The sequence below is a fragment of the Nocardiopsis ganjiahuensis DSM 45031 genome (assembly GCF_000341085.1).
Taxonomy (GTDB): domain Bacteria; phylum Actinomycetota; class Actinomycetes; order Streptosporangiales; family Streptosporangiaceae; genus Nocardiopsis; species Nocardiopsis ganjiahuensis.
Genome location: NZ_ANBA01000009.1, coordinates 631,354 through 746,696, shown reverse-complemented (window position 1 = coordinate 746,696; position 115,343 = coordinate 631,354). Strand labels below are relative to the sequence as shown.

Genomic DNA, 115,343 nt, shown 5'->3' with positions numbered 1-115,343 from the left:
GCCACCTCAAGCTGCGCGCGGGCCGGGCCCGCCCCGTGGTCGACCGTGCCGAGTGGCAGGAGCGCGTCCTCGTCCTCGAAGGGGTCTTCCCGTCCGGGGTCGACCTCGGTGTCGTGGCCAAGGCACGTGGCCGCGACGAGGAGCACAGGCTCACCGTGGAGCGCTCCGGAAACCGCTTCACGGCCCGGTTCGACCCCTCGCGTATCGACACCCTGTCCGGGGAGCTCTCCCTGCCCACCGGTTCCTACCAGCTGTGGGGCCGGGTCAGCGAGGAGACCGGGGAGGAACCGGCCAGGGGCACGGCCGAGAAGGCCGGGGGCGCGGCCGAGACGGCCGGTGTGGACGTGGGCGTGGAGTTCGACGACTCCCTCATCCACCGGATGCCGCTGGAGACCGAGAGTCCCGAGCGTGCCTACACGCTCTCCTACCAGGGCCGCGGTATCCCGGTGATCCAGGTCGGCACCGACCTGCGTCCCGCCGAGCGAGGCGCCTTCGCCCAGCGCGAGCTCCGGGAGACCTTCTACCCGCTCCAGCGGGAGAAGCCGATCACCGAGGGCATCCTCTTCGACACCTACACCGGGCGCCAGTACTCGGACAGCCCGCAGAGCGTCTACGCGGAGCTGCGGGGGCGCGGGGAGTGGGCCGACTACCCCATGTCGTGGCTGGTGGCCGACGGGCAGGTCCGCCTGCCCGAAGACCTCACCCCGGTCCGGCACAAGGGTGAGGAGTACTACCGGGAGCTGGCCCGCAGCCGGTACCTGGTCACCAACTCCCGCCAGCCCGCGTGGTTCCACCGCCACCCGGACCAGGTGGTCGTGCAGACCTGGCACGGGTCGATGCTCAAGCGGATCGGCTTCGACGTGGAGAACATCCGCGGCAAGTCGCGCGACTACTTCGACAAGCTCGCGTGGGAGACCCGGCAGTGGGACTACCTGGTCTCGCCGAGCCCCTGGGCGACCCCGATCCTGCGCAGTGCCTTCCGCTTCGAGGGCGAGATCCTGGAGACCGGCTACCCGCGCAACGACATCTTCTTCTCCGCGGACCGGGAAGCGGTCGCCGAACGCACCCGGCGCCGGCTCGGCCTGCCCGAGGGCAAGAAGGTGGTGCTGTACGCGCCCACCTGGCGTGACGACAAGTACTACACGCGCGGCAAGCACAAGCTGGACCTGCACCTGGACCTGCGCCGGATGTACGAGAAGCTCGGCGACGACCACGTGCTGCTGGTGCGCCGCCACCCGCGCGTGGTGGACAGCGTGCCGATCGTGGGGAAGGACTTCGTCCACGACGTGTCCCTGTACCCGGAGATCCAGGAGCTCTTCCTGATCACCGACGTGCTGATCACGGACTACTCGTCGATGATGTTCGACTTCGCCAACACGGGCCGTCCGATGCTCTTCTTCACCTACGACCTGGAGAGCTACCGGGACAACCTGCGCGGGTTCTACTTCGACTTCGAGGAGACCGCGCCCGGTCCGCTGCTCACCCGCTCGGACGACGTCATCGGTGCCCTGCTGGACATCGACGAGGTCGCGGCGAGGAGCAGCGCGTCGTACCGGTCCTTCGTGGACCAGTTCTGCCCCCTGGACGACGGCCACGCCTCCGAGAGGGTCGTGGACCGCGTCTTCGGCAAGGGCTAGGGTCGTTCGCGCCGTGGGCGCCCGTTCGTGCTCTGGGGCAGGACCCCTTCGGGTTCGAACGGGCGTATCCACACGCCGGCTCGGGCTGGCCGGGCGGGGCGTACACCCCGCTGCGCGGAGGCGGCCGTGGCCGACGCTCCGGTCGACAGCTCGGACCGGCACCGGCGCCCCGGTGCTTCGTCGTCCGAGGACGGGGTAGACGAGGTCCAATGGACACATCTTCCCGAGGCGGTCCCAGCGGGGACCGCCCGTCGATACCGACCGTCACCGGGCTGGCCGAGCTCGCGGACCTCGTGACCGGCGGCGACCGCCTCTACCTTCGTTATTCGGAGGGGCCCGAGAAGGACAGCGAATCGGTGAGCAAGGACTACGAGAGCGGGCTCGAGCTCCCCGGGCTCTCGGTCAGCGTCCTCACTCCGGAAGCGTGGTGGACCCGTCCGCTGGAGGACTGGCTCGCCCGCCAGGTCCGTAAGTACGCGCCCCTCGCGGAGGAGGACACGAGCCGTTTCGGCTGGGTGCTGCGAGGCCGCACCGTCGCACACGGGCCCGACCACGAACCGCTCCTGGTCGGGGTGCGTCCGGTCGCCTACCTCGCCGACTCGGTGATGGAAGAGGCACAGGTCAGGTATCAGAGCCGTTTCGCGAAGGGCCGTGGGCCGACCGACGAGTGAGTCCGCGTCCCCGGACGTCGGACGTCCCGTTGTCTGCGCCACAATGGGCGGGTGATCGTCATCACCCGATACTCCGTGCCCGAGGCCGACACCGAGGCCTTCCGAACCGACGCCGACGCCGCAGTGGCGGTCCTGGCCCAACGCCCGGGCTTCCGCAGCCACCGCATCGGACGCGCCGCCGACGACCCCACCCTGTGGACCGTGGTCACCGAATGGGAGGGCGCGGGGTTCTACCGGAGGGCCCTGTCGAACTTCGACGTCAAGGTCCAGGCCGTCCCGCTGCTCTCCCGGGCCATCGACGAGCCCACCGCGTTCGAGATCCTCACCAGCGGTGACGCGCCCTCCTGAGCCCCGCCCCGACCCCCGCGTACCGGCGGGACCCCCGCCGCGCAAAGAGTGCGCGCCCGCTTGTCGTTTGCTCTAGCCTGGTGGGAAGCGGTCGCCCGGTGCGCCACACCCGTGGCTCCGCGTGTGGACCGCTTCCCCACAGAACCGACGATGTATCGCGAACAGCGATCCACCGACCGCCAGCCGGATGGAGAGTCACCCCATGGCCGCCAAGTCAGAGGCAATGGACGCACTGGTCAACCTCGCCAAGCGCCGAGGTCTGGTCTACCCCTCCAGTGAGATCTACGGAGGTCTGCGCGCCGCCTGGGACTACGGCCCCCTTGGCGTGGAGTTGAAGAACAACGTCAAGCGCCAGTGGTGGCGTTCGATGGTGCAGGAGCGCGACGACATCGTCGGCCTGGACTCCAGCGTGATCCTGGCCCGTGAGGTCTGGGAGGCCTCCGGCCACGTGACGGCCTTCGTCGACCCGCTCACCGAGTGCCAGTCCTGCCACAAGCGCTTCCGCGCGGACCACCTGATCGAGGCCTACGAGGAGAAGCACGGCCGCGAGCCCGAGGAGGGCCTGGCCGCCATCGCCTGCCCCAACTGCGGCGCCAAGGCCTCCTTCACCGAGCCGCGCATGTTCAACGGCCTCCTGCGCACCTACCTGGGCCCGGTCCAGGACGAGAAGGGCCTCGCCTACCTGCGCCCGGAGACCGCGCAGGGCATCTTCATCAACTACAAGAACGTCGAGCAGAGCGCCCGCCGCAAGGTCCCCTTCGGCATCGGCCAGATCGGCAAGTCGTTCCGCAACGAGATCACCCCCGGCAACTTCATCTTCCGGACCCGCGAGTTCGAGCAGATGGAGATGGAGTTCTTCGTCAAGCCGGGCAGTGACGAGGAATGGCACCAGTACTGGATCGACCAGCGCCACCAGTGGTACCTGGACCTGGGCATCGCCAAGGACAACCTGCGCCTGTACGAGCACCCGCAGGAGAAGCTGTCCCACTACTCCAAGCGGACCGTGGACCTGGAGTACCGCTTCGGCTTCCAGGGCAGCGAGTGGGGTGAGCTCGAGGGCATCGCCAACCGCACCGACTACGACCTCAAGACGCACGCCGAGGCCTCCGGTGTCGACCTGTCCTACTTCGACCAGGAGAACAACGAGCGCTACATCCCCTACGTCATCGAGCCCGCGGCCGGTGTCGACCGGGCGGTGCTCACGTTCATGCTCGACGCGTACAACGTCGACGAGGCACCCAACGCCAAGGGCAAGCTGGAGAAGCGCGCCGTGATGCGCCTGGACCCGCGCCTGTCCCCGGTCAAGGCCGCCGTCCTGCCGCTGTCGCGCAACGCCGACCTCTCGCCCAAGGCCCGTGACCTCGCCGCCCTGCTGCGCAAGCGCTGGAACGTGGAGTTCGACGACGCCGGCGCGATCGGCCGCCGCTACCGCCGCCAGGACGAGATCGGCACCCCGTTCTGCGTGACGGTGGACTTCGACACCCTCGACGACAACGCGGTGACCGTGCGCGAGCGCGACACCATGTCGCAGGAGCGCGTGTCCCTGGACCGCGTCGAGATGTACCTGCTGGAGCGTCTCCCCGGCTGCTAGCCGAAAAGCCCTTCCGAGGGCAGCGAGAGCGCAAGGAGCGGCCGTCCGTCCCCGTAGGGGGAGGGGCGGCCGTTTTCCGTTTCCCGGCCTCACCCCGGACCGGGGCCCGGCGCCGGAGGCCGGAGACAGCAGAGACGGCCGGACCCGGGGGGATGTGGTTTCCGACCGCCTCTTCGGTTCCCCGCCGCACACAGCGAAGAACCGGTTCTCAACCTAGCGTCTGGCTTGAGGAGAGATATGGAGGTTTCGTCCCCCTTGTCCTGCCGTGTAAGCGAATTGTGACGCCTCAATCCCGGAATCCGGAGCTGTCGGGCTCCTCCATGCCTAGAGCTGCTAGGGTTGCACCCCTAGAACAGCTAGGTATGAGGAAGCGCATGCACATAGAAAAGGACCTGGTCGCCGCGTCGGCGACCCCGCTGGTCCTGGGGATCCTGGCCGAGGGCGAGTCCTACGGCTACGCCATCGTCAAACGCGTCAACGAGCTCTCCGACGGGCGGATGCGGTGGACGGACGGCATGCTCTACCCGCTGCTGCACCGGTTGGAGCGCAACGGACTGGTCCAGGCGTCCTGGGGCAGGTCGGACGCGGGCCGCCGCCGCAAGCACTACGCCATCACGGAGGCGGGGCTGGAGGCACTGGCCGAACGGCGCGAGCAGTGGCAGGTCGTCGCCGAGGCGCTCCGCCAGGTGTGGGAGGCCGCCGCGCCTCCCGGACTGCCGGGCGGCGCCGAACCGGCAGGGGGGTTCGCCTGATGAGCGGCTCCGCGCAGGGGGACACCCTGGAGGAGCAGATCGACCAGTGGCGCGGTTTCGTGAGCCGGCGCCGGGCCATCTCGGCCTCGGACGTGGAGGAGATGGAGGACCACCTGCGCGAACAGATCGCCGACCTGGAGTCGGGCGGTCTCGACGGTGAGGAGGCCTTCCTGGTCGCGGTCAAGCGCATGGGCGCTCTGGACGCGGTCTCGCGCGAGTTCGCGCGCGAGCACTCCCACCGTTTGTGGAAGCAGCTGGTGCTGGTCCCCGAATCCGACGGTGAACCCGGCTCCTCGCGCTGGCGCGAACTCGGGGTGATGCTGGCGTTCGCGCTCGCCGCGGGCGTCGCGGTCAAGATCCTCGTCGCCGCGGTCGACGACGAGATGGCGCTGTTCCGCAACATCCCCTTCGTGGTCCTCGTGTTCCTGGCCGGATGGTTCGCCTGGAAGCACCGCGCCCCCTGGCGGGTGTGCGCGGTGACGGCCGCTCTCGCGGCGATCCCGGCGCTGGCGGTGAACCTCTACCCGTTCGTCCAGACCCCCGGCCCGTACCCGGTGCCCGGGATGACCGCCGTGCTCGCGTTCACTCACGCGCCGGTCCTGCTGTGGCTGCTCGCCGGCGTGCCGCACGCGGGCGGGCGGTGGCGCTCCCACGAGCGGCGGATGGACTACGTGCGGTTCGCCGGTGAGCTGGCGATGTACCTCGCGCTGATCATCCTGGGCTCGATGGTCCTGCTGGGCCTCACCGCGTCGGTGCTCTCCCTGGCCGGGGTCGACCTGGAGCCGGTCATGGAGGCCTGGCTCCTGCCGTTCGGCGGGCCCGGCGCGCTGCTGGTGGCCGCGTGGCTGGTGGAGGCCAAGAAGAGCGTGGTGGAGAACATAGCGCCCGTGCTGACGAAGGTCTTCACCCCGCTGGCGCTGCTGATGCTGATCGCCGACCTGGTGGCGATGCTGGTGAACGGCCCGCTCACGACGGTCGACCGCGAGCTGCTCATCATCATGGACGCGGTCCTGGTGCTGGTCCTGTTCCTGCTGCTGTACTGGATCTCCGCCCGCGACCCGCTGGTCCCGCCCGGTGTCTTCGACTGGCTCCAGCTCGCGCTGGTGGGCACCGCCCTCGCGGTCAACGCCGTGGCGCTGACGGCGATGCTGACCCGGATCGCGGAGTTCGGTTTCACCGCCAACAAGACGGCGGCGCTCGGCCTGAACCTTGTGCTGCTGGTGCACCTGGTGTGGTCGGCGCGGCTGCTGTGGGGCTTCGTGCGGGGCAGTAGGCCGTTCGCTGAGGTCGAGCGGTGGCAGACCGCCTACCTGCCGGTCTACGCGGTGTGGGCAGCGGTGGTCGTGCTGGTGTTCCCGCCGCTGTTCGCCTTCGCCTGACGCGGGCGGTCGCGCCCGGAACGCGCGGTGGCCGGACCCGGACTCGGGCCCGGCCACCGCGCGTTCGGTTCAGGAGGCCGTGTAGACCACGAACGAGACCGCGATGTAGTGGCAGACGAACGCCGCGATGGTCAGGGAGTGGAAGATCTCGTGGAAGCCGAACCAGCGCGGCGCGGGGTCGGGCCTCTTGAGCCCGTAGACCACGGCGCCGACGCTGTAGAGCACGCCGCCCACGAGGATGAGGATCCAGGTGGCCGGGTGGGTGTTGTTGACCAGGTCCGGGATGAACAGGACCGCGACCCAGCCGATGGCCAGGTACAGGGCGGTGGACAGCCAGCGCGGCGCGCCCAGCCACAGGAGTTTGAACGCCACCCCGGCGATCGCCCCGCCCCAGACCAGGGCGAGCATGGCCGTGCGCAGGGTCCCGTCCAGGACGAGCATGATGCACGGCGTGTAGGTACCCGCGATGATCAGGTAGATGTTCGAGTGGTCCATACGGCGCAGGACCTTCTGCGCACGCGGTGACCAGCGGCCCACGTGGTAGACGGCCGAGGTGCTGAACAGCATCACCGAGCTGAGGGCGTACACCGCGCTGGCGATCATGGCGGGCACGGTGGGGGAGAGCGCCACCAGGACGATGCCCGCGGCCAGGGCGAGCGGGGCGGTCCCCAGGTGGAGCCAGCCGCGGAGCCGGGGTTTGACCGCCTCCAGCAGGTCTCCGGCGGCCGCGGCGGCCCCCGTTCCCCCTGCGTCCCGCTCCTTCTCCCACTCCTTCGACACCGTTCGCACCCCTTTTGGTCCAGCGACCCCGCTCGATGGCGGGCCACACTCCGAAGCCTAACTTACGGAGCCGTAGGTTACCTGCTGGTAATGCTGTGTCTCGCCGCACAATCCCACCCGAAGGGGGCGTGCGGCGGGGGATTGGTCGTGTTCCCGGTTCCGGGCCGCGGTGGCCTGTGTCTGCCCTTGTCGGGCTCTGGTCAAGCTCCTTTGACCAGCAGTGTTGTTCGTCGCAGCGGCACTCTGCCGTTGTCCCGGCTGGTGGGGTGCGTGCGCTCTGACTGAACCATTGGTATAGACCTCATTAAGCCCTCTGAACAGGCACTATGCCGAAAAGCGGTAGTTCATGGAGGGTCGCTTTTGCGGACTGTGGATAGAGTCGCGCCAGACAGGGGCCGACCCGATGCCGCGTCGCCGAGAGAGAACGAGGGAGCACCCCCGTGACCAAGTACGTCTACAAGTTCACCGAGGGCAACAAGGACCTGAAGGATCTGCTCGGTGGCAAGGGGGCCAACCTCGCCGAGATGACCAACATCGGTCTCCCGGTGCCCCCCGGTTTCACCATCACCACCGAGGCGTGCCGTCACTACCTGGAGAGCGGCGCCGTGCCCGCGGGCCTGGACGCCGAGATCGAGGCCAACCTCGGGGAACTCGAGAAGTCCATGGGGCGCAGACTCGGCCAGCCCGAGGACCCGCTCCTGGTGAGCGTGCGCTCGGGCGCCAGGTTCTCCATGCCCGGCATGATGGAGACCGTCCTCAACATCGGTCTCAACGACGAGTCCGTCGTCGGCCTGGCCGCCCAGGGCGGCGACGAGCGCTTCGCCTGGGACTCCTACCGCCGCCTCATCCAGATGTTCGGCAAGACCGTCCAGGACATCGACGGCGAACTCTTCGAGTCGGCCATCGACGAGGCCAAGGCCGCCAAGGGCGTCACCAACGACCTCGACCTCGACGCCGCCGACTTCCGCCAGCTCGTGGCCCGGTTCAAGGAGATCGTCGCCGAGCAGACCGGCAGGCCTTTCCCGACCGACCCGCGCGAGCAGATGACCCTCGCCGTCAAGGCGGTCTTCGACTCCTGGAACGCGCCCCGCGCGATCCTGTACCGCCGCCAGGAGCGCATCCCCGCCGACCTCGGCACCGCCGTCAACATCTGCTCCATGGTCTTCGGCAACCTCGGCATGGACTCGGGCACCGGCGTCGCCTTCACCCGCGACCCCGCCTCCGGCCAGCCCGGCGTCTACGGCGACTACCTCCAGAACGCCCAGGGCGAGGACGTGGTGGCGGGCATCCGCAACACCGTCCCCCTCGCCGACCTGGAGAAGATCGACGCCCGCAGCTACGAGCAGCTCATGGGCATCATGGACACCCTCGAGAACCACTACCGCGACCTGTGCGACATCGAGTTCACGATCGAACGCGGCAAACTGTGGATGCTCCAGACCCGCGTGGGCAAGCGCACCGCCGCGGCCGCCTTCCGCATCGCCGACCAGCTCGTCGACCAGGGCATGATCAGCCTCGACGAGGCGGTCCAGCGCGTCACCGGCGACCAGCTCGCCCAGCTCATGTTCCCGCGCTTCGACGACGTCGCCGCCGCCGGTGACGGCGTCCACCGCCTGGGCCGCGGCATGAACGCCTCACCCGGCGCCGCCGTAGGCAAGGCCGTCTTCGACTCCTACACCGCCGTCAAGTGGTCCCGCAGCGGCGAGAAGGTCATCCTCTGCCGCCGCGAGACCAACCCAGACGACCTCGAGGGCATGATCGCCGCCGAGGGCATCCTCACCAGCCGCGGCGGAAAGACCTCGCACGCCGCCGTCGTCGCCCGCGGTATGGGCAAGACCTGCGTCTGCGGTGCCGAGGAGCTCGACGTCGACACCAAGAACCGGCGCCTGACGGCGCCGGGCGGCGAGGTGGTCGAGGAGGGCGACATCATCTCCATCGACGGCACCAGCGGCCAGGTCTACCTGGGTGAGGTGCCGGTCGTGGACTCCCCGGTGGTCCGCTACTTCGAGGGCGAGATCGACCCCGCCTCCGACCAGGCCGACGACCTCGTGCGCTCCGTCGACCGGATGATGCACTACGTCGACGCGGCCCGCCGCATGTACGTGCGCGCCAACGCCGACACCCCCGAGGACGCCGCCCGCGCCCGCCGCATGGGCGCCCAGGGCATCGGCCTGTGCCGTACCGAGCACATGTTCCTCGGCGACCGCCGCCAGCTCGTCGAACGCCTCATTCTGGCCGACACCCCCGGCGAGCAGCAGGAGTCCCTGGACGCCCTGCTGCCCCTGCAGCGCGCCGACTTCAACGGCATCCTCGGCGCCATGGACGGACTGCCCGTCACCGTCCGCCTGCTCGACCCGCCGCTGCACGAGTTCCTGCCCGACATCACCGAGCTGTCGGTGCGGGTGGCGGTGGCCGAGGCCCGCGGCGAGAGCCACGAGAACGACCTGCGCGTCCTGCAGGCCGTGCACAAGCTCCACGAGCAGAACCCGATGCTGGGGCTGCGCGGCGTGCGCCTGGGCCTGGTCGTCCCCGGCCTGTTCACCATGCAGGTGCGCGCCATCGCCCAGGCCGCGGTGGACCGGATCAAGGAGGGCGGCCGACCCCGCCCGGAGATCATGATCCCCCTGGTCGGCACCGTCCAGGAGCTGGAGATCATCCGCGACGACGCACTGCGTGTGCTGCGCGAGGTGGGTGAGGAGAACGGTCTGGAGCTGAACTTCCCGGTCGGCACCATGATCGAGCTGCCGCGCGCGGCGCTCACCGCCGGGCAGATCGCGGAGAACGCCGAGTTCTTCTCCTTCGGTACCAACGACCTCACCCAGACCGTGTGGGGCTTCTCCCGCGACGACGTCGAGGCCTCCTTCTTCTCCGCCTACCTGGAGAAGGGTGTGTTCGGGGTGTCGCCGTTCGAGTCCCTGGACGTGGACGGCGTCGGCCGCCTGATCCGTATCGCCGTCGAGGAGGGCCGCGCCGCCCGCCCCGGTATCAAGCTCGGCGTGTGCGGCGAGCACGGCGGCGACCCGGCCTCGGTGCACTTCTTCCACAAGGTGGGCCTGGACTACGTGTCCTGCTCGCCCTTCCGAGTACCCGTCGCCCGCCTGGAGGCCGGCCGCGCCGCCGGGCGCGCGGTGTAGGTCCGGGCCGACCGAACCGGTACGGCGGTGCTCCTGGGAAAGGGGTGCCGCCACCGGCGTTCCAGGGGGCCGGGGAGACTAGAATCGGACACCACGGAGGAGGTCGACCGGAAAGTCGACTGTGACCTTTTCGTGATATATTCTGGATCGCCGGTACGGGCTCACACCCGCATACCCCGATTCCGCCACCCCACAGGCTGAGCCCCGGTACGACCAGCCGCTCGTCCCACGTCCACGGACCCCTCCCTTTTCGATGGTCCCTTCCCGGCCGGGGAAATCCCCGGGACAGGGAGAGCGAGAACCAGCGGTGGTCCGGGGGCGTCCCACTGGGGATACCGCGTCCCGAACCCAACAAAGCGGAGGTGAGCCGGTGCGAACGGCCAGCGACGGTCGCGGCGACGAGCCGTGGGAGGACCCCATCACTACTCCGGCCTCTGCTGACAACGAGGCCACCCAGGTCTTCTCCCGTGAGGGGTTCGCCGACGCGGGCCCGACCGCCGAGGCCACCCGGGAGTTCACCAGGGGGTCCCGGGCCCCGTCCGACGACGGTCTCACCCAGGCCTTCCCCGGCGACGACGGCGCCGCCGACACGCGTGAGTTCACCCGCTCCGCACCCGACGGCCAGGACTCGGCCTTCACCCGCAGGTTCGTCCGGGACCGGCCGCTGCCGCGCACCCGGGGCGAGCGTCCCCTCCACCGGGACGAGGTGGAGGAGCCGGGGTTCGACGAGCCGGGGTTCGACGAGCGGGCCGAGGAGCCGCGCGCCGGGGAACGGCGCCGGCGCGGCCGCCGAACGCCGCCTCCCCGTGAGCCCGGAGCCACCAGGAGCAGGCGCAAGCGCCGCCGCTTCCGCCTGCGCTGGATCATCGCGCTGGTCCTGCTCACCGCCCTGGCCATCCCCCCGGGCACCTGGGGGATGGTCTGGTACACCGCACGCCAGGACGACCGCACCGCCTCCGACGCCATCATCGTCCTCGGCGCCAGCCAGTACAACGGCGTCCCCTCGCCCGTCTTCGAGGCCCGCCTGCGCCAGGCCCAGGTGCTCTACCTGGACGGCGTGGCACCCTACATCGTCACCGTCGGAGGAAAACAGCCCGACGACGCCTTCACCGAGGCCGCCGCCGGGCGGAACTGGCTCGTCGAGGTGGGCGTCCCCGCGGACCAGGTCATCGCGGTGGAGGAGGGCAGCGACACCCTCCAGAGCTTCCAGGCCGTCGAGGGGGTGTTCGAGACGAACGAGTGGGAGACCGCCATCCTCGTCTCCGACCCCTGGCACAGCCTTCGCTCCAAGGTCATGGCCGCCGACCACGGCATCGAGGCGGGCACCTCGCCCTCGCGCTCCGGCCCCGCCGTCATCGAACGCAAGACCCAGCTGTGGTACATCACGAGGGAAACCGCCTCGCTCTGGTACTACTGGATTTTCAACGACAGCAGCGACATCCGTGTCAACGCGGCCTGATCAGGGCCGATGACGCGTTCTGTCACTGCCGGGAAGTAGGCTCGGGGCCATGACCACCACCCCTAGCGAGCACGCCGCGCACGGCGAGGACGGCGGGTACGGCTACACCGCGCACGACACCGAGCGCCTCTCCCGGGAATCGCGCAAGAGCAGGCGCCGCGGCCCCTTCGAACGGGACCGCGCCCGTGTCCTGCACAGCTCCGCCCTGCGCAGGCTCGCCGCCAAGACCCAGGTCGTCCAGCCCGGGGTGAGCGACTTCCCGCGCACCCGGCTCACCCACTCCCTGGAGTGCGCCCAGATCGGCCGCGAACTCGGCCAGGCGCTGGGCTGCGACCCCGACCTCGTCGAGGCCGCCTGCCTGTCCCACGACCTCGGCCACCCGCCCTTCGGCCACAACGGCGAACGCGCGCTGGACGAGGCCGCCGCGGCCTGCGGGGGGTTCGAGGGCAACGCCCAGAGCCTGCGCCTGCTCATCCGCCTGGAGGGCAAGGTCATCGACTCCGACGGCCGCAGTGCGGGCCTCAACCTCACCCGGGCCACCCTGGACGCCACCGTCAAGTACCCGTGGCGCCGGGGCGAGGGCGGTCCCACCCACAAGTTCAACTGCTACCCCGACGACACCGAGGCCTTCGCCTGGCTGCGCGAGGGCGCACCCGCCGGACGGACCTGTTTCGAGGCGCAGGTCATGGACTGGGCCGACGACGTCGCCTACTCCGTGCACGACGTCGAGGACGCCCTGCACGCCGGACTGGTCAGCATGGCCGCCCTGCGCGACCCCGGCCAGCGCGCCGAGGTCTGCCGTATCGCCGCCGCCTCCTACTGCGACGCCGACCCGGCCGAACTCGACGAGGTCTTCACCGAGCTGCTCGCCGAACCCGTCTGGCCCAGCGAGTTCACCGGCGACCTCGCCTCCCTCGCCGCGCTCAAGAACCTCACCAGCGAACTCATCGGCCGGTTCTGCCGGGCCGCCGAGCGCGCCACCCGCCGCGCCCACGGCCCCGGCCGCCTCACCCGCTACCGCGCCGACCTCGTCCTGCCGCGTCGCGCCCTCCTGGAGTGCGCCCTGCTCAAGGCGGTGGCCGCGCACTTCGTGATGTCCCGCGAGGAGGCCCGGATCTACCAGGCCCAGGAACGCCGCACCATCACCGAACTGGTCGGCGCCCTGCGGCTCGGTGCGCCCGGGGCCCTGGACCCCCAGTTCCGCGCCGCCTTCGAGAACGCCCCCGACGACGCAGCGGCCCTGCGCGCCGTCGTCGACCAGGTCGCCTCCCTCACCGACACCTCCGCCACCGCGCTGCACGCCCAGCTCCTCCGCTGAGCGGGCGCCGCCGCCGACGCCCCTGATCCGGGGAGGTCCGGGCGGCGGACCCCTTGACGTCCGTCGTGTTGACACCAACACTGTTGCGCACGTCACATGGTCGTCCCGCCCCGGAGGTTCCCTTGCCCGCGAACGGTGGCCGCATCCCGGTGATGGCGGACGTCGCCCGGATCGCGGAGGTCTCGCACCAGACCGTCTCGCGTGTCCTCAACGCCCACCCCGGGGTGCGCCCCGAGACCGAGGCCCGCGTGCGCGCCGCCGTCGCCGAGCTCGGCTACCGGCGCAACTTCTCGGCTCGCGCCCTGGTCACCCGCCGCTCCGGGCTGGTCGGCGTCCTCACCACCGCCCCCGACCACCCGGACACCGTCCGCGCCCTGGTCGGGGTCGAACGCGCCCTGCGCGCCGCCGGCCGCACGCTCCTTTTCGCCGGGGCCGCACCCGGGGACCTGTACACCGTCGCCGAACGCCTGCTCGGTCACGCTCCGGAGGGCTGCGTGGCCATGGTCCCCGGCCAGGAGGCGGAGCTGGCCGCCCTCAACGGACCGGCGACCGTCGTGGTCGACGGCGACCCCGCCCGCACCGCCTCGCTCGGCCCCGCCGTCATGACGGTGGGGATCGACCACCGCGGCGCCGCCGACACGCTGACCCGGCACCTCCTCGACCTGGGCCACCGCACCGTGCACCACGTGGCAGGGGGCACCCCGAGCCACGCGGCCCGTAGCGAGGGGTGGCGCCGGGCCCTCCGGGCGGCCGGGGCGCCCGTGCCCGAACCGGAGGCCGTCACCGAGCCCGGACCCGGGGGAGGCCGTGCCGCGGGCCTGGCGCTGGCGCACCGCCGAGCCGCGGGGGAGGAGGTCACGGCGGTGCTGGCCGCGGACGACCACATCGCCCTCGGCCTGCTGCAGGCGCTCGCGGAGTCCGGGCTGTGCGTTCCCGGCCAGGTCAGCGTCGCCGGGTTCGGCGAGCGACCCGATTCCGCTCACCTCTGCCCGGCCCTGACCACGGTCGGCGCCGACCCCGCCGAACTCGGCGGGGCAGCGGTCCGCCTGCTCCTGGCCGGGGCGCGGGAGCAGGCGGAGAACGGCTCCGCGACGACGGAGGACCGGGGGCTCCGGGCCGGCGCCGCCCCGCTCCTGCCGACCCGCCTCCTCGTCCGGCAGAGCACCGGCCCGCCGCCCGTGCGCCGCCTTCGTCAGGCGGAACGACCGCCGACGTCCCGGGTGTGACCCAGGAGGCCTCACCCCCGTGAACTTGCCACCAGGGGCGCGTTCGGCGCCGGAACCGCCCCTGGTGGCAGGATCATCTCTGAGAGGGGCGCGCTGGGGGCCGGCTCACTGGTAGCCGCGGATCTCCCGGAAGATCCGCTCCAGTTCCATCTGCCGGGCGTCGAAGACCCGCCCGCCCGACACCAGGGCCAGGGTCTCCATCTCCTCGCCGTTGCCCTCCCCGAACAGCACCGGGTACACCGGCACCGACGCCACCTCCGACGGCAGGTCGGCCATCTCGCCCACCAGCTCGTCCAGGCCGGCGCCCTGGTTGACCTCGCCGTCGGTCATCAGCACCACCGACATCAGGTGGTCGTCGCCCCCGCCCTTCGCCAACAGCGAGAACGCCTCGGCCACGGCGTCGTAGGCGGCGGTCTCCCCTCCGGCCTCCAGCGCCGCCACCTCGGCGGCCAGGTCGGCCCGGGCCCCATCGGAGGAACCCGGCTCCAGGACGAACGTGCTCGGCTCCCAGGGCTCGGTGGAGAACGGCAGCAGGGTCACCTCCTCACGGTCCTGGAAGAGCTGTGCCCGCTCGGACAGGGACCCCTCGTCGGCACCGGTCAGCGCCACCAGCGCCGTCCGCAGGTCCCCGATCCTCTGCCCCTCCATGGACCCCGACACGTCCAGCACGTACACCGTGCGCGAGGGGCGGCGCAGTTCGGCGAAGTAGGCGGCGACCAGGTCGTCCACCACCTCGCGCCGTGCCGGGAACGGCAGTTCCACCAGGTCCGGGAAGTCCTCGGCGGCCACCTCGGCGGAGACCGGGCGCCGGAAGGTGCGCTCGACGATGTCGCTCTGCGCCTCGGCGCCCAGCAGGTCCGCCACCACCTCCTCGTAGTCCGCCGCGGCCTCGTCCGAGGCGCCCGCCAACAGCGTCAACGGGTAGTCGGCGGTCACCACACCGTCCTCGGGGTACACCAGGGCCAGCGGTCGGCCCTCACCCGAGGCGGCGTGCGACATCAGTACCGACTCGTAGTTGACCACGCCGTCCACGGCGGCGCCCCCGCGCTCCTGGCGGCGGGCGAACTCCTCCATCAGCCAGCCGGACGAACCCGCCGTCATCTCCTGCCCGGAGAAGAACTCCGCCAGCTCCGGGCCGACCCGCTCCACGTCACCGGCCTCCAGAGCCGCGCCCGTGTCGGCCATCGCCGAGGCCGCCCCGATCAGCGCGGAGAACCCCGAGTTGGACGCCGCCGGGTTGGACATCCCGTAGGTCAGACCCTCCTCGGACACCGCCTCGGCCACGTCCCCCCAGGTCACGCCGCGCACCAGGTCGTCGTCGGTCCAGCCGAGCTCCTCGGCGCGCGACTCGACCACACCGAACACCACCGGGGACACCATCACGGAGGTCTCGGCGTCCACGAGGGAACGCTCCTGGTCCACCAGGTGCAGGTAGCGGTTGGAGGGGAACCAGACCGCGTCGAAGGGCTCCCCGCCCTCGGACGCCACACCTGCGTCCCCCGCGGCGGCGATCCGCTCGGTCCCGTCCAGGGTGCCGGTGTACTCCAGTTCCAGCCGCACCCCGGTCCGCTCCGCGGAGGCGGCCAGCACCTCCTCCATGTCGGCGAGTTCGCTCCCGGCCAGTACCCGCAGCGTGCGGTCCCCGCCGAAGACGCCGCCCCCGCCCTCGGCGGTGCACGCAGAGGCCAGCACCAGGACCGCCAGGGCGGCACCCCACGCACGGACCCTCATTCCCGGCCCCCGCCCCGACGCCCGGTCCGGCCGTCCTCCTCGACGGGCGGAGCCATGCCCGTGCTCTCGTAGGAACCCTCGATGTCGTTCAGGAGAGCCTCCAGGGCCTCGTAGGTGGGGGAGTGCACCACGTCGTCGACCTGGACGCGCACGGGCAGGCCGTGTTCGTCGACCAGGTCGCGGAAGTGGGCGGTGTCGTCGGTGCGGTAACCGTGCTCGGCGATCAGGTCACGGAGCTCGGGGTCCTCGGTGAGCAGGCGACCCACCTCGTCCCCGGTATCGGTGAACGGCACCACCGTGTGCGTGGAGTACACGGTCGGCTCCGGATACATCAGCACGGCGTCCTCGGGCGGCGGCGGACCCGCCACCGCCGCGTACACGTACTGCGACTCGTAGGCCCACAGCAGCGGGGTGTGCCCGGCGCCCAGGTCCCGGTACTGCTCGAAGGGCTGCTGGGAGGACTCGGGCGGCTGCCCCTGGGCCAGGAACAGCCGGGACAGGGTCGCGGACAGCTCTCCGTCCACGTCGCCGGGCGGCACGACCTCCTCGTCGTTGAGCAGGTAGGACAGGACCACCACGTACATCGCGGCCGAGTTCGAGGTACGCGGGTCGGTGGTGCGGACCAGTACCTCGTTGCGGTTGCCGGAGCTCACCGAATTACCGGGCAGGTCCCGCCAGCGGGTCCGTTCCCCGGCCAGGTCCAGGTAGGCGGCCAGGTCGAAGGACCACGTGCCGTCCTCCTTCCGGGAGGCGACCTCGGCCCCTTCCAGCGCCTCCGCCACGGGCCCGTGGCTGAGCAGCACCATGGGCGTGCTGAACGGCTGGTACTCAGTGGTGACCCCGTGGAGCTCGCGCACGTGCTCGGAGGCGGACGCCGAACCGGGGGAGACGAAGTCCGCCTCGTCGGCGCCCTCGGCCAGCAGCCGTGAACCGCGCGGCCGCACCCGCACGTCGAACCCCAGTTCGGCGAACCGCGCCCGGACCCGTTCGTCCTCGAAGAGCGCCACCTTCTCCGAGCCCACGATCCCCTCGACCGCCACCGGCTCCCCGGCCCCGCCGAACCGGTTCACCACGACGACGCCGAGCACCGCGAGCAGGGCGATGATCACGGTCACGCCGAGCAGCAGGACCCATCTTCGGCCGGATTCGTGAGACAGGGGGCGATCTCGCACCGGAAAGGACCTCCTGGGCAGGAAATGATCCTCCACGGTGGCACCCGGCCCCAGCTCGCAGCCGACGCTCAGGTGTCCGGCAGGTGTCTCCGAGGGGAAGCCCGGCCTGTGGACGGTGGCCGGAAGGCCCTCGGGGCGAACTACGCTGGAAACCGTGGCAGGCCGGATCAAAGACGAAGACATCGCCCTCGTGCGCGAGCGCACCCCCATCGCTGACGTGATCGGCGAGTACCTCCAGCTGCGCAACGCAGGCGGAGGCTCGCTCAAGGGGCTGTGCCCCTTCCACGACGAGAAGTCCCCCTCCTTCAACGTCACCCCCGCCAAGAACTTGTACTACTGCTTCGGCTGCGGGGAGGGCGGGGACGTCATCTCCTTCGTGCAGCAGATCGACAGCCTCAGCTTCACCGAGGCGGTCGAGTCGCTGGCGCGGCAGACCGGGATCGTGCTCCGGTACGAGGAGGGCGGGCGCAGCACCTCCCGCAGGGACGAGGGCAAGCGGCAGCGCCTGCTGGACGCGCACAGGGCCGCGGCCGAGTTCTACTCCGAACAGCTCCTGTCCCCCGAGGCGGTCACCGGGCGCCGGTTCCTGAGCGAGCGGGGCTTCAGCCGGGTCCACGCCGAGCAGTTCGGGATGGGTTTCGCGCCCGCGGGCTGGCAGAACCTCACCGACCACCTGCGCCGCAAGGGTTTCACCGACGCCGAGATCATCGAGGGCGGACTGGCCAGCCAGGGGCGGCGCGGCGCCTACGACCGGTTCCGGAACCGGCTGCTCTGGCCGGTGCGCGAGGTCACCGGCGAGGTCGTCGGGTTCGGCGCGCGCAAGCTCGATCCGGCGGAGGACGGACCCAAGTACCTCAACTCCCCCGAAAGTCCCATCTTCCACAAGGGGCGCCTGCTCTACGGACTGGACCTGGCCAAACGGGAGATCTCCCGGCAGGGCAAGGCGGTCATCGTCGAGGGGTACACCGACGTCATGGCCTGCCACGAGGCCGGGGTGACCACGGCCGTCGCCACCTGCGGAACGTCGTTCGGTGAGGACCACCTCAAGATCCTGCGCCGGATGCTGCTGGGCCGCTCCAACCAGGGCAGCAAGGTCGTGTTCACCTTCGACGGCGACAAGGCCGGGCAGAAGGCCGCAGTGCGCGCCTTCGCCGAGGAGCACGGATTCACCTCCGAGACCCTGGTCGCCGTCCAACCGGACGGGCTCGACCCCTGCGACCTGCGGCTCCAGCAGGGCCCGCAGGCCGTGGTCGACCTGGTCGAGGGCGCCACACCGCTGTACAAGTTCATGATCCGCAACATCATCGAGGGCTACGACCTGTCCAGCGCCGAGGGGCGCATCGCCGCCCTGGACGCAGCCGCGCCCGTGGTGGCCAGCATCCGTGACGAGGGCGTCCGCCTGGACTACGGCAAGAACCTCGACCGCTGGCTCGGGCTCATGGACGAGTCGTTCGTGCTGCGCCGCGTCCGCCAGCACATGCGCCGCGGCGGGTCGCAGGGCACGACGAGGGCGGCGGACCGGCCCCAGGACCGGCCGGCGCCCACACCGGACGCCCAGTCCGCCCCCTACGACCTGCGCGACCCCTCGGTCCAGCGGGAGCGCCAGGCGCTCAAGGTCGCGGTCAAGCACCCGAACCTGGCCCGGGGCTTCGACACCCTCACCGACGAGGACTTCACCGTTCCGCAGCACCGCGCCGTGCTCCAGCTCATCCGCGCGCAGGGCGGGATCGCGAACGTGACCGACCCGGAGAGCTGGGCGCTCACCCTGCGTGACGCGGCGCCGAATGACGCTCAACGCGATTTCGTCACGCGCCTGGGTGTAGAGGAGATCGAGTTCTATGGAGAACTTGACGAGCATTTCGCCCAACAAATGCTGAGCACAATCAGGACTCATTCCATCAATCGGCGCGAGTCAAACCTCAAATCCGAGCTGCACCGGATCGACCAGATCGCTCAGCCGGAGGAATACAATCGGATCTTCGTCGAGCTCATGCAGCTCGGCCAGCAGAAACGCGCCCTCCAGGAGTCCGACTCCGGCGGTATGTAGCACGAGGGTGACAATAGTAGTTCTCCCTATCGAGGTAGGGGTGCGGGCACAATGTAGTGGTGGCTCCCACCGTTGTGACCAACGAAATACCACCTATTCGTCAGGTGGTCCGACTACTACCCGGCTCGGGCCGGGGAACGGTTAGTCGTGGGGAGGTCGCGTCGGCGTTGGACCGCCTGGACGCGCCCCCCGGCTCCCTGGACCGGACCATCACCGATCTCGCCCGCGCCGGGGTCGACGTGGCCGAGACCGAGGAAGCGGCCCCCGCCGCCGACCCCGGCCGCCGCTCCGGCTCCGACCTGGTCCGCATGTACCTGCGCGAGATCGGCCGGGTCCGGCTGCTCACCGCGCAGGAGGAGGTGGACCTGGCCAAGGCCGTCGAGGTGGGCCTGTACGCGCAGTGCCGCGAACCCGAACCGGGGTTCTGCACGGCCGACGACCTGGCCGACCTCGTGGAGGAGGGCAGGCGCGCCAAACGGCGCCTCATCGAGTCCAACCTGCGCCTGGTCGTGTCGATCGCCAAGCGCTACATGGGGCGGGGCCTGCTGTTCCTGGACCTGATCCAGGAGGGCAACCTCGGCCTGATCCGCGCGGTCGAGAAGTTCGACTACACCAAGGGCTTCAAGTTCTCCACGTACGCCACGTGGTGGATCCGCCAGGCGATCACCCGGGCCATCGCCGACCAGGCCCGCACCATCCGCATCCCGGTGCACATGGTCGAGACGATCAACAAGCTCGTCCGGGTCCAGCACCAGCTCCACCAGCAGCTCGGCCGCGAACCCAGCGTCGCCGAGATCTCCTCCGCGGCCGGGTTCGGCGGGGAACGGGTCCTGGAGATCCAGCGCATCGCCCGCGAACCGGTCTCCCTGCAGGCGCCCATCGGTGAGGAGGAGTCCGACTTCGGTGACTTCATAGAGGACTCCGACGCGGTGGTGCCGGTCGAGGCGGCCGCCTTCAGCCTGCTGCAGGAACAGCTGCGGGTGATCCTGGGCGACCTCTCCGAGCGCGAACGGCGCATCATCCGACTGCGCTTCGGCCTGGTCGACGGCCACCCGCGCACCCTGGAGGAAGTGGGGAGGGAGTTCGGGGTGACGCGTGAACGGATCCGCCAGATCGAGGCGAAGACCCTCGCCAAGCTCCGCCATCCCTCACGGGCGGGCACCCTGAAGGACTTCCTGCGCAGCGGCTGAACCCGCGCGGCGCGGACCCCGCGCAGCGGCTGGTGCCCCGCACGTCGGCCGAGCACGGTGGCCGGTCCTTCCACCGCCCCCATGATGCGTGTGGGACGTCGTCCTACAACGACCGGGGCGGCGCGCGGGTTCCCGGGCCTGCGGAAACGGCCTCTTCTGGCCGACATGGGACGAACACCCCGTCCCGACCCCGCCGTGCCCCTACCTTCGAGGTGTGAACGCCAACCCGACCCCACCCAGACACAGGGCACCCCTCGGGCGGCGTCCGCTGCTGGTACTGGGCGCGGCCGCCGTCGCAGTCGCACTACTCGTGGGGGCCTTCGTGCTCATGAACCAACGAGAGCCCGAGCGCATCGGGTACTTCGCCGACTGGAACGTGGCCAACCGGGGCTACACCGTCAACGAACTGCGCAACAGCGGGGCCCCCGAGCACCTCACCAGGGTCATGTGGGCCTTCGGCGACATCGACCGGGACGGGCTGTGCCACATCCCGGAGGGCAGCCACGACCAGCCCTGGGAGCTGTACCAGCGCCGCTACGCCGCCGACGAGAGCGTCAGCGGCGAGGCCGACGAGTACGAGCAGGAACTGGCGGGCAGCCTGAACCAGCTGCGCCAGCTCCGCGGGGTGTACCCGGACCTGGGCGCCAGCCTGTCCCTCGGCGGTTGGAACTGGTCGGTGAACTTCTCCACCGCGGCCCGCGACGAGGAGTCCCGGGAGGCCTTCGTCGCCTCCTGCCTGGACCTGTGGCTGCGCGGCGACCTGCCGGTCCGCGCCGAGGAGCCCCAGGGCGGGGAGGGCGCGGCCGCAGGGGTCTTCGACGGCATCGACCTGGACTGGGAGTGGCCGGGCGGCGAGGGCAACTCCGACAACGTCGAACACCCCGACGACCCGCGCAACTTCACCCTGCTGGTCGCCGAGTTCCGCCGCCAGATGGACGAGCTCTCCCGGGAGACCGGGGACGACTACGTCCTGTCCGTCTCGCTGCCCGCCGGGGCGAAGCACTCCGAGGCCTTCGAGGCGGAGGTCTTCGAGTACGTCGACTTCGCCACGGTCCAGGGGTACGACTTCTCGGGCCCCTGGAGTGAACGCACCACCCACCACTCCAACCTCCACGTCCCCGGCTACAACGAGGACGCCAACAGTGTGGACCAGGCGATCCATCGCTATCTGGACCTGGGAGCCGACCCCCACCAGATCGTGATGGGCGTCCCGGCCTTCGGGCGCGGCTGGCAGGGCGTCCCGGCCGGGAACGAGGGACGCTACCAGGAGGCCTCGGGGCCCGCCGACGACGACTACGACGGCCCCACCCGGCCCTTCGACCAGCTGGAGGAGATGGCCGGGCGCCGCTTCCTGGACGAGGAGGCCGGCGCCTACTGGATCTACGACGGCGACGAGTGGTGGACCTACGACAACCCCGAGGTGATCGAGCTCAAGGGCCGGTACGTCAAGGACAACGGTCTGGCCGGGATGATGGTCTGGAACCTGGACATGGACCCCGACGGAGAACTGGTCCGGGCCATGCGCGAGTCCCTGGACTGAGCCACGCCCCGGGCCGCCACCGCCCGCGGCGCGTCCCGCGGCACACCCCAGCCGTCCCGCGGACCGAACCGCGGCCCGCCCCGGGAACCGGTCCGCGGCCGGCCGGTGGAAACCGGCCCCCGGGGCCGCGTGCCGTGGTTGCCAGGCCGCCACCGCCCGCGCCACGCTGTGGGCATGGCCGACCCGCACAGCACCACCGCAAGCCCGGACCTCGCCGCACTCCGCCGCGACCTGGAGGACGGCGTTCAGGGCACCGTAGCTCTGGACGCGGGCACGCTCGCCCTCTACACCTCCGACGCCTCCAACTACCGCCGCGTCCCGCTCGCGGTGGTCATCCCCGAGACCGTCGACGACTGCGTGGCCGCCGTCCGCGCCTGTGCCGCGCACCGGGTGCCGATCATCCCGCGCGGCGGCGGCACCTCCATCGCCGGGAACTCCATCGGCACCGGCGTGGTCATCGACACCTCACGCCACCTGCGCACCATCGTCGACATCGACCCGGCGGCCCGCACCGCCACGGTCCAGCCCGGGGTCATCCTCGACGACCTGCGCGCCGCCACCGCCGAACACGGGCTGACCTTCGCCCCGGACCCCTCCACCCACAGCCGCTGCACGATCGGCGGCATGATCGGCAACAACGCCTGCGGCTCCCACTCGGTCGCCTGGGGCACCACCGCCGACAACGTGGTCTCCCTGGACCTGCTCCTGTCCGACGGCACCCGGGTCACCGTCGGATCCGGGCACACCGCCGAGGAGTTCGAGGAGCTGGCCGGCCGCCCCGGCCGTGAAGGGCGGATCCACGCCGCCCTGGGCCGCCTCGTGGAGACCCACCGCTCCGAGATGCGCACCGCCATGCCCGATTTCCGGCGCCGTGTCTCCGGCTACGCCATCGACCGGCTGCTCCCGGAGAAGGGACGCGACGTCGCCGCCTCCCTGGTGGGCACCGAGGGCACCTGCGCCATGGTCCTGGGCGCCACCGTCCGCCTGGTCGAGTCGCCGCCCGCCCGCGCCCTGGCGGTCCTGGGCTACGAGGACGCCCCGGCCGCCGCCGACGCGGTCCCCGGGATCCTGGAGCACTCCCCGCTCACCGTCGAGGGCCTCAACGACCGCATCGTCGCCGCCCTGGACCGGCACGGCTCCAAGTCCAGGGTCCCCCTGCCGCTCGGCCACGCCTGGCTGCTGGTGGAGATCGCCGGCCCGACGGCGGACGAGGCGGCCGCCGCGGCGCAGACCATGATCGACTCGCTGGCCGGGGAGAGCCGCCCGCGCGACGCCGCCGTGGTCACCGACCCCGCCCACCAGAAGGCGCTCTGGCGGATCCGGGAGGAGGGGGCCGGGCTCACCTCCCGCAGCCCCACGGGCGCCGAGGCCTGGTCCGGCTGGGAGGACGCCGCCGTGCCGCCGGAGAACCTCGGCGCCTACCTGCGCGACTTCGAGGACCTCATGGCCCGCCACGACCGCTACGGGGTCGTCTACGGGCACTTCGGCGACGGCTGCATCCACGTGCGCATCGACTTCGAGCTCACCCGGGAGAGCGGACGCCGCGCGTACCGGGCCTTCATGGAGGAGGCCGCCGACATCGTGGTGCGGCACGGGGGTTCGCTCTCCGGAGAGCACGGGGACGGACAGGCCCGCTCCGAGCTCCTCGCGCGCATGTACCCCGAGAGCCTCATCCGCGCCTTCGGTGAGTTCAAGCGGGTCTGGGACCCCGACAACCTGATGAACCCGGGCATCATCGTCGACCCGCTCCCGCTGGACTCCGACATCCGCGTCGCCACCGACGTACGCCCCGAGCTCCCGCTGCTCTCCCAGGCGTCCCTGGCCTACGGCGAGGACGACGGGGACTTCGCCAAGGCGCTGCGCCGCTGCTCGGGCGTGGGCAAGTGCCGCCGGCAGAGCGGGCCGGGCGTGATGTGCCCCAGCTACCAGGTGACCCAGGAGGAGAAGCACTCCACCCGCGGCCGCGCCCACCTGCTGTTCGAGATGGCCAACGGCGAGGTCATCACCGACGGCTGGCGGTCGGAGGAGGTCCGGGAGTCACTGGACCTGTGCCTGTCCTGCAAGGGCTGCCTGAGCGACTGCCCGGTCAACGTTGACATGGCCTCCTACAAGGCCGAGTTCCTGCACCAGCACTACAAGGGGAGGGTGCGCCCGGCGGCGCACTACTCGATGGGCTGGCTGCCGGTCCTGGCCCGCCTGGCGGCGGTGGCGCCGGTGGAGGCCAACCGGGTGGTCCGCCTGCCGGGGGTGTCCTCGCTGGCCAAGCGGATGGCCGGGGTGGCCGCCCAGCGCGACCTGCCGGCCTTCGCCCGCACCACGTTCACGCGGGCCTTCCGGCGCCGCCAGAACCGGGGCGAGGGGCGTCTGGGCGGGGCCAAGGTGGTGCTGTGGCCGGACACGTTCGGCAACCTGCTCAACCCGAACGTCCTCGTCTCCGCCGTCCGCGTGCTGGAGGACGCCGGCTTCTCCGTGGTGCTGCCCAAGGGACAGGTCTGCTGCGGGCTCACGTGGGTCTCCACGGGCCAGCTGGACGTGGCCCGCGCGGTGATGCGCCGCGCGGTGGCCGCCCTGGCGCCGCTGGTGGCCCAGGGGCTGCCGGTGGTGGGCCTGGAGCCGAGCTGCACGGCCGCGCTCAAGCACGACCTCGTGGAGCTCCTGCCGGGGGAGGAGAGCAAGCGGGTGGCCGCCGCGGTGCACACCTTCGCCGGGTTCCTCAACGAACACGCCCCGGACTGGCAGCCGCCGCGCGTGGACGCCTCGGCCCTGGCCCAGGTGCACTGCCACCAGCACGCGGTGACGGGTTTCGACGCCGACCGGGACCTGATCGCCCGGGCCGGGATCGACGGCGAGGTGCTGGACTCGGGCTGCTGCGGTCTGGCGGGCGACTTCGGGTTCACCGAGGGGCACTACGAGGTGTCCTCGGCCATCGGCGAACGCGAACTGCTGCCCCGGGTGCGCGCCGCGGACCCCGACACCCTGGTCCTCGCCGACGGGTACAGCTGCCGCACCCAGATCGAGCAGGGCGCGGGCCGCAAGGCGATGCATCTGGCCGAAGTCCTCGCCCTGGGCCTGGACAAGCGGTCCTGAGGGTCATCCGCGGAGGGGCGGCCCGGGAGCGGTGTGGCGGACCGTTCCCGGGCCGACCCGGGAACGGGGGCGTCCGCTCCGTCACCGGCCCCGTGCCGCTCGGAACCCGCTCACACACCCATCTGTTCGTGGAGCAGTGCCAGAGCCCGGGAGACGGAGTCGGACAGGCGGGGGTCCTGCGGGTCCAGGCCCTCGCCCAGGTGCACCCGCCAGTCGATCTCGCTGCCCAGCGGCGCGCGCCGGGCCACGAGCCGGAAACCGGTGGCGGAGCCGGTGGCGGGGAAGGGCACGAAGCGGTTCACCAGGATGGTGGAGGTGACCCGCTCCGCGACGGTCTCGGCCATGCGGCGGTAGTCCACCGGGTCGCCGGTCAGCTCGGTGCGCAGCCGGACGGTGTGTTCGCCGAAGCCCTCCTCGACGAAGGTGAGCGCGTCGGGGCTCCACCGGGCCTGGTCGATGTCCTGCCAGAGCACGCTGCGCCCGTCGGGCAGGTACAGGGCGCGGGTGGTCGCGACCAGGACGGCGCCGCCCCCGGCCGAGGGGGAGCCGGTCCCGGGGGCGCCCCCGGCCGGGGCGGCGACGGGTGCGTGGGTGAGCACCCGTTCGCCGCGCTCCAGCCGGGAGCGCACCTGGTCGGGGATGTTCTGACCGAACAGTGCCATCGTCAGAGGTCCCGGCCCTCGGGCCGCCCTTCCTGCGGGTCCTGCTCGGGGCGGGACCCGTTGACGAGACCGGTCTCCCACTCGACGAGCTCGGCCTCGTCCTCGGTGGGGCGCGCGAGGAAGTCGCGCACGGAGGTGATGGGCATCTTCTCGACGGTCTTGTCGTAGACGGCCCGGCCGGCCTTGCCGGTCTGGGCACCCACGACCCCGGCCACCTCCTGGACCAGGGGACTGTCGGCCACCTTGCGGGCGGTGCGGGCGAGCTGTTCGTAGCGGGCCCTGCCCGCCTTGGCTCCCAGCACGTATCCGATGGCGAGTCCGGCGACGAACGTGATCCGGTAGCGCATAGCTCCCTCTTTACGGCCTTGATGACGGTCGGCGTGGTCCGTGCCCCGACGTTACCGTTGCTTTGAGTCTCATCAACTATCAACATCCCGGGCGTTTCCCCCTGGGAGGTCCGTCACAGTCTCACCACAGCCCAAGCTGTTCGGTGTCTTGAGGACGGTGTCCCGCTTCTGTCCGCTCACACGGTTTTGCGCCACCTGCCCGCCCCGTACCCGCCGCACGGCGGGGACGGGTGGTGCGGGTCCTACGGTCGGCTCCACGGGCCTTCGGAGCTCGTGCTCCCCGGTCTCCAGCCACTCCGGTACCGGTCATGCTGGCCGCCAAGGCGGCGAGATTACGTGCGGCGTTGACGTCCCGGTCCAGGACCAGATCGCATTCGTCGCAGTCGAACACCCGGACGTGCAGTGGCAGCTTGGCTTTCACTGCCTTGCACTGCGAGCAGGTTTTCGAAGAGGCGAACCACTGGTCCGCGACTATCATACGACCGCCCCACCAGGCGGTCTTGTAGGCCAGTTGACGGCGGATCTGGCCGAATCCCGCGTCGGCGATATGGCGGGCCAGGCGTCGGTTCTTCAGCATCCCGGACACGTTCAGGTCCTCGACCACCACTGTTCCGTACTCGCAAGCCAGGCCGGTGGTGAGTTTGTGCAGGGCGTCGGTGCGCAGGTTCGCCACCCGGTGATGGACCTTGTTGCGCTTTTCGTTGGCCCTGACCCACCGGTTCGAGGGCCTCTGACCGGTACGCCGGTCCGGGCCCCGGCGCCTGGACACCCGCAGGGAGGCCCGGCGTAGCCGCTTCAGCTCCCGGCCCAGGTGGCGAGGATTCTCCACCTGCCGCACTTGACCATCGGAGTCAGAGACCACCGCCAAGGACTTGATGCCCAGGTCCACCCCGACCGCCCCCTCGGGGCGGGCCGGGGCACGGATGGCGCGTTCGATCTCGACCTGGAACGACACCTGCCACCGGCCCCGCTGGTGGGAGAAGGTCGCGGACAGGATCCGCGCCGACCCGTTGGCCAACCTCCGGTGGAGTTTGCGGGTGGACTCGTGGGTGCGAATCCGGCCCACCACCGGCAAGTTGATGTGGCGGCGGTCCTCCTCACACCGGATCGCCCCGGTTGTGAATCGGCAGGACAGACGGGAGCGGTGCTTGGACTTGCGGCGCGGCACCCCCGCTTTGGGGCCCTGACGCTCACCCCGTTTGGACGTGGCGTAGTTGTCGAAAGCGGCCGAAGCGTTGGCGAACCCGGTGTTATAGGCCTCCTTGGAGTTCTCCGACCACCAGTCAGCGAAGCGGGGGTCCTCCCGTTTGGTGGCGTTGAACGCCCGACGCAGTGCCGGAAGCGACCACGAACGCCATGGGGTTTGTTCCTCTTCCGGAATGTCGTAGGAGGCCTCGGCCGCACGTTGATCCCAGACCGCGAGCACGTGGGAGAGCGCCCAGTTGTAGGCCGTTCGGGCAGCTCCGCAGTGTGAGCGCAGATTCTGCTCCGTCCCAGCGCCCGGGTCCAGGGTGTACACGAATGCTTGGACCACATGGCCGGGCCGGGGCTCGAACCCACGCTTCTTGAGCTTGTTCTTCTCGCGCTTTGGATACTGCTCGGCGTTTTGTCGGGCCGCCTCGACCACAGGGTTCACCCCCTTCCGGCGGGACTCGCTCACCTGTTCGAGGGTGAACGCTAGCGGGCCGGGTAGGCCCATGTCCGGCGAATCCACCAGCTCCTCGATTTATCTCCAGGGAGGGTGCGGGCAGACTCGTGGACGCTATCTGTCCTCGTTGGTCTCACTCCGCAATGATCTTTGTTGATAGAAATCGATGTCTGCTGATGGACCATGGAACAGTTCACAACCCCCTCGTGGTGCGGAGCACACGAGCCGACACCGGTCACGAGCACTCGCGGAGCGCGCTAGTCTATTCATGTCGCCGAGGCCGCGAGGTCTCGGAGTCGCGCGATCCCGCGTAGCTCAATCGGCAGAGCAGCCGGCTGTTAACCGGCAGGTTACTGGTTCGAGTCCAGTCGCGGGAGCAGCAGGGGGAGGCCCGTCGGAGAGATCCGGCGGGCCTTCGTCGTGTGTACGGGACCGGGCGCCGATCAGGACGTGAGTCGTGAACCACCCGGCGCGGTACCGGCGCAGGAGTGTGTGAGCTGGGCTGTACGGGACAAAAAGACGTCGCGAGCACCCTCGCGGACGCGCTAGGCTTGGTGTTGTCGCCGAGGCCGCAGGGCCCCGGAGTCGCGCGATCCCGCGTAGCTCAATCGGCAGAGCAGCCGGCTGTTAACCGGCAGGTTACTGGTTCGAGTCCAGTCGCGGGAGCAGCAGGGGGAGGCCCGTCGGAGAGATCCGGCGGGCCTTCGTCGTGTGCACGGACAGGGGCGACCCCCGCCCGCTGCCGGGCCGGGAGGCTCCAACGCGGGTACGAGGGTGGTGCGGGCTCAGATACGCCCCATGCCGCCGATGATGAGCTGCCGGTTGCGGTGCGGCATCTGATAGCTCCCGGGCACGGGGGGAGCGACTGGCAGGGTCCGCCACTTCTGGGCCTGCAGCAGGCCTGGGGGCACCGACTCCCAGCCTTCGAAGAGGGTGGCGATCTCCCTCTCGGTCCGCCAGTACCCGTGGCCCAGGCGGTCGGTGAACAGCCGTTGGAGCTGTTCGGCCCGGAGTGCGTCCTTGGGGTAGCGCGCGGGGTCGGGGCGGCAGTAGTGGCTGAGGACCATGTGGCTGCCGGGGGCCAGGGCGTCACGCAGCGCGGCGATGCCGTGGGCGGCGGCCCGGAGGTCGCTGAGGTGTGCGACCGTGCCGGTGAGCAGCAGTCCCACCGGTTGGGTCAGGTCGAGGAGGAGGCTGCTCTCCGGGTCGTGCAGCAGGCGGACCGTGTCGTTCAGTCCGGCCTGCACGGCGGTGGTGGTGCGTCCGTCGCGGATCAGGGCGAGGTGGTGGGTGACCACCACGGGGTCGTCGCTGGCGTAGACGACCCGGGCGTCGGGAATGCTCTCGTGGGCGATCTCGTGCGGGTCCCCCGGCGCGGGCAGGCCGGCACCCACCTGGAGAAACTGTCGGATGCCCAGGTCCGCGGCGAGGTGGCGCACCGCGCGCTGGAGAAAGGCCCGTTCCCCCAGGATGATGTCGACGAAGCCGGGAGCGGCGCGCTCGGCCCGGGTGGCCAGGTCCCGGTCCACTGCGAAGTGGTCCTTCCCCTTGAGGTGGAAGGAGTGGAGCCGCGTGATGCTGGCCCCGGTCAGGTCGACTGGCGGCGGGGGTTTGGCCCTGACGTGTTTGTCCCCCGCCTGCCTCAGGAAATCGGGGGAGGTGAAACGAGACATCGCCGTCCTCTTGTCTGAGGTGGGGAAGTGCGGTCGACTCCCAGGTTTCTAGGACGGGCCCCGAGCGGGGCCGCGTCAAAGGATTCTATTCCGCGTCGGCGCGGTTGTTAACCGAGTCCGGGAGACAGGTAGTAAAAATCATCGCCCGAGGTTGCCCTTGAAGGTGAGTGCGCTACGTGTTAAGGCGGCCTTGGGCGGACACACACTTATACACCTAATGTCCATTATGCGAGGAACGGGCCTGGAGTCGTCGGCTGTTCGCCCGTGCGGCGCCGGACAGGAGCCGACCGTCCCGCCCCGACGGGCTTCACCGGGGAGCTCTCCGGAGTCGCAGGTGGAGCCCGGGCTCCGCCCGAAGCCCTTCCGGGCCCCGCCCAATCCCCGGCAGGGTCCGACCGGCCCCCCTCCGAAGGGCCCGGGCCACGGGTCCCGAACGGTCGGGGCGCCCAATCATCCGTGACGGCTATTGCGAAATCACCGCGCATTTTCGCTATCGAACCCGCTGCCAGCGCCAATCCCTCACAGGCGCGGTTAATCCATTCGTCCCCCCTCTGCGGGGAAGCGCCGGAAAGGGATGCCCGCCGACCGGGGAACGCGCGCGGGCGCACGACCTCTGAGCCGGTCCGGGCGACCACCGTTAACCTGGTGCCATGGACCGTCCCTACACCATCCTGAGCTGCGCGATGTCGATCGACGGGCGCATCGACGACACCAGTCCCGAACGCCTCCGCCTGTCCAACGAGGCGGACTTCGCCGAGATCGACGAACTCCGCGCCGGATGCGACGCCATCCTGGTCGGGGCCGGCACCCTGAGGGCCGACAACCCCCGGCTCCTCGTGCGCTCCCAGGTCCTGCGCGAGCGCCGCCGTGAGCAGGGACGCCCCGAGAACCTGCTCAAGGCCGTGATCACCCGGAGCGGCGACGTCGACCCCGGAGCACGCTTCTTCTCCACCGGGGACGCCGGCGCGCTCGTCTACACCGGCGGCAGCGGCGTGGCCACCGCCGCCCGGCGCCTGGCCGGCCGCCCCGACACCGACCCGCCCGCCGAGGTCGTGGACGCGGGCGACCCGCCCACGGCCGAGGCGATCCTGAACGACCTGGCCGACCGCGGTGTGGCCCGCCTGCTGGTCGAGGGCGGCGGGCACATCCACACCCTCTTCCTCGAATCGGGACTGGCCGACGAGCTCCGGTTGGCGGTCGCCCCGTTCCTGGTGGGGGAGGAGGACGCCCCGCGCTTCGTCATGCCGGGCTCCTACCCCTACTCCGCGCAGGCGCCCATGCGCCTGGTGGAGGCCCGCGCCCTGGACGGGATCGCCGTCCTGCGGTACTGCCTGGCCACGGAGGGGCTCCGATGAGGCCGGGCGAGGCGACGGACCCCACCGGCCGGACCGGCGGCCCCGGACCGGCGGAGGGCGCGGCCGACCGGTTCTGGCTGACGGCGGCGGTCCGGCTGTCGCGCTCCTGCCCGCCCTCGGACACCGCCTTCTCCGTGGGCGCCGTCGTGGTCTCCGCGGAGGGCCGGGTCCTGGGCGAGGGCTACTCGCGCCGCGACGACCCGCACGACCACGCCGAGGAGGTGGCGCTCCGGGGGATCGACCCCGAGGACCCGCGACTGGCCGGGGCGACGATCTACACGTCCCTGGAGCCGTGCAGCGTCCGCGCCTCCCGCCCGCGTTCGTGCACCGACCTGATCCTGTCCACACCGATACCGCGGGTGGTGCTGGCCTGGCGCGAACCCGCCCTGTTCGTCGACTGCGACGGGGCCGAACGCCTGACCGCCGCCGGGCGCACCGTGGTCGAACGCCCCGACCTCGCCGAGGGGGTCCGCGAGGTCAACGCGCACCTGCTCCGCTGAGAGAAGGCCCGGAGACGGCCCGGCGGCCGCCTCCGCGGTGCCGTCGGCCGGAGACGGCGGACCGCGGCCCGGGACCCCGGGCCCGCGTCGCGTCCGCCCGGGTGGAGTGACACCCGGGCGGACGTTCGCGCCTCGTTCCTAGAGCCGGTTCACGTCGGTGACGTGCACCACGGCGCGCCCCTCGGCGTTCGACGCGGCCAGGTCCACCTCGGCGCTGATGCCCCAGTCGTGGTCGCCGGCCGGGTCGGCGAGGATCTGGCGGACGCGCCACATGTCGTCCTCCTCCTCGATGAGGAGCATCTTCGGCCCGCGCGCGTCCGGTCCGGTACCGATGTCGTCGTGTTCGGCGTAGTACGCCTCCACGGCCTCGGCCCACTCCTCGCCGGTCCACTCGTCGTCCTCGGACAGCTTGCCCAGGTCGCCGTAGCGGCGCCGGGAAGCCAGCTCCACACGTCGGAACATCTCGTTGCGGACCAGCACCCGGAAGGCGCGGGCGTTCGCGGTGACCGGACGGACCTTCTCCTCGGCCTCCGGGCTCTCGCCCTCGACCTCCTCCTCGGGGTTGGTGAGCTGCTCCCACTCGTCCAGGAGACTGGAGTCGACCTGGCGCACCAGTTCGCCCAGCCACTCGATGAGGTCTCGCAGCTCCTCCGTCTTGGAGTCGTCCGGCACCGTCTGGTTGAGCGCCTTGTAGGCGCTGGCCAGGTAGCGCAGCACCAGCCCCTCGGAGCGGGCCAGCTCGTAGTAGCCCACGTACTCGACGAAGTTCATCGCGCGCTCGTACATGTCGCGGGCGATGGTCTTGGGCCGCAGCGGGTGGTCGCCCACCCACGGGTGGCCGGTCCGGTAGACCTCGTAGGCGTGGTCGAGGAGCTCCTCCAGGGGCTTGGGGTAGTCGACCTCCTCCAGCAGCTCCATGCGCTCCTCGTACTCGACGCCGTCCATCTTCATCTGCTGGACGGCCTCGCCGCGGGCCTTGTTGAGCTGGGCGCCGAGGATCTGACGTGGGTCGTCCAGCGTGGACTCCACCACGGTGAGCGCGTCCAGCGGGTAGGTCGGCGACTCCACGTCCAGCAGTTCCAGGGCGGCCAGCGCGAACGTGGACAGCGGCTGGTTGAGCGCGAAGTCGGCCTGCAGGTCCACGGTGAGCTGCGCGGTGCGGCCCTGCGCGTCCGGTTCGGGCAGGGTCTCCACGATCCCGCCGTCCAGCAGCGACCGGTAGATGGAGACCGCGTCGTGGATGTGGCGGCGCTGCGACTTGCGGTCGTCGTGGTTCTCGGTGAGCAGGTGCTTCATGGCGGTGAAGCAGTTGCCCGGCCGGCCGATCACGCTCAGCAGCATCGCGTTGCTCACCCGGAAGCGCGAGGTCAGCGGCTCGGGATCGGATTCGATGAGCTTGCGGAAGGTCGCCTCGTCCCAGGAGACGAACCCCTCGGGCGCCTTCTTGCGCACCACCTTGCGCCGCTTCTTGCTGTCGTCGCCCGCCTTGGCCAGCGCCTTCTCGTTCTCGACCACGTGCTCCGGGGCCTGGGCGACCACGTTGCCCACGGTGTCGAAGCCCGCCCGGCCGGCCCGCCCGGCGATCTGGTGGAACTCGCGGGCGCGGAGCCTGCGCACCCGCACGCCGTCGTACTTGCTCAGCGCGGTGAACAGCACGGTGCGGATGGGCACGTTCACGCCCACCCCCAGGGTGTCGGTACCGCAGATGACCTTGAGCAGCCCGGACTGGGCCAGCCGCTCGACCAGGCGGCGGTACTTGGGCAGCATGCCGGCGTGGTGCACGCCGATGCCGTGCCGCACGTACCGGGACAGGTTGCGCCCGAACTTGGTGGTGAAGCGGAAGTTGCCGATCTCGTCGGCGATCTTCGCCTTCTCCTCCTTGGAGCACATGTTGATGCTGGTCAACGACTGCGCGCGCTCCACGGCCTGTGCCTGGGTGAAGTGCACGATGTACACGGGCGCGTGACCGTCGCCGAGGAGTTCCTCGAGGGTCTCGTGCAGCGGGGTCGTGCGGTAGTCGTAGTAGAGGGGGACCGGGCGCTCCGCGGAGGCGACCACGGAGGTCGGCCTTCCGGTGCGCTTCTCCAGGTCCTCCTCGAACCGGCTCACGTCGCCCAGGGTGGCCGACATCAGCAGGAACTGCGCCTGGGGCATCTCCAGCAGGGGGACCTGCCACGCCCACCCGCGGTCGGGTTCGGCGTAGAAGTGGAACTCGTCCATGACGACGGTGTTGATGTCGGCGTCCTTGCCCTCGGCCAGGGCGATCTGGGCGAGGACCTCCGCCGTGCAGCACACGATGGGCGCGTCGGCGTTGACACTGGCGTCGCCGGTCATCATGCCGACGTTCTCGGTGCCGAAGATCTTGCACAGGTCGAAGAACTTCTCCGACACCAGCGCCTTGATGGGCGCGGTGTAGAACGCGCACTCGTTCCGGGCCAGCGCGGCGAACAGGGCACCGGTGGCGACCATGCTCTTGCCGGAGCCGGTGGGGGTGCTGAGGATGACGTTCGACCCGGAGACGACCTCGATGAGGGCCTCCTCCTGGTGCGGGTAGAGGGTGAGGCCCCGCTCCTCGGCCCACAAAGCGAACGCCTCGAAGAGGGAGTCGGGTTCTGGTTCGGCCGGAAGCACATCAATGAGACTCACAGTCTCTATACTGCCCGCTTTCCGCACCTCTTCGGGACACGGCGGGGTGTTCGTCCCCTCACGGGCCCGGCGACAGCGGCGGAAAGCGGCTGCCGAACGCCGGGCCGTCCGTCGGGGGTGGTGGAGAACGACGGGCGGGCGCGCCCCGAGGGGACGCGCCCGTGACAGCCGTGCGCCGCGGCGCGGGTCCGCTAGACCAGGCCGAGCTGCTTGACGGTGTCGCGCTCCTCGACGAGCTCCTGCACCGAGGCGTCGATACGGCCGCGGGAGAACTCGTCGATCTCCAGGCCCTGCACGATCTCCCACTTGCCGTCCTTGGAGGTGACGGGGAAGGAGGAGATGAGGCCCTCGGGCACGCCGTACGAACCGTCGGACGGGATGGCCGCGGAGGTCCAGTCGCCCTCGGGGGTGCCGTTCACCCAGTCGTGGACGTGGTCGATGGCGGCGTTGGCGGCCGAGGCGGCCGAGGACGCGCCACGGGCCTCGATGATCGCGGCGCCGCGCTTGGCGACGGTCGGGATGAAGTCGTTCTCCAGCCAGGCCTGGTCGCCGACGGCCTTGGCGGCGTTGGCACCGTTGACCTCGGCGTTGAACAGGTCCGGGTACTGGGTGGCGGAGTGGTTGCCCCAGATCGTGAGCTTCTTGATGTCGTTGATCGACACGTTCAGCTTCTTGGCGAGCTGGGTCAGCGCGCGGTTGTGGTCCAGGCGCGTCATCGCGGTGAAGCGCTCGGCCGGGACGTCCGGGGCGTGGCTCTGCGCGATGAGGGCGTTGGTGTTGGCCGGGTTGCCGACCACCAGGACGCGGATGTCGTCGGCGGCGCCGGCGTTGATCGCCTCGCCCTGGGGCTTGAAGATGCCGCCGTTGGCCTGGAGCAGGTCACCGCGCTCCATGCCCTTGCCGCGCGGACGGGCGCCGACCAGCAGACCGACGTTGGCACCCTCGAACGCCTTGTTGGCGTCGTCGAAGATGTCGATGCCCTGGAGCAGCGGGAAGGCGCAGTCGTCGAGCTCCATCGCCGTACCCTCGGCGGCCTTGACGGCCTGCGGGATCTCCAGCAGGCGGAGCTTCACCGGGGTGTCGGCGCCGAGCAGCTGGCCGGAGGCGATCCGGAACAGGAGGGCGTAGCCGATCTGGCCGGCGGCGCCGGTGACGGTGACGTTGACGGGTGCGTTGGACATGCGTGAACTCTCCTGACGACGATGTGCGACCCGCGATGTTACCAACGGGTTCGAGGCGGCTCCGGAGCCGGGCCCAGGGGGTACGGCCAGGCGCGCGCCGCACCATCACACCCTAGACCGCTCCCCGGCGCCTCTCACGACCCAGGTGCGGTCAAGCGCTTCGCGCGTCGTCACGGACGTGGCCAACCCCTGTGGAGTAACGGATTTACGGCGCGGAAACGCCGGACACACCCTGTTAGGATGACGTTTGCTGACGACGGAGGGCCGGTAGCTCAGTTGGTTAGAGCAGGGGACTCATAATCCCTGGGTCGCGGGTTCGAGTCCTGCCCGGCCTACCCCTCTCACCTGTGTGGAACCCCCTTCCACACGGCGCCGACGGCTCTTCGACGCCGTCGGCGCACCCACCCTTCCTATTCCGGAACCCGGGTGGCGTGCGCCGACTATCTCGCTTTTCGCGACGTTTGTCCGAATGGCTTGTTCTGTGCTTATCGGGCGTTTTCACCGATCAAGCGCTGCACGAAGGCACGGTAGTCCCGCAGCGAGACACGCAGGGTCTCGGTGTCCCCGGTCCCCTTCCCGTCCTCGCTCCACGCGGAGCGGAGCGCGGAACGGCGGGACTCGATCTCCGCGACCACGGCCTCCGCGACGTCCGAGGCCAGCGCGTCCGCTTCGCGTACCGCCTGCCGGGGGTCGTCGATGAACCCGCCCTGGGCCTCGTTCCAGCGGCTTCGCACCTCGTCCGGATCCAGACCGCGCGGACGCGGGCTCCAGTTTCCGTCCGCGGCGTCCGCGCCGGCGGTGGGGCGCCCCGGGGTCCCCTGGGCCGCGGCCCCGCGCGGGGAGGACTCCGTCGTCGGGATCCCCCTGCCGGGATCCGCGGGTCCGTCGGATGTGAGGGCGCCGTCGAGGGCGGGCCCGGTCCCGGTCACCTCGGCGTCGATCGGCGCCCTCTCACCGGGGCCGGTTCCCGCTTCGGGCCCGACCACGTCGGCTGCCCCCGGTGCGGGTTCCACCGGTCGCGTCGCTCTGCTGTTCCTCGATGCGCGCTCTGCCATTTCCGTCTCCTGGTCTCGGCGCCGGACCTGCGGCGCCGCGTCGTGTTCGGTCGGCTTTCGTGCGCTCTGCGGTGTCGTCGGGACGCCTACTCCGGCCTGTGGGACGTGCCCGCCGTGCGGGCGTCGTTGCTCGTCGGCAGGCCGCCCAGCAGCGCGTCCACGAGGCCGCGATAGGCCACCAGGGCCTCGCGCAGGCCCTCGGTGGTGGTCCGGTTCGCCTCGGCGAGGTGTCCGGCGGCCTGGGCGTCGCGGTAGCGGGCGACCGCGGTGGGGTGTTCCACCGACAGGTCCCTGACGCGCTGGTCGAAGCTCTCGTCGTCGGCTCCGCCGCCGACGGCCGAGGGGCGCTCGGGGTAGCCGAGGTCCCGCATGATCGTGTCGGTCAGGCCCCGGGCGTCCCGCAGGGCGCTGACGGGGTCGTCCACGAATTCCTGCTGGACGGCGGCCCACGCGTTCACGTGGGCTCCGCGCTCCTCCGGGCTGAGCTTGCGGAGCTTCGTCTTCTCGATGGCGCCGAGGCGCTCGGAGAGCTCCCTCTCGGCTGACGCCTTGTCACCGTGCTCCTTCAGGGCGCGGTCGTACTCCGGGCCGAAGCGCTTCCTGAGCCGGTTGGTGCGCGCGGCCGGGAGGACCGAGAAGCGCGCGGCGATCGCGGCTCCTCCGGCGACGATCACCAGGACTACGGCAATGATGACAATCGTTGTGATGTCCATGGGAATTACCTCCTGTTCGGCCCCTGCCCCACGTGTCTGTCGTAAAACTGACCATTGTGCTTATCACGTGCTTTTGGCAGATGAGAGCACGTAAGACAGTTTTCACTCAGTCGGTTCGACGTGCGCCTTCGGGGCGCGTGCCGATGGTGGAGCCCGCACGACCCGAGTGCGGTCGAGGTCGGTGAGGGGCGAAAACATGGCGGCTGTCCACAGCGGTCGGCGCACCCACCCGTCCGATTTCGGACCGGGGTGGCGTGCGCCGACGTTTTCGTTATTCGCGATATGTGCCCGAATGGCTTTTCGCTGTGGTTCTCCGGCGGAAACGGACAGCACCCGAACCGGTCCGCGCGGTTCCCCGCGGCCGTCCGGGTGCCCCGTGCCAGGCCCTAGCCGTCGCCGGCCAACTGCTTCACGAAGGACCGGTACTCGCGCAGGGCGAGCCGTAGCGCCTCGGTGTCCGCGTCGGCGTCCTTCCATGCGGAGCGCAGCGAGGCACGGCGCGCCTCGATCTCGGCGATCACCGCGTCGGCGACCTCCGAAGCCAGGGCGTCCGCCTCGCGCACGGAGTGCGGGGGGTCGTCGACGAACTCTCCCTGCGCCTGGTCCCAGCGGTCGCGCACCTCACGTGTGACGAGGCCCCGGGGGCGCAGGCGCCAGGTCTCGGAAGGGTCGGGGGTTCTGCGGGGGCCGGACTGCCGGGGCACCTTCGCCTCGACGGGCCCGGCCGGTTCGGTGGCCTCGACGGGTTCGGGGTCGATCCGTTTCGCACCCGGCCTGTGCCGGGGCCGCACTGGGCGATCGGCCATGTCAACCTCCCTCGTGGTGACTACTCCGCCTGTTGGGCGCGGGCTGTGCCGTTGTCCCTGCCGTGGTCCTGGGGGAGGCCGCCGAGCAGAGCCTCCACCAGTCCCCGGTAGGCGAGCAGGGCCTCGCGCAGGTTCTCGGTGGCCGTCCGGTCCGCCTCGGCGAGGTGCCCGGCCGCCCAGGTGTCGCGGTAACGGGCGACCGCCGCGGGATGGTCCACGGACAGGTCCTCGGCCCGGCGCTCGAAGCTCGCGTCGTCGTGGACGCCGTCCTCGGCCACCGGGCCGTCGGGGTAGCCCAGGGTCCGCATGATCGTGTCGGTGAGGCTCCGTGCTCTGCGCACCGAGCCGACGGGGTCGTCCACGAAGTCCCGCTGTATCGAGGCCCACGCGTCGGCGTGCGCCGCGCGCTCCTGCGGGGTGAGGTCGCGCAGTTCGGTGCCGCCGCGGCGACGGAGCCGCTCGGCGAGGTCGTGTTCGGCGTCCGCCTTGCCGCTGTGCGCCTCCAGTGCCCGGTCGTACTCCGGGCCGAAGCGGTTCCTGAGCCGGTTGGTACGAAGGGCGGGGAGGATCACCAGCTGTGCGGCGACCGCGGCTCCTGCGGCGATGAGGATCACGGCTATGACGATGATGACGATCGTTCCGGTCTCCACGGGGGGTACCTCCTGACCGGCCTTTGCCCCCAAGCGCCCGGTACGAAACGCCACGTTCCGTGGGCCTCGGGGGTTTGGGCAGGTGGGAGCGGGTGCGAAGGAGGCGCCGGGTTTCCCGGTGCCGGTTCCGGAAGGTCGGCCGGGACCGACGGGTGGGGCCGGAACCGGCGCGCATCCGGTGCGGAACAGGCCGTGCGTCCGCCGGACAGGTCCTAGACTGGCCGCCGGTCGGAGACCGCCGTGTCCCACGTCTCAGCAACCACCGCACGACGGGGACCGTCGGAGATGTCGGTGGAGCAGGTGTATCCGGGGGAGGAAGGCGTGTAGTGGTGGGAGGCCGAACAGACGCGGACGGCAGGGACCGGCGGAGCACGGTCTGGGACCACGTCCTGCGGGGCGCCTCCGTCATCGTCGTGGCCCTGCTCCTGCTGGCCGCCTTCAACACCAGGACCACCCCCGACGTCACCGCTCGGCCCTCCGACGACTCCGAGGCTCCCGTGGCCCAGCCGCTGTCCGCCCTTCTGGACCGGGTCGGTATCTCCCAGGACGGGTCCGCGGGCACCGGTGACCTCGACGGCGCGGGCAACAGCCTGTCCGAGCGCGGTCTGGCCGCGGCCGGCTGGCACCCCGGTGGGAAGCTGGTCCTCCTGGACACCCCCCTCGAGCTCCCCGCCTACGGTCCGGGTCGGCCCGACCACGTGATCGCCGACGGCCAGTCCGTCGCGCTCACCGCCGAACCCGCGCGGATGCGCTCCCTGACCTTCCTGGTCACCGGAACCCGGACCGACGGCAGCGGCGACGAGGTCCGGGGCAACGGACGGGTGGTCTACGCCGACGGCGGTACGAAGGACTTCCCCCTCACCGTCCCCGACTGGGCGGCGGGACCGGCCGGCGACGCGGTCCTGTCCCTGCCCTACGCCAACTCGGCCACGGGATTCGGGCAGGGCGCCATCGGCTCCGTGCGCCTGTACGCCCGGTCGGTGCCGCTGGACGCCGACCGCGAGGTCGACCACGTCGTCCTGCCCACGGTCCTGGACGACGACGCGAACCTGCACGTGTTCTCCGTGGGAGGACGCCCGGCCTCGCAGACCTGGACCGGGACCTGGGGGCGGGCCACCTCCGGCTACATGGAGGTCGGCCCCTGGGAGGACCAGACGCTGCGCCTCTCGGTGCGCACCACCACCGGCGGCCCCAAGGCCCGGATCCGTCTCGACAACACCTTCGCCTCCCGCCCGGTCGCCATCGGGGCGGCCTCCGTGGCCCTGCGGTCGGAGGGCGCGGCGACCCGCGGCGCGGCGGTCCCACTCACCTTCGACGGCGCTCCCGGGGCGGTCATCCCGGCCGGGGGCAGCCTGGTCAGCGACCCGGTCGACATCCTCCTCCCGCCCCAGACCGAGCTCCTGGTCAGCTTCCACCTGCCCGAACGGGTCTCCAAGGCGCCCGTCCACTACGCCTCGGTGGACACCAACTACACGAGCGCGCCCGGCAGCGGCGACCAGACCCTGGACAGCACCGGGGAGCCGTTCACCGGACTGGTGGACCAGTGGCCCTTCCTCACCGGGATCGAGGTGATGGACGGGCCGGGCGCGGTGGTGGCCTACGGAGACTCCATCACCGACGGCCTGCGCGCCGGCCGGGACGCCCACACGCGCTGGCCGGACGTGCTCAGCGCACGGCTGCACGCCAGCGCGGACCTGCCGAACCCGGGGGTGCTCAACCTCGGGATCGCGGGCAACCGGGTCACGGCGGACGGTTACCCGGGCGAGGGTGTGTCCACCTACGCCAGCGGCGTGAGCATGCTGCACCGGGTCCAGCGCGACGTGTTCGCGCGGAACGGGGTGGAGACGCTGGTGGTCTTCGCCGGGATCAACGACCTGCGCTGGGGTGCGTCCCCGGAGGTGGTGATCGCGGGGCTGGGGCGGCTGGCCGCCACCGCGGACGAGCACGGCGTGCGGGTGTTCGTGGCGACGCTGGCGCCGTGCGCGGGCGAGGCCCGGTGCACCCCCGAGGCGGAGCAGGGGCGCCAGCGGGTCAACACCTACCTTCGGGAGCAGGCGCGGGAACCGGGTTCGGTCTTCGACGGCGTGTGGGACTTCGACGCGGCGCTGCGCGACCCGGAGGTACCGGAACGGCTGCGCCCGGAGTACGACTCCGGAGACCACCTGCACCCCAACGAGGCCGGGCTGCGGGCGATCGCGGAGTCGGTGGACCTGTACGAGCTGGTCGGCGACTGAGCCGGGGCGTTGCGCGCGTGCCCGGTCAGCGCGGGCACCGGAGGTGGTGGTGGATCACCAGGTCGACGTAGACGCCGCCGAGGTCGTTGAGGCTGAGCCCGGCCCCGGGGGCGTACCAGTGCAGGAGCGAGTCGAAGGTCTCCAGAACGGTGTCGGCGGCCTTGCCGCTGTCGCGGATCCGGAACTGGTCGACGGTCACCCCGGCCACGATGATCTCGCGGACGTGCTCCCGGTAGAGACGGTGCAGGGAGCTGATCTCGCGGTGCCGGGCGGGGTGGATGGCCCGCAGCGTCGGCAGCAGCTCCTGGCTCAGGGCGATGGCGGCCCGGTGCCTCCAGCCGGAGCGCACGTGTCTGCGGACGAGGTCGGACATGCGTTCGGTGGGTGGCCTCGCGGGGGAGTCGGCGGCCAGCTGGCCGTTGACGCGTTCGCGCGTGGCGCGTAACACGACGGCGTAGGACAGATCGAACCGGGTGGGGAAGGCCCGCCTGAGGCACGCCGCGTCGGTGCCGGTCTCGGTGGCGATCCGGTGGGTCAGGTCGGACATGGCCATGCCGCGGGCACCGTGCTCGGCGAACAGTCGGGCCGCGCAGTCCAGGACGGGGGCCGTCGTGCGAAGCGCGTGAGGGGAGACATCGGCCGTCATTCGTTGATTTCTCATCGGTCGGAGTGCACCGCGAAGGGGAGGGAATCCAAGGATATCCACGGGCGGGCGACAAATCGTGTAGAACGGCGGAACTCATTCGAGAACGCAGAACTTATGGTGCGCATGGTGTCCATGTGCGCATTGAAGTTCTTTATGAGGTGATCGTGCCGGTTCTCCGGTCGGGTCGGCGGCCGTGAGGAGCCTTTCCAGGTGCCCTCTCAGGCCGGGCCGGGGGTCGGCGAGGTTCCCTGTACCGTTCTTCGCGCGGCCCCCTGTTCGGTTTCTCGCGGTGCCCCCTGGGCGCGGCCGGTGGTCAGTGAAACCAGGTCGTCGAGGCGTTCGGTGGCAAGGGCGTCCACTCCCATTCCGATCAGTCGGGCCATCTCCGGGAATTCGTTCACGGTCCAGGCGACGACCCCATAACCGTGCCGGTGCATTTCCCCGACGGTTTCCCGGTTCAACAGGGTGTAGTGCGTGCCCAGGAACACCGGGCGCAACGACCGCGCGGTCTCCTCCGGCGGTGCGCCGGGCTGGTCCCATGCCAGCATCAACCGCACACCGGGGCTGCGGGCGCGCAGGGCTCGGAGTGTCTCCACCGGTCCGGTGAACAGCGCCTGGTCGCCGAACCCGTGCTCGCGCAGGGCGGTGTCGGCGGCCAGCGCGGCCTCGGGCGCGGTGGCGTCGATCAGCAGCGGTGAGGCGTCCCGGCCGCAGAACTCGGCCAGGACCTCCATCAGTGTGGGGACGCGCCGCTCCACGTCGTCGCGGGCGGCGGCCAGTTCGGCCAGGGTCAGATCACCGACCTGGCGGGGCGGGGAACCCGGGACGGTCACGACACGTTCGTCCACCAGGACCGGATACCCGTCCGAGGTGAGGTGGACGTCGATCTTGACCAGGTCGACCCCGGCGCGCAAGGCTGAGCGCAGGGCCGGGAGCGTGTTACCCGGGAATCGTGCGGTGTCTCCGCGTAGTGCGATGGACAACGTCATGCAGTCAAGAGTGGCAAAAATTATCGCGTTACGTGGCGCAAACAGGAAAAACGCCCACCAGGACGCTCCGGATCGGCCCGTGCGGCGGGGCCGGAGGGCCCGGTCGCGCCGCGATTGCGAGCGGTCTCACGTCGTGTGGGAACCGTCCTGGGTACAGCTAGCTGGGAAACTTTGTTATCGGGTGTCGTGACCGCACGGCATCCGCAAGGTCGGCCCCCGAGTGTGAGGCGAACGATGATCCCGGACCAACGGCGAGAGCACATCCTGAAGCTCCTCCAGGAGCGACACGTGCTGAGTATCAACGAGCTCACGTCGATGCTGTCCGTGTCCCACATGACGGTACGTCGTGACATCCAGGCCCTGGAGAACGACGGCAAGGTCCTCTCGGTCACCGGTGGCGTACGACTGGCCGCCCGGCTCAAGAGCGAGCCCTCCTACCTGGCCAAGGCCCAGCTGGAGGTGCCCGCCAAGCGCGCCATAGCGCGCGCCGCGGCCGATCTGGTGCGGGAGAACTTCACCATCTACCTGGACGCGGGAACGACCACCCTGCAGATGGTGCCGCTGCTCACCGACAAGGTCGGGCTCACTGTCATCACCAGCGACTTCAACGTCGTGGGCCACCTGATGGAGTACCCGGGGATCGAGCTGATCCACACCGGGGGCGTGGTGTCGCACTCCGACCACTCCTCGGTCGGCCAGTTCACCGCGGACTTCCTCCGCCAGGTCAACGTGGACCTCGCGTTCATCGCGAGCAGTTCCTGGGACGCCGAACGCGGCTCGACCACCCCCTCCGAGGCCAAGGTGATCGCCAAGCAGGAGCTGCTGCGCATCGCCTCCAAGAGCGTCCTGGTCGTGGACAGCACCAAGTACGGCAAGTTCGGCACCTTCCGGGTGGCCCGCCTGGAGGAGTTCGACCTCATCATCACCGACGACCGCCTGCCGCGCTCCGCGGTGGACGAGCTCGGCGAGCGCGACATCCGGCTCAGGACCGTTCCGAGCGAGTGAGCGGCCCGGAGCCGACCCCCGGCCCGACCCGGCTCCGCGGCCCCCGCGGTGCCGGGTGCCCGCGTGGCCTGGTCTCCGCCGGAGGCTAGTCCTCGCCGGTGTCGGGGTCGGCGGGGACGAACAGGGCGAGTTCGGTGCCGTCGGGGTCGTGGAAGACCAGGGTCGACCCCTCCTCGGTGTGGACGACCGGGATGTGGTCCACGTCCATCCGGGCGAACCGGTCCTCCCAGGCCTCCAGTACGCCCAGGTTGGGCGCGGCCAGGGTGAGCCGGCCCAGGCCGCAGCGGCGGCTGTCGAAGCGGCCCTTGAAGTTGTCCCGGTGCTGGACCAGGTCGATGAGCAGCCCGCTGGGGTGGCGGAACACGGTCTGGCGCAGGCCGTCCCGATCGTCCGGGCGCTCCGCTCGGAACCCCAGGACGGAGCGGTAGAAGTGCGCGCTCACGTCTCGGTCGCGCACGGAGAGGGTCACGCGGGCGATCCCGGCGAGAGGCGGGGGCGGCAGGGCCGACTCACGGCGGAGGCTGGCGCGGGGGGCGAGCGCCTTGAACAGATCAAGCATGGTCCCCAAGCCTAGGTTCGTCCGCCCGTCACTGACCAGCGCCTTAACGCGGGCTTAACATCTGCCCGGTATGGCTGCGGGGTCGGCCCGGATCAGGCTCCGCGGGAGAGGCCGGTGGCCCTGGCCGCGGGCGCTTCCGGGGGCGGGCCGACGGTGTCCGGGGCGGAGGTGGCGGCCCGGTCGTACCAGTGCCCGCGCAGTACCAGCGTGGTCACCGCGAACGAGATCAGTCCGCCCGCCGTGGCCAGCGCGAACGCACCCTGGTGGCCGTAGGCGTCGGCCAGGGCGCCGGAGACCATGGAGCCCAGGGACTGCCCCAGGATCAGGCTGCTCAGGATGACGGCCATCGACTGCGACAGCCGGCTGGGCGGGGCGGCCCGTTCGATCAGTCCGAACAGGCTCACCAGGTGCGGGCCGATCGCGATGCCCAGGACGAAGATGGTGACCGCCAGGGTCGCGGGCCCGTGGTCCAGGTACAGGGGGAGGGTGAGCAGGGCCAGACCGCCCGCCGCCACCCGGGTGCGCGCGGTCAGCGAGAAGCCCACCGGCAGCGAGGCCATCATCAGCCCGGCGACGGCGCTGCTGGAACCCATCACCGCGTACATCAGCCCGGACAGGTCCCCGTGCCCGGCGTTGTCCGCGAACGCGGTCACCCCCGTCGACATCCCCCCGAAGAACAGCCCCTGGCAGAACATCGGCACGGCGAGTAGGAGCAGCGCGGGGCGGGTGATGCGGCCCTCTGCGCCGCGTACCGGGGCCGACCCGGGCGGGGCGGTGGGGTGCAGGGCGAACACGGTGCCGAACACACCGATCAGCACGGCCGCGCCGAGCACACTCGCGGTGGGGGAGAGGGTGAGCGTGAGGACACCGACCAGGGCCGGGCCCAGGACGAACGACGCCTCGTCCAGTACGCCCTCCACCGACATCGCCGCCGACACCGAGCGTTCGCGCTCCGGACCGCGGTCGGGGCCCTTGCGGATCAGCACCACCCAGCGCGTGCGCGCCATCGGGCCGACCTGGGGCATGCACAGGCCGCCGGCGGCGGCCAGCGCCACGAGGACGGGCAGCGGGGCGTCCACCGTGACAGCGGCGACCAGCAGGGCGATCAGGGCCGTGTCCACGGCGGCGGTGACCAGGACGGGGACCCGCTGCCCGTGGCGGTCGGCGAAACGGGCGATGACCGGACCGCCCACGGCCTCACCGAGCGCGAACGCCCCGGAGACCAGGCCGGCCGCGGCGACGCTGCCGGTGGTGCTGGTGACGAGGGTGAGGAGCCCGATCAGGGTCATCGACACGGGCAGCCGCGCCAGGAAGGTGGCGAGGAGCAGCGGCCAGCCGGCGATCCGGTTCATCCGCCGCAGGGTTTCCAGGGGTGACATTCGGCCTCGTTCTTGTGTCGTGTCGCGGTTCCGTCGCCCTCGGCCGCAAACCATCCCATGATAGGCGGACTGGCACGAAAGGGGGACGGGACCTGACTTTCGAGGGTGACCGGACCCGGCCTGAGCTGTGTAGGTTCCCCTCCATGGACTACGCCGAACTGTCCCGGGGCGCACGCCGGGCCCTGACCCCCGCACCCGGATGGCCGAGCCGGGGCGCCGTCGTGCGCGACCTGCTGCTGTGGTCCGGGATCGGCCTGCTGCTGTTCACCGAGTTCTTCGCCTTCTCGGTGGTGGGCCGCGACCACACCGTGCGGATGGTCGTCCTCATCGCGGTGGCGGGGGCGGCGATCGTGCTCAGCCGCACCTACCCCCTCCTGGCCCCCGTCCCGGCAGTGATCGCCTGTGCGTGGTCCCAGGCCTTCCTGGTCCCGCTGATCTGCCTGTCCTACCTGGCGGGCCGCCGTTCGAAGCGGACCTGGGCCGCGGTGGGGCTCTTCGCCGCCCTGTGCCTGGCCGCCACCGCGCACGTGTTGGCCTCGATCGAGGAGACTCCGGGTCTGTGGCTCACCGCCGCGACCGCTCTGGTGTTCTGCACGGGGCTGCCGTGGCTGCTGGGCGTCTACCGGCGCCAGTACGTCGAACTGGGCGCGGCCGGGTGGGAGCACGCCCGCCAGCTCCAGCTCGAACAGCGGCTCACCGCGGACCGGGCCCGGCTGCGCGAGCGCGCGCGGATCGCCCAGGACATGCACGACTCCCTCGGCCACGAGCTCAGCCTGATCGCCCTGCGGGCCGGGGCCCTGGAGGTCTCCCCCGACCTGGGGGAGCACCACCGCGAGGAGGTCGCCGAACTGCGCGCCACCGCCGTCTCGGCCACCGCGCAGCTGCGGGAGATCATCGGGGTGCTGCGCCCCGACACCGGGTCCGAACCCGCTCCGACCGTCCCCGCCGGTGAGAGCGTCGCCGACCTGGTCGAGCGCGCCCGTGACTCCGGGATGGACCTCACCCTGGTACGGGAGGGCCCGCTCGACGCGCTGCCGCCGATGGTGGACCGGGCCGTCCACCGGGTCGTGCAGGAGTCCCTGACCAACGCCAACAAGTACGCCCCGGGGGCCCCGGTGTCGGTGTGGCTGACCGCGGACGGCCACCGCCTGGAGGTCCGGGTCGCCAACACCGCGCCGCGGACGGACGGCCAGGCTCCGGGTGCGGGCGGCGGGCACGGGCTCACCGGCCTTCGCGAGCGCGTCCGGCTGGTCCGCGGAACCGTGGCCGCCGGTCCGCGCGAGGGCGGCTGGGAGGTGTGCGCCACCATGCCGCTGGACGGCGGGGAGGTGGCCGGCGCGCAGGGGGACGGCAGCGGTGCGGAGGTGATCGACGAGCTCCAGCGGGCCGCCCACCGCCGGGTCCAACCGTGGACGCTGGCCCTGATCGCCGTCCCGGTCGTCGTCGTCCTGCTCGTGATCGCGGCGGTCTACCTCGTCCTCGCCCAGGTCCTGGAGGGCAGCACCCTGCCGCCGGAGGACTACGCGTCGATCGAGGTGGGCGAGAGCAGGAGCGACCTCGAGGGGGTACTGCCCGACTTCCCGGTGGGGATGCCCCAGGGGCAGCTGGAGAGTTTCGTGTCGGCCGACCCGGCCTGCGACCAGTACCGCAGTGACGCGGGCATGTTCGAGGAGGACGTGGTCTTCTACCAGCTGTGCTTCGAGGACGGGGTGCTGGTCGGCAAGGAGCAGCTGGAGACCCGTTGAGGAGGAACCTGTCGGGGAAGGCGCTGCGGAGCCGAGGAGTGTGTTGTGGGATGCTGCCCGGGCAACGGGTGGTCCGGGTGACCGGGGCGGAAGCCCGGGGCAGGACGACCGAGGCAGGAAAGAGGACACGGCCGTGATCAGGGTGCTGCTCGCCGACGATGAGGCGATGATCCGTGCGGGTGTGCGGGCGATCGTGCAGAGCGATCCGGAGATCGAGGTGGTGGCGGAGGCGGCCGACGGCCGGGAGGCGGTGGAGCTGGTGCTGTCCCACCGCCCCGACGTCGCCCTGCTGGACATCCGGATGCCCCGCATGGACGGGCTCGCGGCCACCGCCGAGATCCGCCGGGTGTCCCCGGAGACCAAGGTCGTCATCCTCACCACCTTCGGTGAGGACAGCTACGTCTCCCAGGCGCTCGGGGACGGGGCCAGCGGATTCCTGCTCAAGGCCGGAGACCCCCGCGACCTCATCTCCGGGGTGCACGCGGTCGCCGACGGCGGTGCCTACCTGTCCCCGCAGGTGGCGCGGCAGGTGATCGCGCAGTTCGGCGGGGGCCGGGCGGCGAAGGAGGCCGCCGCCGCGGAGCGCCTCGCGGAGCTCACCGAGCGGGAACGGGACGTACTCGCCCTGGTCGGGGCGGGGCTCTCCAACGCCGACATCGCCGAACGACTCTTCCTGGTCGAGGGCACGGTCAAGAGCTATGTGAGCGCCATCCTGAACCGGCTGGGAATGAAGAACCGCGTGCAGGCCGCCATCCTCGCCTACGAGGCCGGGCTGGTGGCCGGCACCGCCCCATGACTCCGGGCCCGGATCTTTGCTTCCGGACGCAGGGGGGAAGACTGGTCGCATGGTGAGCTTCGAGGACCGACCGGGCCGTTTCGGCCCCCTGGAGGAGGAAGACGCGATCCTGCTCGCGGCCTCCTGGAAACACCTCGCCGGGGAGAGCTACGAGGCCAGGGCGGCCGGTGAGGAGCTCCTCGGCCGCTGGAGCGAGGAACACCGCCGGTACCACACGATCTCCCACCTGTGGGCCACGCTCCGTGCCGTGGAGGTCCTCCGGGAGGAGGCCCGCGACCTCGACGCGGTGCGGTACGCGGTCTGGTTCCACGACGCCGTCCACGACGGGCGCCCCGGCCGGGACGAGGACGAGAGCGCCGCCCTGGCCGAACGCCTGCTCTCGCTCATGGGCAAGGACGCGGGGCTGATCGCCGAGGTGGTGCGCCTGGTGGGGGTCACCAAGGACCACCGCCCCGAGCGCTGGGACGCCGACGGCGCGGTGCTCTCCGACGCCGACCTGTCCGTTCTGGCGGGCCCCGCGGACGAGTACCTGGCCTACACCACGGCGGTGCGGGCCGAGTACTGGCACATTCCCGACAAGCACTTCCGGGCCGGGCGGCTCCAGGTCCTGCGCTCCCTGCTGGAGGCCCCGCACCTCTTCCACACGCCGTTCGGGCGGGCGCACTGGGAGCCCCGGGCCAGGTCGAACATGCTCGCGGAGGCCGACCGTCTTCTCCAGGAGGCCCCGGAGGAGCTCCCCCCGCCCTGAGCGGGGAGGCCCGGGACGGCGGGGCCGGTACAGAGGGCTCAGACGGGCCGGGGGTGCTTGGGGCGGCGCAGCCCCGCCGACCGCAGGCGGGTGACGAGCTCACGCCCGCTGACGTGTTCGGCGCCCAGCTCCAGCGCACGGGCGTGCAGGTGCTCGGGGATGTCGTAGTGGTCCCGCTCGAAGGCGCGCGGAGGGACGCCCAGCTCGCGCGCGAAGGAGTGGAGTTCGTCGTAGGAGCTGTCGCTCACCAGGTGGGCGAAGTACCAGCCGCGCGGGCCCGGCCAGACGGGACTGTCGATCAGAACGCTCACTGCGCCACCGGGGCGGTCACGGCGCGCCACGGCACCGGGCTGGACAGGACCATGGTGCTGGAGGGGCGTCCGTGCTCGGCGAGCTGGTCGATGACCTCCTCGAAGTGCTCCATGGAGCGCACCGCGATGAGCAGTATGCAGCAGGCGTCCCCGGTCACCCGGTGCACCTGGAGGATCTCCGGCAGTTCCAGCGAGGACTGCTCCCGCAGCAGGCAGTGGGCGCCGAAGCACTCCATGCGCACCAGAGCGGTCACCGGGAGTCCGGCGGCGGCCGGGTCCACGTGCGCGTGGTAGCCGGTGATCACCCCGCGGTCGGTCAGGCGGCGCACGCGGTCGGCCACGGCGGGGGCCGAGAGGTTCACCCTGCGGGACAGCTCGTTGAAGGAGAGCCGCCCGTCCTGTTGGAGCTCGTCGAGGATGCGCTGGTCAACGCTGTCCAACGGGGTTGCCAGTCGTGAGGCCATACTTTGTGTTCCCAAGGCCGAAGTTCGTTTCCTGTTATGAATGTTAGACCAATGCCCGGTTTGCGTCGCCGTCGGCCATTCCTTCCGGGGGGAATTTGCCCGAGTATGTGAGTTCACGTACACGGCGCCGTGCACGGGGGATCTTTCGGCGGCGGCGCGGTGCGTGTGGCCAACGAAGTCCGCGCAGTACACGAGGGGTAGTCCCGATGCTCTCCACCACGTCCGCCCAGCAGTGCCCCTACGCGCCCACCGAGGACGTCGGTGCGGCGGAGGCCCGCGCCAGCAGGGCCGAGAGCAACGGGGGCAAGCCGACCCTGGCCTTCGACAAGAACACCCCCTACGTCGACTACGCGGGGATCGACACCCTCCTCAGCCTGCAGAACCCGCGTACCAAGGAACCCGCCGAATCGGCCTTCATCATCGGCACCCAGGTGATGGAGCTGGTGTTCGCGCTGATCCAGCAGCGCTGGGAGGCGGCCCGGGACGCGCTGGAGACCGACGACGTGCCCGGCGCCGTGGCCTGGCTGCGCAGCGCCTGCAACGCCCAGGACGTCCTCAACAGCTCCTGGGGCCTGTTCTCCGACATGACCCCCACCCAGTTCAACCGGTTCCGCGACTCCTTCGGTGAGGCCTCGGGCTTCCAGTCCTACAGCTACCGCAAGCTGGAGTTCCTGCTGGGGCACAAGTCCGCCGCCATGATCCGCCCGCACAAGGCCATGAGCGGGGTCGTCACCGAGCTCACCGACCTGATCGAGCGCCCCAGCCTGTACGACGCCGCGCTGCGCCTGCTGCACCGCCGGGGCCTGCCCGTCCCGGACACCAGCGCCGAACGCGACTGGACCGAGGACTACGAGCCCTCCGCGGAGGTCGAGCGCGCCTGGACGGAGGTCTACGCCGACGACCGCCCGGGGAACGACCTCTACCTGCTGGCCGAGGCACTGGTCGACGTCGCCGAGCGGGTGACACGATGGCGTCAGCTCCACCTGGTCGCGGTCAAGCGCACCATGGGCGGCAAGCCGGGCAGCGGCGGCTCCAACGGGCTCAACTGGCTGGCCCGCAACGCCGAGAAGGACGTCTTCCCGGAACTGTGGTCCCTGCGTAGCACCATCTAGAACCACCGCGCGGCACCGCCCGGACGACCCGGGGCCGACCGCGGCCTCCACACACCCCACAGCACAGCCTTCGCAAGGAAGCAGGACCCGATGACGCCCACCACCCGTGAGGAGTGCGCCGCCCTGGACGCGGCCGACCCCCTCGCCGCCCTCCGCGAGGAGTTCGTTCTCCCCGAGGGAGTGATCTACCTCGACGGCAACTCGCTGGGCGCGCTGCCCCGCTCCACCCCCGCCCGGGTCGCCGACATGATCGAGCGCGAGTGGGGCCAGGACCTCATCCGCAGTTGGAACGACGCCGGCTGGTGGGACAAGCCGCGCACCCTGGGCGCCAAGGTCGCGCCCCTGGTCGGGGCCGGCGCCGACGAGGTGATCGTCGGTGACGGCGCCTCCGCCAACCTGTTCAAGACCCTGGTCACGGCGTTGCGCCTGTCCGACCGCTCGGTGGTGCTGGGTGAGTCGGGCAACTTCCCGACCGACCTGTACGTCACCGAGGGCGCGGTCGGCCTGGTCGGTGCGGAGCAGCGCCGCGTCGACCCCGACGGCCCGGAGCTGGCCGAGGCCCTGGCTCGGGGCGACGTCGCCGTCCTGCTGCTCAGCCACGTGGACTACCGCAGCGGCGTGCTGCGCGACATGGCCGGGATCACCCGTCTGGCGCACGAGCACGGCGCCCTGGTGATCTGGGACCTGTGCCACAGCGTGGGCGCGGTGCCCATGGACCTGTCCGGCAACGACGTGGACTTCGCGGTGGGGTGCACGTACAAGTACCTCAACGCCGGTCCCGGCGCCCCCGCGTTCCTGTACGCGGCCCGCCGCCACCACGCCGCCGCCGAACAGCCGCTCAGCGGGTGGCACGGGCACGCCGAGCCGTTCGGCTTCACACCCGACTACGAGCCCGCTCCGGGCGTATCGCGGTTCCTCAGCGGTTCGCAGCCCCTGGTGGCCGACGCCGCCCTGGAAGCCGGTCTGGACGTGTGGGCCAAGGCCGACCTGCAGCAGGTCCGGGCCAAGAGCCTGGCCATGACCGACCTGTTCCTGGCCAAGGCCGCCTCGGTCGGACTGGCCTCGATCACCCCGGCCGAACACGAGCGGCGCGGCAGCCAGGTCGCCCTGCTCCAGCCGGAGGAGGGCGCCGGCTACCCCATCGTGCAGGCGCTGATCGAGCGCGGCGTGATCGGTGACTTCCGGGCCCCGGACGTCATGCGCTTCGGTTTCACCCCGCTTTACCTGCGCTATGTGGACGTCTACGACGCCGCGAACGCGCTCGTGGAGGTCGTGGAGTCCGGTGAGTGGCGTGCCGAGCGGTTCAACCGCAGGTCGCAGGTGACCTGACCCGGTCACGGGTGGTTCGATCCGAGCACGGCCACCTGATCCGAGAACGACTCCCCGGCGGGGCAACCCACCGGGGAGTTCTTTGTGTCCCATGGGCACTGGGTGCTTTCCCGTGACCCGAGCCAATACCACGTTGGCGTGGCCTTTGCCACGAGCGTGCTCTCCGCTTCACCCCGGACCCGCCCCGGAACGGTCCCGTTTTCGTGACCTACCGGCGCGTAAGTGGCCTCTCAGCCGGTTTCGTCCCGCTCGGCGCCCCTGTGTACCGGTTTATGACGAGGGCCACTCGCGGGCCTGTCCGCCGTCCTCGGACAGGCCCGCAACCCCTGTGCGCAGGGGTTTTCTGTGTTCCCGGGGTTATTGTCGGGTGACGTCATATCGTATTTGTGCAAACACGGACTGTCATTTTACTCGGAATCCTGCGGCACTTTGCCAAAGGCTGGGTTAGTGTCCTTCGTGACCGGTTCGTTATTGACCTTTAACGAGCCGGTGCCGAGCCCTTGACCGGCCAGCGTGCCGGAAGGGAATCGAGACCTCATCTCTCCCGGGAACGAGCAGCGCGAATCCACGCGCAGCTGTCCGGCGGAGCCGATCCGGCCCCCCGTTCCCACCCCGCCACTCGCCGCCAGCGACGCGGGATGCCCCATGGCATGACACCGACCCGGAGCGCAGCCCTGTGCGCCCGTGTGCCCTGATGCGTCATGCCCGGTCTTCTCGGCCTCTGTCGTCAACCTGGCTATCTACTTCATGAGCAACGACACTCCCATTCAGTACGGCGAAGTCACCGCGACCTATTTCTGGGACGACGGTTCCGGCATCAACGGTGACACCGGCGCTCCCGCAGGCGGTGAGCCCATGCAGGAAGGGCTGTTCTCCAGCCCCAGCTGGCCGCTGGGCACCAAGGGGTTCATCGTCTACGAGGGCGAGGAGCACGAGTTCTTCATCGGTGACCGCGGTCCCGGCGTCCCCTCCCACGACTGCGACGTCCTTCTCGACATCGACGGCAAGACCTTCGCCGAGATGATGGGTGAGAGCTTCGACGAGCAGAGCCTCGTCGTCAGCGGTGGCAACGGCCACGCCGAGGTCGAGTACTTCATCACCGAGTGGGGCGACGGCCACGGGGAAGAGGGTGCCCCCCACCCGTTCCAGCAGCCCGAGAACAAGTGTGAGAACGCGGTTTCCGACATCCCCGCGGAGTACCTGCCGCAGGCCGAGGAGGACGAGGAGGAAGAGGAGGCGCAGGCCGAGGAGGAGACCGCCGAGGACGCCTCCGAAGAGGACTCCGACGAGGCCTCCGCCGACGCCGAGGAAGAGCAGCAGCAGGACGAGGCCCCCGCGGCCGCCGAGCAGGACGACTCCGACACCGGGGTCACCGCCGAGACCGCCGCCAACGACCTGTCCGGCTTCGGCCTGATGAGTGCGGAGGGCACCCCCTCCGCCGCCGGTCTGCTGACCCTGGCGATCATCCCCGCGATCCTCATCGCCCTGTTCTTCGCGTGGACCCGCCGCCCCGCCGGCGCCCACGCCGGAGCCGAGGACGAGAGCGGCAACGGACTGCTCGCCGAGAGCAACGGCCGCCACGGCATCGCCTCGCTGATCGACAAGCTGCGCGGCAAGTAACTCCAGAATCACCCCCGGGCCCACCTCAGGTCATCCGTGACCTCGGGAGTCCGACAAGCCAGGTGTTCCTCCTGGCGGGGGGAGCAATCGAGACTCCCGGAGGACACGGATCCTCGGAGAGTGGGTAAGGCCAGGGGCCGCGATCGACGATCGCGGCCCCTGTGTTGTGTCCCATCCCTCGGCCCCACCCTTGCGCTATATACCCCATGGGGGTATCGTTCGAGCCTCCTGAAACCACGAGCAGGCCGAGGGGCACGCGATGCGAGTCGACGGATACGCGCACGACGGGTACGAGGGGGTGCGCAGGGTCTTCCAGGACCTGGTCGCCGAAGGACGCGAGACCGGGGCGGGGCTCTCGGTGTGGCGGGACGGCCGGGAGGTGGTGCGGCTGGGCGGCGGCTGGACCGGCAGCGAGCGCCGGCGGCCCTGGACCCACGACACCCTGGTCCAGCCCTACTCGGTCTCCAAACCCTTCGCCGCGCTCGCCGCCCTGGTCGCGGTCCGCGACGGCGCCCTCGGCCTGGACGAACCCCTCGCGCGCCACTGGAGGGGGTACGGGGACCGGGGCAAGGAACACACCACCCTGCGCCACGTCCTCACCCACCGGGCGGGCCAGCCGCGATTCCCCGAATCCGCCGCGGGGCTGGGCGCCCTGGACGACGCCGGGCTCCGGAACAGCCTGGTCGCGGCCGAACCCGAGTACGCCCCCGGCACCCGGATGGGCGAGCACGCGCTCACCCACGGCCACCTGATCGACGGTGTCCTGCGCGCGGCGACCGGCAGCACCCTGGGCGAGGTGTTCAACGAGGTGGTGCGGCCGGCGCTGGGTCTGGACGCCTGGTTCGGCGTTCCCGAGCCGGAGCTGGCCCGCGTCGCCGACCTCGAACACGCCCACCCCGGCTGGGCCCGACAGCAGCCCGCAGCCCCCTGGCTGACCGTGCCCGAGGGGCCCCTGGACACGGGGGCCGTCAACTCCCGGGCCTGGCGGCGATCGGTCTTCGGCGGGGTCAACCTGCACACGAGCGCCACCGCCGTGGCCGGGTTCCTGTCCCGGGCCACCGACCCGGACGGGCCGCTGCGCGCACTCCTGGGACCCGAACTGCACGAGGAGTACCTGGCGCCCCAGGCCACCGGGCACGACGACGTCTTCGGCACCGAGCTCACCTGGACCCTGGGGTTTCTGCGTGACGACGCCAAGATCGCCAAGGGCGGTATCGGTGGATCGGCCGCCTGGTGGTCACTGCGCCACGGCCACGCCTGTGCCTACCTCACAAGGAGGTTGGACGACCACTCCAGGGTCGCGCGGATCGCGGAGGCGCTGGGAGATGACCTGTCGGTGATGCCGATGCGCGGTCAGAGATCCCCGAGCAGTAGCTGAGGTCGTTCCACGCAGTCGGCCACCCAGCGCAGGAAACCGCCCGCGACACCGCCGTCGCACACCCGGTGGTCGAAGGTCAGGGTGAGTTCGGTGACCTGTCGGGGCAGTACGTCGTCGCCGACCACCCACGGGCGGCGCAGGATGCGGCCCACTCCCAGGATCGCCACCTCCGGGTGGTTGATGATCGCGGCGGACCCGTCCACGCCGAAGACCCCGTAGTTGTTCACTGTGAACGTGCCGCCGCCCAGGTCGGCGGGGGACAGCCCGCCGGAACGGGCGGCCTCGGCGCGCTCGCCCAGCCGCGAGGAGAGTTCACGGGTGGTGAGCGAGTGGGCGTCACGGACCACCGGGACCACCAGGCCGCGCGGGGTCTGCGCCGCGAACCCCAGCTGCACGGCGTCGTGGCGCACCAGCTCCTGACGGGCGGTGTCGAAGTGCGCGTTCAGCTCCGGGAAGCGGGCCAGACCCAGCAGCGCGAACCGTGCCACCAGCCCGAGGACGCTCACCGGACGGTCCGGTACGGCCTCGTTGAGTTCCCGCCGCAGCTCCAGCATTCCGGTGGCGTCGGCGTCCACCCACACGGTGGCCTCGGGGATCTCCCGCCGGGAGCGGGACAGGCGCTCGGCCATCACCCGGTGCGCGCCGCGGAGCGCGGTCCGCCGGGTTCCGGGGGCGTCGGGGACCGCGGATCCGGTGGAGCCGGACGCCGTGGAACCGGGTGCGGCGGCCGGTTCCGTCGTCGCTGTCGTCGCTGTCGTCGCTGTCGTCGCTGCCCGGGCCGAGGCCTCGACGTCCCGGCGCAGGATCAGCCCGCCCTCCCCGCTGCCCCGGAGCTCGGTGACGTCGATCCCGTTCTCCCTGGCCAGGCGGCGGACCAGGGGAGAGACCACCCTGGTCGCCCCGGCCGGGCCCGGACCCGGCCGCGGGGCCGGGGGAGCGGTGGGGGTTGTGGGCGGGCCGCCGGTCGCCGTTGACGCGGACGGCCCGCCCGCCCCGGGGGCACGACGGCGTGTGGGCCGCGTGCCCCGTCCCGTGCCGTAACCCACCAGGACGGCTCCCGAACCCGCTTCACTTCCGGCGGCGCCGTTGCCGCCCGCGGGTGCGGGGCCCTCCCGTGCGTCCGGCACGGTGGTCTGTGTCGCCGACCCCTGTGCTGGGGCGGTCCGTGGCCCGGTGGCCTGCGGCTCCGGTGCCGGTGCTGCCGTGCTCCGGGCCGCCACCGTGATGAGGGGCGCGCCGACCGCGACCACCTCGCCCACCGACCCGTGGAGCGCGATGACGGTTCCACCGTAGGGGCAGGGGACCTCCACCGAGGCCTTGGCGGTCTCCACCTCGGCCACCGGCTGGTCGACGGTGATCTCGTCGCCCACCGCGACCAGCCAGGCCACGACCTCCGCCTCGGTCAGCCCCTCGCCCAGATCGGGGAGTGCGAAGGTGTCGACCCGCCGCTCCTCGTTCACCCGTGCCCCTCCACCCACTCGGACTCCCACTGCAGGCGGTCCATCGCCGCGAGGATCCGGTCCACGCCGGGCAGGTGGTGCTCCTCCAGCTTCGGCGGCGGGTAGGGGACGTCCAGCCCGCCGACCCGCAGCACCGGGGCCTCCAGGTAGTGGAAGCACTGTTCCGTGAGGCGGGCGGCCACCTCGGCGCCGTAGCCGCCGAAGACCGAGGCCTCGTGCACCACCACCGCGCGGCCGGTGCGCCGGACCGAGGCGGCCACTGTGGCGTCGTCGAACGGTGCCAGCTGGCGCAGGTCCACGACCTCGACGTCGCGCCCCTCCGCGGCAGCCTGCTCGGCGGCCTCCAGGGCGGTCTCGACCATCGGGCCGTAGGCGATGAGCGTCACGTCCGAACCCGGGCGCCGCACCACGGAGCGCTCCATCGGCTCGGTGCGCACGGGAAGGTCCACGGACTGCCGGGACCAGTAGCGCCGCTTGGGTTCCAGGAACACCACCGGGTCGTCGCAGGCGATCGCCTCGCGCAGCATGGAGTAGGCGTCGGCGGGGGTGCCGGGTGTGACCACGCGCAGCCCCGGTGTGTGCGTGTAGTAGGCCTCGGAGGAGTCACTGTGGTGCTCCACGCCGCCGATGCCGCCGCCGTAGGGCACCCGGATCACCACCGGCAGGGGGACCGCGCCCCGGGTCCGGTTGCGCATCTTGGCCAGGTGCGAGACCACCTGCTCGAAGGCGGGGTAGGCGAAGGCGTCGAACTGCATCTCCACGACGGGCCGCAGCCCGTACATGGCCATGCCGATCGCCGTGCCCACGATCCCGGACTCCGCGAGCGGCGAGTCGAAACACCGTTCTTCGCCGAAGGTCGAGGTCAGGCCGTCCGTGACCCGGAAGACCCCGCCCAGGGGGCCGACGTCCTCCCCGTAGACCAGGACGTCAGGGTCCTCGGCCACGGCGTCGTGCAGGGCGCGGTTCAGGGCCGCGCCCATGGTGACCTCGGCCGCCCCCTGGGCGGCCGCAGCGGAGGCGGCGGCACCGGAGGCGGTCGCGGCGGTTTCGGTGCCGGTGGGCGGGGTGGGGGGTGTGTGCGCCATCAGACCTGCCGTAGTTCCTCCGCCAGTTCCCGCCGCTGCTGTTCCAGAGCCGGGGGGATGGCGGCGTACACGTCGGTGAAGAGGGAGTCCGGGTCGAGTTTGTCCTCGACGGCCATCCGGTCGCGGACCGCGGTGGCGACCCGCTCGGCGTCGCGCTCGTAGATCCCCAGGAGGCCGTCGTCCACGATCTGCTCGTTGCGCAACAGGGTCTCCAGGCGGGCCAACGGGTCGCGTTCGGCCCAGTACTCCACCTCGGCGGAGTCGCGGTAGCGCTGCGGGGCGTCCGAGTTGGTGTGCGGATCGATGCGGTAGGTCAGCGCCTCGACGATCGCGGGGCCGCCCCCGGCACGGGCCTCTGCCAGCGCGTGCGACACCACCGAGTGCACCGCGGCGGCGTCGTTGCCGTCCACGTTGTAACCCCGCATGCCGTAGCCGACGGCCTTGTGCGCCAGGGTGGGCGCGATGCTCTGCCGGTGCACCGGGACACTGATCGCCCAGTGGTTGTTCTGGACGAGGAAGACCACCGGGGTGTTCCACACGGCGGCGAAGTTGTAGGCCTCGTGCGCGTCGCCCTCGCTGGTCGCCCCGTCACCCATGAGCACCAGGGCGGCCACGTCGCGGCCCTTGCGCCGGGCGGCGTAGGTCAGTCCCACCGCGTGGGAGGCGTTGGTGGCCAGCGGGGTGCACTGCGGCGCGCAGCGGTAGTGGTGCGGGTTGTACCCCGAGTGCCAGTCACCGCGGAAGAGGGTGAGGGTCTTCACCGGGTCCACCCCGTGGGTGACCATGGCGACGCTGTCGCGGTAGCTGGGGAAGAGCCAGTCCTGCTCCGACAGAGCCAGCACCCCGCCGACCTGGGCGGCCTCCTGGCCCATGGAGGAGGGATAGACCGCGAGGCGGCCCTGGCGGGCGAGGGTGCTGGCCTGCTGGTTGAAGCGGCGTCCGATGACCATGGCCCGGTGGAGCTCGGCGAGTACGGCGTGGTCGGGAGCGGTGAACGAGGGGTGTTCGCGACGTCGGCCGTGCCGGTCCACCAGACGCACCGGTTCCTGGGAGGGGAGAGGAGGAACCGGGCGAGATCGCTCATCGGTGTGCTTCATGTCTTGAATATGCGGCGAATCACCCCATATTGTCGATGGCTCCAGGCCGATGCTGGACGAACTGCTCGGTAGAGCCCCTTCAATTGCAAATCATCTAACTTGTCCACCATGCGGACGGTATGAGGTAAGACACATGGCCGTGCAGCTGGACGACACCGACCGCCGCATCATCGCGCTCCTGTGCGATGACGGCCGTATGTCGATCCGTGCCGTCGCCGAGAGCGCGCACATCTCCCGGGCCAACGCCTACTCCCGTCTCGAACGGTTGCGCGACGAGGGCGTGATCAGGGGATTCACCGCCGTCATCGACCCCGAGAAGTACGGCACCGCGCTCTCGGCCTACGTCTCCGTACGGATCGAACAGCACTCCTGGGAGAGGTTCCGCGAGTACCTGCGCGACATCCCCGAGGTCGACCACGCCGCGCTCGTCTCCGGTGACGTGGACCTCCTCCTCCTGGTGCGGGTGGTCGACGCCGCGGCTCTGCGCACCTTCGTCCTGGAGCGGCTCCAGCGCCTGCCCGAGGTGAAGAGCACCCAGACCATGTTCATCCTGGACGAGCCCCACCTGCAGTAGGGGCGGGGATAGGGGCCATTTCACCCCTGATCGGCCCTTGGGCGGCCCAGGTCAGGCGGCAGAATGGGGCCATGCCCGAGTACCGCGTCGTCGACGCCTTCACCGACAGACCCCTCGCCGGGAACCCCGCCGCCGTCCTCGTCCTGGACGACGCCTATCCCGACCTCTGGGCCCAGGGGGTCGCCGCGGAGTTCAACCTCTCCGAGACCGCCTTCGCCCGCCGGACCGAGGACCCCGACGCCGACTTCGAACTGCGCTGGTTCACCCCGAAGGCCGAGGTCGACCTGTGCGGGCACGCCACCCTGGCCACGGCGCACGCCCTCACCGAGGCCGGGTTCGAGGGGCCGATCCGCTTCAGCACCCGCAGCGGCGTCCTCACCGTCCAGCGCGAGGACGGGAGGCTCTGGATGGACTTCCCCGCCCGGCCCGCCACCGGGATCGAGGAACCCGAAGGGCTGGCCGAAGCCCTCGGGGCCCGCCCCCTGTGGGTCGGCAGCGGCGGCACCGACGACCTGCTCGTCGAACTCGAGAGCGAGGCGGTCGTCCGCTCCCTCGACCCCGACCAGGCCGGACTGGCGCGGATCCCCGCCCGCGGCGTCATCGTCACCGCACGCGGAGAGGGCCGTGCCGACCTCGTCTCCCGCTTCTTCGCACCCAACGTCGGTGTCCCCGAGGACCCGGTGACGGGCAGCGCGCACACCGTCATCGCCCCGTTCTGGGCCGAACGCCTGGGCCGTACCGAGTTCCTCGCCCACCAGGCCTCCCGGCGCGGCGGCGACCTCCACCTGCGCCTGGCCGGGGACCGCGTCCTCATCGGCGGCGACGCCGTCACCGTCGCCACCGGAAACCTGCACCTCTAGAAGGGATCCCCATGGAGCAGTGGGCCACCAAGGAAGAGATCGTCGCCGGGCTGAACCGGCTGGAAGCGGGACATCCGGGCTGGGAGCGGCCGGCCGCGTACGCGGTGGGGGTGCACTGCGACGGCGGCACCGCCTTCACCCTGACCAATGTCGGCGAGCGCATCCTGCCCGCCATCGCCCTCGGCCTCGCCTGCGGTCACACCTCGGGCACCGCCACCTACCCGCTGACCCGGGAACAGCTGGACGCCGCCATCGCGAACCTGGCCCCGGCCGCAGCCTGCACGACCATGGAGCACCCCAACTACCACCACTGGGTCGCGTTGTCCGCGGAGACCGGGGAGAAGGGCGGACAGCCGGTGGCGGTCTTCGTCGGAGACCTCGACGACGCCCCCGTCGACGAGCACGACCGGGCGTTCCGGGCGGCTATCTCCTGATTCGCCTCACCCGTGCGGAACCGGATCCGGTCGGATTCCCGGTTTTCCCCGTACGGCCTTTCCCGATCCGGTAAGAATAGTTCCACGGCACCCCCCACCCCCCTCCGCGGAGGTGTCGGGGCAGGGCCTGACCGGAGCGCCCCTTGTTTCCGGACGGGCCGTGTCCTCCCCGTCGGCTGGTGCAGGTCCCCCTCCTGTCCGGTCGTCGCCCTCTGGTGGTCGGGCCGAGAACCCCGTACCCGGCCCGGCCCCAGAGGTGCGGGAGTTCACGGGACCCAGTCGGTGGGCGAGGCGAGCAGCCGGGGGAACAGGGCCTCGATCTCAGCGATGCCCATCCGGTTCATCTTCGCCTTGTCGGCCTGTGCCTGTCCTGTGGTGGCCAGCTGCCCCTGCAGGAGCAACGGCAGCATGAGCCGCCGCGCCAGCACCTCCCTCACGGAGATCCCGTCCGGCCGCCGCACCACCGACACGTTCACCCGGACCGCGTGCTCGTTCCCCGGCGGCACTCCCGGCCGGTCGACCTCGATCGCCGCGTACCGGAACCCGTTCGCCAGGTCGCACGGCCCGCATCCCGCCGGTCCACGGCTCAAGGGGCCACCGCACTCCGGGCAGACCAGCCGGTCCATGGCGGCGTCGACCACCCGCCAGTCGTACCGGTCCGGTTCCTCGACGACCAGCGCCGCCACCTCGGCCCCGTCCTCGGGAGCGAACCCCTCCCGCGCCAGGAACGCGGCCCACTCCTCCTCCAGGATCGCGTCCACCAGTCCACGGCACCGCGCACAGTCCGGAGCCCCGCTGTACTCGGGTCCCGGACACTCCGCACACGCCCGCAGGGGAGCGCCCACACCAGGTCGCACCGGCCCCACCTCCAGCCCCCATTCAAGCCCTCGTGGCCGGCTTCCCTCCACCCGTTTTCGCGGCCCTGCGGCGACTCAGGCCCCGTGGGGGAGCCGTTCGAGCTGATCGACCACGTTCCGCGCGTTCCGGACGAGCTGCGCCGGTCCGGGGCCGGGGGCGGCGTCAGGCCCCGAACGGCAGGTCCAGGGGGTCGGTGACGTGGAGATCGCGGTCGAGGAGGGCGGCGACTTCGGGCCCCTCCTTCCGCTCGACGAGGGCGAGCAGGACGAGCAGCTGTTCGCGGACCCCGGTGAGCAGGCGGGGGAGTTCCGCGAGGGGAATCCTGACACGTTGCTCCCGCCCTTCCCGGGACAGGTGGACCTCGTCGCCGACGAACTCCTGGACCACGCCCGGGTCGTGCCCCATCCAGATCGGTTCGCGGTCGAGCAGCCACCGCCATTCGCGCCAGTCCTCCAGGCCGAAGCAGCACCCCGGGTCCACGGTGACCCCGTGGCCGAAGGCGCGCAGGCCGCCGGGGAACAGGGTCATCTCCTCCTGGAGAAGCCCGCGCGGGGTCTCCGCCCCGTTGTAGTCGGCCCAGGTGTGGAGGAAGGTGTCGAGCTCGATGGAGGTGAGAGTCCCGTCCGGGAGTTCGAGGACGGGCTCGAGGTGCGGACTCATGAGGCCTCGGGATCTGTGACGAGGTCGTGGATGCGGTCGGCGGCGTTCCTGGCGCCGTCGATGCCGGAGAGGCGTCGCCGGAGCTCCTCGGCCCGGGTGCGCAGCCAGGGGTCGTGGAGCAGTGTCTCCAGGGCCCGGCGCAGCCGTTCGCCCCGGGCCTGCTGGGGGGAGAGGCCGACGGCGTTGCCGAAGCGGGCGCAGTCGTCGACGTTCCAGCGCTGCTCCGGCTGGAGGCCGATGCCGAGGAACGGTTTGCCCGAGGCCACGGCGGTCTGGACGGTGCCCTCCCCGCCGTGGATGACGGAGGCGTCGATCAGGTCCCCGAGCTTGTGGGCGGGCAGCAGGTCGAACACGTGCACACGGGGGCCCAGCTCCTCCAGGTCCCCCTGCTCCAGGTACCGGGCGACCGGGGCGATCACGGTGACGGGCAGCCGGGAGAGCTCACGCAGGACACGGAGCACGATGTCCCGGTTGGCGGAGCTGCCCATCGCGCAGTAGACGACCCTCCGGTCCGCATCCCTGGCCTTCCCGACCAGTTCGGACACCTCCGGCGGTACCTCCTGGTCGAGGCGGGCGTAGACGGGGCCCACCCAGTGGTAGTTCGGCGGGAGCCGGTAGGGGTGCAGGTAACCGGAGATCGAGGTGATCAGGTTGACGTCCCCGTCCAGCGCCTCGACCGTCCTGCGGGGCAGCCGCACGCCGTACTCGCGTGCCACCCTCGCGAAACCGCGAGGTTTGTACGAGGCGTACCGTGCGACCTCGCGCAGGAGGCGGGCGGCACCGGCGTTGACCGTCCTGGCCGAACGTCCGTTCCCGGGTGCCAGGGGGAGGGAACGGGCCTGACGCAGGTGCGGCCACGAGTAGGCGAACGGTTTGACGTACACCAGCGGGATCCCGCTGACCCGTGCGGACACCGCCTGGCTGAGCGTCGTGCCGATGACGGTCGCGGCCGGGCGCAGCAGTGTGTTCAGTTCCAGCTCGCTCTCCACCCGGGCCCGAACGACCCCCGCGGTGAACGGGTGGTTCGCGCTCCGCCCCTGGTCGAAGCGGATCAGCTGGTCGGCCTGGGCGTCGGTGAGCTCGGGGGAGAGCGGGTGGTACTCGAACCCCGCCTCCTCGACCAGGCCCGCGTACCGCTGGGAGTACCCGGCGAACACGCACTCGTGCCGGTCCCGCAGGCGCCGGGCGACCTCGATCGCCCGTGTCGTCTCGGCGAGGTTGAAGGTTTCCGGGGCGAACAGGACCGTGCTCATTGGACGAACTCCTCGACTGAGGGGGTCCTCGCAACGTAGCCGCAGGGAAGGGGCTCGGGCAAAGGACTTCTCCGACGGGGCGGGAGGCGGCGCTTGTCACAAAGGCTTGCTTCGGGCAGCCTTCTGTGCAAAAACTGGGACGAGTGTCCCAGATGTTTCGGGACGTGTCCCGACCCGATCACTCGAACCGAAGGACCAGCCATGCCCAATCCGTACGCGCGGATCTTCGCCGTGCCCGGGACCAAGGGCTTCACCGCCGCCGGACTCATCGGCCGAATGCCGGTGGCCATGACCAACGTCGGCATCATCACGATGCTCGCCGCCACCCACGGCAGCTACGCCCTGGCCGGGGCCGTCGCTGCCACGTTCACCCTGTCCATGGCCCTGATCACGCCACAGGTCTCCCGTCTCGCCGACCGCTACGGCCAGCACCGGGTCCTGCCCCCCGCCGCCGCCGTCAGCGTGTCGTCGCTGCTCCTGATGCTGCTGTGCGTGCGGCTCGACGCACCCCTGTGGCTGTTGTTCGCCTGCGCCGTCCCCAGCGGGACGATGCCGAGCATGTCCGCGATGGCCCGCGCCCGGTGGACCGAGATCCACCGCGGCACCCCACGGCTGCACACCGCCTACTCCTTCGAGTCGGTGGCCGACGAGCTCACCTTCATCACCGGACCGGCGCTGTCGGTGGTCCTGAGCACCATGGTCTTCGCCCAGGCCGGTCCGCTCGCCGCGGCGGCCTTCCTGGCCGTGGGGGTGAGCCTGTTCGTCGCCCAGAGGGGCACCGAACCGCCGGTCCGCGCTCCCGGGGCCACCGGTGACCGGGGCCCGCGCGCACTCAGCGGCTCCGTCGCGCTCCTGGTCCTGACCCTGGCCTCCGGAGGGGTGATCGTCGGCGCGGTCGACGTGGTCGCGGTCGCCTTCGCCGAGAACCTGGGGGTGCCCGGCGCGACCGGGATCGTCCTGTCGGCCTACGCCCTGGGCTCGGCTGTCTCCGGACTGGCCTTCGGGGCGCTGAACCCGCCCTGGCGGCCGCACACCATGCTGCTGGTGGCCGTGACCGGTACCGCCCTCACCACGCTGCCCCTGCTGATGGTCGGCGGGATCGCGACCCTGTCCCTGGCCGTCCTCCTGGCCGGGGTGTTCTTCGCGCCGACCATGATCCTGGTGATGACCCTTGTCGAACGGGTCGTTCCGCCCGCCCGTCTCACCGAGGGGATGACCTGGGCCCTGACAGGACTCACCGTCGGCACCGCGCTCGGCACCTTCACAGCGGGGCTGGCAGTGGAGGCCTCCGGCACCACCGGCGGGTTCCTCGTGGCGGTGGTCGCGGGCCTGGCCGCTCTGGGGACCGTGGTCGCGGGCACACCCCTGCTGCGCTGCGCAGCCACGACAGGCCGTGCTCCCGCGACGACACGGCCGGGAGAGGAGGGAGCCGATTCCGTTACCCTCGGCGCAGGAACCGAGGAGGAGACCTGAACCAGACGGACGGACGCCGCGCCAAGGGCGAACTGCGCCGCAGGGCACTGATCGAGGCCACCCTGCGCGTCATCGAACGCGCCGGGGTGGCCGGGGTCAGCCACCGCACGGTCTCGCAGGAGGCGGGGCTGCCCACCTCCGCCACGACCTACTACTTCACCGGGTTGGGCGACCTCCTGACCGCCGCCCTGACCAGCGTGATGGACGAGGACTCCGAGAGGATGCGCCGCCTGTCCGCCGGCGGGGACCGGCGGCGCGAACTCGCCGAGCTCATGGCCAGGGTCGCGGCCGAACCGGGACGCCTGCTCGCCGAGTACGAACTCTTCCTCCTCGCCGCGCGCCGCCCCCACCTGCGCGAGTCCACGGACGCCTGGCTCGCCGCGGTGGGGGCGTTCGCGCGCTGCTACACCGACGACCCGGTCCGAGCCCGCGTCGTGACCGCGGTGATCGACGGCGTCCTGCTGCACACCCTGTTGGGCGAGACCAAGCCGAGCGCCGACGAGTTCGAGGCGATCCTCACCGACGTCCTCCCCGAACCTCCTCGGGAGCCCTGACCCACCCCTTCGGGCCCGGTCCGGCACGGGAACACCCCTGCCTCCCTAGCCGATCCGGCCGGGGGCCCTGCCGAACAGGGTGATCAGCAGTGCGCCCAGGGCCAGCGCGGCGGCCAACCACATCACGGCCGTGCCGCCCGCGCCGTCCAGGACGAACCCGCCGATGAGCGCGCCGAGCGCGATGCTGCCGTTGAAGACACCGACGAACAGCGACGAGACGCCCTCGCGCTCCTCGGGCGCGGAGCGCATCATCCAGGTCTGGACGCTCACCGACACCCCGCCGTAGGCCAGGCCCCACACCACCATGAGCAGGCCGGTGGCGAGCACGGTGACGCCGATGAGGGGGACCAGGAGCACCGCGCACCCCAGGGCGGCGCCGAGCACCAGGAGGGTGGAGCGCGGGGCCCGGACCGCCCTCGGTCCGGCGGCGAAGTTACCGACGACGCCGGCCAGCCCGTAGACCAACAGCATGGTGCCGATCAGTCCCGCGCCGATCCCGGCGGTGCCTTCGAGCACGGGGCGCACATAGGTGTAGGCGGCGAAGTGGGCCGTGACGAGGAAGACCGCGACGGCCAGCCCGGTGGCCACCTTGGGGTTGGCCAGGAGCCCGGTGACACCGCTCAGGCGGGCACCGCGCTCGGCGGGCAGCCGAGGCAGGAGCAGTGCCATGGCCACGCACAGTGCCAGTGCGAGGGCCGCGAACACGACGAAGGCCGCGCGCCAGCCGCTCAGGGCGCCGATGTAGGCGCCCACGGGCACGCCGAGCACCGACGCCACGGCGATACCGGCGAAGATCACGGAGGTGGCCGATCCGACCGAGCGCTCCGGCACCAGCCGGGGAGCGAGGCCGGCAGCCAGCGCCCAGACACCGCCCATCCCCAGACCTACCAGGACACGCGCCGCGACCATCACGGCGAAGGTCGGCGACCAGGCGGACAGCAGGTTGGCAGCGCCGAGCAGGGCCATCAAGGCCACGAGTACGGCCCTGCGGTCGGCGCGACCGACCAGGGCGGGCACGAACGGCGCGGTGACCGCCGCCACCAGTCCCGTGATGGTCAGGGTCAGGCCTGCGGTTCCCTCGGTGACGCCGAGGCCGCCGCCCATGGGGGACAACAGCCCCACGGGGAGCATCTCGGAGGTCACGACGGTGAAGGTACCCAGGGCCACCGTGACGACGGCGAGCCACCCCCGGACGGGGGAGGGGTGTGGTGTTCGTTCGAGGGCTCGGGCCCCGGCTGCGTTCGACATGGTGGCCAGTCAAGGCCCGCCCGGCTCGACGAACAACGGGGAATCCCTCATGCTTCGATGAGCCGGACTCATCGATCCAGGCCCGCCGCCCGGGCCGGAGAGCGGGGTCACGTCCAGCAGCCGCGCGGTGCGCGGACGAGGAGGGGCATGCGATCGATCGAGACCCGGGAACTGGAGTGCTTCCTGGTCCTGTCGGAGGAACTCCACTTCGGCCGGACCGCGGAACGCCTCTTCCTCTCCCAGAGCCGGGTCAGCCAGCTGCTGCGCTCGCTGGAGAGCCGGATCGGCGCCCGGCTCGTGGAACGCTCCAGCAGGAGGGTCCACCTCACAGCCCTGGGCGCTGACTTCCTGGAGTCTCTGCGTCCGGCCTACAACGCGCTGGCCGACGTGGTCGAGGACGCGCGTGACACGGCCCGAGACACCCGGGGGCGCATGCGGATCGGCTTCCAGGGCGCCGTCTACGAACCCCTCGCCAGGGCGATCACCGCTTTCCGGAGTGACGATCCGGGCTCCGAGGTCGACATCGTGGAGATCCCCCTCGCGGATCCCTTCGGCCTCCTGCGCGAGGGCAGGGTCGACGCTGCTGTGGTTCTCCTGCCCGTGCGGGAACCCGATCTGGTCCTCGGCCTGACCTTCTCTCGGCAACCTCAGGTCCTGGCCCTGCCGACGGCCCACCCGCTGGCGGGCCGGGAGGAGCTCGGCGCCGAGGAACTCACCCGGGTGCGCCTGGTCCCCCTCACCGGGCAGGCGCCCTCCTACTGGAGGCGGGTCCACTCGCCACGGGTCACCCCCAAGGGGAAGAGCATCCCCCAGGAGGGCCGGGCCGGAACGCTCCAGGAGGCGTTGTCCCTGGTCGCCTCGGGCCGGGGCGCGATGCTGGTGTGCGGTGCCACCGCCGAGTACAACCGGCGCCCGGACATCACCTACGTGCCCGTCAGGGGGATGCCCGAGTCCGCGCTCGGCCTCGTCTGGCGCAGTGACGGCCGGAGCAGCCGGTTGGCCCGGTTCTCCGAGGTGCTCTCCACCGCGCTGGCGTGAGAGGAGGCGTCGGTCCGTCGAGGACACACGGGGGTTGTCCACAGGCCGAAAGCGGGATTCGCGCAGAAGTCCTAACCTGGCGGGGCAGTCAGTTGTGCAGCGACACCAGGGGGAACCGATGGCGGGACAACGGGGGAGCGGCGGCCAGGGGCGCCGGTACGGCGGAGGAGGCGGCCGGGGCGGTGGCGGCGGCCGCAGGCCCGAACCCGAACCCATCCGCGGCAAGCGCGACGAGGCACAGCTGTCCGAGGAGCTCCTGAAGATGCAGGGCGCCTCCTACGGGCGCTACAAGGCGCTCAAGGGGGACTGGGACTTCGGTGACTTCACCCTCACCGTGCAACGGGTCCAGGCCGACCCCTTCGCGCCGCCCTCGCGCATCCGCCTCTTCCGGCCCGACGCGGGGATCCCCGCCAGCGCGTACGAGGACCCGGTGCGCCGCCGGGCCACCGCCGACTACCTCGGACGGCGCGCCCGCAGACAGCTCAAGGGCTCCCTGCTGAAGATCGACACCGGCGGTCAGGAGGTCATCGCCCGGTCCTCCTGCCAGATCACCGAGGAGGGCGCCCTCGACCTGCGGATCGGCGTGGACCTGCCCGGGCACGGCCGCCGGATCGACGGCCGCACCGCCGAGCGCGAGCTCTGCCACACCGTTCCGGAGCTGGCCGACGACCTCGACTGGGACGAGATCGACCAGGAGGAGGCGCGGGCCTTCGCCGACAGCGTGGCCGACACCGTCGCCCTGCGCGCGAGCCTGGCCGACCGGGGCCTGGTGGCCTTCGTCGCGGACGGGGCGATCCTGCCCCGGCGCAGCGGGGTGAGCGACGAGCCCATGGCCGGGCAGGGCGTGGTGCCCTTCGCCTCCCCGGAGAGCCTGCGCGTCAGCGTCGAGCTGCCGCACCGGGGCACCGTGACCGGGATGGGTGTGCCCGAGGGCATCACCCTCATCGTCGGCGGCGGCTTCCACGGCAAGTCCACCCTGCTGCACGCCCTGGAGCGCGGCGTGTACGACCACGTGCCCGGTGACGGCCGCGAACTGGTGGTGACCACGGCGGACGCCGTGAAGATCCGGGCGGAGGAGGGGCGCCGGGTGGAACGGGTCGACGTCAGCCCCTTCGTGCGCAACCTGCCCACCGGTGCCGACACCAGCGACTTCCGTACCGAGAACGCCTCCGGCTCCACCTCGCAGGCGGCCAACATCTGCGAGGCCGTGGAGGCCGGATCACGGACCCTGCTGGTGGACGAGGACTCCACCGCCACCAACCTGATGATCCGCGACGAGCGCATGCAGGCCCTGGTGCACGGCGACCGCGAACCGCTGGTGCCGTTCGTGGACCTGGTGCGCCCGCTGCACCGAGAACACCGGGTCTCGACGGTCCTGGTCATGGGCGGCAGCGGCGACTACTTCGACGTCGCCGACCAGGTCGTCATGCTGGACGCCTACCACCCGCACGACGTCACCGAACGCGCCCGCAGCCTGGCCCACGAACGGGAGGACGCCGAGTTCACCCTGCCGCGGGCCCGCGTGGTCGACCCCGGTTCGGTGGACGACAACACCGCCAAGGGCCGGAGCAAGCTCAAGCGCCGGGACATGGACGTGCTGGTCTTCGGGGAGAGCGACATCGACGTGCGCTCGGTGGAGCAGTTCGTGGATCCGGGGCAGATCACCGGGGCCGGGCTGGCCCTGCGCGCGCTGGTCCGGGGCCGGCACCTGGACGGGGCGCGGACCCTGGCCGAGGCCCTGGACTCCCTGGAGGAGGCGCTGGCCGAGGAGGGGGTGACCCTGCTCGGCGGCGACTTCGGCGGGGACTACGCCCTGCCGCGCAGACACGAGGTCGCCGCCGCCCTCAACCGGTTGCGCACCCTGCGCGTGACCGGCCAGCGCTGACCGGCCGACAGTGGGCGGGAGGCCCGGACCGGGAGGCGCTGACCGGCGCCGGCCCGGCCGGGGCCGTCAGAGCGACCGGAGCAGGAGGAGCACCAGGACGGCGGCGCCGACACCGGTGTCGTAGACCATGCACCACTCGGCCACGGACCGGGAGATCACCTTCCGCGTCCACCAGTGCACGGCGTCCCACGCGGCGTGCGCGAGCAGGCCGACCGCGACCACCGCGACCGCCGCCTCGGGGGACACCGCCAGCGCGAGGAGCCCTGCGCCGCCGAACACCGCCAGCGCCGGGATCTGGAGGGCGAACACGCCCGGGCGGCGCAGCGGTCCGCGCACCAGCCCGACGGCCACCAGTACGGCGCCCAGACCGAGGACCAGCGGCCAGGCCACCGCACCCGCGGCCTCCAGCAGGAAGTAGAGGGCGCCCACCGCGCCCACCACCGGCCAGCTGGCACGGGGCCGGTCCAGGACCGCGACGGCCAGGTACATGACGGGGAGGGTGAACAGCAGGAAGGCCGGGCCCCCGTCGTCCGTGCCTCCGGAGACGGTGAGCGCGGCGGCCAGGGCGGCCGTCAGGGCGGGCCACCACCGTCCGAGCACCGCTGTCGCCGCTCCTCGTGCGTTCCGTGTCCCCTGGGCACTGTGCGTGCTCCGGGTGTGCGGCTCCGAAGGACCGGTGCCCGCCCCGGCCGGGGCGGGCGGTGGGCTCGTGCCCGGTGCCCCGGGTGCGGCAGGGACCGGTGCGGTCGCGGGCGGAGCAGCGGGGGCCGGGGTGGAAGCGGCGCTCGGGGAGGGGGCGTTCGCGGAAGGTACGGGTGTGGGCGCACGCCTGGGTGCGGGTGTGGAAGCCATGTCCTCCAGCCTTCGCCGGTGTACGGCCAAGGGCCAGGCGTAGCCTGGGGGAGGTCCGGAATCTTGGGAAACCCGTCCGAACAGACCAGCCTCGAGCGCTGAAGCCGGGGCGGGGGAGGGGCGCCATGGAAGCACGCAGGGTCGTGGTGGTGGCCTACGAGGACGCCGAACTGCTGGAGATCTCCTCGATCACCTCCACGCTGGCCACGGCCAACGACGTCATCCCCGGCGGAACCCCCTACGAGACGGTCCTGGCGGCTTCGGGCGGCGGTCCGGTGCGCTGCTCCTCCGGGCTGACACTCCGGAGCCAGGCGGCGCTCGAGGAACTCAGGGGACCGTTCGACACCCTGGTGGTCACGGGCGGCTGGGGTTACCGGCGGGCGGCGGAGAACGCCCACCTGGTCGCGCACGTGCGTCGGCTGGCCCGGGAGAGCCGCAGGGTGGCCTCGGTGTGCACCGGGGCGAGCGTGCTCGCTGCCACCGGGCTGCTGGAGGGCCGCCGCGCCACCACCCACTGGCACTTCGCCGACGAACTGGCCCGACGCCACCCCGGCGTGACCGTCGACCCGGCACCGATCTTCGTCCGGGACGGGCCCGTGTCGACCTCGGCCGGGGTGACCGCCGCGCTCGACCTGACCCTGGACTTCGTCGCCGAGGACCACGGGCCGGCTCTGGCCCGTCTGGTCTCCAGAATCCTGGTCACGTACTTCCAGCGCCCCGGAAACCAGGCCCAGATGAGCGTGCTCACCACCCTCGACCCGGAGAACATGCTGGTCGGACAGGTCCTCACCCACATCCGCTCCCACCTCGACGGTGACCTCTCCACGACCGGACTCGCCCGGGCTGCGGGGGTGAGCACCCGTCACCTGCACCGGCTCTGCCTCGCCCACACCGGCCACCCGCCGAGCCGCCTGGTGCGACGGGCCCGCGCCGAGGCGGCGGCCGACCTCCTGGAGTCCACCGCGCTCTCCGTCACCGAGGTGGCCGCCCGCTGCGGGTTCGGCTCCGCCGAGTCCCTCCGCCAGACCTTCGTCGCGTACTACGGGGTCCCGCCCTCCCGCTTCCGTGCCGTCCACAGCCGGCCCTGACCCGGGCACCGCTGCCCCCACCACGCCCTCTCCCCCGAACCGAGGAAGCCGCGGTGTGGCCGTGGTCACCTCCGAGGGGTCGGGGTCCGGTCCCACTCACCCCGGGTCGGTATTGTGGAAAAGCAGGGCACAGCAGCCTCGTTGTGGGGCATTTCGGACCATCCCGGCAGGCCAGGGCGGGTGCGTCGCGTTCCCTGCGATCCCGACCAGTTTTGGAGACGAGAACCCGGTGCGTGACCCCGCAGATCTGTACGAACTCCACCCAGGCTTCGACGACGTCACCGGACTGGTGATGCTCGTCTGTCTGGACGGCTTCGTCGATGCCGGAAACGCCGGCCGTCAGATGGCCGAGTCGCTGTTCGAACGGTTCATCGCCGAGGAGGTCGCGACCTTCGACACCGACCGCCTGGTGGACTACCGCAGCCGCAGACCGCCGATGACCTTCGTCGAGAACGCCTGGACCGAGTACACCCCGCCCAAGCTGGCGCTGTACCGGATGCACGACGACGAGGGGCACCCCTTCCTCGTCCTGTACGGCCCGGAGCCGGACCGCGAGTGGGAGGGCTTCGTCGCTGCCACCGCGAGCCTGGTCGAACGCTTCTCCGTCTCGCTCTCCATCAGCGCCCACGGCATCCCCATGGCGGTTCCGCACACCCGGCCGGTCACGGTCACCCCGCACTCCACCCGGCCCGAGCTGATCGCGGGGCACACCCCGTGGATCGGCCGCGTCGAGGTGCCCGGGAGCGCGGTCTCGCTGCTGGAGTACCGTCTGGGTGAGAGCGGCCACGACTTCGTCGGCTACGCCGTCCACGTGCCCAGCTACCTCGCCCAGTCCACCTACCCGCGCGCGGCCATCGCCGCCGTCGAGTACGTGGCGGGGGCGACCGGCCTCGCCATGGCCACGGAGGACCTGGAGGAGGTCGCCGGAGCCACGGACGTGGAGATCTCCGAGCAGGTCGCGGCCTCCGAGGAGATTCAGCGCGTGGTCGCCAACCTGGAACGTCAGTACGACGACATCATGTCCTCGCGCTCGGACGAGGACGGCGGGACCACCCCGCTGACCGTCGACGACGCGGGGCTGCCCACCGCCGACGAGCTCGGCGCGGAACTCGAACGCTTCCTCGCCGAACGCGAGGGAGACGGAAACGGATGACCGTGTTCTACCAGATCCTCTTCAGCTCGGTCCTGCGCCACATGGACGCGGAGAAGGTCCACAAGGTGACCTTCGCCGCCCTGCGCGGCGTGGCCTCGGTGCCCGGTGTGGCCGAGACCGCCGGTAGGGTCCTGGGCCCGCGCGAGCCCGAGCTGACCGTGCACGCCCTGGGCCGCGAGTTCCCCGGCCCGCTGGGTATGGCCGCCGGCTTCGACAAGAACGCCGAGAGCCCGCGCGGACTGGCCGCCCTGGGCTTCGGCTACGTGGAGGTGGGCACCGTCACCGCCCACCCGCAGCCCGGCAACCCCAAACCGCGCCTGTTCCGGCTGGTCGCCGACCGCGCCATCGTCAACCGGATGGGGTTCAACAACGAGGGTTCCGCGCTGGTCGCCGAGCGCCTGCACCACCAGCGCAAGGGTCCGCTGATCGGGATCAACATCGGCAAGACCAAGGTGACACCCGAGGCCGACGCACCCGCCGACTACGCGCTCAGCGCCCTGCGGCTGGCCCCCTACGCCGACTACATGGTCATCAACGTCAGCTCGCCCAACACCCCGGGCCTGCGGAACCTCCAGGGTGTGGAGCAGCTGCTCCCGCTGGTGACCGCTGTCCGGGCGTCCCTCGCCGAGGCCGGACGCCCCGAGCTGCCGCTGCTGGTGAAGATCGCCCCGGACCTGGCCGACGAGGACGTCGACGCCGTCGCCGACCTGGCCCTGGCCGAGGGCCTGGACGGGATCATCGCAACCAACACCACGATCTCCCGCGCCGGGCTCGACACCCCGGAGTCCGAGGTCGAGGCGGCCGGTGCCGGGGGTCTGTCGGGCGCTCCGCTCAAGGAGCGTTCGCTGGAGGTCCTGCGCCGTCTGCGCGCCAGGGTCGGCGACCGGGTGACCCTGGTCGCCGTCGGCGGTATCGAGACCCCCGAGGACGCCTGGGCCCGCATCCGCGCCGGTGCCACGCTGATCCAGGGCTACACCGGGCTGATCTACGGCGGCCCGCTGTGGCCCCGACGCATCCACCGCGGCCTGGCCAGGCTGGTCCGCGCCGCCGGGTACCGGTCCGTCCAGGACGCCGTCGGCTCCGACGCCCCGGCCCCGGCGCTCAAGGTGGTCCAGGAGACCTCCGAAGCGAGCTGATCCGCGGGCAGGCACGAGGGCGGCCGGCGGGAACTCCCGCCGGCCGCCCCGCGTTCATGCGGGGGGAGACCTCACCAGTTGCCGTCCCAGTCGGGCGGGTAGACGTTTCCGGGCTCGGGTCCGCCGATCGCCTGGCTGCTGGTCACGAACACGTAGTCCAGTTCGCGCAGCCGCTCGATGATCTCCGGGACCGCCGCCAGCGTGGCGGGCTGGGGGTCGTGCATCAGCACCACCGCGCCCGGCTCGATCCTGGTCAGGACGTTGTCCACGATCTCGTCGCGGTCGATGCCCTTCCAGTCCTGGCTGTCCATGGTCCAGGCGACCTCGGCCATGTCCTGGTCCGCGATCACCTCGTGCACCGCCTCGTCGGTGGCCCCGAACGGCGGTCGGAAGAGTTCCACCGTGTGCCCGGTCTGCCGCCGGACCATCGCGCTGACCGCGGCCGTCTGGCCGGCCAGGTCCTCGGCCGCCATCTTGTTCATGTGCTCGTGCTCGTCACCGTGGCTGGCGACCTCGTGCCCCTCGGCGTAGGCCCGCCGCAGCACGCTGGGCCGGGTCAGGACCGGGCCGCCGTTGAGGAAGAACGAGGCCGTCACCTCCTCCTCGGCAAGGAGGTCCAGCAGGTGCGGTGTCGCCTCGACCGGACCGTCGTCGAAGGTCAGGGCCACGCACTTGGTCTCGCCGTCGTAGCAGTCCACCTCGGGGTCCCCGGCGATGACGACCCCCGGCGGCTGTGCGGCCTCCGCCTCCTCGTCGGCCCCGTCGGCCCCGGGCAGGGCGAGATCGGGCTCCTCCACCAGGGCGGCCTCCCTGGCCCTGGAACCCAGATCCGACAGCAGCGGTTCGGCGCGCTCGTGCCCGACCACGACGGTCTTGCGTCCGGGCCCGCTGTCCGGCACGTGTTCGTCGACGATCGGTGACAGGTGTCCGTCGTCGAACTCCACGACCAGGTCCCCCGACCCGTTGAAGCCGATCGAGTCGTAGGTCCGCAGCACCGGCCACAGCGCCTCCGGGTCCACGTCCCCGTCTCCGGCCAGCTCCTCCCGCACGATCGTGTTGAGCTCGGCCAGCTCCTCCTGCCCGGCCAGCAGTTCGGTGGAGAAGGCCGCGGCGCCCGCCCGGGCGTCGTACCAGTACGTGGAGTAGGCCTCGCGCAGGCCGTGCATGTCCTGTTCGGTCTGGACCAGCCGCACCCCGAGCACGCCGCCCCCGGCGGCGACCAGTTCCCAGGCGATGTCCAGGCCCACCGGGTCGCGGGTCCCGGCGCGGAAGTCCTGGACCTCCTGGTCCACCCGCGCGGCCAGGGCCTCGGAGAACGCCTCGGCACCCTCGAACTCCGGGTACGCGACGCTGATCTCCACCCCCTCCGGCTCGTAGGGGTGGTCCGTGAAGTCGTCGGCGCCCCCGCGCCACTCGCTGATGCCCTCCCCGGCCTCGTCCGCCAGGACGGTGAGCTGTTCGGGGGCGCTCCCGCCCACGACCTCGTTCTCGCACGCGGTCAGGGGAAGGGCCAGCACCACCAGCAGCGCCCCGGTCCGGAGCGGGTGGCGGCGGGCCGCGCGCGCCCCGGGAGCGGTCTGGTCCGGTTCGGCTCTCCTCGACGACAAAACCCGACTCCCTCGTCCCTTTAGGGGGTGCTCACACGGCTGTTGGGAGCAACATAGGGGACGAGGGCCCCGGCCCTGGGGAGGTGTCCACATGTGGACACCTCCCCAGGTGGGGAAGGTTCCACGGGTCACCCCGCGTCGTTCACAGCACCCTCCTCGGAGTTCTCCTCCGACTCTTCCGACCCCTCGGTCTCCGGGGGTTCGGGGACGCCGTCGACGTAGGTCTCACCGGGCACCGTGGTGCCCAGGAGTTGCGACACCGTGACCATGGTGTACCCACGCGCGTCCAGTTCACGGATGATGTCGATCGACGCGTCGATGGTGGTGTCGTGGATGTCGTGCATCAGGATGATCGCGCCCTCGGACGCGCCCTTCAGCGCGCGCTTGCGCACCACGTTCGCCTTGCGGTCCCGCCAGTCGTTGGTGTCCACGCTCCACAGGATCTGGGCCAGCCCGAGTTCCGCGGTGATCTCCGCGACCTGTCCGTTGGTGGACCCGTACGGCGGACGCATGAGGTCCATCGTGTATCCGGTCTCCCGGAACACCAGGGCCTGCGTCGTCTCCAGGTCGGAGCGGGCCGCACCGGACCCGATCTCGGCCAGGTTCGGGTGGCTCAGCGTGTGGTTGGCCAGCTCGTGCCCCTCGGCGTAGGTGCGCCGCACCACCCACGGGTGCTCCATGACCGGGTGGCCGGTGACGAAGAAGGTGGCGTGGGCGTCGTACTCGGCCAGGGCGTCCAGCAGTTCGGGGGTGCGTCCTCCGGGGCCGTCGTCGTAGGTCAGCGCCACGCACTTGGTGTCGGGGTCGGCGCAGTCGACCGAGTCGTCACGCGGGGCCAGCACACCGGGCGCGGCCGCGCCGGAGCCGTCCTTGTCCGCCTCGGGGGCCTCGGCCACCGTGAACTCGCGGGTGCCCGTGGTCGCGGCCTCGCGCACCCGCAGTCCGAATTCGGACAGCAGGGCCTCGGCCTCGTCCCGGTCGATCACCGCGTGCACGCGGCCGACGTCGGTCGGGGCGACCTGGCCGGAGTCGAACTCCACCACCAGGTCTCCGTCGGGGTTGAACCCCACGGAGTCGTAGAGGGCGCTGATCGGGTGCAGGGCGGAGGGGTCGGCGCCGGTGTCGGCCACGGCCTCGCGCACCAGGTCGTTGAGCTCTGCGAGCTCCGCCTGTCCGGCGAGCAGGTGGCTGGAGCCGTTGACCGTGCCGTCGCCGGTCTCGTACCAGTGGGTGCTGTGACCCTCGCGGGTCTCCTCGGAGTCGGTCTCGGTGGTGGTCGTCCGGACCCCCACGATCCCCTCCGCCGCCGCGGTGATCCCCCACTCGCCGACGAACGAACGCGCCCCGGGGTTGGCCGCCTCGAAGGCGTTCACCTGGGCGGTCAGGGTGCGGTCCAGGAAGTCGGACAGCGGGGCGGCGTTGGGGATGTTCGGGTAGGCGGCGGTGACGTCGGCACCGCCGTCGTGGTCGATCTCCGTCTCCTCGATGCCGGGGAGGGCGTCGGGGGAGACGACGGTGAGCTGGTCGGGTTCACCGGTGGCCGGAAGCCGTTCCTCGTCCGCCTCGGACCGCTCGGCCGTGTTCTCGGTGCCGGCGCCGTCCTCGAACACGCCGGGTGGTCGGGTGGCGGACAACACCAGCCCCAGCAGGACGACCATCGCGATCGCGACCGTGAGGAAGGGGTGGTCGGGAGCCATGGTCTGCGGGCTTTGCTGCTTCACCTGGGGTTCTCCACGTTCATCGTCAGACGAACGTTCGCGGGGGAGGCTGGGGGCGCGCTCTCCCACGTAACGCTGATGTCGGGTGTGATGCCGAGCACACGGCGGGGGTTCACGTCGTGTGGGCGAGGACCACGCCGGGTTCAGGGGCGGAGGGGGCGCTTCCTATACTTGCAGGCGTGGAAGGTACACGCTCCACTCTTGTGATCCCGGAACCCTTCCGGGGCGGGCGTTGCGTGTCGAAAGAGGGAACCCGGTGGGAACCCGGGACTGCCCCGCAGCGGTGAGTGGGAACGACCGTCGCCATAAGCACTGGTGATCCGACTGGAGAAGTCGGAAACTGGGAAGCGGCGACCGGTAGGAGAACCGACGACCACGTCGGAAGCGCCCACGAGTCCGAAGACCTGCCTCCACCCGGCGGTGCACCCGTGCCGCCGGTGGTCCCGTGCCCCGAGGGAGGGCCGAGGTCGGTGACAGCCGTACGCCGAACAGGCGTTCCCCGGCATGTCCGCGTCCTCGCTCGCCTCGCGGCCGGTACCCGGCTTTCGACGAGGGAGAGAAGCTTCATGGCCACGACCCCGACGGCATCCAGGCCGTCAGTGCGTTCCACGGTGCACGGTTACCCGCGCATCGGCCCCGACCGCGAGCTCAAGCGCGCCAGCGAGTCCTACTGGAGGGGGGAGACCACCGCCCAGGAGCTCGACTCCGTCGCCTCCGGCCTCCGCAAGGGCGTCTACGCCCAGCTGCGCGAGGCGGGTGTGGACGACCTCCCGTCCAACACGTTCTCCTACTACGACCACGTGCTGGACACGGCGGTCCTGTTCGACCTCGTGCCCTCCCGATTCGCCTCTCCGGCCCAGGCCGAGGACCGCGACGAGCAGCTGCGCCGCTACTTCGCCCTCGCACGCGGTCTGCAGGGCGCCGCCCCGCTGGAGATGACCAAGTGGTTCGACACCAACTACCACTACCTCGTTCCGGAGCTCTCCCCGAGCACCCGCCCGCGCCTGGTCGGTGACAAGCCCGTCGCCGAGTTCCGCGAGGCCTCCGAGGCCGGCTTCCGGACACGGCCCGTCCTGGTCGGCCCGCTGACCTTCCTGCTGCTGGCCAAACCGGCCGACGACGCCCCGGAGGGCTGGGAGCCCATCGAGCTGCTCGAGCAGCTCCTGGACGCCTACGCCAAGCTCCTGGGGGAGCTCGGGGCCGCGGGCGCCACCGAGGTCCAGCTCGACGAGCCGATCCTGGCCACCGACGAGGGCCGCGCCGCCGTCGGCCGCCTGGAGCGCGTCTACCAGCGCCTGGGCTCCCTCACCGAGCGCCCCTCGCTCCTGGTCTCCACCTACTTCGGCTCCATCGGCGCCGCCGCCCTGCGCGTGCTCAAGGACTCCCCGGTGGAGGCGGTCGGCCTCGACCTGGTCACCGACGCCGAGGGCGTCCCGGACCTGGCCGCGGTCTCCGGGCTGGGCTCCACCCGCCTGGTCGCGGGGGTCGTGGACGGCCGCAACGTGTGGCGCACGGACCTGCCCGCGGCCGTGGCCGAGCTGGGCACCCTGCTCGCCTTCACCGACGAGCTCGCCGTGAGCACCTCCTGCTCGCTGCTGCACGTGCCCATCGACCTCGGCGCCGAGACCTCCCTGGCCCCCGAACTGCGCTCCGCTCTGGCCTTCGCCAGGCAGAAGGCCCAGGAGGTGGCCCTGCTCGGCCGTGTCCTCTCCGAGGGCGGGGACGCCGGTTTCGGCCCCGCCGGTGCCGGGAACCCGTCCTTCACCGACGCCCGCGTGCGCGCCCGCCTGGACGCCCTGGGCCCGGACGCCTACGAGCGCTCCGGGAAACGCGGCGCACCCACCGACACCACGCTCACCACGACCACCATCGGGTCCTTCCCGCAGACCCCCGAGCTGCGCCGCGCCCGCCTCGGAGTTCGTCGCGGTGAACTCTCCACCGAGGAGTACCACCGGACCCTGCGCGCGGAGATCGACCGCGTCGTCGCGCTCCAGGAGGAGATCGGCCTGGACGTCCTCGTCCACGGCGAGCCCGAGCGCAACGACATGGTCCAGTACTTCGCGGAGCAGCTGGAGGGCTACGCCGCCACCGAGAACGGGTGGGTGCAGTCCTACGGTTCGCGTTGCGTGCGTCCCCCCATCCTGTTCGGTGACGTGTCGCGTCCCGAGCCGATGACGGTCGAGTGGATCACCTACGCCCAGTCGCTCACCGACAAGCCGGTCAAGGGCATGCTGACCGGCCCGGTCACCATGCTGGCCTGGTCGTTCGTCCGTACCGACCAGCCGCTCGGCGAGACCGCCCGCCAGGTCGGTCTGGCGCTGCGCGACGAGGTCGCGGACCTGGAGAAGGCGGGCATCCGCCACATCCAGGTGGACGAGGCGGCCCTGCGTGAGCTGCTGCCCCTGCGCGAGGAGCGGCGCCAGGCGTACCTGGACTGGGCGGTGAGCTCGTTCCGCCTGGCCACCTCCGGGGTCGCGGCGACCACGACCGTCCACACGCACATGTGCTACTCGGAGTTCAACCAGATCGTCGACGGCATCGAGGCGCTGGACGCCGACGTCACCAGCGTCGAGGCGGCCCGGTCGCGCATGGAGCTCATGGAGGCCCTGGGCCGGCGCGGCTACGGACGGGGGATCGGCCCGGGCGTGTACGACATCCACTCGCCCCGGGTGCCCTCGGTCGAGGAGATCGAGTCCTCACTGCGGCTGGCGGCGTCGCACATCGACGCCGGGAACCTGTGGGTCAACCCGGACTGCGGTCTGAAGACCCGCGGTTACGCCGAGGCCGAGCAGGCCCTGCGCAACATGGTCGAGGCGGCCCGCCGGGTGCGCGCCGACCTCGGCTAGGTCCTGTTTTTTGGATCATTCCGTACACCAGGCATGAGAAAGGGGGCCGCGGCGGTGCCGCGGCCCCCTCCGGTGCCCTCGGGACTCGTCCCCCCGACCCTCAGCGGGGTCAGGCGGAAGCGGCGACTCCGAGAGCCGCGTTGACGGCGTTGACCATGATGTCCTCGACGTCCTCCGGGAGGGCGAGCTCGGCGTCCTCGTCACGGAAGTTGTTGAGGTCGTAGGTGACCTCGATGATGAGGTTGTCCTGGCGGATCACCAGAAGCGCCTCGGGGACCTTCATGTCGAGCGACTCGTACTTGGTGACGACGAAGTACGACTCGTCACCGAGGCCCTCGATCTCCTTGTCCACCTCGACGTCTTCGGCGTCGTACATCTCGCTCGTGGACTGGCCGCGAACGCGCTCCAGCGTGTACTCGATGTCGGTGGAGGCGGCCTCGGGGGAGTCGGTCGCACTCATGGGGACCTTGAAGGCCACGTCCAGGTAGCCGGTGGTCCCGTCGGGGTTGTCCGGGGCCTCGCCGGAGCTGGAGCAGCTGGCCCGGTTGTCGGAGACGTACTTGCTGCCGTCACCGCGCAGGCTGAAGTCCGCCTGGATCTCCTCGGTGAGGACGTCGCAGGGCTCGACGGGCAGCGCGTGCGGCGGTTCGCCGAGCTCTCCGCCGCCTGCGGGAGCCCCCTCGGGCTCCTCGGCCCCGCCTTCGGGCTCACCCTCGGGCTCGCCCTCCGTGACCTCGGTGGTCCCGTCGGGGTCGGTGGCGACCTCGTCGCCGCTGTTGCCGTTGGTGACCAGCATGATGACTACGGCGATCACCAGGACGACGATGACCACACCGCCGCCGATGACCACCCACAGGCCGGCCTTGCTGCCGCCGCCCCGGGGCGGCTGGGCGGGCGGGTACCCGCCGGGGCCTCCAGGGCCTCCGGGGCCGGGGCCGTAGGGCGGCTGGCCGCCCGCGTACATGCCCTGATCCTGGCCGGGGCCGCCGGGGCCGCCGGGGCCGCCGGGGCCGCCCGGATAGGGCGCCTGTCCGTAGCCGGGCTGTCCGCCGGTGCCGGGGTCGCCGTAGGGGCCTCCCTGCGGCGGACCGTAGGGCGGTTGTCCGCCGGTGCCGTCCCCGCCACCGTAAGGGTTCTGCGGTGGCTGGTTGTAAGGTCCGTTTTCGCTCATGGCTCCCCTCGCCCGGTGATGTGGTGACCGTGTTGTCTTAGGCGCACGTTCGCGCCCGTGGGTTCTCACGAGTTCCCGTGGTGGCCACCGGCGGATCGCCGGGTGGGTGACAGCACGGGGAACCGTGGGGGAGGTGGGCCCGCCACGGACGCCGTCGCCGCGGGCGAGGGCGGCTGGTGGCGTGGGCGGGAGTTCCCCGTGTCGTGAGAGAGGTCCCCGGTTCGTACGGGGCGCCGACCGCCGCGTGTGGAGCCAACGGGTCGGTTCCCCGCAGGCCAGGGGGTCGGGACGCCTTGCATCCTAGCCGTGACTGGTGTCCGCGGGGCAGGGTGGGCAGGGGGTAACAGGGTGAATCGTCACCGTTTCGTGCCTCGCGCGCCCGAGCTCACATTGTGCGTGACTCAATCGTGATGGCGAACTGTGGACAGCGCGATCAGGCGACAGGTAATGGAGCACGCCCTCATTAAGGCCTTTTGTCCCGTAAAGCGTGAAGGGAGGCTTTGCCTGTGAGGTGAGTTACTGCTGGGGGTGTCGGGCGGTGATCACAGAGTGAAAACCGTGACCGCTTGTGGCCACGGCAGTGCCGGGAGCGGGTGGTCTCGCGGGTCGGCGGCCCGTCGATCACCGCGCCGCCGCCCCGCGCTGCCCCGCGCCGCCCGCCGCGAACCGGCGCCTCCGGGTACGGCCTCCGTGCGCTCTTCCTGCAGGAAGCACCGACCGGTCAGAACATCGAGATGTGCACGTGGTCGAAGTGGTTCTCGGTGAGGTTGCCGCGGTCGGCCATCGCGCGCCAGTCGGTGTCACCGCGGCGCACGTCCCAGATCTGCTGCCGGTAGATGATGTACATGATCCCCAGGTCCTCGGCGTTCTCCATGGCCCACTCGGAGATCGCCCAGCCCCGGTCGATCTCGGCCTGCGTGGGCATGCCCCCGCTCGGGTGCAGCATGAAGTCGCAGGCCCGGCCCTTGGGGTGCTCGCCGACCACGAAGCCGCCCACGGCCCGGTAGCAGCCGTAACCGCCCACGTCCTCGCCCGGCCCGAACTCCTCGATGACCAGGTCGCGCATCAGCTCCGTGCGCGGGGTGATGTTGTTGTGCGGCTGCATGGGCTGGCTCGGGTGGTCGGCGATCAGCGCGTGCACCTCCGAGCGGCGCTCCTCCATGGCGTCCAGGTCCTCCTGGGCCTCCGCCAGCCGCTCATCGACGTTCTGCTGCGCCACCTCGTCGCGCGAGAGCGCCTGGTCGAGCTGGTCGACCTTCTCCTGGTTGGTGGTGGCGAGGTAGTCGATGACCACGGCGCGGTCGATGACCTCGTCCGGCTCGGCCTCCACGAACAGGGACATGGACGGGTCGATCCCGCTGTTGGTGTAGGTGGCCACGGCCAGTGAGACCACCTGGTCGCGGGCGTCCTCCACGTCCTCGCGGGTGGCGTCGGCGCGGTCCTGGGCCTGTTCGGCCTCCTTCAGCACGGCCTCCATGTCCCGCAGTTCGCCCTGGTACTCCTCGGTGAGGGTCGCGGCCCGGTCCTTGAGGTCACTCATGCTCTCCGGTTCCCGGGGCGGGAGACCGGGTGCCGGGGCGGCCGACGCGGTGAGCGGGAGCAGGGTCGTCGCGGCGGCCACGGAGAGGGAGACCACGGCCACCCTGGCCCGCCCCGGCCGTGCGAGGGCGGCCGTGCGCGCGAAGGAGGCCAGGGCCAGTACGCAGTCGGCGAAGGCCTCCGACCAGGTGCGGTCGGAGGGGTCGGGCGCCCAGAAGTCGGCGTGGTCGCCCATCACTCTGCTCAGACCACCGGACTGCGCTGTGCCTTCTGACTGCACGGTGTTTTCTGACTGCACGGTGTGGCTGCTCCTCGGGCTCACGCGCGTCCCCCTGCGGGCACGGGGCGCTGTGGGCGCTTCTTCTTGTCTTTCCCGGGTCTCCCGGGCGGGCGCGGCGGCCGTCGGGCTGCCAGCGGCCCTCACGACGCTCGCGCGTCGGAAAGAGTCACGGGACGGTAATGAGTGTAGGCACTCGTGTGGGTGTCCGGGAGAAAGAGGGTGATTCGTCCTCCTGGCAAAAGACGCAATGTGGCATAACTAACCACATTCAGGTCAAGCGTTTTGCTGAACCGACCCGCCCGTCCATGGTTGAGTTGGTGCCGTGAAGGCTCCTGAGCACGACAAAGCGACCCCCGCCACCAGGGCGGAGACCACCCGGCGGTGCGTTCCGCTGCCCGGCGGCCGCTGTCGAATGCCCCGCTAGTCATCTCTGACACCGAGCCGCTCCGGCGCCCCTGCGCCGGAGCCACCCCGGGGCCGTCCTCCACGGGCCCCGCGACCGCCGGACACCGGCGCGTCGCCACCGCCCGCCGACCGGGCGCTTCGTACGCTCGGGTGTGGGCGTCAAACCCACGCTGAGCCCGGAACCCTCCTCCATGCCCGCGAGCGGTCGCCGGGACACCACCGCCAGACGTCGATGGGAAAACCGTGATTGACGCAGTGGGTCTGCACAAGACCTACAGGTTGAAGAAACGCCAGGTGCACGCCCTGAACGGGGTGGACCTGCATGTCGAGTCCGGCGAGATCTTCGGGGTCGTGGGCCAGAGCGGTGCCGGAAAGAGCACCCTCCTGCGCTCGGTGAACCTCCTGGAGCGCCCGGACAGCGGCACCGTGCGGGTCGGTGACGAGGAACTCACCTCCCTGCGCGGAGCCCGTCTGCGCGCCGCGCGGAGGAGGATCGGCATGGTGCACCAGCACTTCGCCCTGCTCTCCTCGCGCACGGTGGCGGGCAACGTCGGCTTCCCCCTGGAGGTCGCCGGGGTCCCCCGCGCCAAGCGGGCCGCCCGGGTGGGTGAACTCCTCGAACTGGTGGGCCTGGGGGACAAGGCGCGCGCCTACCCCTCCCAGCTCTCCGGCGGACAGAAGCAGCGCGTGGGCATCGCCCGCGCACTGGCCTCCGACCCCCACGTGCTGCTGAGCGACGAGGCCACCTCGGCGCTGGACCCGGCCACCACCGACTCGATCCTGGCCCTGCTGCGCCGCCTGCGCGACGAACTGGGCCTGACCATCCTGCTGATCACCCACGAGATGGACGTGATCAAGCGGATCTGCGACTCCGCGGCGATCATGGAGAACGGGGTGTTCCTGGAGTCCGGCCGTGTGCTGGACCTCATCGGGACCCCGGGTTCCCTGCTGGCGCGCTCGCTCTTCCCCCTGCCGGACAACGGCGGCCCCGAGAGCGTGGTCATCACCTACCCGCGCTCCTTCGACGAGCCGTTCATGTCCGAACTCACCCGCCGCTTCGACGTGGACGTGAACATCCTCGGCGGCGGTGTGGAGCAGGTCGCGGGGCAGTCCGTGGGCCGGCTCAGCGTCGACATGCGCGGCGCCCGCCGCCGTGAGGCGCTCACCTACCTGTCCGAGCACGGCCTGCTGGTCGAGGAGGCCGGAAAGTGACCATCAACCCCGCCGACGTCCTCGTCCTCGCCCAGGACGGCGGAGCCGTCGCCGCCATCGGAGACTTCATCGCGGACTGGCCCGACATGTGGCCCAGCCTGTGGCTCGGCACCCAGGACACCATCTACATGGTGTGGTGGGCGACCGTCTTCAGCGTCCTGCTCGGCCTGCCCCTGGGCGTGCTGCTGGTCGCCACCGACAAGGGCGGACTCATCCCGTCCCCGGCCGTGCGCGCCGTCCTCAGCGCGATCGTCAACATCGGCCGTTCCCTGCCCTTCATCGTCCTGATGGTGGCGGTGCTGACGCTGACCCGCTTCCTGGTGGGCACGACCCTGGGCCCCACGGCCGCGATCGTGCCGCTGAGCATCGGGGCCATCCCGTTCTTCGCCCGCCTGGTGGAGACCTCCCTGCGCGAGGTCGACCGCGAGGTGGTCGAGGCCGCGCACGCCATGGGCACCCGCAAGTTCACGATCGTGGGCAAGGTGATGCTGCCCGAGGCCATGCCCGGCCTGGTCGCGGGCCTGGTGATGACCGTGGTCACCCTCATCTCGTACTCCGCGATGGCCGGTGCCATCGGCGGCGGCGGTCTGGGCGACCTCGCCATCCGCGAGGGCTACCAGCGCTTCAACGACCACTACCTGTGGGCCACCGTGATCCTGCTGATCGTCATCGTGCAGGTCGCGCAGAGCCTGGGCGACCTGATCGTGCGCAGGCTCTCCCGGCGCTGACCCCGGCACCGGGCCCTCCCGTGCCCGGTGCCGCCACCCCCTCGCCCCCCACCCCACCCCCTACGGAGTTGTCCGGTTCCAACGGCAAGGAGACAGCGATGACAGGGAGCGCGAACGTGCTGAGGGGGATCGCCGTGGCCGGCGCGGCGGCGGTCCTGCTCGCGGGTTGCGGAAGTCCCAGCGAGCGGGCCGCCGACAACGGCGACCCCGACGACGACGTGGTGACGCTGCGGGTCGGTGCCACCCCGCTGCCGCACGCGGAGGTCCTGGAGTTCGTCGACGACGAGCTGGCGGCCGAGGCCGGTCTGGCCATCGAGGTGGTCGAGTACACCGACTACAACCAGCCCAACGCGGCGCTGGCCGAGGGCGAACTGGACGCGAACTACTACCAGACGGTCCCGTTCCTGGAGGAGTACCTCGAGGGCAATCCCGGCGCGGACCTGGCCTACGTGGCCGACGTGCACCTGGAGGCCTTCGGCCTGTACTCCCAGGACGCCGAGGACCTGGACGGCCTGTCCGAGGGCGCGGAGATCGCGGTGCCCAACGACTCGTCGAACATGGACCGCGCTCTGCGCCTCCTGGAGGAGCAGGACCTGATCACCCTGGCCGACGGCACGGAGGGCCAGGCCTCGGAGTCCGACATCGAGGACAACCCGCTCGACGTCACGATCACCCCGGTGGAGGCGGCCCAGCTGCCGCGCTCCCTCCAGGACGTGGACGCGGCCGTGGTCAACGGCAACTACGCGCTGGAAGCCGACCTCCCCGAGACCGCCAACGCGCTGGCGTGGGAGGAGACGGAGGACAACCCGTACGCCAACGGCCTGGTGGTGCGTTCGGAGGACGTGGAGTCCGAGGACGTCCTCCGTTTCAACGAACTCCTGCACAGCCAGGAGGTGCGCGACTTCATGGAGGAGCGCTGGCAGGGCATCGTGATCCCGGTCGGCGGCACCGAGGAGTAGCCGACAGGCGGGCGGGCGACGGCCCGGAGGTCGTCGGCAACCGGTGTTCCGCACTGCGAGCGGCCCCGGCGGGATTCCCGCCGGGGCCGTTTCGGCCAGGTCCGAGCTCTTCGGGGGACGCGTCCGCTGCGGGAAAGCCCTGTAACGGTTGGGTTTCGGGGAGGCCCTGCTCTGTTGACTCGCGGGTAGGGGTCTGCTTCGGTAATGGGAGCGCTCCCATAGCGATGTCCACTCGTCACGGAAGGTGCGTACCGAAGCAGTGAACAACCCGAACGATTTCCCCGAGGGCTTCCTCTGGGGGGCGGCGACCGCCTCCTTCCAGATCGAGGGCGCCACCACCGCCGACGGTCGAGGTCGCAGTATCTGGGACACCTTCGCCGAGACCCCCGGCAAGGTTCTCAACGGGGACACCGGTGACCCCGCCGACGACCACTACCACCGCTACGCCGAGGACGTCGCCCTGATGCGGCGGCTCAACCTCGGCGCCTACCGCTTCTCGATCGCCTGGCCCCGCGTCGTCCCCGACGGAACCGGCCCGGTGAACCAGGCCGGGCTGGACTTCTACGACCGCCTGGTCGACAGCCTGCTGGAAGCGGGCATCCAACCCTGGGCGACCCTCTACCACTGGGACCTGCCCCAACCCCTGGAGGACGCCGGCGGCTGGCCCGCACGGGACACCGCGTACCGCTTCGCCGACTACTCCAAGGTCGTCGCCGAGGCCCTCGGTGACCGGGTCAAGCACTGGATGACCATCAACGAACCCTGGTGCGCGGCCTTCCTCGGCTACGAGAACGGACACCACGCACCCGGCCGCAGGGACGCCGCCGCGGCCCTGGCGGCCACCCACCACCTGCTGCTCGGCCACGGGCTGGCCACCGAGGCGATCCGTTCCACCGGCCACCCCGCCGTCGTCGGGCTGGCCCACAACCAGGCGGTCATCCGGCCCCACGGCGCCAACGCCGCCGACGCCCGCGCGGCCCGCCGCGCGGACGGGGTGCGCAACCGCATCTTCACCGACCCCCTGCTCAAGGGCTCCTACCCCGCTGACGTCCTGGAGGACCTCGCCGACATCAGCGACTTCTCCTTCGTCCAGGAGGGGGACCTGGAGACGATCTCCGCCCCGCTCGACTTCCTGGGCATCAACTACTACTCACCCGAGTTCGTCGCGGGTTCGGCCAAGGGCATCGACCCCGCCCTGGTCAGCGGCGACGGCGACGCCTGGCTGGGTGCGGGCCCCGACGAGGTGCACGTCTCCCAGGGGCTGCCCGTCACGCACATGGGCTGGGAGATCGACCCCACCGGCCTCTTCGACGTCCTCCAGCGCCTGGCGGGGGAGAGCGGCGGCATCGACCTGTACGTGACCGAGAACGGATGCGCGTTCGAGGACACCGTCAGCGAGGACGGAGCCGTCCACGACCCCGACCGGACCGCCTACTACGAGGGCCACCTGAGGGCGGCCAAGGAGGCCATCCTCGCCGGGGTCCCCCTGCGCGGATACTTCGCGTGGTCGCTTCTGGATAACTTCGAGTGGGCGTGGGGATACTCCCGCCGGTTCGGGATCGTGCACGTGGACTACGAGACGCAGGAGCGTGTCGTCAAGGACACTGGTCACTGGTACGCGGAACTGGCGAGGACCAGCCGCTTCCCCGAGCTGTAGACCACGAGCGTTCGTGGGGCGTCCTTTCGGGGGCGCCCCACAGGCGTTCACGGTGGGACCCGCGTCCACCCACACACAACCGCCGTCCGGCCCGTCCGGCGGCATGACGTCCAAGGAGCCTCCTAGTGGCCAAGAGCGGCGGTCGGCAGCGACCGACCCTGGAGATGGTGGCGGAGCGGGCCGGGGTCGGCCGCGGCACCGTCTCCCGGGTGATCAACGGATCGTCCCAGGTCAGTCCACGGACCCGAGAGGCCGTGCACGCGGCCATCGCCGAGCTGGGGTACAGCCCCAACCAGGCGGCGCGGACCCTGGTCACACGGCGGACCGACACGATCGCGCTGGTGGTCTCCGAGTCGCGGGACCGCCTGTTCGCGGACCCCTTCTTCGCCGACATCATCCGCGGCGTGAGCTCGGTCCTGCACGAACGGGACCTCCAGCTCATGCTGACCACCGCCCGCGGCGAGGCGGAGCACAAGCGCGTGGGCGAGTACCTCAGCGGGTCGCACGTCGACGGCGCCCTGCTGGTCTCCCTGCACCGGGACGACCCCCTGACCTCGCGACTGGCCGATTCCGGCGTGCCCGTGGTGCACGGCGGCCGCCCCTACTCCGAGGCCCAGCCCGCGCCCTTCTGCGTGGACATGGACAACGTCAAGGGCGGTCGCCTGGCCACCCAGCACCTGCTGGACTCCGGGCGCCGCCGCGTCGCCACCATCACCGGCCCCCAGGACATGAACGCCGGCGTGGAGCGCTTCCGCGGTTACCGCGAGAGCGTGGCGGCCGCCGGGCAGGAGGTCGACGAGCGCCTCGTCGTCCAGGGCGACTTCAGCGTCGACGGTGGCTCCGAGGCCATGGCCCGCCTGCTGGACCAGGGCGGCGACCCGGACGCGGTGTTCGTCGCCTCCGACATGATGGCCGTCGGCGCCATCCGCACCCTGCGCGAACGCGGCCTGCGCGTCCCCGAGGACGTCGCCCTGGTCGGCTTCGACGACACCCTCATGGCCCAGCACAGCGACCCGGCGCTGACCACCGTCCACCAGCCCACGGTCAAGATGGGCCAGGAGATGGCGCGGCTGCTCGTGGACGTGGCGATTCCCCGCACGGCCGAGTCCGAGATGGTCCTCCTCGACGCCCGTCTGGTGGTGCGCGACTCCGCCTGAGACCGGTACCGGGTACCGGTCATGCCCGCTGACCCGGACATTCGTCCCACCGTCCCCGCTGGACTCCTGTGTGTCGCCTGTGCAAGGCTGGTCGCGATTTCGCGGAGTTCGCGGGAGACGGTGGGAGCGCATGGAGCCGACGCGGCAACCGACACACACCAGGTGCGCGATCTCCGCGTGCGGATGGTGCGACCGGGACGGTGTCGACTGCCGGTTCTGCTCCGGAACGGGGTGGTGGCGGCCCGAGCGGCCGCACCGGGACGGCAACGGGATGGTGCTCTGGCACAGGGTCGACGAACCCTGCCGCGGGTGCGCCGGAACCGGCAAGGAACACAGCCCGGTCGTGGTGTCCTAGAACAGACCTGGTCACACACTCCGTGACCGATCGCCGATGAGTGCGCCCCCAGAGACCGCCTCGGCGCCGGTGCCGCCTCCGGTGGCGAGGTCACGGCCAGATGGAAGAAGGAATATTGCGCTGGGTCACCTATCTGTCGCCGAGCGGCGGAGGTCAACGCGTCGGTGCGCTGGACGACGGTGACGTCATGGGCAGCCCCGGACCGGAAGGCCTCGGGGAGCTGCTGGACGGCGGGCACGAGGCCATGGAAGCCGCGTACGCGCGGGCCGTCGACGGCGCGATCGAGATCATCGTCGAACCCGAGGCGCGCATGTGCGCCCCGGTCACGCCCACGGCGCTGGTGCCGGTACGGGCGGGGGACCGCGAGTTCGAGATCCACCCGGAGCTGGTGCGGGGGGTCGACGACGCGGTGCTGCCCGAGGCCAGGACGGCCTGTGTGGGGGTGGCGGCGCTGGCCGGCGGGGACGGGCCCGCGAGCGCCTACACGCCCGCCTGCCTGTGGCTGGACGCGGCGGGCCACGCCGTCCAGCTGAGTCTGGGACCCGTGCTGACCACCGCCGACGAGGTGGCGGGACGGACGGTGGAGCTGAGTACCTCGGTGGACGACCTGGAGAACGGGCGCGGCCTGATCGCTCCCGGACACGGATGGCTGACCTCGGGCCCGGGCCGGGTCCGCGCGCTGCTGCCGGTCACCACCCCCGCCCTGGAGGAGAACGACGAACTCTTCGTCGACGCCGGGGACCTGGGCACCTTCGAGGTCAGGGTCGGTTCCCAGGTCTGATCAGGGGGCCGGGGCTGCCGGCCTCGGGGCCCCGGTTCACGGAGCGAACTCCCAGTGCCAGGGCTCGAAGCCGCCCCGTGCCCAGTCCGGGTTGTCCCAGCCGTGGTCCGGCCCGTTGTCGAGCATCCACCGGTGCTCCGCGGTGCCGAGTTCGTTCACGCCGCCGCACAGGTCCACGGCGATCCCGAGTCCGTGCGCGCTGGTGCCCGGCCGGGCCGCCATACCGGGCAGCATCTCCTGGAAGAGCCGGACCTGCTCGTGGTAGGGCCTGTAGGAATCGGCCACGCACATCGGGCGGTTGAACTCGGACCGAAACGCCCCGTCGAGTTCGATGAAGGCCGCCGCGGCGTCGGCGCGCAGCTGCTCGCCCGGCTGGGGGAGGGGGCACAGCACCGTGTCCGGGATCCGCCCGTTCTCGAACCCGCCGGTGCCGGAGTCCGTGCAGCCGCTCTCCGTGTCCGCGTCGGGCTCCCCGTCCGCCGCCTCCCCGCCCGACAGCGTCACCTCGGCGGCCGGGACGGCGCCGGCCTGGGCGGTCCCGGCCTGCTGGGTGACGGCCGCGCGCGCGTCGACCAGGGTCTCCTCACGGCGTTCCTCCTCGCGTTCCGGGTCCCGGGACTCGGCCAGGGCCTCCTCCAGCAGGGTCTGCCGCCCCAGGAGCTCCTCGGCCCGTTCCTCCTGTACGGCGATGGCCTCCAGCGCCGCCTCGCGGGCGGTGTCAGCGGCCTCGGCCGCCTCGGCCTGCTCCTGCTCCGCGCTCTCGGCCGCCTCGGCCAGGGCGTCCGTGGCGACCTGCGAGGCCTTGGCTCGGGCCAGGTCGGCGGAGCGGTGCTCGCCGAACAGGGTGAGGTAGGCCCCGCGCTCCAGGGCCCCTGCGGGCCCCTCGGGGCCGACCCAGGCCTGCATCAGACTCAGGTCGCCGCCCTTGTAGGCGTTCGCGGCCTGTCGGGCGGCACCCAGCCGGCTCTCCTCGTGGCGTCGGCCCGCGGCCTCGGCCCGGGAGTCGGCGGCCTCGCGCTCTCCGGTGAGCTCCTCCAACCGGGCGCTCTCCTCCTCGTAGTCCCGGATCCTCTCCGCGGCGTCCTCCCGGAGAGCGGACACCTCCGCGCGTGCCGCCGCCAGCTCCACGCGAAGCACGTCCAGGTCGCCCTGTTCCGGTGCCTCGGACACCTCCTGGGGCGTGACGACGGCGGTCCCGGGGGCGGCGCAGGTGAGTGCGAACAGCAGCGCGGTGCTCAACGGGAGCAGCGTGTTGACCGAAATACGGTGTGCTGCGCCGAACCGGCGTGAACTGCAAGGAGAGCTTTCGGCGACGTGGTCATCGCTCTGGGTAGTCAAAATTGGGCGCGACGAGGTGCGCATTTCCGCTTCCCCCTCAGGACCTGCGTATACGTCGTTCCACGATGTCACGGAGAGGAAGCGTTGGTGGTGAAGTTGGGGGTGTGTCCAAATAGTTACCTCAATGTCCGGCCGGTTTTCGGTCTGCCTGTCTGACCTGGGGGATTGGTCATAATGCGGACAGGCGGGGCATTATGGTCATGGTCGGCCGAAGATGATCTTGCTAGTTCGGCACCAAACGTCCGAAGCAAGCCCTTCTCGCCCATTGGTACGCTATGGACCGCACGCGCACCACGACAGTGTCGGTGCGCGGCGCCTCTCCTCCCAGGCGAGTCCGGCGGACAGTCTTCACATCTCCCCACATTCCCACCGCTTCCTGCTTCTGGTGGACCACTGTGGTCTATACCGATTTTTCCGGTCTGGAGCGGTCCGATCCCTGGGTTCAACAGCCGTTCGAGGCGGTGACACGAAAGGTTGCGAGGGTCCGTGTCGACACGAGCGACGAAAAACGGGGCCAGCGCGCAGAGCGAGGCAGCGCAGGCCGATAACGCCGATGCCACGCCCCGGCGCAGAGCCAACTGGTGGCGGCCACGTAACTGGCGGGTGCGCTCCCGACTGGTGGCCCTCATCGTCATCCCCACCGCCGTAGCGCTAGCGCTCGGCGGACTGCGGGTCTACGAGGCTTCGGTCTCCACGGTCACCCACGCCCACATCGAGGACAGAGCCCAGGTGGGCGTCCTCATCGTGGACCTGGCCAACCAGCTCGGCCGTGAGCGCACGGCCAGCGCCGTCTACATCTCCGACAACGCGGACCCGAGCCGACGCTCGGACGACCTCCGCCAGGAGATGGAGACCCAGCGGGACGCCTCGCGGGATCTCCAGAGCACACTGACCGCCCGTCTCGACGACATGGGCGAGATGGACGGCGACCTGGCGCAGACCCGTCTGTCCGCCATGCGCAGTCAGCTCTCCACGCTGGAGTCCCTGCGCACCGAGGTCGACGAGACCCGGATCACGGTCCTCCCCGTCGTCACCAAGTACCGGACGATCGCCCGATCGCTCTCCGACTTCAACCAGACGATCGCGGACGAGACCAGCGACACCGAACTGCGGGAGAGCGTCCGCGCCCTCACCGCCCTGTCGAACGCTCGCGACCAGCTCTCCTACGAGACCGCGCTGATGGGCCACTCCCTGGCCCGCAACACGATGACCGGCGGTATCTCCGAGGCCATCGACTCCAGCCGGGCCCGCTACGAGAACGAGATCTCGAACTTCGTCCAGGCGGCCTCCCCGGAGCAGCGGGCGGTCTTCGACGAGAACTTCACCGGTCTCGAGGTCAGCCAGGTCTCCACCATGCGCATGCGCGTCATGTACCGCGCGGACCGCACCGACCCCCTCACCGGCGTCACCCCCAACGACGGCCCCGAGGACTACGCGCTCATCGCCGACACCGCGCTGGACCGCCTCCAGACGGTCGAGTCGACCCTGGCCGAGGGCATCGCCGACGACGCCAACGACCTGCGCGACCAGTCCCTGATGCGCACCGTGATCGACCTCATCATCGTCGCGGGCGTGCTCCTGGCCGTCTTCATCCTGACCTCCCTCGTGGTCCGCTCCCTGGTGCGCCCGCTGCGCACCCTGGAGGACGGCGCGCGCCGGGTCGCCGAACGCGACCTGCCCGAGTCGATCAACCGGATGCAGGAGGCCGGAGCGGTCCCCGAGACCGTCCGGGTCACGCCCATCGAGGTGGACACCCAGGACGAGATCGGCGAGGTCGCCCGCGCCTTCGACGACGTCCACCGGGTCGCCCTGACCCTGGCGTCCGACGAGGCCGCGCTGCGCAGCAACGTCAACGCGATGTTCGTCAACCTCTCCCGCCGAAGCCAGACCCTGGTGGAACGGCAGCTGCGTCTGATCGACGGTCTGGAGCAGTCCGAGCAGGACGCCGACCGCCTCTCCGACCTCTTCCAGCTGGACCACCTCGCCACGCGTATGCGTCGCAACAACGAGAACCTGCTGGTTCTGTCCGGTCAGGACAACACCCGCAAGTGGGCTCAGCCCGTCCCGCTGGTCGACGTCCTCCGCGGCGCGGTCTCCGAGGTCGAGCAGTACGAGCGCGTCAACGTGCGCGCCCCCTCCCACATCTCGGTGCTGGGACGCCCGGTCAACGACGTCATCCACCTCGTCGCCGAGCTGGTGGAGAACGCCACGTCGTTCTCCCCGCACGACACCGAGGTGCAGGTCGGCGCCAAGATCCTGGACAGCGGCGCCGTGCAGGTCGACGTGACCGACAGCGGTATCGGCATGGCCCCGGAGGACCTGGCGGCGGTCAACGCCCGTCTGGCCGCCCCGCCGGTCATCGACGTCGCGGTCTCGCGCCGCATGGGTCTGTTCGTGGTCTCGCGCCTGGCGCACCGCCACGGCATCCGCATGAGCCTCAAGGAAGCGCACGGCGGCGGTACCACCGCCAGCGTCGTCTTCCCGCCCGACCTGCTCATCACCCCGGTCGAGGGCCAGCACTCCCTGGGCGGGGCCGAGAGCCGGCCCGAGCTCTCCGCGGGGGCTCCCGACACCTTCGCCGACGCCGAGGCGGCCTTCGCCGCCAGCCCGGCGGCCGACGAGCCGAACGACCCCTGGCAGACCCAGGAGTCCGGCGCCGTCGCGAGCGACCTGGGCGGCCTGCCCAAGCGCAAGCCCGGTGGCGGACGCTCGGACGAGCACCCGCCCAGCGGCCAGGACCTGTGGAACACCACCAGCACGGGCTCGGTCTGGGAGGCTCCCGACCGCACCGCGGGACTCTCGCCCAACAACGGCGTGCCCGACAACTCCGGTTCGGTCGTGGACCCCTACGACGTGCCGGAGGAGGACGCGCCGCAGCCGGAGGAGACCACCGGTCGCAGCCTGTTCGACCCGGCGCCCCGGAACAGCACCGACACGGGTTCGTTCAACACCCCGGACACCGGCTCGTTCCGCCGTACCTCCGACACGGGGGCCTTCAGCCGCCCCACGACGGACACGGGGGCCTTCAGGCGACCCACCGAGGCCGAGCGCCAGGGTTCGGACGCCTACGACGCCTTCAGTACCGGTACACACCGGAGCAGCGCCTTCGACCCGGCTCCCCGCAACACCGGTTCCCACAACACGGGCGCCTCCGACACCGGGACCTTCGACACCGGCAAGTACGAGGCCCCGTCGGCCCCGGTCCGGGGTGAGGACAGCACCGAGACGTTCCCGGCGGTCTCCGCCTGGGACACCGGAACCCGCCAGGCGCCGCAGGCACCGCAGGCACCGCAGCAGCCCCAGCAGGCTCAGCCGCCCCAGCAGCCCGAACCCAACGACACCGGGAACTGGCGTACCGGTGGCGGCGACTCCCGAGAGGGCTACGGCTCCACGGCCTACCTCTCGCGCCGCTACGGTGGTGCCCAGGGACCGAACAACACCGTCGTCCCGCCGACCCCGGCGGGCGAGGACGCCGATTCGCTGCCGATCTTCGACGCGATCGAGTCCAACTGGTTCAAGCGCCGTTCCGGGGGTCCCACCGTGGACACCACCGAGACCGGCCCGATCCAGCAGGTGCCGCAGCCGCCCCAGGAGGCCCAGCGCCCCCGCAAGGAGGCAGCCCAGCAGCCCGACCCCAACCCCCGTTCCGAGCAGGAGTGGAACTCCGCGGCGGACCGCGGCTGGAAGGCCGCACGTACCGCGGCCGAGCCGCTCGCCGGTGGTCTCACCACCTCGGGCTTGCCAAAACGAGTTCCCAAGGCAAACCTTGTCCCTGGGACCGCACCCAAGCCGGAGAACTTCAAGCAGATGCCCGCCCGAAGCGCGGACCGGGTCCGCAACCGCTTCTCGGGTTTCCAGAAGGGTGTCCGCGACGGTCGGAACCGGCTCGGCGACAGTTCGACGGAGGAGTGACCCAAGTGGCCAGTGGTGGGACGGGGTCCCCCTTATTCCCGGAAGCCGGATGCAATAGCATCTACCGAGCTTCTCGGACGCACCACACCCATCGCTTGACGAGAGCGGAACACCAGACTCCCGGTCACCCCCGCGGGAGGGGCCGGGCAGTTCGCAGAGGCAGTGCTGTCACATGCCGTGCCGGCGGTAGCAGTGCCAAAAGATCGACCGGCGAACTTGGACAGGAGATCAGATGAGTCGACAGGTGAATGAACTCAACTGGTTGATCACTGACTTTGCCGACCGGGTACCCGATGTGGCCCACGCGATCGTCGTCTCCTCTGACGGCCTTCCGTTGGCTTCGTCCGCGGGATTCCCGGCAGACCGGGCCGACCAGCTGGCGGCAATCGCCTCTGGTCTGTCCAGCCTGACGCAGGGCGCTGCCCGGGTGTTCGAGGGTGGAGCGGTCGCCCAGACCGTCGTGGAGATGGAGCGGGGGCTGATGCTCATCATGGCCATCAGCGACGGCTCCTGCCTCGCGGTCCTCGCGGCGGCCGAGAGCGACCTGGGTCTGGTCGCGTACGAGATGACCCTGCTCGTCGAGCGGGCGGGGCGGGCGCTGACACCAACGGCGCGCACCTCGGGAATCCACTGATCCACCACCGACAGGAGGAAGTGGTGGCACCTCACAGTAGAGATGCCGGGAGCGCCTCGTGGTTCGGACAACAGCCGGGCCATCCCCCCACAGGAGGGATGCCGGCCGTGCCGGGCGGCGGAGATGTTCCTCGACCAATCCAACAACCGTATGACCAACGACCCGCGCCGGGCAGCGCACCCAGTTCGCTGGTGCGTCCGTACGCGGTCACCAAGGGCCGTACGAAGCCGAAGTCTCAGCTTCCACTCGAAGCGCTGATCTCGGCCACCGCGGCGGCCCGGAACGAGTCAGGGACTCTGACGCCTGAATGGCAGGCGATCAGTGACCTGTGCCGGGAATGGCGATCCGTGGCGGAGATCTCCGCGCTGTTGCGGATGCCTCTCGGTGTGGCGCGGGTGCTTGTGGCGGACATGTCCGAGCAGGGACTGGTCCAGATCAGGTCTTCGCTCAACAACGACGCTCGCCCCAACACCAACCTGCTTGAAAGGGTGCTCAGTGGACTTCGCAAGCTCTAGCCCAGCCGAGGAAGGCGGTGCTGGGGGGAACGCGATGACGTCGGTCAAGATCGTCGTCGCCGGGGGCTTCGGTGTCGGGAAGACGACATTCGTTGGCTCTGTCTCCGAGATCGTGCCGCTGACGACCGAGGCGGTCATGACCAGCGCCAGCGTCGGGGTGGACGACCTCGCCAAGACGCCGGACAAGCAGACCACGACCGTCGCCATGGACTTCGGCCGCGTCTCCCTCGACTCCGACCTGATCCTGTACCTGTTCGGCACGCCCGGACAGCACCGGTTCTGGTTCATGTGGGACGACCTGGTCAAGGGCGCCATCGGCGCCGTCGTCCTGGTGGACACCCGTCGTCTGGCCGACTGCTTCCCCGCGATCGACTACTTCGAAGAGGCGCGTCTGCCCTTCATCGTGGGCATCAACGGGTTCGACGGCTACTACCCCCACGCCGCTGACGAGGTCCGGGACGCGCTCACGCTCAGCCCGGAGATCCCCATCGTCCAGGTGGACGCCCGTGACAAGGCCTCCACCAAGTCGACGCTCATCACCCTCGTCGAGCACGCCATCACGGTGGGGGACCCCGAGGGCGTGGCCGGGCAGCAGCCCACCTCCACCGGGGGCCAGAACACCTGGCGCTGACCAGGATCTGTCCCGGGCCGGGGTCCCGCACAGAGCACGGCCCGGTTCCCGCACGGCGGGAACCGGGCGTTCGTGCTGTCCGCACGACCGAGAAGCGGCCCCGGGCTGGCATCATGGCGGGATGAGCTCTTCCTCCCAGCCGGACGCGGCCGAGATGACCCGACGGTTCCGAGACGTGGCCGAGCGGGTGCTCGACGCGCTCCTCGCAGACGCCCCGGAGTGGGCGCTGGACCTGGGAGACACCCGGGGAGCCGGCCGGCTGACCGACCACTCGGTGGAGGCCGACTCCCGCAGGGTCGCCGTCCTCACCGACGCCCTCGGCTCGCTGGACGAGATCGACGCCGACCTCATCCCCGCGGACGACCGGGTCGACCTGGAGATGCTCCGGACCAGGGTCAGCGCGGACCTGTGGCACACCGCGGAACTGCGCCCGCACACCTGGGACCCGCTGATCCACTCACCGGGCGAGGCCGTCCACGCGCTCCTGGAGCGCGACACCCTCCCGCTCCCCGAACGCCTGGAGGCACTGGCCGCGCGCTGCGCCGCCCTGCCCGCCTACCTGGACACCGCGCGCACCCGCCTGTCCGAGGGCCCGGGCATGCCCCGCGTGCACGTGGAGACCGCGCTGGGCCGGCTCGAGGGCGCCCGCACGATGCTCGCCGAGGCCGTGCCCGCCCTGGCCGCCGAACACCCCGAACTCGGTTCGAGGGTGGAGCCCGCCCGCGAGGCCGCCCTGGCGGCACTCGAGGAGTACACCTCCTGGCTGCGCACCGAACTCGAGTTCGCCACCGCGGATCCGCGCCTGGGCGCCCGCCAGTTCGCCGCTCAGCTCTGGTACACCCTGGACTCCGAACTCTCCCCGGACGCGCTGCTGGTGCGCGCCGAGAGCGACCTCCTGGCGACGGAGGAGGCGATCGCGGAGGCCGCCGCCGAGTACGCGGGCGAGCCCCGCCGCGCCGGCCAGGTCGCCGAGGTGCTGTCCGCCCTGGCCGACGAGTTCGAGACCGGGTCCGAAGGAGTCGTCCCCGCCTGCACCGACGCTCTGGAGCACCTCTACTCCCGGGTCCGGGAACTGGACCTGGCCACCGTGTACGACGACCCGGTCAGCGTCGTCCCGATGCCGGTCTCCCGCCGGGGCGTGGCTGTGGCCTACTGCGACCCGCCCGGCCCGCTCGACCCGAACTCCCCCTCCGCTGTCCCGCCACCGCCCTCGGACGAACGCCTTCGGCGTCAGCCCACGCCCACCCGTCTCCCGCCACCGCCCTCAAACGAACGCCTTCGGCGTCAGCCCACCTTCATCGCCGTGGCCCCGCCGCCCGAGGACTGGCCGGCCGAACGCCGGACGTCCTTCCTGCGCGAGTACAACGCGGGCATGCTGCGCAACCTGATGGTGCACGAGGCCGTGCCCGGGCACGCGCTCCAGCTCGCCCACGCCGCCCGGCGCCGGGGCCACACCCGGGTGCGGTCGGTGCTCGGCAGCGGCACGTTCATCGAGGGGTGGGCGGTCCACTCCGAGGAGGTCCTGGCCGACCACGGCTGGTCCGCCGGGACCGACCCCGCCACCCGCCGCACCAACCTGGCGCTGCGCCTGGTCCAGCTGAAGATGCGGCTGCGGGCCATCCTCAACGCCATCCTGGACGTGCGCGTGCACGCCGGGGACCTCACCGAGGCCGAGGCGATCACCCTGCTCACCGAGCGCGGCCACCAGGAGGAGGGCGAGGCGGTCGGCAAGTGGCGGCGCGCCCTGCTCACCAGCGCCCAACTGTCCTCCTACTACGTCGGCTACGCCGAGGTCTCCGACATCGCCCGCGACCTGGCCCGGGAGCGCCCCGGCGAACCGGTGGGCCGGATCCACGACGCCATGCTTGCCCACGGCAGCCCGTCCCCGCGGCACCTGCGCACCCTGCTGGGGCTCGAAGGGCCGGAGCTCTAGGGCGGGGAAGGGGCGGCCGTACCCGGCTGCCGACATCCCGGTCCCCGCGTCTTCCGGGCCGCTTCTCCCACCGGGCGCTCCTATGCTGGGACGCGCAGTACGAAACGGTCATGCGAGGGGAACGGACGAGCCATGCACGGCGCCGACAACGAGACCGAGAGCGGGACCAGCGACCTCCCCGGAACGGGGACCGGAACCCCCGACGGGTACGAGCGGCTCTGGACTCCGCACCGCATGGCCTACATCAAGGGGGAGGGCAAACCCACCGGCCCCGGGGCCGACGACGGCTGCCCCTTCTGCCGCGCACCCGGCCTGACCGATGAGGAGGGGCTCGTGGTGGCCCGCGGCAAGTCCGCCTACGTGGTCCTCAACCTCTACCCCTACAACAGCGGCCACCTGCTGGTCTGCCCCTACCGGCACGTCTCGGACTACACCTCGCTGGACGAGGACGAGACCGCCGAGGTCGCCGCGCTCACCCAGGCGGGTATCCGGGCGCTGACCGAGGCCTACCGCCCGCAGGGCTTCAACGTCGGCATGAACCTGGGTACCGTGGCCGGTGCCGGAATCGCCGCGCACCTCCACCAGCACATCGTGCCCCGGTGGGGCGGCGACAGCAATTTCATGTCGGTCATCGGCCAGACCAAGATCCTGCCCGAGATGTTGGAGCAGACCCGGTCCCGACTGGCCGAACTCTGGCCGAGGGACTGATCCCCGGGCCACCCGAACCACCGGGCCGGCCCCGACCCCGGACCCGTTCCGGCCGACACCCCGAGCCGACGCCACCCCCACCGGGTGCGGCTCCCACCCCGACGCCCGTTCTCGCCCTACGATCACAAGAAGACATGCTGAGAATCCTTCGCCCCATGATCTCCCGGGTCACCGCTCCGCTCGGCCGGAGCCTGGCCCGCATCGGCCTGACGCCGAACATCGTCACCGTCATCGGTGCCGCCGGTGTCGTCGTCAGCGCCCTCTACTTCTATCCCCGAGGCCAGCTCTACGCGGGCTCGGTGGTCATCACCGTCTTCGCCCTCTTCGACATGCTCGACGGCGCGGTGGCCCGGGCCAAGGACAGCGCCAGTGCCTTCGGCGCCTTCCTCGACTCCAGCCTCGACCGGGTCGCGGACGCCGCGATCCTCGCCGGACTCATGTGGTGGTTCGTGGGCGAGGGCGACGACCCGATGCTGGCCGGGCTCACCCTGTTCTGCCTCATCAGCGGCTTCATGGTCTCCTACATCAAGGCGCGCGCGGAGGGCCTGGGCGTCAACTGCGACGTCGGCGTGGCCGAACGCACCGAACGCCTGGTGATCATCCTGGTGGCCGTCGGCCTGAGCGAGCTCGGCGTCCCGTACATCCTGGCGGGCGGCCTCTGGCTGCTGGCCGCGATGAGCCTGCTCACCGTCCTCCAGCGCCTCGTGGAGACCCGGGCCCGCCTCAACGACCCCGGCTTCGCCGAGGGGGAGGACAAGAAGACGAGCAACGGCGCCTGACCGTACAGCCGGAGGGACCGCAGGACACGAGGACGAGGGAAACGACGTGGACGAACGCATGGCCGACCTGGCCTACTCGGCAGGGTGGACGATGGTCCGCCGCGCACCCGAGGGGGCCGGACGGGCGGTGTTCCGACGGCTGGCCGACCGGGCCTGGCGCACCCGCAACGACGGCACCCGCGGCCTGGAGCGCAACCTGCGCAGGCTGATCGGCCCGCACGCCACGGACGCCCAGCTCAGGGCTCTGTCCAAGGCCGGGATGCGCTCCTACATGCGCTACTACTACGAGATGTTCCGCCTGCCCGCCATGGGCCGGGAGCACATCCTCGCCAACACCCGGCAGAGCGGTATCGAGGTGCTGGAGGAGCACGTCAGGTCCGGGCGCGGGGTCGTGGCGGCCCTGCCGCACATGGGCAACTGGGACCACGCCGGGGCGTGGATCGCCGCCCGAGGCACCCCGCTGACCACCGTCGCCCAGCGGTTGAGCCCCGAGAGCCTCTTCCAGCGGTTCACCTCCTACCGGGAGTCCCTGGGGATGGAGGTGCTGCCGCTGACCGGCGGGGCCGCCAACACCGTCGGGACCCTCGCCCGCCGCCTGCGCGAGGGCGGGCTGGTCTGCCTGCTCGCCGACCGCGACATCAACGGCACCGGCCTGGAGGTGGACTTCTTCGGGGAGAAGGCCCGGATGCCCTCCGGACCCGCCGCCCTCGCACTGAACACCGGGGCCGCCCTGATGCCGGTCTCCCTCTGGTACGACGGCCCCCACTGGAACATCCGCGTCCACGACGAGATCCCCGTCGCCGCGGGTGCCCGCCGCACCGAGCGCATCCAGGACACCACCCAGGAGCTCGCCCGGGTCTTCGAAGCCGCGATCGCCGAACACCCCGAGGACTGGCACATGCTCCAGGCCGTCTTCAGCGCCGACCACGACGCCGACCTGGCCCGCCGCCGCGAGGCCGAGGCGGCTCCGTACGACGACCGGGAACAGCGGCAGTGATCCGAGCTCGGACAGGCACGAGGAGACCGGAGCAGGCGCCGGCCCGGACCGGTCTGCGGGTCGGGATCGTCTGCCCCTACGCCTGGGACGTCCCCGGCGGGGTCCAGCAGCACGTGGGCGACCTGGCCGAGGCGCTCGGAGCGATGGGCCACGAGGTCTCGGTGCTGGCCCCGCTCGGCGACGCCTCCTACGACCCGCCGCCCTACCTGGTCCCGGCCGGACGCCCGGTTCCGGTGCCCTACAACGGCTCGGTGGCCCGGCTCAGCTTCGGTCCGCGCGCGGCGGCCCGGGTCCGCAGGTGGATCACCGAGGGCGAATTCGACGTGCTCCACATCCACGAACCCGCCGCGCCCAGCGTCTCCCTGCTGGCCTGCTGGGCGGCGGACGGTCCCGTCGTCGCCACCTTCCACACCTCGAACCCGCGCTCACGGGCCATGTCCGCCACCTCCACCGCGCTGCGCTCCGCCCTGGAGAAGATCAACGCTCGCGTGGCGGTCTCCGAGGCCGCTCGGCGCACCCTGGTCGAACACCTGGGCGGCGACGCCGTGCTCATCCCCAACGGGGTGTCGGTCCGCCGCTTCGCACGTGCCGAACCGCTGCCCGGGTGGCCGGGCGAGGGCGGTTCGATCGGTTTCCTGGGCCGCCTGGACGAACCCCGCAAGGGCCTGTCCACCCTGCTGGAGGCCTTCACCCGAATGGCGCCGCACCGGCCCGGTCTGCGTCTGCTCGTGGCCGGACCGGGCCGGGCCGACCTGTCCGGGGTCCCGGACGACCTGCGCGAACGCGTGGTCGTCCTCGGGCGGCTCGACGCCGCCGACAAGGTCCGCGCCTACCACTCCGCGGACGTCTTCTGCGCGCCCAACCTGGGCGGGGAGAGCTTCGGCATCGTCCTGACCGAGGCGATGGCCGCGGGGGCCGCCGTCGTCGCCAGCGACATCCCCGCCTTCTCCGCCGTCCTGGACGGCGGCGGGGCCGGGGACCTCTTCCGGGTCGGCGACCCCGACCACCTGGCCGAACGCGCCGGGGCACTGCTCGACTCACCCGAGCTGCGCGCCCACCTGTCGGTGGCCGCCCGCAAGGCGGTGCGCGCCTACGACTGGGCCACCGTCGCCGCCGACATCGCCCACGTGTACGAGACCGTCCTGATGGGGGACGGCCGACAGGACCGCGTCGTCGGAGTACGGCCGGACGCCGGACGCCGCTCCGCGACCCGGTCGCGCCGGGGTGAGCGGCCCTGATCGAGGACGTCCGCTTCGTCACCCTGGTCGCCGCGATCCTGCTCGTGCTGGTCCTGCTGGGCTTCTACCTGTCCTGGCGGGCCACCAGGCTGGACCGGCTCCACCACCGGGTGGAGACCGCGCGCGCCGCCCTGGACGCCGCCCTGCTGCGGCGGGCCGCCGCCGTCCTGGACCTGGCAGCGGACCCCGGACTCGACCCCGGAACGGCACGGAACCTGGCGGAGGCCGCCAACGGCGCGCGCCGCGCCGGGGAGGGGGAACGCGAACTCGCGGAGAGCGAACTCTCCCGCATTCTGCGCGCCTCCCTGGACCCTTCGGAGGCCGGCCCCTCCGGGGACCGCCTGGACGAGGTGGCGGTCGCCGCGCGCGGCGTGCACCTGGCCCGGGTCTTCCACAACGACGCCGTCTCCGACACCCGCCGGGCCCGGCGCTCCCGCGTGGTCCGCCTCCTGGGACTGGCCGGCACCGCCGCGCTGCCCGAGTACTTCGAGATGGACGACCGGCCGCCGGCCCGCTGACCCCGGCCGGGCGCCGTACCTCGCAGGACCCCGCGTCCGGCAGCGCCCCCGAACACGGCAGAACCCCGGAACGGACAGGGTGGCGCACGTGACCCCGGCCGATACTCCAGCCTGGCCAAAGGTCCCAAAGTGGATGGAACTAGGATGGGAGGCTGGTCGACCCAGGGTGCGCCGCGCCGACGGTGTCCGCGTATCCACGTGACGCCGCCGAGCCCGCTGCCCCGAGTACAACCAGGCAGTGTTCCCGACAGATGCAGGTGTCCGGAGAACAGGGCCTGGCCCCCAATCAGCCGAAGAAACGGGAGCCCACCACCGTGGCCACCAACGCAACGAACACCTCCGACAACGCCGTCGGTACCCAGCGCGTCAAGCGCGGCATGGCCGAGCAGCTCAAGAACGGCGTCATCATGGACGTCGTCACGCCCGAGCAGGCCAAGATCGCCGAGGACGCCGGTGCTGTCGCGGTCATGGCCCTGGAGCGGGTGCCCGCCGACATCCGCAAGGACGGCGGCGTCGCCCGCATGTCCGACCCCGACATGATCGACGGCATCGTCGAGGCGGTCTCCATCCCGGTCATGGCCAAGGTCCGCATCGGACACTTCGTCGAGGCCCAGGTCCTGGAGTCCCTCGGTGTCGACTTCATCGACGAGTCCGAGGTCCTCACCCCGGCCGACGAGGCCTACCACATCGACAAGTGGGCGTTCACCGTCCCCTTCGTCTGCGGCGCCACCAACCTCGGCGAGGCCCTGCGCCGGATCGCCGAGGGCGCGGCGATGATCCGCTCCAAGGGCGAGGCCGGCACCGGCAACGTCGTCGAGGCCACCCGCCACATGCGCTCCATCAACGGTGAGATCAAGCGCCTGGGCACCCTGGACGAGCCCGAGCTGTTCGGCGCCGCCAAGGAGCTGCGCGCCCCGTACGAGATCGTCAAGGAGGTCGCGCAGCTCGGCAAGCTGCCCGTGCCGCTGTTCTCCGCCGGGGGTGTGGCCACTCCCGCCGACGCCGCGCTGATGCGCCAGCTGGGCGCCCAGAGCGTGTTCGTCGGTTCGGGCATCTTCAAGTCCGGCGACCCGGCCAAGCGCGCCGACGCCATCGTGCAGGCCACCCTGCACTACGAGGACCCCGCCGTGATCGCCCGCGTCTCGCGCGGTCTGGGGGAGGCCATGGTCGGCATCAACCTCGACGACCTGTCGGACTCCCAGCGCTACGCCGGCCGCGGCTGGTAGTCCGGGCAGGCACAGCGTTCCGGACGGACACGGATCCGTGTCCGACGGCGGCCGGGCGGCGGGGGCCAGTGGGGCTCCCCGCCGCCCGGCCGGGTCCCCAGCAGTGAAGTCCCACAACGAGTGAGGCCGTACTTGACCGCCAGACCCACCATCGGAGTCCTCGCCCTCCAGGGGGACGTCGCCGAACACGTGCACGTCCTCGAAGGGCTGGGCACCGGTACCGCGAAGGTCCTCTCCGCCGACCACCTCGACACCGTCGACGCCCTGGTCATCCCCGGCGGGGAGTCGACCACCATGTCCAAGCTCGCCGTCCGGTACGGCCTGATGGACGCCCTGCGCAAACGTGTCGTCGACGGGATGCCCGTCTACGGCACCTGCGCGGGGATGATCATGCTCGCCGACCGCGTTCTCGGGGGTACGGCCGACCAGGAGACCGTCGGCGGCATCGACATGACGGTGCGCCGCAACGCCTTCGGCCGCCAGACCGAGTCCTTCGAGACCGGTGTGCGGATCGACGGCATCGGCCAGGACCCGTTCGACGCGGTGTTCATCCGCGCCCCCTGGGTGGAGGCGGTCGGGCCGCAGGTCTCGGTGCTCGGGAGAGTACCCGGCCCGGACGAGGCCGGTAGGATCGTCGCCGTACGACAGGGCGGCCTGATGGCGACGTCCTTCCATCCCGAACTCACCGGCGACGCGCGCATTCACCGCCTCTTCGTCGACATCGTGAAAGGACATGCATGAGCGGCCACTCCAAGTGGGCCACCACCAAGCACAAGAAAGCCGTCATCGATGCCAAGCGAAGCAAGCTCTTTGCCAAGCTGATCAAGAACATCGAGGTGGCGGCGCGTACCGGTGGTGGGGACCCCGAAGGGAACCCGACGCTCTACGACGCCATTCAGAAGGCGAAGAAGAACTCGGTGCCCGCCGACAACATCGAACGCGCCCGCAAGCGCGGTTCCGGTGAGGAGGCCGGTGGCGCCGAGTGGCAGACCATCATGTACGAGGGCTACGCCCCCGGCGGGGTGGCGCTGCTGGTCGAGTGTCTGACCGACAACCGCAACCGCGCCGCCTCCGAGGTGCGCGTCGCGGTCACCCGCAACGGCGGCAACATGGCCGACGCCGGTTCGGTGTCCTACATGTTCAACCGCAAGGGTGTCGTGATCGTGCCCAAGGAGGGCACCACCGAGGACGACGTGACCATGGCGGTCCTGGAGGCCGGCGCGGAGGAGGTCGAGGACCTCGGCGAGTCCTTCGAGATCGTCTGCGAGGCCACCGACCTGGTCCCGGTCCGCACCGCGCTCCAGGAGGCGGGCATCGACTACGAGTCCGCCGAGTCCAGCTTCCTGCCGACCATGGAGGTCCCGGTCGACGCCGAGACCGCCAAGAAGGTGATGCGGGTCGTGGACGTCCTGGAGGACTCCGACGACGTCCAGAACGTCTTCACCAACGCGGACATCCCCGACGAGGTCATGGCCGAGCTCTAGAGCCGGACACCCGAACGGGACCACGCGTCGACGCCTGTGGCCGCACCCCCCGCAGGGGGCGCGGCCACAGGCGTCTGCCGTGGGTTCCCGGGAAAGCTCCGGGCCCTCCCCGGAGAGTGGAAGGGTCACCCACCTGTGGCGAATGTGTCCGTAGAAGGCCGATCGCGAACTTCTGCTTTTGCCAATGAGCCGAAGAACGACGAAAAGGTGAATTAGTGCTCGCGTCTGCTCGGTTCTTGTTCCCGGTCATGGCTGGGCCGGATCCGGTGGGCGGGCGCCTGAATGAGTACAGTACGTGGTGCTTCACCGCCCGTTTCCGGGCGGCGGCGCGAACCCTTTCAGTGACTGACGACAGGCGACGAGGAACTCCAGCCATGACCAACCCCCCTGAGTACCCCCAAGACCCCTCGCAGCAGCCCTACGGCCAGCAGCCGCAGCAGCCGCAGTCCGGTGGTTACCCGGGCGGCCAGCAGTACTACCAGCAGCCCGGCGTCCCGCCCCAGCAGCCCGCCGGGGGCTACACCCAGCCCGCGTCCTCCGGCGGAGCCGGGTTCTTCGGAGCGCTCTTCGACTTCTCCTTCCGCGAGTTCATCACCAGCCGCATCATCAAGATCGTCTACATCCTGTGGCTGGTGATGATCGCGTTCGGCTTCCTGGGCGGGCTGATCTCCGCCATCTCGCTGATGAACCAGGAGGGCCTGGGCTTCCTCGGTTTCCTCATGCTGATCGGTGCCTTCGTCGGCACCGCGATCTCCGTGCTGGTGTCGCGGATCGTCCTCGAACTCCTCATCGTGGTCTTCCGCATCAGCGAGGACCTCAGCGCCCTCCGCCGGCGCGGCGGGGTCTAGGACGACCCGGGAGGCCCGGGAGAAGCGGGAGGGGGAGGAGTCTCCCGGAGGGGCCGCGGCCCTGAGCCGCCGGCCCCGGCCGGGTCAGCCGGTCATGTCCATGGCGGCGATGACCTTGGTCGGGCGGATCCGCACCACGAGCTCGCCGGGGACGCCGTTGCGGCGGCCGAACTCCTCGGCCCGCTCCGGTCCCATGTACCGCCGGGCGATCTCGGTGGCGGTGCGCACCAGTTCGTCGGTGTCCTCGGAGATCTCGGCCGTGCCCTGGACCTGCACGAACCCGAACGGCGGCTCCTCCAGGTCCACCAGCAGCGTCAGCCGGGGGTCACGGGCGAAGGCCCGGCCCTTCGCGCTTTCCTTGCCGGTGTTGAACACCAGCCCCCGGTCGTCGACGGTGAACCAGATCGGCGCCACCAGCGGGCGTCCGTCCGCGGCGGTGTAGGCGACCTTCCCGGTGCGGGTGCCGTGGAGCAGGAAGTCGCGGACCTCGGGATCGGAGAGTGAGCTCATCGCACCAAACTAGATCGCGCCCGGCCGGGGCCCGCGCCCCGACACGCTCAGCGCCTTGACGCCGGCCCTTTCGAGCCCTGCCCTTCTCGTACCCGGCCCTCGGAACACTCAGGCCGGGATGCGCCGGGGCAGCGGTCCCACCCGGGGCAGGCGGCGCACCGGGGTGTGGGCGTCCTCCCTGGTCGGTCCGCTGAACACCGCATCCAAGGGCAGGTCCAGGGCGTCGGCGATCGTGGCGGGGGCGTCGCCCGGGATCGGCTCCAGCACCGGTCGGGCGGCGTTCAGCAGGCCGGTGAGCCGGGCCTGCCGGGCCAGGTCCGGGGAGCCGCCCGGAGCGATCCGCAGCGGGGTCCCGTCGGCGAGCTCGTAACCCACGCACCACCGCAGCCCCCGGCCGAGCCGCGCGGGGGCGTCGGCGTGCGTGACCACCAGCGCGTCCACTCCGCCGGTGGCCTCCAGTGCGTACCGGACTGCGACCAGGTCGAGGTGGCCCACCCGGAAACCGCCCTGCCAGGGGTGGGTCCGGTTGTGCCGGTCGGCCAGCCGTGCGGTGAGCAGCGGGTCCTCGGTGACCAGCGGTCCGGCGCCGTGCCGGGTGGCGAAGGTGCGGCTCACCCCGATCCGGCGGGCGTCGCCCGGCCGCCCCGCCTCCGCCAGCAGGGCGAGCGGGTTGACCGCGGTCGTCGTGGACCACGTGGTGTACGGGTGGAAGCCGTGCCACTCGTCGAGCAGGACGCCCTGCGCCCCCTCGAACACCACCGGGGTCCGGTTCAGCAGCCGGGGCAGGTACCGCTCGTCCACCAGCCGGACCCGCTCCGCGAAGGCCTGGTAGGCGGCCAGGCATCCGTCCAGGTCGGGAAGGGGTTCGCCCCCGGTGCTCCCAGAACCCACCGAGCCCCCGGAGCCCGCCGAGCCCTCCCCCGCCTCCACCTCCTCCGCGACCGCCTCGGCCAGGACCGACGCCAGCCGGTCGGCCAACCGGCCCAGCTTGCGGCGGAGCAGCTCCGGGGAGGCGCAGTCACCGACGGTGGGCGCGTCCTCCGGGTGCTCCAGGGCGTAGGCCATCGTCTCGCCCACCCCCATCCCGCAGGAGCCGTGCCGGTCCCGGCCGCGCGCCCGCTCCCGGGCCCGGTTGGCCGCCGCGTGCCACGGCGTGCTGATCAGCGCGCGGCGGTCCACCGTGACCAGGGAGAACGGATCGGCCACCCCCAGCGCGGCCAGGTGCTCGGCCTCGGCGGCCAGCGCGAACGGGTCCACCACCACGAACCGGGACAGGTGCGTGGGCACCGGGCCGCCCGGGGCGAGTGTGCCCGCCCCGAACTGGGAGAACGTGTGGTGCCGGCCGTCCGGGGTGACCACGTTGTGTGCGGCCTGGGCGCCGCCGTTGGCCCGCACCACCGCTCCGTACCCGCCGCGGGAGCACAGCAGGTCGACGGTCACGCCCTTGCCCGCGTCGCCGAACCCCAGGTCGACCACGACTGTGTGGTCCCGGGCGGCTCCGGTCGTCGTTCCGTTCACAGCCGGTCCACCCCCGGGCCGTCACCGACCAGCCCTTCCATGCCCGAGGAGCTGGCGACCGGACCGCGGGAGCGGGCCAGGGGCCGCAGCGCCTTCCCCACCACGTCGGCCTGGTCCGAACCGGCGTCGGCCAGGTCGGCCAGGCCCTGCTCCAGGTCGATGGCCTCCTCGGCCAGACCCACCGTGACCGCGATCGTCTCGCAGACCGCGTCCAGGTCGTCCAGGAGGATGAGGTTCTGGCCCATGTGCTTCTCCCAGAAGTCGCGGACCCGGTCGTCGCGGAAGTGGTAGCTGCCGGTCGGCATGATGAAGTACACCTCGAACCTGCGCCGCAGCTCGTCCAGGATCGCCGGGAACGGGATGTTCTCGTCGAGGTCGTCGCCGATCACGTCGCGGACCTCGCGGGCCTTCACCGCGCCGTAGGCCATCTCGTCGCCCACCATGAACAGGTAGCCGCGCCGGCCGCGCTTGTCCAGGCAGTCCATGGCGGTGTGCCGGGCCATGAAGTACATCGCCAGCTCGTAGGACTCGGTCATCTGACCGCCGCCCCCGCCCTCCAGCAGGATGTTGCCCAGGTCGTCCTCCAGCTCGTTGCCGGACTCGAACTGGCCGACCTGGAGGGGCACCCGGTCGCAGGTGGCGTCGCCGATCCCGCCGAACAGGATCTGCGGGTCCTCCACGTAACCCTTGCGCAGGAGCAGGCCGAACAGGTCGGGGAGCTTGGCCTGGAGTGAGCGCGGGACCCGGCCCATGGAGCCGGTGACGTCGAAGAGCACCGACACGGCGAGGGAGTTCGGGTGGGCGTCGGAGTCGCGGCTCTCCCGGAGGGCCACGCCGTGCGGGTCGAGCGAGGGGTGGGCCTTCCACTGGTTGCGCGGGGTCTTGGCGGCGACGTCGTCGTGGTAGTCGAAGCTGCTGATTCCGGCAGAGCTCCGGTAGGCCTTCCGGGCGTGGTAGGCGTCGGTGGACCAGTTGCTGCTTCCCATGGTGTCTCCATCAGTTGTCGGGTGACCCGGGGCGGGTCGGTTGGGGTGCGGGTCAGGCAGGCATGTGGAAGGGACGGAACCGGCGCGGCCCGAAGCACCGTTCCAGTGCCCCGTCCAGTTCGCCGAGCAGTGCGAAGGCGTCGCCGGGCCGCCGTTCGGGAGCGGGCAGGGAACAGCCGAGGGCGAAGGACCTCAGCAGCCGGGGAAGCCGTCCGCCGGTCACGTACTCCACGCACCGGGTGGCCATGTACACGTCGGTGGCGGGTACGGCGGGGCGGCGGTCGGCGACCTCGGGCGGGTACGCCTCCTTGCGGTGCGGCACCATCGCGGGGATGTGCGGCGCGGTGCGGTACTCGGCGAAGGTCACCGAGTAGCACCAGTCCACGAGGACGAGTCCGTGCGCCTCCGGGTGGATGAGGACGTGTTCGGGGACGACCGCCCCGTGCACCACCCCGGCCCGGTGCGCGTTGCCGAGGGCCACCAGCAGTCGGCGCCACATCCAGGCGGCGTCGCGCGGGTCGATCCCGTCGGGGTGGGCGCGCCGCACCTCGGCCAGGCTGTGGAAGCCGGTCAGGCGGCCCAGCACGTTGCCGCGCCGCTCCACTCCGGTGGCCGTGTCACGGTGCCGGACGGATTCCACCAGCTCCGGGACGAAGGCGCGGTACCGCTGTTCGCCCCGTTCCCGGATCCGGCGCAGCGCGGTGGCCTCGGCCAGGAGCAGGTCGTTGTCGCGCGGGGCGTGGGGGAGTTTGAGGACTCCGTCCCGCCAGGTCCCGCCCGCCTTCGAACCGTGCCCCTCCTCCTGCCACCGCACCGGGTACAGGTCGGCGACGTCCCCGCCGGCCAGGGCGCCGCCCCGGCTCACGTGGTAGGTCCGCCGACGGGTGACGAGTGTGATGTCGTCGAGCCCCAGGCCGCCCTCGGAGGCCTCCCGGTAGCGCCGCCACGCCTCGGTGAGCTTCGCGAACCCGGCGCCGGCCTCCGCCGCGCGTCCGGCGGGCGCGGCGTCGGGGTGGAGCAGCCGGGCCAGGCGCCGGTACTCGGCGGTGGCGACCCGGGGGACCGCCCCGCCGTCAGGGGGCAGGGGGCCGAACAGCGCGGCGGGGTCCACGGCGAGGCCGAGGGTGCGCAGGGCGGTGTCGAAACCGGTCCGTGCGTGCTGTTCCGTGCTCATCTGCTCTCCCTGCTCGTCGGTTCTTCGTGGGACACGGGTGCCGGGCCGCGGGTGCCGGCTACTGGGTGCCGCGCAGCAGCGGCGGGTGGAGGAGGGCGGCGCCGCCCGCCCGGTACAGCCGGGCGCGGCGGCCGCCCCCCGAGCCCCCGCGGTCGGCCAGTTCCCCGGTGTCCTCCACGAATCCGGGGGTGGCGAGGATCTTGCGGTGGAAGTTGGCGGCGTGCAGGGTGCGGCCCCACACCGCCTCGTACACCCCGCGCAGCGCCGTGATGGTGAACGCGGGCGGGAGGAAGGCGGCGGCCAGGGAGGTGTACTCCAGCTTGGAGCGGGCGCGTTCGACGGCGTCGCCGAGGATGCGCGCGTGGTCGAAGGCGAGTTCGTGTTCGGTGCCGGCGCCCTCGCCGTGGCCCAGGGCGGTCCAGGGCACCCACGCGGCCTCGGCCGTGTCGCGGCCGGTGTGCGGGTCGGGCAGGTCGGGCGCCAGCACCATGTACGCCACCGAGATCACGCGCATGCGCGGGTCGCGGTCGATTCCCCCGTAGGTGCCGAGCTGCTCCAGGTGGATCTCGGCGGGCAGGGGGGTCTTCTCCGTGAGGACGCGCAGGGCGGCGTCGGGCAGGTCGGGGTCGGCCGGGCCGGCGGGGCCGTCCTGGGCCCGGACGAACCCGCCGGGCAGGGCCCATCGGCCGCGCTGGGGGTGGCGGGCGCGGCGGCCCAGCAGGACGTGGGGGAGTCCGTCGCGGATGGTCAGCGCGACCACGTCCACGGTGACCGCGGCGGGTGCGAACGCGTTCGGGTCGTAGGCGGCGAGGAACCTGCGTTCGTCGGCCGCGTCGTACCGGCCTCCGCTCCGCGCTTCCGCGTCCCGCGGCCCGTCGATCCCCTCGGACACTGCTTCCCCCAGTTGTTCTCTTGGTGAGTTTTTCTCTTTCTGAGTTGAACTTAGCACCACGGCGCCCGCTCGTCCACCCCTTTCGTCCGCTTCGCCCGCACGCCGCCCGACACGCCCCGGCGCGCGGCGGATCGCGTCGTGACCCGCCGCTAGCATGGTGCGAACGAACGTTCGAGAAGGATGTCCGGCAAGAGCGGGCAGAGGCGAGAAGAGAGTCAGGTGGCGACGTGCGCGTGCTGGGAATCGACCCGGGGCTGACCCGCTGCGGCGTCGGCGCCGTGGAGGGGGCCATCGGCAGCCCTCTGCGCCTGCTCGCCGCCGACGCCATCCGCACCAGCCCCGACACCGACCTCCCGCAGCGGCTGGTCGAGGTCGAACGCGGTATCGAGGAGTGGCTGGACCGGTACGAACCCGACGCCGTGGCCGTCGAGCGCGTCTTCGCCCAGCACAACCTCAGCACCGTCATGGGCACCGCCCAGGCCAGCGGTATCGCCCTGGTCTGCGCCGCCCGCCGCGGACTGCCCGTGGCCACCCACACCCCCAGCGAGGCCAAGGCCGCCATCACCGGCAGCGGCCGAGCCGACAAGAAGCAGGTCGGCAGCATGGTGGCGCGTATCCTCGGACTCGACGGGCCGCCCAAGCCGGCCGACGCCGCGGACGCCGTGGCCCTGGCCATCTGCCACATCTGGCGCGGTGGGGCCCAGGCCCGGGTCGCCCAGGCCCAGCAGGACTTCGCCCGCAAGGTGGAGCTGGCCCGCCGCGCCCGCGGACGCTAGCCCCCACCGGACCGGCCGTCAGCAGGCAGCAGTAGCAGTCAGCAGCAGGCAGCAGTTCCGCCCCCAGGAAGGAGACGGGCACCCCTCCCGGTGCCCAAACGAGATGATCGCGTTCCTCACCGGCCGGGTGGCCGCACGCGGCGCGGGCAGCGCCGTGATCGACGTCGGCGGGGTCGGCATGACCGTCCAGTGCACCCCCTCCGCCCTGTCCCGGCTCCACGTGGGGGAGGAGGGCACCGTCGCCACCAGCCTCGTCGTCCGCGAGGACTCCCTCACTCTCTTCGGGTTCGCCGACGACGACGAGAAGAACCTCTTCGAGCAGGTCCAGACCGCTTCGGGCATCGGTCCGCGCATCGCCCTGGCCATGCTCGCCGTGCACAGCCCCGACAGCCTGCGCCAGGCGGTGGCCACCGAGGACACCGCGGCCCTGACCCGGGTGCCCGGCATCGGCAAGAAGGGGGCCCAGCGCATCGTCCTCGAACTGCGCGGCAAGCTCGACGCCCCGGTCACGACCGACGGCACCCTGCCCGCCGCCGACTCCCCGAACGGTTCCGCGCCCAACGGCGCCTGGCGCGGACAGGTCGTCTCCGGCCTGGTCAACCTCGGCTGGTCGGCCAAGGACTCCGAGGCCGCCGCTGCCGCCGTCGCCGCCGAGGCCGAGGACACCAGCGACGTCACCGTCCTGCTGCGCAGTGCCCTGCGCAAGCTCAGCCGCGCGTAGCCAGGAAGACAGGAAGGAGGCGATCCCGTGTACGAGCGTGACGCCGTCTCACCCGAGGCCGACGTCGAGGAACACCAGATCGAGGGTGCGCTGCGCCCCAAGAACCTGGACGAGTTCGTCGGACAGCACCGGGTGCGCGAACAGCTCTCCCTGGTCCTGCACAGCGCCCAGCGCCGCAACCGCGCCCCCGACCACATCCTCATGTCCGGCGGCCCCGGCCTGGGCAAGACCACCCTGGCCATGATCATCGCCGCCGAACTCGGCGCGCCCCTGCGCATCACCTCGGGGCCCGCGATCGAGCGCTCCGGTGACCTGGCCGCGGTGCTCTCCACCCTCCAGGAGGGCGAGGTCCTCTTCCTCGACGAGATCCACCGCATGGCCCGCCCGGCGGAGGAGATGCTCTACGTCGCCATGGAGGACTTCCGGGTGGACGTCGTGGTCGGCAAGGGGCCCGGGGCCACCGCCCTCCCGCTCGACATCGCCCCGTTCACCCTGGTCGGCGCGACCACCCGCGCCGGCATGCTCCCGGCGCCGCTGCGCGACCGCTTCGGTTTCACCGCGCACATGGACTTCTACGACCCCGCCGAGCTGGAGCAGATCCTGCACCGCTCAGCCGGGCTCCTGGGGGCGCCCCTGGAGGGGACGGCCGCCCACGAGATCGCCGGCCGTTCCCGGGGCACGCCCCGGATCGCCAACCGCCTCCTGCGCCGCGTGCGCGACTACGCCGAGGTCCGCGGGGACGGCCGCCTGACCCTGGACAACGCGCGGGCCGCCCTGGAGCTCTACGAGGTGGACGCCCTGGGCCTGGACCGCCTGGACCGGGCCATCCTGGACGTGCTCATGAACCGTTTCCGCGGCGGTCCGGTCGGGCTGTCCACGCTCGCGGTGTCGGTGGGGGAGGAGGCCGAGACGGTGGAGACCGTCGCCGAACCCTTCCTGGTCCGCTCCGGTTTCCTGGCCCGCACGCCGCGCGGCCGGGTCGCCACGCCGATGGCCTGGGCGCACATGGGGCTCACCCCGCCGCCGGACGCCGCCTTCGGAGCAGCCGCCGATTCCTCCGCCGGCAGTGCTCAGGGCAACGGGGGCCAGAGCAGCGGTACCCAGAGCAACGGGGGCCGGAGCAGCAGCACCCCGGGCAACGGCGTCCAGGGCAGCGGTGCCCGGAGCAACGGAACCCCCTGACCGTGGCGAGGAGCCTTCCCACGGCGTTCGAGCACGGGCACAATGGCGCGTGTGCGCGAACCGGGGCCGAACCGTTAGCGCCCCGATCTCAGCCGGTGGGATACTGGTGACCGGCGCCACGTAAACTGGGATGAACCAGCCAGAGCGGGGCAGTGGCCTCGTCATGGTGTCGTCGGACACCGGCGGAACGAGTCGACACCCCCGAGCGTTGTAAACACCGGGTACGACTTCGGCCGCCGTGGTCGGTCGGCCCGAGAAGGTGGTCGTCGCGGTGTCCGAGCCGGCAGCCGTCGCCCACAGGAAACGTCAGGAAGGACGCCCCCGTGCAGGGCATTTACACTCTCGCCGACGCGGCCCAGGGAGAAGGCAACATCTTCAGCATGATGCTCCCCTTCGTGCTGATCCTCCTGGTCTTCTGGCTCCTGTTCTGGCGCCCGAACCAGAAGCGTCGCCAGCAGGAGACGCAGATGCAGAGCTCCCTGGTTCCCGGAGTCGAGGTCATGACCAAGGCCGGCATCTACGCCACGGTGGTGGAGATCCACGAGCAGGACGTGCTGCTGGAGATCTCCCCCGGCACCCGTATCCGCATGCTCAAGGCCGGCATCGGTGAGGTCATCACCCCCGCCGCCGACGACACCCCGGTCGAGGACCGTCCCGACTTCGGCGACGACGACAAGCCCAAGGGCTAGTCCTCTCCACGCCGTCTCCCGGCGCACCACAGACTTCGGTACCGGCCCCCTACCCGGGGCCGGTACCGCTGTTTCCGGACCCGACACCTGTTCCCGGCCCCAGCGGCCGCTCCGGGCCGGACGCACCGCCCGACCGGACACACCAGATAAGGCCCCACCACCCATGCCCAACGACACAGCGATCCCGGACGTCCCGGACGCCGCCGCGGAGATCGCCCTCATCGAGGCGAACATCCGCGACATCCCGGACTTCCCACACGAGGGCATTCTGTTCAAGGACATCACGCCCCTGCTCAACCACCCCGAGGCCTTCGCCGCCGCGGTGCGCGGGCTCACGGCGCCCTACCTCGGCGCGGGGATCGACCACGTCGTCGGGCTGGAGGCGCGGGGCTTCATCT

Annotated in this window: 99 protein-coding genes, 3 tRNA genes and 1 riboswitch (2 of these 103 only partly in view); of the genes, 65 read left to right on the top strand and 37 right to left on the bottom strand. The window is 71.4% G+C overall.

All coding sequences use genetic code 11. The features are described 5' to 3' along the window. From D458_RS0114390 to D458_RS0114365, 6 genes are all read left to right on the top strand, one after another. Window positions 1-1,637, top strand: the final stretch of a protein-coding gene (locus D458_RS0114390) for a CDP-glycerol glycerophosphotransferase family protein (RefSeq protein WP_017587457.1). 2,107 nt of this gene lie to the left of the window's left edge; 1,637 of the gene's 3,744 nt are visible here — the last part of the coding sequence; its start codon lies beyond the left edge, outside the window; it ends in the stop codon at window positions 1,635-1,637. A gap of 209 nt (window positions 1,638-1,846) precedes the next feature. Then, a complete protein-coding gene (locus D458_RS0114385; RefSeq protein ID WP_017587456.1) occupies window positions 1,847-2,308 on the top strand; it encodes a DUF6098 family protein in 462 nt (153 codons plus the stop codon). Between the two features lie 51 nt (window positions 2,309-2,359). Next, window positions 2,360-2,656 (top strand): antibiotic biosynthesis monooxygenase family protein, encoded by a 297-nt coding sequence (locus tag D458_RS0114380; RefSeq protein ID WP_017587455.1) that lies wholly within the window; start codon window positions 2,360-2,362, stop codon window positions 2,654-2,656. A 202-nt stretch (window positions 2,657-2,858) separates the two neighbouring features. After that, window positions 2,859-4,247: a glycine--tRNA ligase gene (locus D458_RS0114375; RefSeq protein ID WP_193374615.1), complete on the top strand. Its 1,389-nt coding sequence runs from the start codon at window positions 2,859-2,861 to the stop codon at window positions 4,245-4,247. Window positions 4,248-4,621: 374 nt separating this feature from the next. After that, window positions 4,622-4,999 carry a PadR family transcriptional regulator gene (locus tag D458_RS0114370; RefSeq protein ID WP_017587453.1) on the top strand — a complete coding sequence of 126 codons (378 nt, stop codon included), beginning with the start codon at window positions 4,622-4,624 and terminating at the stop codon, window positions 4,997-4,999. Further along, window positions 4,999-6,378 carry a permease prefix domain 1-containing protein gene (locus tag D458_RS0114365; RefSeq protein WP_017587452.1) on the top strand — a complete coding sequence of 460 codons (1,380 nt, stop codon included), beginning with the start codon at window positions 4,999-5,001 and terminating at the stop codon, window positions 6,376-6,378. Before D458_RS0114370 ends, D458_RS0114365 begins: the two co-directional genes overlap by 1 nt. Window positions 6,379-6,447: 69 nt before the next feature. Here the strand turns inward: D458_RS0114365 and trhA are convergent, their stop codons facing one another. Beyond that, window positions 6,448-7,167, bottom strand: coding sequence for a PAQR family membrane homeostasis protein TrhA (gene trhA, locus D458_RS0114360; RefSeq protein ID WP_017587451.1), 720 nt, complete (start codon window positions 7,165-7,167; stop codon window positions 6,448-6,450). Window positions 7,168-7,598: 431 nt separating this feature from the next. Between trhA and ppdK the strand changes: the two genes are divergently transcribed. From ppdK to D458_RS0114340, 4 genes are all read left to right on the top strand, one after another. Beyond that, window positions 7,599-10,292, top strand: a complete 2,694-nt coding sequence (gene ppdK, locus D458_RS0114355; RefSeq protein ID WP_017587450.1) for a pyruvate, phosphate dikinase — start codon at window positions 7,599-7,601, stop codon at window positions 10,290-10,292. 370 nt (window positions 10,293-10,662) lie between these two features. Then, the gene (locus D458_RS0114350; protein WP_017587449.1) at window positions 10,663-11,751 is read left to right on the top strand and encodes a YdcF family protein; all 1,089 of its coding nucleotides are present in this window, start codon (window positions 10,663-10,665) and stop codon (window positions 11,749-11,751) included. A 49-nt stretch (window positions 11,752-11,800) separates the two neighbouring features. Beyond that, on the top strand, window positions 11,801-13,069 hold the full coding sequence (locus D458_RS0114345) for a deoxyguanosinetriphosphate triphosphohydrolase (RefSeq protein WP_017587448.1): 1,269 nt from the start codon (window positions 11,801-11,803) through the stop codon (window positions 13,067-13,069). A gap of 122 nt (window positions 13,070-13,191) precedes the next feature. After that, the gene (locus D458_RS0114340; protein WP_017587447.1) at window positions 13,192-14,295 is read left to right on the top strand and encodes a LacI family DNA-binding transcriptional regulator; all 1,104 of its coding nucleotides are present in this window, start codon (window positions 13,192-13,194) and stop codon (window positions 14,293-14,295) included. A 105-nt stretch (window positions 14,296-14,400) separates the two neighbouring features. Here the strand turns inward: D458_RS0114340 and D458_RS0114335 are convergent, their stop codons facing one another. Further along, window positions 14,401-16,026: a VWA domain-containing protein gene (locus tag D458_RS0114335; protein ID WP_017587446.1), complete on the bottom strand. Its 1,626-nt coding sequence runs from the start codon at window positions 16,024-16,026 to the stop codon at window positions 14,401-14,403. Next, window positions 16,023-17,198, bottom strand: coding sequence for a hypothetical protein (locus D458_RS0114330; protein WP_040702392.1), 1,176 nt, complete (start codon window positions 17,196-17,198; stop codon window positions 16,023-16,025). Before D458_RS0114330 ends, D458_RS0114335 begins: the two co-directional genes overlap by 4 nt. Before the next feature lie 154 nt (window positions 17,199-17,352). Between D458_RS0114330 and dnaG the strand changes: the two genes are divergently transcribed. From dnaG to D458_RS0114310, 4 genes are all read left to right on the top strand, one after another. Then, complete coding sequence (dnaG, locus tag D458_RS0114325) at window positions 17,353-19,245, top strand: DNA primase (RefSeq protein WP_017587444.1); 1,893 nt, start codon at window positions 17,353-17,355, stop codon at window positions 19,243-19,245. A 104-nt stretch (window positions 19,246-19,349) separates the two neighbouring features. Continuing rightward, window positions 19,350-20,435: an RNA polymerase sigma factor RpoD gene (gene rpoD / locus D458_RS0114320; protein WP_026119300.1), complete on the top strand. Its 1,086-nt coding sequence runs from the start codon at window positions 19,350-19,352 to the stop codon at window positions 20,433-20,435. Between the two features lie 214 nt (window positions 20,436-20,649). Further along, complete coding sequence (locus D458_RS0114315) at window positions 20,650-21,975, top strand: glycoside hydrolase family 18 protein (protein WP_026119299.1); 1,326 nt, start codon at window positions 20,650-20,652, stop codon at window positions 21,973-21,975. Window positions 21,976-22,149: 174 nt separating this feature from the next. After that, a complete protein-coding gene (locus D458_RS0114310) occupies window positions 22,150-25,062 on the top strand; it encodes an FAD-binding and (Fe-S)-binding domain-containing protein (RefSeq protein ID WP_017587441.1) in 2,913 nt (970 codons plus the stop codon). A gap of 110 nt (window positions 25,063-25,172) precedes the next feature. Here the strand turns inward: D458_RS0114310 and D458_RS0114305 are convergent, their stop codons facing one another. The 3 genes from D458_RS0114305 to tnpB form a co-directional block, all read right to left on the bottom strand. Then, window positions 25,173-25,724 (bottom strand): hypothetical protein, encoded by a 552-nt coding sequence (locus D458_RS0114305; protein ID WP_017587440.1) that lies wholly within the window; start codon window positions 25,722-25,724, stop codon window positions 25,173-25,175. A gap of 2 nt (window positions 25,725-25,726) precedes the next feature. Further along, window positions 25,727-26,071 (bottom strand): hypothetical protein, encoded by a 345-nt coding sequence (locus D458_RS0114300; RefSeq protein WP_017587439.1) that lies wholly within the window; start codon window positions 26,069-26,071, stop codon window positions 25,727-25,729. A gap of 121 nt (window positions 26,072-26,192) precedes the next feature. After that, complete coding sequence (gene tnpB, locus D458_RS0114295; RefSeq protein ID WP_239647958.1) at window positions 26,193-27,731, bottom strand: IS607 family element RNA-guided endonuclease TnpB; 1,539 nt, start codon at window positions 27,729-27,731, stop codon at window positions 26,193-26,195. A gap of 292 nt (window positions 27,732-28,023) precedes the next feature. Between tnpB and D458_RS0114290 the strand changes: the two genes are divergently transcribed. Together D458_RS0114290 and D458_RS0114285 are read left to right on the top strand one after the other, a co-directional pair. Further along, window positions 28,024-28,096: transfer RNA gene (locus D458_RS0114290), tRNA-Asn, on the top strand. A 216-nt stretch (window positions 28,097-28,312) separates the two neighbouring features. Further along, window positions 28,313-28,385 (top strand) — tRNA-Asn (locus D458_RS0114285). A gap of 119 nt (window positions 28,386-28,504) precedes the next feature. Here D458_RS0114285 and D458_RS0114280 read toward each other — a convergent pair. Then, window positions 28,505-29,392, bottom strand: coding sequence for an SAM-dependent methyltransferase (locus tag D458_RS0114280; protein WP_017587437.1), 888 nt, complete (start codon window positions 29,390-29,392; stop codon window positions 28,505-28,507). 650 nt (window positions 29,393-30,042) lie between these two features. Between D458_RS0114280 and D458_RS0114275 the strand changes: the two genes are divergently transcribed. Both D458_RS0114275 and D458_RS0114270 read left to right on the top strand, forming a co-directional pair. After that, window positions 30,043-30,747 (top strand): RibD family protein, encoded by a 705-nt coding sequence (locus D458_RS0114275; protein ID WP_017587436.1) that lies wholly within the window; start codon window positions 30,043-30,045, stop codon window positions 30,745-30,747. Then, window positions 30,744-31,247: a cytidine/deoxycytidylate deaminase family protein gene (locus D458_RS0114270; RefSeq protein ID WP_017587435.1), complete on the top strand. Its 504-nt coding sequence runs from the start codon at window positions 30,744-30,746 to the stop codon at window positions 31,245-31,247. Before D458_RS0114275 ends, D458_RS0114270 begins: the two co-directional genes overlap by 4 nt. A 138-nt stretch (window positions 31,248-31,385) precedes the next feature. Here the strand turns inward: D458_RS0114270 and D458_RS0114265 are convergent, their stop codons facing one another. Both D458_RS0114265 and D458_RS0114260 read right to left on the bottom strand, forming a co-directional pair. Beyond that, entirely contained in the window at window positions 31,386-33,878 is a 2,493-nt protein-coding gene (locus tag D458_RS0114265; RefSeq protein ID WP_017587434.1) for a DEAD/DEAH box helicase, read from the bottom strand. Window positions 33,879-34,084: 206 nt separating this feature from the next. Then, the gene (locus D458_RS0114260; RefSeq protein WP_017587433.1) at window positions 34,085-35,074 is read right to left on the bottom strand and encodes a malate dehydrogenase; all 990 of its coding nucleotides are present in this window, start codon (window positions 35,072-35,074) and stop codon (window positions 34,085-34,087) included. A 261-nt stretch (window positions 35,075-35,335) separates the two neighbouring features. Between D458_RS0114260 and D458_RS0114255 the strand changes: the two genes are divergently transcribed. Further along, window positions 35,336-35,409 (top strand) — tRNA-Ile (locus D458_RS0114255). A 150-nt stretch (window positions 35,410-35,559) separates the two neighbouring features. Here D458_RS0114255 and D458_RS37580 read toward each other — a convergent pair. The 4 genes from D458_RS37580 to D458_RS33500 all read right to left on the bottom strand — a co-directional run bounded on the left by D458_RS37580 (window position 35,560) and on the right by D458_RS33500 (window position 38,298). After that, a complete protein-coding gene (locus tag D458_RS37580) occupies window positions 35,560-36,129 on the bottom strand; it encodes a hypothetical protein (protein ID WP_239647957.1) in 570 nt (189 codons plus the stop codon). Between the two features lie 86 nt (window positions 36,130-36,215). Continuing rightward, entirely contained in the window at window positions 36,216-36,842 is a 627-nt protein-coding gene (locus D458_RS0114245; protein WP_017587431.1) for a hypothetical protein, read from the bottom strand. A 386-nt stretch (window positions 36,843-37,228) separates the two neighbouring features. After that, on the bottom strand, window positions 37,229-37,648 hold the full coding sequence (locus tag D458_RS0114240; protein ID WP_239647956.1) for a hypothetical protein: 420 nt from the start codon (window positions 37,646-37,648) through the stop codon (window positions 37,229-37,231). A gap of 20 nt (window positions 37,649-37,668) precedes the next feature. Then, window positions 37,669-38,298 (bottom strand): hypothetical protein, encoded by a 630-nt coding sequence (locus D458_RS33500; protein ID WP_017587429.1) that lies wholly within the window; start codon window positions 38,296-38,298, stop codon window positions 37,669-37,671. 326 nt (window positions 38,299-38,624) lie between these two features. Here D458_RS33500 and D458_RS0114230 point away from each other — a divergent pair, with 326 nt between their 5' ends. Continuing rightward, complete coding sequence (locus tag D458_RS0114230) at window positions 38,625-40,532, top strand: GDSL-type esterase/lipase family protein (RefSeq protein ID WP_017587428.1); 1,908 nt, start codon at window positions 38,625-38,627, stop codon at window positions 40,530-40,532. A 25-nt stretch (window positions 40,533-40,557) separates the two neighbouring features. On the opposite strand, the gene D458_RS0114225 is transcribed toward D458_RS0114230, so the two are convergent. After that, window positions 40,558-41,178 carry a hypothetical protein gene (locus D458_RS0114225; RefSeq protein ID WP_017587427.1) on the bottom strand — a complete coding sequence of 207 codons (621 nt, stop codon included), beginning with the start codon at window positions 41,176-41,178 and terminating at the stop codon, window positions 40,558-40,560. Window positions 41,179-41,396: 218 nt separating this feature from the next. Further along, entirely contained in the window at window positions 41,397-42,167 is a 771-nt protein-coding gene (locus tag D458_RS33495) for a glycerophosphodiester phosphodiesterase (RefSeq protein ID WP_051049673.1), read from the bottom strand. Between the two features lie 234 nt (window positions 42,168-42,401). Between D458_RS33495 and D458_RS0114215 the strand changes: the two genes are divergently transcribed. After that, window positions 42,402-43,172 carry a DeoR/GlpR family DNA-binding transcription regulator gene (locus tag D458_RS0114215; RefSeq protein ID WP_017587425.1) on the top strand — a complete coding sequence of 257 codons (771 nt, stop codon included), beginning with the start codon at window positions 42,402-42,404 and terminating at the stop codon, window positions 43,170-43,172. Between the two features lie 85 nt (window positions 43,173-43,257). Here the strand turns inward: D458_RS0114215 and D458_RS0114210 are convergent, their stop codons facing one another. Together D458_RS0114210 and D458_RS0114205 are read right to left on the bottom strand one after the other, a co-directional pair. Continuing rightward, on the bottom strand, window positions 43,258-43,731 hold the full coding sequence (locus tag D458_RS0114210) for a VOC family protein (protein WP_040702448.1): 474 nt from the start codon (window positions 43,729-43,731) through the stop codon (window positions 43,258-43,260). A gap of 92 nt (window positions 43,732-43,823) precedes the next feature. Further along, window positions 43,824-45,110, bottom strand: coding sequence for an MFS transporter (locus D458_RS0114205; protein ID WP_017587423.1), 1,287 nt, complete (start codon window positions 45,108-45,110; stop codon window positions 43,824-43,826). 143 nt (window positions 45,111-45,253) lie between these two features. Between D458_RS0114205 and D458_RS0114200 the strand changes: the two genes are divergently transcribed. The 3 genes from D458_RS0114200 to D458_RS0114190 all read left to right on the top strand — a co-directional run bounded on the left by D458_RS0114200 (window position 45,254) and on the right by D458_RS0114190 (window position 48,399). Continuing rightward, on the top strand, window positions 45,254-46,855 hold the full coding sequence (locus D458_RS0114200) for a sensor histidine kinase (protein WP_017587422.1): 1,602 nt from the start codon (window positions 45,254-45,256) through the stop codon (window positions 46,853-46,855). Window positions 46,856-46,988: 133 nt separating this feature from the next. After that, complete coding sequence (locus D458_RS0114195; RefSeq protein WP_017587421.1) at window positions 46,989-47,651, top strand: response regulator; 663 nt, start codon at window positions 46,989-46,991, stop codon at window positions 47,649-47,651. Window positions 47,652-47,700: 49 nt separating this feature from the next. After that, window positions 47,701-48,399: an HD domain-containing protein gene (locus D458_RS0114190; RefSeq protein ID WP_017587420.1), complete on the top strand. Its 699-nt coding sequence runs from the start codon at window positions 47,701-47,703 to the stop codon at window positions 48,397-48,399. Window positions 48,400-48,437: 38 nt separating this feature from the next. Here the strand turns inward: D458_RS0114190 and D458_RS0114185 are convergent, their stop codons facing one another. After that, window positions 48,438-48,710 (bottom strand): DUF4031 domain-containing protein, encoded by a 273-nt coding sequence (locus D458_RS0114185; protein WP_017587419.1) that lies wholly within the window; start codon window positions 48,708-48,710, stop codon window positions 48,438-48,440. Continuing rightward, complete coding sequence (locus tag D458_RS0114180; RefSeq protein ID WP_026119297.1) at window positions 48,707-49,174, bottom strand: Lrp/AsnC family transcriptional regulator; 468 nt, start codon at window positions 49,172-49,174, stop codon at window positions 48,707-48,709. The genes D458_RS0114185 and D458_RS0114180 overlap by 4 nt, the downstream gene beginning before the upstream one ends. A 206-nt stretch (window positions 49,175-49,380) precedes the next feature. Between D458_RS0114180 and D458_RS0114175 the strand changes: the two genes are divergently transcribed. The 4 genes from D458_RS0114175 (at window position 49,381) to D458_RS0114160 (ending at window position 54,613) form a co-directional block, all read left to right on the top strand. Then, the gene (locus D458_RS0114175) at window positions 49,381-50,286 is read left to right on the top strand and encodes a tryptophan 2,3-dioxygenase (protein ID WP_017587417.1); all 906 of its coding nucleotides are present in this window, start codon (window positions 49,381-49,383) and stop codon (window positions 50,284-50,286) included. A gap of 90 nt (window positions 50,287-50,376) precedes the next feature. Next, on the top strand, window positions 50,377-51,615 hold the full coding sequence (gene kynU / locus D458_RS0114170; RefSeq protein WP_017587416.1) for a kynureninase: 1,239 nt from the start codon (window positions 50,377-50,379) through the stop codon (window positions 51,613-51,615). 747 nt (window positions 51,616-52,362) lie between these two features. After that, window positions 52,363-53,235 (top strand): hypothetical protein, encoded by an 873-nt coding sequence (locus tag D458_RS0114165; RefSeq protein WP_017587415.1) that lies wholly within the window; start codon window positions 52,363-52,365, stop codon window positions 53,233-53,235. A 259-nt stretch (window positions 53,236-53,494) separates the two neighbouring features. Then, window positions 53,495-54,613, top strand: coding sequence for a serine hydrolase domain-containing protein (locus tag D458_RS0114160; protein ID WP_017587414.1), 1,119 nt, complete (start codon window positions 53,495-53,497; stop codon window positions 54,611-54,613). Here D458_RS0114160 and D458_RS0114155 read toward each other — a convergent pair. The 3 genes from D458_RS0114155 to D458_RS0114145 all read right to left on the bottom strand — a co-directional run bounded on the left by D458_RS0114155 (window position 54,589) and on the right by D458_RS0114145 (window position 58,255). After that, window positions 54,589-56,073 carry a dihydrolipoamide acetyltransferase family protein gene (locus D458_RS0114155; RefSeq protein ID WP_017587413.1) on the bottom strand — a complete coding sequence of 495 codons (1,485 nt, stop codon included), beginning with the start codon at window positions 56,071-56,073 and terminating at the stop codon, window positions 54,589-54,591. The genes D458_RS0114160 and D458_RS0114155 overlap by 25 nt on opposite strands. Beyond that, a complete protein-coding gene (locus D458_RS0114150) occupies window positions 56,070-57,053 on the bottom strand; it encodes an alpha-ketoacid dehydrogenase subunit beta (RefSeq protein WP_026119295.1) in 984 nt (327 codons plus the stop codon). The genes D458_RS0114155 and D458_RS0114150 overlap by 4 nt, the downstream gene beginning before the upstream one ends. Before the next feature lie 104 nt (window positions 57,054-57,157). Next, window positions 57,158-58,255, bottom strand: a complete 1,098-nt coding sequence (locus D458_RS0114145; protein WP_026119294.1) for a thiamine pyrophosphate-dependent enzyme — start codon at window positions 58,253-58,255, stop codon at window positions 57,158-57,160. 133 nt (window positions 58,256-58,388) lie between these two features. On the opposite strand from D458_RS0114145, the gene D458_RS0114140 reads away from it, so the two are divergent. The 3 genes from D458_RS0114140 to D458_RS0114130 all read left to right on the top strand — a co-directional run bounded on the left by D458_RS0114140 (window position 58,389) and on the right by D458_RS0114130 (window position 60,123). Then, on the top strand, window positions 58,389-58,829 hold the full coding sequence (locus tag D458_RS0114140; RefSeq protein WP_017587410.1) for an Lrp/AsnC family transcriptional regulator: 441 nt from the start codon (window positions 58,389-58,391) through the stop codon (window positions 58,827-58,829). Window positions 58,830-58,900: 71 nt separating this feature from the next. Next, window positions 58,901-59,689, top strand: a complete 789-nt coding sequence (locus D458_RS0114135; RefSeq protein ID WP_017587409.1) for a PhzF family phenazine biosynthesis protein — start codon at window positions 58,901-58,903, stop codon at window positions 59,687-59,689. An 11-nt stretch (window positions 59,690-59,700) separates the two neighbouring features. Continuing rightward, complete coding sequence (locus tag D458_RS0114130) at window positions 59,701-60,123, top strand: hypothetical protein (RefSeq protein WP_017587408.1); 423 nt, start codon at window positions 59,701-59,703, stop codon at window positions 60,121-60,123. A gap of 266 nt (window positions 60,124-60,389) precedes the next feature. Here D458_RS0114130 and D458_RS33490 read toward each other — a convergent pair whose 3' ends face one another. From D458_RS33490 to D458_RS0114115, 3 genes are all read right to left on the bottom strand, one after another. After that, window positions 60,390-60,884, bottom strand: coding sequence for a hypothetical protein (locus D458_RS33490; protein ID WP_017587407.1), 495 nt, complete (start codon window positions 60,882-60,884; stop codon window positions 60,390-60,392). Between the two features lie 259 nt (window positions 60,885-61,143). Beyond that, the gene (locus D458_RS0114120) at window positions 61,144-61,641 is read right to left on the bottom strand and encodes a hypothetical protein (protein WP_017587406.1); all 498 of its coding nucleotides are present in this window, start codon (window positions 61,639-61,641) and stop codon (window positions 61,144-61,146) included. Further along, on the bottom strand, window positions 61,638-62,894 hold the full coding sequence (locus tag D458_RS0114115) for a nucleotide disphospho-sugar-binding domain-containing protein (RefSeq protein WP_017587405.1): 1,257 nt from the start codon (window positions 62,892-62,894) through the stop codon (window positions 61,638-61,640). The genes D458_RS0114120 and D458_RS0114115 overlap by 4 nt, the downstream gene beginning before the upstream one ends. 201 nt (window positions 62,895-63,095) lie before the next feature. On the opposite strand from D458_RS0114115, the gene D458_RS0114110 reads away from it, so the two are divergent. Beyond that, window positions 63,096-64,367: an MFS transporter gene (locus D458_RS0114110; RefSeq protein WP_017587404.1), complete on the top strand. Its 1,272-nt coding sequence runs from the start codon at window positions 63,096-63,098 to the stop codon at window positions 64,365-64,367. An 86-nt stretch (window positions 64,368-64,453) separates the two neighbouring features. Next, entirely contained in the window at window positions 64,454-64,921 is a 468-nt protein-coding gene (locus D458_RS0114105) for a TetR/AcrR family transcriptional regulator (protein WP_017587403.1), read from the top strand. A gap of 45 nt (window positions 64,922-64,966) precedes the next feature. Here the strand turns inward: D458_RS0114105 and D458_RS0114100 are convergent, their stop codons facing one another. Then, window positions 64,967-66,169, bottom strand: a complete 1,203-nt coding sequence (locus D458_RS0114100) for an MFS transporter (RefSeq protein WP_017587402.1) — start codon at window positions 66,167-66,169, stop codon at window positions 64,967-64,969. A 147-nt stretch (window positions 66,170-66,316) separates the two neighbouring features. Between D458_RS0114100 and D458_RS0114095 the strand changes: the two genes are divergently transcribed. Both D458_RS0114095 and D458_RS0114090 read left to right on the top strand, forming a co-directional pair. Further along, window positions 66,317-67,207 carry a LysR family transcriptional regulator gene (locus D458_RS0114095; RefSeq protein WP_017587401.1) on the top strand — a complete coding sequence of 297 codons (891 nt, stop codon included), beginning with the start codon at window positions 66,317-66,319 and terminating at the stop codon, window positions 67,205-67,207. A gap of 118 nt (window positions 67,208-67,325) precedes the next feature. Continuing rightward, window positions 67,326-69,092 (top strand): ABC-ATPase domain-containing protein, encoded by a 1,767-nt coding sequence (locus D458_RS0114090; protein ID WP_017587400.1) that lies wholly within the window; start codon window positions 67,326-67,328, stop codon window positions 69,090-69,092. Window positions 69,093-69,158: 66 nt separating this feature from the next. Here D458_RS0114090 and D458_RS36070 read toward each other — a convergent pair whose 3' ends face one another. Beyond that, on the bottom strand, window positions 69,159-69,692 hold the full coding sequence (locus D458_RS36070; RefSeq protein ID WP_017587399.1) for a hypothetical protein: 534 nt from the start codon (window positions 69,690-69,692) through the stop codon (window positions 69,159-69,161). 377 nt (window positions 69,693-70,069) lie between these two features. Between D458_RS36070 and D458_RS0114080 the strand changes: the two genes are divergently transcribed. The 3 genes from D458_RS0114080 (at window position 70,070) to D458_RS0114070 (ending at window position 73,321) form a co-directional block, all read left to right on the top strand. After that, the gene (locus D458_RS0114080; protein ID WP_017587398.1) at window positions 70,070-71,032 is read left to right on the top strand and encodes a GlxA family transcriptional regulator; all 963 of its coding nucleotides are present in this window, start codon (window positions 70,070-70,072) and stop codon (window positions 71,030-71,032) included. A 229-nt stretch (window positions 71,033-71,261) separates the two neighbouring features. Then, a complete protein-coding gene (locus D458_RS0114075) occupies window positions 71,262-72,185 on the top strand; it encodes a proteasome assembly chaperone family protein (RefSeq protein WP_017587397.1) in 924 nt (307 codons plus the stop codon). Further along, a complete protein-coding gene (locus D458_RS0114070; protein ID WP_017587396.1) occupies window positions 72,182-73,321 on the top strand; it encodes a quinone-dependent dihydroorotate dehydrogenase in 1,140 nt (379 codons plus the stop codon). The genes D458_RS0114075 and D458_RS0114070 overlap by 4 nt, the downstream gene beginning before the upstream one ends. A gap of 71 nt (window positions 73,322-73,392) precedes the next feature. Here the strand turns inward: D458_RS0114070 and D458_RS0114065 are convergent, their stop codons facing one another. After that, window positions 73,393-74,928: a polysaccharide deacetylase family protein gene (locus D458_RS0114065; protein ID WP_017587395.1), complete on the bottom strand. Its 1,536-nt coding sequence runs from the start codon at window positions 74,926-74,928 to the stop codon at window positions 73,393-73,395. A 128-nt stretch (window positions 74,929-75,056) separates the two neighbouring features. After that, window positions 75,057-76,625, bottom strand: a complete 1,569-nt coding sequence (locus tag D458_RS33480; protein ID WP_017587394.1) for a polysaccharide deacetylase family protein — start codon at window positions 76,623-76,625, stop codon at window positions 75,057-75,059. Between the two features lie 227 nt (window positions 76,626-76,852). Then, window positions 76,853-77,072: riboswitch (cobalamin riboswitch) on the top strand. A 140-nt stretch (window positions 77,073-77,212) separates the two neighbouring features. Between D458_RS33480 and metE the strand changes: the two genes are divergently transcribed. Next, on the top strand, window positions 77,213-79,492 hold the full coding sequence (metE, locus tag D458_RS0114055; RefSeq protein WP_026119292.1) for a 5-methyltetrahydropteroyltriglutamate--homocysteine S-methyltransferase: 2,280 nt from the start codon (window positions 77,213-77,215) through the stop codon (window positions 79,490-79,492). A gap of 109 nt (window positions 79,493-79,601) precedes the next feature. Here the strand turns inward: metE and D458_RS0114050 are convergent, their stop codons facing one another. Together D458_RS0114050 and D458_RS0114045 are read right to left on the bottom strand one after the other, a co-directional pair. Next, on the bottom strand, window positions 79,602-80,663 hold the full coding sequence (locus D458_RS0114050; RefSeq protein ID WP_026119291.1) for a hypothetical protein: 1,062 nt from the start codon (window positions 80,661-80,663) through the stop codon (window positions 79,602-79,604). A 721-nt stretch (window positions 80,664-81,384) separates the two neighbouring features. Continuing rightward, complete coding sequence (locus D458_RS0114045; RefSeq protein WP_017587391.1) at window positions 81,385-82,437, bottom strand: coiled-coil domain-containing protein; 1,053 nt, start codon at window positions 82,435-82,437, stop codon at window positions 81,385-81,387. Between the two features lie 705 nt (window positions 82,438-83,142). Between D458_RS0114045 and D458_RS0114040 the strand changes: the two genes are divergently transcribed. The 7 genes from D458_RS0114040 to D458_RS0114010 all read left to right on the top strand — a co-directional run bounded on the left by D458_RS0114040 (window position 83,143) and on the right by D458_RS0114010 (window position 89,736). Continuing rightward, complete coding sequence (locus tag D458_RS0114040; RefSeq protein ID WP_017587390.1) at window positions 83,143-84,099, top strand: methionine ABC transporter ATP-binding protein; 957 nt, start codon at window positions 83,143-83,145, stop codon at window positions 84,097-84,099. Continuing rightward, on the top strand, window positions 84,096-84,827 hold the full coding sequence (locus tag D458_RS0114035) for a methionine ABC transporter permease (protein WP_017587389.1): 732 nt from the start codon (window positions 84,096-84,098) through the stop codon (window positions 84,825-84,827). Before D458_RS0114040 ends, D458_RS0114035 begins: the two co-directional genes overlap by 4 nt. 98 nt (window positions 84,828-84,925) lie before the next feature. Further along, window positions 84,926-85,786 (top strand): MetQ/NlpA family ABC transporter substrate-binding protein, encoded by an 861-nt coding sequence (locus D458_RS0114030; protein ID WP_017587388.1) that lies wholly within the window; start codon window positions 84,926-84,928, stop codon window positions 85,784-85,786. A 259-nt stretch (window positions 85,787-86,045) separates the two neighbouring features. Next, window positions 86,046-87,443: a GH1 family beta-glucosidase gene (locus D458_RS0114025; protein ID WP_017587387.1), complete on the top strand. Its 1,398-nt coding sequence runs from the start codon at window positions 86,046-86,048 to the stop codon at window positions 87,441-87,443. 125 nt (window positions 87,444-87,568) lie between these two features. After that, window positions 87,569-88,600, top strand: coding sequence for a LacI family DNA-binding transcriptional regulator (locus D458_RS0114020; RefSeq protein WP_017587386.1), 1,032 nt, complete (start codon window positions 87,569-87,571; stop codon window positions 88,598-88,600). Between the two features lie 130 nt (window positions 88,601-88,730). Beyond that, on the top strand, window positions 88,731-88,955 hold the full coding sequence (locus D458_RS37575) for a hypothetical protein (protein ID WP_017587385.1): 225 nt from the start codon (window positions 88,731-88,733) through the stop codon (window positions 88,953-88,955). Window positions 88,956-89,070: 115 nt separating this feature from the next. Beyond that, entirely contained in the window at window positions 89,071-89,736 is a 666-nt protein-coding gene (locus D458_RS0114010) for a hypothetical protein (RefSeq protein WP_017587384.1), read from the top strand. 36 nt (window positions 89,737-89,772) lie between these two features. Here the strand turns inward: D458_RS0114010 and D458_RS0114005 are convergent, their stop codons facing one another. Further along, a complete protein-coding gene (locus D458_RS0114005) occupies window positions 89,773-90,975 on the bottom strand; it encodes a M15 family metallopeptidase (RefSeq protein ID WP_017587383.1) in 1,203 nt (400 codons plus the stop codon). Between the two features lie 702 nt (window positions 90,976-91,677). Here D458_RS0114005 and D458_RS0114000 point away from each other — a divergent pair. From D458_RS0114000 to D458_RS0113935, 14 genes are all read left to right on the top strand, one after another. Next, window positions 91,678-94,986, top strand: a complete 3,309-nt coding sequence (locus D458_RS0114000) for a sensor histidine kinase (protein WP_017587382.1) — start codon at window positions 91,678-91,680, stop codon at window positions 94,984-94,986. A gap of 232 nt (window positions 94,987-95,218) precedes the next feature. Then, window positions 95,219-95,620 (top strand): roadblock/LC7 domain-containing protein, encoded by a 402-nt coding sequence (locus tag D458_RS0113995; protein WP_014909276.1) that lies wholly within the window; start codon window positions 95,219-95,221, stop codon window positions 95,618-95,620. A gap of 98 nt (window positions 95,621-95,718) precedes the next feature. Further along, window positions 95,719-96,135, top strand: a complete 417-nt coding sequence (locus tag D458_RS0113990; RefSeq protein WP_225942487.1) for a DUF742 domain-containing protein — start codon at window positions 95,719-95,721, stop codon at window positions 96,133-96,135. 34 nt (window positions 96,136-96,169) lie between these two features. Then, window positions 96,170-96,766 carry a GTP-binding protein gene (locus tag D458_RS0113985; protein WP_017587380.1) on the top strand — a complete coding sequence of 199 codons (597 nt, stop codon included), beginning with the start codon at window positions 96,170-96,172 and terminating at the stop codon, window positions 96,764-96,766. A 121-nt stretch (window positions 96,767-96,887) separates the two neighbouring features. Continuing rightward, the gene (locus D458_RS0113980) at window positions 96,888-98,699 is read left to right on the top strand and encodes a DUF885 domain-containing protein (RefSeq protein WP_017587379.1); all 1,812 of its coding nucleotides are present in this window, start codon (window positions 96,888-96,890) and stop codon (window positions 98,697-98,699) included. 132 nt (window positions 98,700-98,831) lie between these two features. Continuing rightward, window positions 98,832-99,407, top strand: coding sequence for an HIT family protein (locus D458_RS0113975; protein ID WP_017587378.1), 576 nt, complete (start codon window positions 98,832-98,834; stop codon window positions 99,405-99,407). Between the two features lie 155 nt (window positions 99,408-99,562). Beyond that, a complete protein-coding gene (gene pgsA, locus D458_RS0113970; RefSeq protein ID WP_017587377.1) occupies window positions 99,563-100,186 on the top strand; it encodes a phosphatidylinositol phosphate synthase in 624 nt (207 codons plus the stop codon). Between the two features lie 46 nt (window positions 100,187-100,232). Further along, window positions 100,233-101,183, top strand: coding sequence for a phosphatidylinositol mannoside acyltransferase (locus D458_RS0113965; protein WP_017587376.1), 951 nt, complete (start codon window positions 100,233-100,235; stop codon window positions 101,181-101,183). After that, on the top strand, window positions 101,180-102,421 hold the full coding sequence (locus tag D458_RS0113960; protein WP_017587375.1) for a glycosyltransferase family 4 protein: 1,242 nt from the start codon (window positions 101,180-101,182) through the stop codon (window positions 102,419-102,421). The genes D458_RS0113965 and D458_RS0113960 overlap by 4 nt, the downstream gene beginning before the upstream one ends. Before the next feature lie 44 nt (window positions 102,422-102,465). Continuing rightward, entirely contained in the window at window positions 102,466-102,939 is a 474-nt protein-coding gene (locus D458_RS0113955; protein ID WP_017587374.1) for a hypothetical protein, read from the top strand. 314 nt (window positions 102,940-103,253) lie between these two features. Then, the gene (gene pdxS, locus D458_RS0113950) at window positions 103,254-104,165 is read left to right on the top strand and encodes a pyridoxal 5'-phosphate synthase lyase subunit PdxS (RefSeq protein ID WP_026119289.1); all 912 of its coding nucleotides are present in this window, start codon (window positions 103,254-103,256) and stop codon (window positions 104,163-104,165) included. A 132-nt stretch (window positions 104,166-104,297) separates the two neighbouring features. Next, the gene (pdxT, locus tag D458_RS0113945) at window positions 104,298-104,906 is read left to right on the top strand and encodes a pyridoxal 5'-phosphate synthase glutaminase subunit PdxT (RefSeq protein WP_017587372.1); all 609 of its coding nucleotides are present in this window, start codon (window positions 104,298-104,300) and stop codon (window positions 104,904-104,906) included. Beyond that, window positions 104,903-105,649, top strand: a complete 747-nt coding sequence (locus D458_RS0113940) for a YebC/PmpR family DNA-binding transcriptional regulator (protein WP_017587371.1) — start codon at window positions 104,903-104,905, stop codon at window positions 105,647-105,649. Before pdxT ends, D458_RS0113940 begins: the two co-directional genes overlap by 4 nt. A 374-nt stretch (window positions 105,650-106,023) precedes the next feature. Further along, window positions 106,024-106,497, top strand: a complete 474-nt coding sequence (locus tag D458_RS0113935; RefSeq protein WP_017587370.1) for a DUF4282 domain-containing protein — start codon at window positions 106,024-106,026, stop codon at window positions 106,495-106,497. Window positions 106,498-106,581: 84 nt separating this feature from the next. On the opposite strand, the gene D458_RS0113930 is transcribed toward D458_RS0113935, so the two are convergent. From D458_RS0113930 to D458_RS0113910, 5 genes are all read right to left on the bottom strand, one after another. Beyond that, window positions 106,582-107,007, bottom strand: a complete 426-nt coding sequence (locus D458_RS0113930; RefSeq protein ID WP_017587369.1) for a PPOX class F420-dependent oxidoreductase — start codon at window positions 107,005-107,007, stop codon at window positions 106,582-106,584. Window positions 107,008-107,115: 108 nt separating this feature from the next. Next, window positions 107,116-108,525, bottom strand: coding sequence for an adenylosuccinate synthetase (locus D458_RS0113925; RefSeq protein WP_017587368.1), 1,410 nt, complete (start codon window positions 108,523-108,525; stop codon window positions 107,116-107,118). Continuing rightward, a complete protein-coding gene (locus tag D458_RS0113920; protein ID WP_017587367.1) occupies window positions 108,522-109,511 on the bottom strand; it encodes a hypothetical protein in 990 nt (329 codons plus the stop codon). The genes D458_RS0113925 and D458_RS0113920 overlap by 4 nt, the downstream gene beginning before the upstream one ends. Window positions 109,512-109,563: 52 nt before the next feature. Next, window positions 109,564-110,685 (bottom strand): protein kinase family protein, encoded by a 1,122-nt coding sequence (locus tag D458_RS0113915; RefSeq protein ID WP_017587366.1) that lies wholly within the window; start codon window positions 110,683-110,685, stop codon window positions 109,564-109,566. A gap of 58 nt (window positions 110,686-110,743) precedes the next feature. Then, window positions 110,744-111,565, bottom strand: a complete 822-nt coding sequence (locus D458_RS0113910) for an NUDIX hydrolase (RefSeq protein ID WP_051049688.1) — start codon at window positions 111,563-111,565, stop codon at window positions 110,744-110,746. A gap of 239 nt (window positions 111,566-111,804) precedes the next feature. On the opposite strand from D458_RS0113910, the gene ruvC reads away from it, so the two are divergent. The 5 genes from ruvC to D458_RS0113885 form a co-directional block, all read left to right on the top strand. Then, window positions 111,805-112,353, top strand: a complete 549-nt coding sequence (gene ruvC / locus D458_RS0113905; RefSeq protein ID WP_017587364.1) for a crossover junction endodeoxyribonuclease RuvC — start codon at window positions 111,805-111,807, stop codon at window positions 112,351-112,353. A gap of 103 nt (window positions 112,354-112,456) precedes the next feature. Continuing rightward, entirely contained in the window at window positions 112,457-113,074 is a 618-nt protein-coding gene (gene ruvA, locus D458_RS0113900) for a Holliday junction branch migration protein RuvA (protein ID WP_017587363.1), read from the top strand. Between the two features lie 27 nt (window positions 113,075-113,101). After that, a complete protein-coding gene (gene ruvB, locus D458_RS0113895; protein WP_017587362.1) occupies window positions 113,102-114,256 on the top strand; it encodes a Holliday junction branch migration DNA helicase RuvB in 1,155 nt (384 codons plus the stop codon). A gap of 323 nt (window positions 114,257-114,579) precedes the next feature. Further along, window positions 114,580-114,945 carry a preprotein translocase subunit YajC gene (yajC, locus tag D458_RS0113890; protein WP_017587361.1) on the top strand — a complete coding sequence of 122 codons (366 nt, stop codon included), beginning with the start codon at window positions 114,580-114,582 and terminating at the stop codon, window positions 114,943-114,945. A 163-nt stretch (window positions 114,946-115,108) separates the two neighbouring features. Then, window positions 115,109-115,343 carry the 5' end (the start) of an adenine phosphoribosyltransferase gene (locus D458_RS0113885; protein WP_017587360.1) on the top strand. It continues 329 nt past the right edge of the window, so only the first 235 of its 564 coding nucleotides appear in the window; it begins with the start codon at window positions 115,109-115,111; its stop codon lies beyond the right edge, outside the window.

Coding starts and splice junctions, on each gene's coding strand:
- D458_RS0114385 (WP_017587456.1), top strand. CDS start 1,847: ATGGACACATCTTCCCGAGGCGGTCCCAGCGGGGACCGCCCGTCGATA.
- D458_RS0114375 (WP_193374615.1), top strand. CDS start 2,859: ATGGCCGCCAAGTCAGAGGCAATGGACGCACTGGTCAACCTCGCCAAG.
- D458_RS0114370 (WP_017587453.1), top strand. CDS start 4,622: ATGCACATAGAAAAGGACCTGGTCGCCGCGTCGGCGACCCCGCTGGTC.
- D458_RS0114365 (WP_017587452.1), top strand. CDS start 4,999: ATGAGCGGCTCCGCGCAGGGGGACACCCTGGAGGAGCAGATCGACCAG.
- D458_RS0114345 (WP_017587448.1), top strand. CDS start 11,801: ATGACCACCACCCCTAGCGAGCACGCCGCGCACGGCGAGGACGGCGGG.
- D458_RS0114335 (WP_017587446.1), bottom strand. CDS start 16,026: ATGAGGGTCCGTGCGTGGGGTGCCGCCCTGGCGGTCCTGGTGCTGGCC.
- D458_RS0114310 (WP_017587441.1), top strand. CDS start 22,150: ATGGCCGACCCGCACAGCACCACCGCAAGCCCGGACCTCGCCGCACTC.
- D458_RS0114305 (WP_017587440.1), bottom strand. CDS start 25,724: ATGGCACTGTTCGGTCAGAACATCCCCGACCAGGTGCGCTCCCGGCTG.
- D458_RS0114300 (WP_017587439.1), bottom strand. CDS start 26,071: ATGCGCTACCGGATCACGTTCGTCGCCGGACTCGCCATCGGATACGTG.
- D458_RS0114280 (WP_017587437.1), bottom strand. CDS start 29,392: ATGTCTCGTTTCACCTCCCCCGATTTCCTGAGGCAGGCGGGGGACAAA.
- D458_RS0114275 (WP_017587436.1), top strand. CDS start 30,043: ATGGACCGTCCCTACACCATCCTGAGCTGCGCGATGTCGATCGACGGG.
- D458_RS0114270 (WP_017587435.1), top strand. CDS start 30,744: ATGAGGCCGGGCGAGGCGACGGACCCCACCGGCCGGACCGGCGGCCCC.
- D458_RS0114260 (WP_017587433.1), bottom strand. CDS start 35,074: ATGTCCAACGCACCCGTCAACGTCACCGTCACCGGCGCCGCCGGCCAG.
- D458_RS37580 (WP_239647957.1), bottom strand. CDS start 36,129: ATGGCAGAGCGCGCATCGAGGAACAGCAGAGCGACGCGACCGGTGGAA.
- D458_RS0114245 (WP_017587431.1), bottom strand. CDS start 36,842: ATGGACATCACAACGATTGTCATCATTGCCGTAGTCCTGGTGATCGTC.
- D458_RS0114240 (WP_239647956.1), bottom strand. CDS start 37,648: ATGGCCGATCGCCCAGTGCGGCCCCGGCACAGGCCGGGTGCGAAACGG.
- D458_RS0114225 (WP_017587427.1), bottom strand. CDS start 41,178: ATGACGGCCGATGTCTCCCCTCACGCGCTTCGCACGACGGCCCCCGTC.
- D458_RS33495 (WP_051049673.1), bottom strand. CDS start 42,167: ATGACGTTGTCCATCGCACTACGCGGAGACACCGCACGATTCCCGGGT.
- D458_RS0114215 (WP_017587425.1), top strand. CDS start 42,402: ATGATCCCGGACCAACGGCGAGAGCACATCCTGAAGCTCCTCCAGGAG.
- D458_RS0114210 (WP_040702448.1), bottom strand. CDS start 43,731: ATGCTTGATCTGTTCAAGGCGCTCGCCCCCCGCGCCAGCCTCCGCCGT.
- D458_RS0114205 (WP_017587423.1), bottom strand. CDS start 45,110: ATGTCACCCCTGGAAACCCTGCGGCGGATGAACCGGATCGCCGGCTGG.
- D458_RS0114200 (WP_017587422.1), top strand. CDS start 45,254: ATGGACTACGCCGAACTGTCCCGGGGCGCACGCCGGGCCCTGACCCCC.
- D458_RS0114190 (WP_017587420.1), top strand. CDS start 47,701: ATGGTGAGCTTCGAGGACCGACCGGGCCGTTTCGGCCCCCTGGAGGAG.
- D458_RS0114180 (WP_026119297.1), bottom strand. CDS start 49,174: ATGGCCTCACGACTGGCAACCCCGTTGGACAGCGTTGACCAGCGCATC.
- D458_RS0114175 (WP_017587417.1), top strand. CDS start 49,381: ATGCTCTCCACCACGTCCGCCCAGCAGTGCCCCTACGCGCCCACCGAG.
- kynU (WP_017587416.1), top strand. CDS start 50,377: ATGACGCCCACCACCCGTGAGGAGTGCGCCGCCCTGGACGCGGCCGAC.
- D458_RS0114165 (WP_017587415.1), top strand. CDS start 52,363: ATGAGCAACGACACTCCCATTCAGTACGGCGAAGTCACCGCGACCTAT.
- D458_RS0114160 (WP_017587414.1), top strand. CDS start 53,495: ATGCGAGTCGACGGATACGCGCACGACGGGTACGAGGGGGTGCGCAGG.
- D458_RS0114150 (WP_026119295.1), bottom strand. CDS start 57,053: ATGGGCGCGGCCCTGAACCGCGCCCTGCACGACGCCGTGGCCGAGGAC.
- D458_RS0114145 (WP_026119294.1), bottom strand. CDS start 58,255: ATGAAGCACACCGATGAGCGATCTCGCCCGGTTCCTCCTCTCCCCTCC.
- D458_RS0114140 (WP_017587410.1), top strand. CDS start 58,389: ATGGCCGTGCAGCTGGACGACACCGACCGCCGCATCATCGCGCTCCTG.
- D458_RS0114135 (WP_017587409.1), top strand. CDS start 58,901: ATGCCCGAGTACCGCGTCGTCGACGCCTTCACCGACAGACCCCTCGCC.
- D458_RS0114130 (WP_017587408.1), top strand. CDS start 59,701: ATGGAGCAGTGGGCCACCAAGGAAGAGATCGTCGCCGGGCTGAACCGG.
- D458_RS0114120 (WP_017587406.1), bottom strand. CDS start 61,641: ATGAGTCCGCACCTCGAGCCCGTCCTCGAACTCCCGGACGGGACTCTC.
- D458_RS0114115 (WP_017587405.1), bottom strand. CDS start 62,894: ATGAGCACGGTCCTGTTCGCCCCGGAAACCTTCAACCTCGCCGAGACG.
- D458_RS0114110 (WP_017587404.1), top strand. CDS start 63,096: ATGCCCAATCCGTACGCGCGGATCTTCGCCGTGCCCGGGACCAAGGGC.
- D458_RS0114100 (WP_017587402.1), bottom strand. CDS start 66,169: ATGTCGAACGCAGCCGGGGCCCGAGCCCTCGAACGAACACCACACCCC.
- D458_RS0114095 (WP_017587401.1), top strand. CDS start 66,317: ATGCGATCGATCGAGACCCGGGAACTGGAGTGCTTCCTGGTCCTGTCG.
- D458_RS0114090 (WP_017587400.1), top strand. CDS start 67,326: ATGGCGGGACAACGGGGGAGCGGCGGCCAGGGGCGCCGGTACGGCGGA.
- D458_RS0114080 (WP_017587398.1), top strand. CDS start 70,070: ATGGAAGCACGCAGGGTCGTGGTGGTGGCCTACGAGGACGCCGAACTG.
- D458_RS0114070 (WP_017587396.1), top strand. CDS start 72,182: ATGACCGTGTTCTACCAGATCCTCTTCAGCTCGGTCCTGCGCCACATG.
- D458_RS33480 (WP_017587394.1), bottom strand. CDS start 76,625: ATGGCTCCCGACCACCCCTTCCTCACGGTCGCGATCGCGATGGTCGTC.
- metE (WP_026119292.1), top strand. CDS start 77,213: ATGGCCACGACCCCGACGGCATCCAGGCCGTCAGTGCGTTCCACGGTG.
- D458_RS0114050 (WP_026119291.1), bottom strand. CDS start 80,663: ATGAGCGAAAACGGACCTTACAACCAGCCACCGCAGAACCCTTACGGT.
- D458_RS0114045 (WP_017587391.1), bottom strand. CDS start 82,437: ATGGGCGACCACGCCGACTTCTGGGCGCCCGACCCCTCCGACCGCACC.
- D458_RS0114030 (WP_017587388.1), top strand. CDS start 84,926: ATGACAGGGAGCGCGAACGTGCTGAGGGGGATCGCCGTGGCCGGCGCG.
- D458_RS37575 (WP_017587385.1), top strand. CDS start 88,731: ATGGAGCCGACGCGGCAACCGACACACACCAGGTGCGCGATCTCCGCG.
- D458_RS0113995 (WP_014909276.1), top strand. CDS start 95,219: ATGAGTCGACAGGTGAATGAACTCAACTGGTTGATCACTGACTTTGCC.
- D458_RS0113990 (WP_225942487.1), top strand. CDS start 95,719: ATGCCGGCCGTGCCGGGCGGCGGAGATGTTCCTCGACCAATCCAACAA.
- D458_RS0113985 (WP_017587380.1), top strand. CDS start 96,170: ATGACGTCGGTCAAGATCGTCGTCGCCGGGGGCTTCGGTGTCGGGAAG.
- D458_RS0113980 (WP_017587379.1), top strand. CDS start 96,888: ATGAGCTCTTCCTCCCAGCCGGACGCGGCCGAGATGACCCGACGGTTC.
- D458_RS0113975 (WP_017587378.1), top strand. CDS start 98,832: ATGCACGGCGCCGACAACGAGACCGAGAGCGGGACCAGCGACCTCCCC.
- pgsA (WP_017587377.1), top strand. CDS start 99,563: ATGATCTCCCGGGTCACCGCTCCGCTCGGCCGGAGCCTGGCCCGCATC.
- D458_RS0113940 (WP_017587371.1), top strand. CDS start 104,903: ATGAGCGGCCACTCCAAGTGGGCCACCACCAAGCACAAGAAAGCCGTC.
- D458_RS0113935 (WP_017587370.1), top strand. CDS start 106,024: ATGACCAACCCCCCTGAGTACCCCCAAGACCCCTCGCAGCAGCCCTAC.
- D458_RS0113930 (WP_017587369.1), bottom strand. CDS start 107,007: ATGAGCTCACTCTCCGATCCCGAGGTCCGCGACTTCCTGCTCCACGGC.
- D458_RS0113920 (WP_017587367.1), bottom strand. CDS start 109,511: ATGGGAAGCAGCAACTGGTCCACCGACGCCTACCACGCCCGGAAGGCC.
- D458_RS0113915 (WP_017587366.1), bottom strand. CDS start 110,685: ATGAGCACGGAACAGCACGCACGGACCGGTTTCGACACCGCCCTGCGC.
- ruvA (WP_017587363.1), top strand. CDS start 112,457: ATGATCGCGTTCCTCACCGGCCGGGTGGCCGCACGCGGCGCGGGCAGC.